The sequence below is a fragment of the Dorea hominis genome, assembly GCF_014287705.1.
GTDB classification, from domain to species: domain Bacteria; phylum Bacillota; class Clostridia; order Lachnospirales; family Lachnospiraceae; genus Dorea_D; species Dorea_D hominis.
Genome location: NZ_JACOOY010000007.1, coordinates 57,672 through 173,014 on the forward strand (window position 1 = coordinate 57,672; position 115,343 = coordinate 173,014).

The window sequence follows — 115,343 nt, forward strand, 5'->3', positions numbered from 1 at the left end:
TGCAAACCATGAAGCAGATATTCTGATCGGTACACAGATGATCGTCAAAGGACATGATTTCCCGGAGGTGACGCTGGTAGGTGTGCTGGCAGCGGATCTGTCACTGTATTCAAATGACTATCAGTCGGCAGAACGTACGTTCCAGCTGTTGACGCAGGCAGCCGGCAGAGCAGGCAGGGGATCCGCCGGGGGCGAAGTTGTCATACAGACGTATAGCCCGGAGCATTACAGTATCCAGAGAGCGGCAGCTCAGGATTATGATGGCTTTTATGAAGAAGAGATCAACTACAGGAGTCTGATGGGGTATCCACCGGTGCATCAGCTTCTTGCAGTCTGGATGAGTGGAAGTGAAGAAGAGCATCTGAAGAAAGCGGCAGGATATTTAAAAGAATTTACAGAGCGGCTCAACCGGCAGAAGAAACTGGCGATTATCGGACCGACTGCTCCGTTTATTGAAAAAGTAAATGACAGATACCGACAGCTTATCTATATTAAAAGTGAAGAATACAAATTCCTGATCGAAGCAAAAGATCTTATGGAACAGTATATAGAGATGAATTCAGGCTTTCGAAGCCTTCGGATTCAATTTGATTTTAACCCAATGAGTACAATGTAAACAGGAGAGAAGAGAGATGGCAATTAGAAAAATCCGTGAGTTAGGCGATGAGGTCCTGACAAAACCATGTAAAGAAGTAACGAAGATGACACTTCGTACAAAGATTCTGATCAACGATATGTTAGATACGATGTATGAGGCGATGGGAGTTGGTCTTGCAGCACCGCAGGTCGGTATTTTAAAGAGAATCGTAACAATTGATATCGGTGAAGGACCGATCGTCCTTATTAATCCGGAGATTCTGGAGACTTCCGGTGAGCAGACCGGAGAAGAAGGATGCTTAAGTGTTCCGGGAAAAGCAGGACTTGTGACAAGACCGAATTATGTCAAAGTAAAAGCACTGAACGAAGACATGGAAGAGATCGTACTGGAAGGAGAAGAACTTCTTGCCAGAGCTTTCTGCCATGAGATCGATCATCTGGATGGTAAGATGTATGTTGACCTTGTGGAAGGCGGACTTCACGATGTGGAGCCATATGAGGAGGAAGTTTAATGAAAGTCATTTTTATGGGGACTCCGGATTTTTCCGTAGGAACATTAGAGGCACTCATTGAAGCGGGACACGAAGTGGCACTTGTCGTAACGCAGCCGGATAAACCAAAGGGACGCGGCGGCAAGATGCAGTATACACCGGTGAAAGAAGTGGCAGTTGCCCACAATATTCCGGTCTATCAGCCGAAGAGAATCCGCGAGCCGGAATGTATAGAAGAATTAAGAAAATACAATGCAGATATTATGGTGGTTATTGCATTTGGTCAGATTTTACCAAAAGAGATACTGGAAATGACACCGTACGGATGCGTGAATGTGCACGCTTCGCTGCTTCCGAGTTATCGCGGTGCTGCACCAATCCAGTGGGCAGTGATCAATGGAGAGAAAGTATCCGGTGTAACGACCATGCAGATGAATGAAGGGCTGGATACCGGAGATATGTTATTGAAAGTAGAGATTCCGCTGGATGAGAAAGAGACGGGCGGAAGCCTGCATGATAAACTGGCAGAAGCCGGAGCACGGTTATGCGTAGAGACATTAGATGCATTAAAAGCCGGAACGGTAACGCCTGAAAAACAGGGTGATAGCCCGACCGCTTATGCGAAAATGCTCGATAAGCACATGGGGAAGATTGACTGGAAGATGTCTGCAAAAGAAATTGAGAGACTGATCCGTGGACTGAATCCATGGCCGAGTGCGTATACGAGATGGAATGAGAATGATAAAGGAATGAAGATCTGGGAAGCAGAAGTAGCAGAAGGGCAGACAGGTAAGGCTGCCGGTACAGTAGTAGAAGTCGCAAAAGACGGATTCTTTGTACAGACAGGAGACGGACTTCTGAAAATCACTGCACTGCAGATCCCGGGGAAAAAGAGAATGGATGCGGCAGCATTTCTGAGGGGATATCAGATGGAAACAGGAACGGTTCTTTAATTTTAAGGAGGAATTACTATGTATTATCCAATGTTTTATGATCCAACATATATCCTTGTAATGATCGGAGTTGTTATTTGTCTTCTTGCTTCGGCAAAGATGAATTCGACTTTTTCAAAATATTCCCGCGTGCGTAGTCACTCGGGAATGACAGGAAAAGAAGCGGCAGAAGCGCTTCTTCACAGAGAAGGTATTTATGATGTAAGAGTGGAATATGTCGCAGGTAATCTGACGGATCATTATGATCCGAGATCAAAAGTACTTCGTTTATCCGATGCAACTTACCAGCAGACATCGGTTGCAGCAATCGGAGTTGCAGCTCATGAATGTGGTCATGCGATCCAGCATGCAAGAGGATATGCACCGCTGTCTATCCGTAGTGCGCTTGTACCGGTTGCTAATTTTGGAAGTTCGATCGCCTGGCCGCTTATCATCATCGGACTGATCATGAACAGCCAGACATCCCAGCTGTTTCTGAATCTTGGTGTGATTGCATTTTCAATGGCAGTATTGTTTCAGATTGTAACACTGCCGGTAGAGTTTAATGCGTCAAGAAGAGCACTTAAGATTCTTGGCAATACCGGAATGTTATATCCGGATGAAGTAAGAGAAACAAGAAAAGTATTGACGGCAGCAGCCCTGACTTATGTCGCAGGAGCAGCTTCCGCAATTTTACAGTTATTAAGACTGATCATGATCTCCAATTCTAGAAGAGACTGATCGGTATAGGACAAGATATGTAGGAGGACAGGTATGGCATCATCAGTAAGCAGCCGTGAACTCATACTTGAGACACTGCTTATGATCACAAGAGACGGGCAGTACAGTCACATTGCCTTAAAAAATGTACTGGATCAGTACCAGTATCTGGATAAAAAAGAAAGGGCTTTTATTACAAGAGTCGTCAACGGAACACTGGAGCATATGGTTGAGATTGATGCAATACTGAACCGGTTTTCCAAAGTAAAAGTAAATAAAATGAAACCGGTGATCCGTACGATCCTACGAAGTAGTGTTTACCAGATGCGATATATGGATAGTGTACCGGATCGTGCAGTATGCAATGAAGCAGTGAAAGTTGCAGCGAAAAGAGGATTTGTGAATCTGAAAGGTTTCGTCAATGGCGTCTTAAGGACGATAAGCCGGAACAGGGAAGACATACAGCTACCGGATAAGACAGATATGGTAGCTTATCTGTCGATTGTATATTCGCTGCCGGAGTGGCTTGTAAAACAGTGGCTTGCAGTATACGATGCAGATACAGTAGAGACGATGGGAAAGGCATTTCTGGAAAATAAAAAGACAACTATCCGCAAGAGCCCGAAAGCTGGTGACACAACAGAGTTTGTGAAGCGTCTGGAGACAGAAGGCGTTATCGTAGAACCGGAAACACAGATGAAGGATGTGTTTTATATTTCCGGATATGATTACCTGGAGAAATTACAGACTTTCCGGAATGGCGAATTCTATGTGCAGGATATAAGCTCCATGCAGGTAGCAGAATGGGCAGATCCAAAAGCCGGAGACGTGATCATCGACGTGTGTGCCGCGCCCGGTGGCAAATCCATTCATCTTGCAGAAAAACTGGATGGAACGGGCATGGTGGAAGCAAGAGATCTGACGGAATACAAAGTAGAACTGTTGCAGGAAAATATAGAGCGGAGCGGTCTTACGAACATTTGCGCCAGAGTGCAGGATGCGACGGTAAAGGATCCGGAATCCGTGGGAAATGCGGATATTGTAATTGCGGATCTTCCTTGCTCCGGACTTGGTATTCTTGGCCGTAAACCGGATCTTCGTTATAAGATGACACCAAAGATGCAGGAAGAGCTGGTTAAATTACAAAGAGAGATTTTAAAAGTAGTATGTGAATATGTGAAACCGGGTGGAAAGCTTCTTTACAGTACGTGTACCATTCATAAAGCTGAAAATGAAGATAATACAGCCTGGTTTCAAAAAGAACATCCGGAATTTCATTTGCAAAAAGAGAAGCAGATACTTCCGGGAATTGACATTGGAGACGGCTTTTATATAGCTATGTTCCAGAGGGAGAACCATGAGTAAAAAAGATATAGCATCTTATAATTATGAAGAATTAACAGAGGAAATGAACCGGATCGGTACAAAGTCTTTCCGCGGGAAACAGATTTATTCCTGGCTGCACGAAAAACTGGTGGATTCTTTTGAAGAGATGACCAATCTTCCAAAGAATCTCAGAGAAAAGTTGGATGAAGAATATGAGATCCGTCAGGTTTCGGTTGTAAAAAGACAAATTTCCAAAATGGATCCGACAGAGAAATTTCTGTTTGAACTGGATGACGGAAATATGATCGAAAGTGTTCTGATGAAATACAACTATGGCAATTCAGTCTGTATTTCATCGCAGGCAGGCTGCCGTATGGGCTGTCGTTTCTGTGCATCGACAATAGATGGACTGGAACGGAATCTTACAGCATCAGAGATGTTACGACAGATTTATGCGATACAGAAGATCACCGGGGAGCGGGTATCGAATATCGTAGTCATGGGAAGTGGCGAACCGTTAGATAACTATGATAATTTTGTACGGTTTGTACATATGATCAGTGATGAACACGGGCTTCATATCAGTCAGAGAAATATTACGGCATCAACCTGCGGAATCATCCCGAATATGTTGCGGCTTGCCGAAGAAGGACTGCAGATCACACTTGCACTTTCTCTGCATGGTTCTAATCAGGAGAAGCGTAAGAAACTGATGCCGGTTGCGAATAAATATGAACTGACGGACGTGCTGAAAGCCTGTGACGTTTATTTTGAAAAAACAGGACGAAGAGTTACATTTGAATACAGTCTTGTAAAGGATGTCAACGATCAGGACGAGGATGTGAAGGAGTTGGCAGCGATGTTAAAAAACCGGAACTGTCATCTGAATTTGATTCCGGTTAATCCAATCCGGGAACGTGATTTTAAGAAACCGGATGGCAAAAATGCCCGTGATTTCAAAAATAAACTTGAAAAAAACGGAATAAATGTTACTATTAGAAGAGAAAGAGGCTCAGATATTGACGGAGCCTGCGGACAGTTAAGACGACGTTATAAAACCGCGAAAAAGGAGAACTAGATGAAAATATATGCAATGACCGATGTGGGTAGAAAAAGAGAAGTCAATCAGGACTTTGTATATGTAACAGATAAACCGGTGGGACCGTTCCCGAATCTTCTGGTAGTCGCAGATGGAATGGGAGGCCATAAAGCCGGTGATTTTGCGTCTAAATATACAGTAAAAGTACTCCATGAAGAACTGGAGAAGACAGTGCTTAAGAAGCCGGAAGAGATCCTTAAGGAGATAGTAATAACTGCCAATCATGAGCTTATTAAAGCAGCGCAGTCGGATGTGAAATTGGAAGGAATGGGTACAACACTGGTTGTTGCTACTGTTATCGGTAATACATTATATTTTTCAAATGTAGGAGACAGTCGTCTGTATCTGATCAATGATAAGATCAAACAGATTTCCAAAGACCACTCTCTTGTAGAAGAGATGGTAAGACTTGGAGGAATCAAAGCAGAAGAAGCCAAGAATCACCCGGATAAGAATATTATCACAAGGGCGATCGGTGTGAAAGAAGATGTAGAAGCAGATATTTATGAATATCGTCTGAGAAAGGGAGACATCATTCTGATGTGTACAGACGGACTCAGCAACATGGTAGAAGATGAGGACATGTTTGACATCGTTAAGGGAGCCAGAGATATTGTTGAGGCAGTTCATATGCTGATAGAGAAAGCGAACAGTAATGGCGGGAGAGATAATATAGGGGTGGTTATGGCAGAGCCACTTGCAGATGAGGTGAGCGTATGGTAAAAGACGGAATATTTCTGGGTAACCGTTATGAGGTGCTGAGCAAGATTGGCGCCGGTGGAATGGCGGATGTATATAAGGGGAAAGATACGATGCTGAATCGCTATGTTGCGATCAAAGTATTGAAGAAAGAATATCGGGAAGATGAGAATTTCGTCCGTAAATTCCGGACAGAAGCGCAGTCCGCAGCGGGACTTCTGAACCCGAACGTTGTAAATGTCTATGATGTAGGCGAGGACCGGGGACTGTATTATATGGTTATGGAACTGGTCGAAGGAATCACGCTGAAAGAGTATATTGAAAGAAAGGGCAGATTATCTCACAAAGAGATTATCAGCATCGCAATACAGATGTGCACTGGTATCGGTGCAGCACATGCGGCAAATATCATTCACCGCGATATCAAACCGCAGAATGTAATTATTTCCAGAGACGGCAAAGTTAAAGTAACAGATTTCGGAATTGCAAAAGCTACTACATCGAATACGATCAGTACGAACGCAATGGGCTCAGTACATTATACATCACCGGAGCAGGCAAGAGGCGGATTCAGTGATGCGAAGAGTGATATTTATTCGATTGGTATTACGCTGTATGAGATGGCAACCGGTCAGGTACCGTTTGACGGAGATTCGACCGTATCTGTTGCAATGAAACACCTGCAGCAGGAAATCACACCGCCGTCAGAACTGGTTCCGGATATTCCGTACAGTCTGGAACAGATTATTTTAAAATGTACACAGAAAAACGGAGAACGCCGTTATCCGAATACAACACAGCTGATTCAGGATCTGAAACGTTCACTGGTAGATCCGGATGGAGATTTCGTAGTGATCCCGCCGCTTGGCAATGCCGACACCGTAATCATCACGGATGAAGAACTGGACGATATCCGTAGTGGTTATGATGATGATTATGACGACGAGGATTACGATGACAACAAAGGCTATGGCGATGATTATGATGATGAAGACTACGATGATGATTATGACGACAAAGGCTATGGCAGCAAAGGTTACGGAGACGATGATTATGACGATGATGTATATGACCGGAAAAAGTCCCGCAAGAAAAAAGGCGGCGAAGATGTAAATCCAGGTATGCGTAAGCTTATGAAGATTCTTATGGTTGTTGTCGTGATCATTATTCTGTTCGTTGTTGTCTTTGCAATCGGCAAAGCTACCGGTATCTTCAAAGGATTTAATTCCGGAGTTACAGCAGAAGAGACAGACAGCAAAGTAAAAGTTCCGAATGTTGTTGGAATGACAGAAGAAGATGCAAAAGCAGCGCTGAACAAAAAAGGACTTGGATGTCATGTCACATATGAAGAATCTGATAAATATGAAAAAGGTAAAGTCTGCGAGCAGAAGACAGAAGCCGGAACAAAAGTAGCGAAGAATACAAGAATTGATATTGTTGTATCTTCAAAGAAGATAGAAGATACGATCCAGATACCGGATGTATCCGGTATGGATGAATCCGAAGCGCAGCGCACACTGGAAGAAAAAGGTCTTACAGTTGGATCTTCCCAGTTTGTATATAGCAGCCAGTATGATGAGGGCGAAGTTATCGGAACAGATCCGGTAGCAGGAACAAGTGTAACCGCAGATCAGGAAGTGGTAATGAAAGTCAGCAAAGGCTCTGAGAAGATTTCTGTGCCAAGTCTTGTAGGCAAGACAGATTCGGAAGCACAGTCTGCGATCAAGTCAGCAGGACTGAAAGTTGGGACGGTTACTTACCAGTACAGTGATGAGACAGAAAAAGGCTACGTTGTGTCTCAGTCTCCGTACAGTGGTAACAAAGTAAATGCCGGATCAACAGTAAATATTGTTGTCAGCAAAGGAAAGAAACCGGAGGATAAGATCACTGTCCAGAATTTCAGTGGCAGTGATGAAGAAGAACTGTTAAGTTGGGCTTCTGAGAATGGACTGAATGCAAGCAAACAGCGGAGCGAGTACAGTAGTAATTATGAAGAAGGAACGATTATTTCCATGACTCCTTCTTACGGAAAAGTATCCAAAGGATCAACCATCCGCTATGTCTTAAGCCTTGGACCAAAACCGGAAAGCAACAGTGGAAACAATGACGGAAAACAGGGCGATAACTAGCAGATAAGGACAGATTGCAGAAAATATGAATGGAAAGATTGTAAAAGGAATTGCCGGATTCTACTACGTTCACGTAGTAGAATCCGGTGTTTATGAATGTAAAGCGAAAGGAATTTTCAGAAAAGACAAGATTAAACCGCTGGTTGGTGATAATGTTGAACTGGAAGTTCTGGATAAAGAAGAAAAACTGGGAAATATCATTCGGATCCTGCCACGTCAGAATGAACTGATACGTCCGGCAGTTGCTAATATCGACCAGGCACTGGTCGTATTTGCAGTGTGTAAACCGAGTCCGCACTATAATCTGCTGGACCGTTTTCTCGTAATGATGGAAAGCAAAGGTGTACCGGTTGTTCTGTGCTTTAACAAAGAAGATATTGCCTGCGAAGAACAGATTGCCGAGATTGAAAGCATTTATCGTGACTGCGGTTATCCGTGTGTTTTTGCAAGTGCAAAAGAGGAGAAGAATATCGAAGAGATCCGTAAACTGCTACAGGGAAAGACAACAGTGATTGCCGGACCATCAGGAGTCGGTAAATCTTCGATCATTAATATTTTGCAGCCGGAAGCGAATATGGAGACCGGAGGCATCAGCCGAAAGATCGAACGTGGAAAACATACAACAAGACATTCTGAGTTGTTCCCGATAGATGAGGAATCCTATATTATGGATACCCCCGGATTTAGTTCTCTGTATGTGAATGATTTTGAAAAAGAAGAACTGAAATATTATTTTCCGGAATTTGAACCTTATGAAGGTGGATGCAAATATAATGGATGCGATCATATACACGAACCGGGCTGTGCAATAAAAGAAGCGGTAGAATCCGGGAAGATCCACGAAGTCCGTTATGAAGATTATAAAGAAATGTATGAGGAACTGAAGAATAAGAGGAGGTATTAGACATGGAGTACATTTTAGCACCGTCCATTTTGGCGGCAGATTTTAAGAACCTGGGGGAACAGATGAAACTGACAGAAGACAATGGGGCAAAATATATTCATTTTGATGTAATGGATGGAATGTTTGTGCCAAGTATCTCTTTTGGAATGCCGGTTTTAAAATCCATTCATGATGTGACAGGACAGGTGATGGATGCGCATTTGATGGTGAAAGAACCAATCCGCTATATCGAAGAATTTGAAAAATCAGGAGCAGATATCGTAACGATTCATCTGGAAGCATGTGAGGATGTGGAAGCAACGATTCAGAAGATTCGTGACTGCAACATGAAAGTCGGCTTATCCATCTGCCCGGAAACACCGGCAGAAGCAATCGAACATCTTCTTCCGAAAGTGGATATGTTACTGGTAATGAGCGTGCATCCGGGATTCGGAGGTCAGAAGTTCATTCCGGAATCGCTGGATAAGATCCGCAAGATCCGTGCCATGATCAATGAACAGGGACTTCAGGTGGATATTCAGGTAGATGGCGGTATTTATCTTACAAATGTCCGTGAAGTGCTGGATGCCGGAGCAAATATTATCGTAGCGGGTTCAGCTGTATTTGGCGGAGATCCGGGTGAAAATACAAAGAAATTTATGGAGATTTTAAAGGATTATGAATAAGAAAATCGTTATCGTCAGCGGGGGAGAGCTGAACGAGGAGTTTACACTTTCTGTTTTAAGGGAGGAAGCAGGATGTGTGATCGGTGTGGATCGGGGAATGGAATTTTTATACCATCATCAGATCATGCCGAGCTATATCGTAGGGGATTTTGACAGTGTGGATCAGACGATTGCCACATATTACCGTGACGAGACAGATGTTCCAATCCGTGAATTTAATCCGGTGAAGGATGCTTCAGATACAGAAATCGCAATTCGTCTCGCAATGACACTGGGGTGCAAAGAGATGATTATTCTTGGTGCAACTGGCGGCAGGATTGATCATCTCTGGGCAAATATACAGTCGCTTGCAATTCCATTTCAGGCAGGTGTGGAGGCGCAGATCCTAGATCCGCAGAATCGTATCCGGCTGATCGACGGAGATACTGTGATTAAAAAAGATGAGGCGTATGGTCCGTTCTTTTCAGTATTTCCACTTGGCGCGGAAGTATATCATTTCAATATCGAGGGCGCCAAGTATCCGCTCACCGATCATATACTGAGTCCATATGACAGTCTGTGTGTGAGCAATCAGTGGATCGAAGATGAAGTGAAGATTAGCTTTATGAACGGAATCGTGATCTTGATGGAGACCAAGGATAAAGGACAAGATTAAGATGTTAAGTAAATCTTGGGTGCTGTATCTATTATGGCAGGAATTACCGAGTAGGGATATTGTAAGATGTGTTTTTATATCCCTATGGCAGGAACTGTCGGGAAAGGTATATGGCAAGATGAGCTTTTGTATCCCCTTGTGGTATAATTGCCGGGAAGGGATACCAGAAATTAAGTTGAAGTATCTTTTTTAATATATAATTGCGGAAAGAGATACAACATCATATCTCAATTATAATAAATAGTTAGAGAAGGGATATCAGAACGCAGAGTATGATATCCCTTAAATAATAAATTGTGGAAAAGGGATATAAAATCGTATCCTAAATATAGAAAAGTGTCAGAGAAGGGATACTAGGATACAAAGCATGATATCCCTTAAATGCTAAAATTGCAAAAAGAGATATCGAAAATGTCTGCTACCCAGTTGGACGATGAAGCCAGAAAGGTTATGGAACAAATAAAGAGTATGCCCAGAGATATTCGCAGTAAGAAAAAGGCTGCTAAAGGGAGAAAGGAAATAAAATTTTATGCGTGATTTCATTAACAATTACTGGGAAAATAGCGGATTTACATTGAATTTGAAACCCTGGTGTGATAATCTATAAATTGCTATATTAGGGTTTCTTTTTATTTTGAAAGAACATGAGATAGCAGAAAAAGATTAATAAAAATCCTGAAACCAAAGGATAAAAAAGGAGAATATAAAATTATGAAACTGGGAATCGTAGGACTTCCAAATGTAGGAAAAAGTACATTATTTAACTCATTAACAAAAGCAGGAGCAGAGTCCGCAAACTATCCGTTCTGCACGATTGATCCGAACGTCGGCGTCGTTACCGTGCCGGATGAGAGACTGAACGTTCTGGGAGAGATGTATCATACAAAGAAGATCATTCCGGCGGCAATCGAATTTGTTGATATTGCGGGTCTTGTTAAGGGAGCATCCAAAGGAGAGGGACTTGGCAACCAGTTCCTTGCAAATATCCGTGAAGTAGATGCAATCGTACATGTTGTCAGATGTTTTGAGGATAGCAATATTGTACATGTAGACGGAAGTGTAGATCCACTGCGGGATATCGAGACGATCAATTTGGAACTGATTTTTTCTGATCTGGAGATCCTGGAGCGTAGAATTGCAAAGACTACAAAAGTTGCAAGAAATGACAAGACAGCAGCAAAAGAACTTGCGCTGTTAGAGAAGATCAAAGCACATCTGGAAGATAACCGTCTTGCGAAGACATTTGACGGAGCAGAAGATGAAGAAGAGGAAGAGTGGTTAAAGAGCTACAATCTTCTGACATACAAACCGGTTATTTATGCAGCAAATGTTGCAGAAGATGATCTGGCAGATGACGGAGCAAATAACAAGGGCGTGCAGGAAGTAAGAGAATACGCAGCAAAAGAGCAAAGTGAAGTATTTGTTGTATGTGCACAGATTGAACAGGAGATTGCAGAGCTGGATGATGATGAGAAGAAGATGTTCTTAGAAGATCTCGGATTAACAGAATCCGGACTGGAAAAACTGATCAAAGCCAGCTACAAACTGCTCGGACTGATCAGCTATCTGACAGCCGGCGAGCCGGAAGTCCGTGCATGGACGATTACAAAAGGAACAAAAGCACCGCAGGCAGCAGGTAAAATCCACACAGACTTTGAACGAGGATTTATCCGTGCAGAGGTTGTATCTTACGATGATCTGATGGAATGTGGAAGCCATACAGCAGCAAAAGAAAAAGGACTGATCCGCCTGGAAGGAAAAGATTACGTTGTCCAGGATGGAGACATCATGCTGTTCAGATTTAACGTTTAAGAGAAATAATAAAAGGAAAAGTTAAGAAGGGAAGAAAACAGAACATGCATAAAACCATTGATTTTCCCAATCTTGGTATCCACTTGAAAAATGTGGGCAATCACATTTCTATAGGCGGTTTTGATATTGCTTTTTATGGAATAATTATTGGTCTGGGGATTCTGGCAGGAATCCTGATCGCAGCAGCCGAAGCGAAACGGACGAAACAGAATTCGGAGACCTATTTTGATCTGACACTTTATGCAGTCGTATTTGCGATTATTGGTGCGCGCGCATATTATGTGGTATTTTCCTGGAATATGTACAAAAATGATCTGAAAAGCATCTTGAATATCCGGGAAGGCGGTCTGGCGATTTACGGTGGTGTGATTGCAGCTGTGATTACAGTTGTTGTATTTGCAAAAGTTAAGAAATTATCGGCGGCGGTGCTGTTCGATACTGCCAGCCTGGGACTGGTGGCAGGACAGATGATCGGACGCTGGGGTAATTTCTTCAACCGGGAAGCATTCGGAGAATATACGAATGGCTTATTCGCAATGAAACTTCCGACGGATGCAGTACGCCCGTCGGATATTACTGATTTAATGCGCAGACATATGCAGTACAAAAATGGAACGTCATACATTCAGGTGCACCCGACATTTCTGTATGAATCACTCTGGTGTCTGATGGTGCTGTTCATCATGCTGTTATACCGCAGACACAAAAAGTTTAATGGAGAGGTATTCTTAGTCTATCTGTTCGGATATGGGCTGGGACGCGTATGGATCGAGGGACTCAGAACAGATCAGTTACTGTTTCCGGGCACATCGATTCCGGTATCGCAGGTACTTGCAGGAGCGCTTGTAATTGTTTCGGCATCACTGATTATATTCTGGCATATCCGGCAAAAAAGAATGGAAAATGAACAGGTTGTACAGGAAAAGGAACAAAATAACAGAGAGAATTACTAGACTTTTAAATATAATCGGACTATAATAAATATACACGTCAAAATACAGTGATATGTACAAAATTTAAGGAGGAACAACAAAAATGGCAAGAAAAATGAAGACCATGGATGGTAACCAGGCTGCAGCTCATGCATCATATGCATATACAGAAGTTGCTGCAATTTACCCTATCACACCATCATCTGTTATGCCAGAACATGTAGATGAATGGGCAACAGAAGGAAGAAAGAACATATTTGGACAGACTGTTCAGGTAACAGAGATGCAGTCAGAGGCAGGTGCTGCAGGAGCTGTACACGGATCTCTTTCCGCTGGAGCTTTAACAACAACATTTACAGCATCTCAGGGATTATTGTTGATGATTCCTAACTTATATAAAGTAGCTGGAGAACAGCTTCCGGGTGTATTTAACGTATCTGCTCGTGCACTTGCTAGTCATGCACTGAACATTTTCGGAGATCACTCAGATGTTTACGCCTGTCGTCAGACTGGTGCTGCAATGCTTTGCGAATCCAGTGTACAGGAAGTAATGGACTTAACACCAGTTGCACACTGTGCAGCATTAAAAGGAAAACTTCCATTCATCAACTTCTTTGATGGATTCCGTACTTCTCACGAGATCCAGAAAATTGAGACATGGGATTACGAAGATCTGAAAGATCTGGTAGATATGGATGCAATCGATGAGTTCAGAAATCATGCACTGAATCCAAATCATCCATGCCAGAGAGGTTCTGCTCAGAACCCGGATATTTTCTTCCAGGCAAGAGAAGCATGTAACCCATATTATGATGCTATGCCGGCAATCGTTCAGGAGTACATGGATAAAGTTAATGCTAAGATCGGAACAGATTACAAACTGTTTAACTACTACGGAGCTGCTGATGCTGAGAAAGTTATCATCGCTATGGGTTCTGTATGTGATACAATTGAAGAGACAATCGATTACTTAACAGCAGCAGGCGAGAAAGTCGGAGTTGTTAAAGTACGTCTGTACAGACCATTCTGCGCACAGGCACTCATCGATGCAATTCCGGATACTGTTAAATACATCAATGTACTTGACAGAACAAAAGAGCCAGGAGCACAGGGAGAGCCATTATACCTCGATGTTGTTTCTGCATTAAAAGGATCTAAATTCGATGCAATTCCGGTTAACGGAGGACGTTACGGATTAGGATCTAAAGATACAACACCTGCACAGATCGTTGCAGTATTTGAGAACGCAGACAAAGACAGATTTACAATCGGTATCAACGATGATGTTACAAATCTTTCTCTTGAAGTTGGTGCACCACTGGTTACAACACCAGAAGGAACAATCAACTGTAAGTTCTGGGGACTTGGAGCTGACGGTACCGTAGGAGCTAACAAGAACTCTATTAAGATTATCGGTGACAATACAGATATGTATGCACAGGCTTACTTCGATTATGACTCTAAAAAGTCTGGCGGTGTTACAATGTCTCACTTGCGTTTCGGTAAGAAGCCAATCAAATCTACTTACCTGATCCACAAGGCAAACTTTGTAGCATGTCACAACCCATCTTATGTTAATAAATACAACATGGTTCAGGAATTAGTTGACGGAGGAACATTCCTTCTGAACTGTTCATGGGATATGGAAGGTCTTGAGAAACATTTACCGGGACAGGTAAAAGCATTCATTGCTGACCATAATATCAAATTCTACACAATTGATGGTATCAAGATTGGTAAAGAGATCGGACTTGGCGGACGTATCAATACAGTCCTTCAGTCAGCATTCTTCAAACTGGCATCTATCATTCCGGAAGAAGAAGCAATCGATCTGATGAAGAAAGCAGCAAAAGCTACGTACGGAAGAAAAGGTGACAAGATTGTACAGATGAATTACGATGCAATCGATGCCGGTGCAAAACAGGTTGTTGAGATTGAAGTTCCGGAATCTTGGAAATCTTGTGAAGACGAAGGATTATTCACACCGGAAGTTAAAGGTGGAAAAGACGACGTTGTAGCATTTGTTAAGAATGTTCAGTCTAAAGTAAATGCACAGGAGGGTAATAACCTGCCGGTATCTACATTTACAGATTATGCAGATGGTTCTACACCGTCAGGTAGTGCAGCATATGAGAAACGTGGTATCGCAGTAGATATCCCGGTATGGCAGTCAGAGAACTGTATCCAGTGTAACCGTTGTGCATACGTTTGTCCGCATGCAGTTATCCGTCCGGTAGCTCTTACAGAGGATGAACTTGCAAAGGCTCCGGAAGGAACAAAAGCAATTGATATGATTGGTATGCCTGGAATGAAATTCACAATGACTGTATCAGCTTATGACTGTACAGGATGTGGATCTTGTGTAAACGTTTGCCCAGGTAAGAAGGGTGAGAAAGCTCTTGTTATGGCAAACATGGAAGAGAATGCTAAAGAACAGGATGTATTTGACTTCGGACGTGAGATCGAAGTAAAACCAGAAGTTGTAGCTAAATTCAAAGCTAACACTGTTAAGGGAAGCCAGTTCAAACAGCCACTGCTTGAGTTCTCAGGAGCTTGTGCAGGATGTGGAGAAACTCCTTATGCAAAATTGATCACTCAGTTATTCGGTGACAGAATGTACATCGCTAACGCAACAGGATGTTCTTCTATCTGGGGTAACTCTTCACCGTCTACACCATATACAATCAACGAGAAAGGACAGGGACCGGCTTGGTCTAACTCACTGTTCGAAGACAACGCAGAGTTTGGATATGGTATGTTGCTTGCTCAGAAAGCAATCAGAAAGAGACTGAAAGAAGAAGTAGAAGCTGTAGCTGCAAGCGACAAGGCTTCAGAGGCAGCAAAAGCTGCTTGCCAGGAATACCTGGATACATTTAACTGCGGAGTTACAAACGGAGATGCTACAGACAAATTAGTTGCAGCATTAGACGGATGTGACTGTGATACATGCAAAGATATTGTTAAAAACAAAGACTTCCTTGCTAAGAAATCCCAGTGGATCTTCGGTGGTGACGGATGGGCTTACGATATCGGATTCGGTGGAGTTGACCACGTGTTAGCAAGTGGTGAAGACATCAACGTCATGGTATTCGATACAGAAGTTTACTCTAATACAGGTGGACAGTCTTCTAAAGCTACTAAGACTGGTGCTACAGCTCAGTTCGCAGCAGGCGGAAAAGAAACTAAGAAGAAAGACCTTGCAAGCATGGCAATGAGCTACGGATATGTATACGTTGCACAGATTGCTATGGGTGGAGACTTCAACCAGACTGTTAAAGCAATTTCAGAGGCTGAGGCTTATCCGGGACCATCACTGATCATTGCATACGCTCCATGTATCAACCATGGTATCAAGAAAGGTATGAGCAAAGCTCAGACAGAGGAACAGTTGGCAGTAGAATGTGGATACTGGAACAACTTCAGATTCAATCCTGCAGCAGAAGGCAATAAGTTCACTCTGGACAGCAAAGAGCCTAAGGAAGAAGATTATCAGGCATTCCTTGACGGAGAAGTTCGTTACAATGCCCTGAAGAGAGCTAATCCGGAGAAGGCTGCAAGACTGTTCGCTAAGAACGAGGCTGAGGCTATGGAAAGATATGATTATCTGAAGAAACTGATCACTCTGTACGGAGAAGAATAAGATTTGACAAGAAAATCATAAAGCATATAAGAATGTGGCAGTCATTTATGGCTGCCACATTTTTGCATGTTATAGCGACGAGGAAAATCTGCCATTCTTGCATGGCAGATTTTGACGATCACTGATAAAAAAATAATAGTTGTTGACATCAGCGAAGAAAAATGTAAAAATAGAGAATGTGAATAACAGAACTTGATAGAGGTGCGGATTTCATCAGTAAGGAAGAACGATAGTTTGGAAGACTGTTCTTTCAGAAAGGGGGATTTGCCGAAGGAGTCAGATATTCCGGATCTGATTTCTGGGACGCAGACAGAAGATGTTGCGTACTGTCACAGGAATGTGGAGCGCTATCACAGTATGAGAGTCGAAGAAGAGAATTTATATTTGAGAATTGACGATTATGCCATGAACGCGCAGAAAAGATGTGTTGTTCATGGTATTTTTTTGGCAAATAAAAGGAAGAAAAGAGAGGAAAAAAGATGAGAGCAAGAAAAAAAGTCTGGATGACAACCATGCTGTTGACTTTATCTGTTTTAGGAAGTTCACTGACAGTATTTGCTTCAGATGGAAAAGCAAAATATGTACCGGATATGTATGCGTCGATATATTCGTTAATTCCACCGGTGGTGGCAATCGTGCTTGCATTAATTACAAAGGAAGTGTACAGTTCCCTGTTTGTTGGTATTTTAATCGGAGGTGTTTTTTGGTCAGGGTTCCGGTTTGAGAAGACAATCACCCATGTATTCCAGGATGGTATCGTAGGAGTGCTGTCTGACAGCTATAACGTTGGTATTTTAGTATTTTTAGTTGTACTTGGAATTATGGTATGTATGATGAACAAAGCCGGAGGATCAGCAGCGTTCGGACGTTGGGCAAGTAAACACATTAAAACAAGAGTAGGTGCACAGCTTACAACAATTTTACTTGGAATACTGATCTTCATTGATGATTATTTTAACTGTCTGACAGTCGGAAGTGTTATGAGACCCGTAACGGATCAGCATAATGTATCCAGAGCAAAGCTGTCTTATCTGATCGATGCAACTGCAGCGCCGGTTTGTATCATTGCACCGATTTCTTCATGGGCAGCGGCAGTAACCGGATTTGTAAAAGGAGAAGACGGATTTTCAATCTTTATCCGTGCAATTCCTTATAATTTCTATGCGATCCTGACAGTTGTAATGATGGTAGCAATCGTAGTCCTGAAGTTTGATTACGGCCCGATGAAACTGCATGAGAAAAATGCAGTAAAAGGCGATCTGTATACGACAGAAGACAGACCATATGCAACAGCAGAAAATGAGATGGAAGAAGGAAAGGGAAACGTAATCGACCTTGTTCTTCCGATTCTTGTATTGATCGTATGTTGTATTATCGGAATGATCTATACCGGTGGGTTTTTCAGTGGAACCGGGTTTGTGAAAGCATTTTCGGGAAGTGATGCATCGGTTGGACTGATGCTTGGAAGTTTCTTCGCATTTATTATTACAGTTATCTTTTATGCAGTGCGAAGAGTATTATCTTTCAGCGATTCCATGTCCTGTGTACCGGAAGGATTTAAGGCGATGGTTCCGGCTATCCTGATCCTGACATTTGCATGGACTTTAAAGGCAATGACAGACAGCCTTGGGGCAGCTGAATTTGTTGCAAATGGAATGCAAAAAGCAGCCGGAGGACTGGTAAGTCTACTGCCTGCAATTATCTTCCTGGTAGGATGTTTCCTTGCATTTGCAACCGGAACTTCATGGGGAACTTTCGGAATCCTGATTCCGATTGTTGTAGCTGTATTTTCGGGAACGAATGAGCAGATGATGATCATCTCTATTTCAGCATGTATGGCTGGAGCTGTATGCGGAGACCACTGCTCACCGATTTCCGATACGACGATCATGGCGTCGGCGGGTGGCCAGTGTAATCATGTCAATCATGTAACGACACAGCTTCCGTATGCGATTACAGCAGCGATTGTTTCATGCGTATCTTATGTAATCGCCGGATTTGTGAGAAATCCATTTATCTGTATGCCGGTTTCTATCGTGCTGATGATCGGCACACTGCTGGTGATTCGCCAGGTTACACGAGAGCCGGATTATGGTGATCTGAGCAAATATTAAACGAAAACCAGATAAGGGATATAGAAAAGTGAGGTGATATCGCCTCACTTTTGTTATTTCTTTGTATAGAAAGAAAAAAGATGGTATAATAATCAGATAGAGTGTGCAATGAAAGGAGTCGAAGAGAGCTTATATGAATAAAAATGATGTGAAGGCTTATGAATTACTGCAGACAAAGGAATTAAAAGGAATCCATTCTGTGGGATATTTACTCAGACATAAAAAAAGCGGGGCGAGAGTCCTTTTAATAGAGAATGATGATGACAACAAAGTGTTTCAGATCGGATTTCGTACACCACCGTCGGACAGCACCGGTGTACCACATATTATGGAACATTCTGTATTGTGCGGATCGAAGAATTTCCCGGCAAAAGATCCATTTGTAGAACTGGTAAAAGGATCATTGAATACATTTCTGAATGCGATGACATATCCGGACAAGACCGTATATCCAGTCGCAAGTTGCAACGACAAAGACTTTCAGAACCTGATGCATATTTATATGGATGCTGTGCTTTATCCGAATATTTATAAGCATGAGGAGATATTCTGCCAGGAAGGCTGGAGCTACCGGATGCCTTCAAAAGATGAGCCGCTGACGTATAATGGTGTCGTATACAATGAGATGAAAGGTGCATTTTCCTCTCCGGAAGGTGTGCTGGATCGAGTAGTACTGAATACATTGTTTCCGGATACATCCTATGCAAATGAATCCGGTGGAGATCCGGACGTGATTCCGGAACTGACTTATGAACAGTTCCTTGATTTCCACAGAACTTATTATCATCCATCCAACAGCTATATTTATCTGTATGGAAATATGGATATGGCAGAGAAGCTGAACTGGCTGGATGAGATGTATCTGAGCAAATTTGAAGCGAAAGAGATCGATTCAGCAATCCGCCTGCAGAAGCCGTTTGCGGAGATGGCTGAAAAGGAGCTAACGTACTCTATCGGCAGTGAGGAGTCGGAAGAAGAGAATACTTTCCTGTCTTATAATAAAGTTATTGGAACAAGTCTTGATCCGAAGCTATATCTTGCTTTTGAGATTCTGGATTATGCATTGTTATCAGCGCCGGGTGCACCGCTGAAACAGGCTTTGACGGACGCAGGAATCGGAAAAGATATTATGGGATCTTATGACAATGGTATTTATCAGCCGATCTTTTCTGTAATTTCTAAAAATGCAAATGCAGACCAGAAGGAAGTATTTGTTGCGAAGATTGAAGAGGTGTTTACAGATCTTGTTAAGAACGGAATTGATAAGAAAGCGCTGGAGGCGGGGATTAATTATCAGGAATTTCGTTATCGTGAAGCGGATTTTGGAAATTATCCGAAAGGACTTATGTATGGCTTACAGATGATGGACAGCTGGCTGTATGATGACAATGAACCGTTCATGCATATTGAAGCACTGGATACATTTGAATTTCTGAAAGAACAGATCGGGACCAGGTATTATGAAGAACTGATCCAAAAATACATCCTTGATAATACGCATGGTGCGGTCGTAGTTGTAAAACCGGAGAAGGGACGCACAGCAAAACTGGAGAAAGAATTAGAAGATAAACTGGAATCATATAAGCAGAGTTTAAGTGAAGAGGAGCAGGAACAGCTGGTTGTAAATACGAAGGCACTGGAAACTTACCAGTCAGAAGAAGATTCGCCGGAAGATCTGGAGAAGATACCGGTTTTAAAAAGAGAAGATATTTCCAGAAAAATCCAGCCGATTATTAATGAAGAGATGAGGCTTGCGGATGTGCCGGTTATTTTCCATGAAATTGAAACGAACGGAATTGGATATGCAGATATTCTCTTTGATATGTCGGATGTGCAGGAGGAAGACCTTCCGTATGTTGGTATTTTACAGTCAGCGCTTGGCGTGATCGATACGAAGAAACATGGATATGGAGAACTTTTTAATGAGATTAACATGCATACTGGTGGTATTGCAACATCATTGGAATTATACAATGATGTTACAAAAGTAAAGGAAAAGGAATTTAAAGCTACATTTGAGATCAAAACGAAAGCCCTATATGACAAGCTCCCGTTTGCATTTGATATGATGGGTGAGATCCTGACAGAGTCCTGCCTGGATGATACAAAGCGTATGAAAGAAATCCTTGCCATGTTAAAATCCAGACTTCTGATGAAGTTCCAGTCTTCCGGGCATACAACGGCAGCACTTCGTGCATTGTCTTATGCATCTCCGTCAGCGAAACTTAAAGATATGACAAATGGCGTAGATTTCTTCCGCAAGGTAGACTGGCTGGATACACATTTTGAAGAAGAGAAAGAACATTTATCGGAAAAATTAAAAGAACTGTCAGTGAAGCTGTTCCGGGCAGATCGTATGATGCTTAGTTACACAGCCGCAGGCGAAGGTTTGAAGGGCTTTGAAAAAATGGTGCAGTCTCTGAAAGACAGATTGTATACAGAGCCGGTGGAAGAGACACCGTGCATTATTCACTGTGAGAAGAAGAACGAAGGATTCCGTACTGCTTCCAAAGTACAGTATGTGGCAAAAACCGGTAATTTTATTGAACGGGGAGAAGAATATACAGGAGCATTACAGATATTAAAAGTAATCTTAAGTTATGAATATCTGTGGCAGAATATCCGTGTAAAAGGTGGTGCATATGGCTGTATGAGCAACTTTAACCGTATCGGTGAAGGTTATTTTGTCTCTTACCGTGATCCGAATCTGAAGCGGACACTGGATGTGTATGAAGGTGTTGTAGATTATGTGAAGAATTTTACAGTTTCTGACCGTGATATGACGAAATACATTATCGGAACGATGAGCAACCTGGATCAGCCGATGACGCCTTCTGCAAAAGGTGAACGTTCCATGAATCTTTATATGAATAAAGTAAACGAAGACATGGTTCGGAAAACAAGAGAAGAAGTACTGGATGCAACGCAGGAGGATATCCGCAGGCTGGCACCGGTACTGGAAGCAATCCTTTCGGCAGACCAGATCTGTGTTATCGGAAGTGAAGAAAAGATTGAAGAAGCAAAAGACCTGTTCCAGACAGTGACAAGTTTCCAGAATGAAGGGGAAAAGGAAGATGAATAATAAATATAAATCAGGATTTGTAACTCTGATTGGACGTCCGAATGTTGGAAAGTCCACACTAATGAATTATCTGATCGGCCAGAAGATCGCGATCACATCCAAGAAACCGCAGACGACAAGAAACCGGATTCAGACTGTACTTACAAGAGAAGATGGACAGATTATTTTCGTCGATACACCAGGAATCCACAAAGCAAAAAATAAACTTGGAGAATATATGGTAAATGTTGCAGAACGGACGTTAAATGAAGTAGACGTTGTTCTCTGGCTTGTAGAACCGACAACATTTATCGGAGCAGGAGAGCAGCATATTGCCAGCCAGCTTAAGAAGGTAAAGACGCCGGTTGTACTTGTTATCAATAAAACAGACAGTGTAAAGAAAGAAGATATCTTTCCTGCAATTGCAGCATATAAAGATGTGTATGATTTCGCTGACATCGTGCCGGTGTCAGCAAGGAGCGGAGATAACACGGAAGAGTTGTTGAAAGTAGTGATGAAATATCTTCCTTACGGACCACAGTTCTATGATGAAGATACGATTACAGACCAGCCGGAGCGTCAGATCGTAGCTGAACTGATCCGTGAGAAAGCACTGCACAGTCTGAATGAAGAGATTCCACATGGAATCGCAGTTGCGATTGATCAGATGAAAAAACGCGGAAAAGTTATGCATATTGACGCAACGATTATCTGTGAGAGAGATTCGCACAAGGGGATAATTATTGGAAAACAAGGAAATATGTTGAAAAAAATCGGAAGTACTGCCCGTTATGAGATTGAAAAAATGCTGGATTGCCAGGTAAATCTCAAGCTTTGGGTAAAAGTAAAGAAGGACTGGAGAGACAGTGAGTTTCTGATGAAAAATTTTGGATACCGGGAAGAAGAATAGGAAAGGGTATCTTCTGGAGAACCTAATCTGTAAATACCAGATGAGGTGAGAAGATGGAAGAAATGTACTGGGACCGTTTCCGGAAGACGGGGAAGATAACCGATTATTTATATTACCGGGGCATGCAAATCTGTGCATGTGCAGAGAAAGAACAGAACCGGAAAGGTGAGAAAGAATATGAATCAGATTACGGTGACAGGCATGGTGCTTGCTCAGACGTCGATAGGAGAATATGACAGACGTGTAGTAATTCTGAGTAAAGAAAGGGGCAAGATCGCAGCATTTGCCAGAGGCGCGAGAAGACCAAACAGCGCACTGGTCGGTGTGACAAGCCCTTTCTCTTTTGGACAGTTTACTGTATATGAAGGGCGTACATCGTATACGCTGGTGTCGGCGTCCATTTCCAATTATTTTGAAGAACTGCGCACAGATGTAGAGGGCGCTTATTATGGCTTTTATTTTATGGATTTAGCAAATTATTATGCAAGAGAAGCCAATGATGAGACTTTGTTACTGAAGCTTTTATATCAGACATTTCGTGCACTTGTGAATACCAGAATCCCGAATCAGCTGATCCGTTATATTTATGAATTAAAGGTCATCAGTATCAATGGAGAAGGGCCGCAGGTGTTTGAATGTATCGGTTGCGGGGACAGAGAACAGGAGAAAGTATTCAGTATCCGCCGTGGTGGTCTTTTATGCCGACAGTGTGCCGCTCATGTGACGGACGGAAGAAAACTGAGTGCTTCTACGCTGTATGCAATGCAGTATATCATAGCCTCACCTGTGGAGAAACTTTATACGTTTCTTGTGAAGGAAGATGTGCTGAAAGAGCTGGGAGACGTTGTGACAGCGTATATGGCAGAGTATCTTGGAAAATCATTTAAGTCACTGGAGATTCTGGAGACGTTGATTATGTAAATTGAAAATCGCCTGGATCTGAAAAGGATCCGGGCGATTTTGGCGACAGGGGAAATATTCATTCCCTGCCTTTTTTATTTTGAATGGAGGTTGATCGCTTATTTTGTAATTTTAATTTTTTTGGAAAGTCCCTTTTTCACAAGTACAGATTTGTAAGATTTTAATTTAGAAGCAGGAACTTTCACTTTTGTTTTCTTGTAGTTAGAAGCACCAAGTTTTGTAAATGCTTTACTTCCAACGTTCTTTGTTGTTAATTTTGTAGATTTGATTGTAACGGATGTTACTTTCTTGCAGTTGTAGAAAGCTTTAGAACCGATGCTTGTTACGTTTGCAGGGATTACAATTTTTTTGACTTTTGTGTTGTTTGCAAATACTTTTGCATTTACAGCAGTTACTCTGTAAGAAACTTTATTAATATTTACAGTAGAAGGGATATTTACGGAAGCTGATTTTTCCACAACTTTTGTAAGTTTAACAGTTCCTTTTCCGTTTGCTGTTGCATTTGTAACTGTATATTTGAAGTTGCCGATTGTATAAGTGTTTCCTTTTTTTACTGTGTTTGTTGGCTTTGTCGGCTTTGGAGCTTCCTTTTTAACCAGAGCGTTTATTGCTGCGTTTAAGTGACTGTAAGCTTCGTCGATGACAGACTGAATAGAACCATCTTCATTAGCAAGAATTTCTTTTGCCTCGTCTAATTCTGTCTTAAAGCTTGCCCAGCTCTCTGCTGTGTAATCATTTTCAGAAAGTTTCTCAGCTTTTTCAACGAGTGCTTTTAAATGTGTGTCATCACCTTTTGTGTTATCGTCTACAACGATGTTATCAGCAGTAGCCTGGATATTTACAGAGTAGTCTGCATAACCAAGTGCATAGATAGTAACTGTCCAGTATCCTGTTCCGTCATATCCCTGTGGGAACTGGCAGCGTACAGAATTTGTAAGACCAAGCTGGATTCCCAAAGCTTTGTGCATCCAGTTGTCAGCAGCAAATTTAGTACCATATGTCTGTACCGGTTTGCTGTATGTAGAATCATTTCCATAGTAAGTCCATTTTACAGCCTGCATTCTGGAACCAAGAGCTCCATAACCATTTCCGTTAAAGTCAACTCTTAAGAATTCACCGTAAGCACCATCTGCCGGTTTTACAGTCATTTCAATATCAGATGCTGTCAATTGTGCAGTATCTGCGATTCCGGAATCTGTTCCAGTCTGGCGTGCACTAAAGGTAAAAGAATCGGTAGAAGCATTGTAAGCAGCTGTTTTCAGACCGTTTGTGTTCTCTGTTACATTGGCTTTCAGATTATCATAAGCACTTAAGTTGCCTTCAGAATATCCACCTTTTAAAGTTTCACCATTTTCTACAACATCGTATTTCTTGCAGAAAGTATCATAGTCAGAAACTTTTACTTTCACAGGCACGTATTTTATCCCTGTTACGATGTAGTCTTTAAAAGTATCTGTAGAAGACGGAGTTGCATTTGCCGCGATATCAGCTTCATTATTATAAATAGAGATACTCTTGTTCCTGTTCAGTATTAAGAGGCGTCCATCAGATAAAACAGCATATGTGACAGATTCTTCTTTATCATTTACAGTTCTTTTTGCAGATTTCCAATAAGAAATTACATATTCTCCATTTTCAGCCTGGATCACAGCCATAGACTGGAAACTTCCGCGGTGTAATCCGTGGTTTGTTGTTGCACGGGTAACGGCATCGAAACCGCCTTTGTCATATTCGCCACGTGCGTCTGCGTCAGTAGAGGAAGAAGTATCAGTTGCGTTGTAAACTCCTTCAGATTTCCAGTATTCTGCCCATGTCAGTCCTGCATAGACATATTTGTAGTCTGCACTGTCAGCGGCTTTGGAAGTAATTCCCGGAAGCAGTCCGAAAGACAGAAACAGAGCCATTGCAAGTGCGAAAAAACGCTTTGCAAAAGAGTTAGTTTTGTTTGCCTTTTTCATGTTATCCTCCTTGAAAAAATAGTAGTTAGCTTACGCTAACAAAAAGAATAACAGCTATTGAAAAAAGTCGCAATAAAATACAGGAAAAATGAGAAATGTTATCAAAATACAACTTGGCCTTGGCAGATGAGAAAAAAAAATATACAATAAGAGAGTTGAACAGATAAGACCGCGGATAACAGAAGGAGTCCGTTGAATGATAAAAATAAAGAGGATTATATAAATATGAAAAAACAGGAATATATATACAGATGTATGCAGAAATATGTGAAACGGGCAGTGGCGGTATTCGTGATCGGATGTATGGTGACGGGACTTGCGACCGGCTGTAGTACAAATGGCAAATCAAAAGGCAGTCAGGCATCTCTTTTAAAAGAACAGACAAGAGAAGTATTTGCGATGGACACTTATATGACACTCAAAGCATATGGCAAAAATGCCGGAAAAGCGCTGGATGCTTCTGTGAAAGAGATTGAACGGATTGAAAATCTGGTATCTACCGGGAAGAAGACGAGTGAGATTGCCAGGATCAATCAGAATGGTTCGGGAAAAGTTTCTGAAGATACGATGAAACTGATCTTAAGATCAAGAGAGTTATATGAAGATACAGACGGCGCATTTGATATCACTGTGTATCCGGTGATGGAAGCATGGGGATTTACGACAGAAAAATACCGGATACCGGGCAAAACAGAACTTCAGAAACTTCTTGCCAATATGGATGCAGATAAAATTATCTGTGATGAGAAGAAAGGTACTGTAAAACTGGATCAAAAAGGAATGAAGATTGATCTTGGAGGAATTGCCAAAGGATATACTTCCGGCCGCGTTATGGAGATTATGAAAAAATATGGCGTGAAAAATGCCGTAATCAGCCTTGGCGGCAATGTACAGACGCTGAACAGCAAGCCGGATGGTTCCGCATGGCAGATTGCAGTGGAAGATCCACAAGACAAATCCAGTTATATTGGAGTATTGTCTCTTCGAAATCAGGCGGCGATTACATCGGGTGGCTATGAACGTTATTTTGAAAAGAATGGAAAGAAATATCATCATATCATTGATCCGAAGACCGGATATCCGTCAGAAAATGGATTGTCTTCGGTTACGATCGTTTCAAAAGATGGAACGCTTGCAGATGGACTGTCAACCTCGCTCTTTATTATGGGCAGAAAGAAAGCAACAACTTACTGGAAGAAACATACACAGGCATTTGATACTGTTATGGTGGAAGATGACGGAACAATCTGGGTGACGGAAGGAATTGCAGATGTGTTTTCCGGTGACAGTGGATTCAAAGTTATTCACAAATAAAGAAAAGGATAGGGTAGAGTATGAAAATTCTGAAAAAATTACAGATGATAAAACCGGTACTTCCGGTAATGTTACTTGGAATTTTCGTTATAGTGGCTGTCACCGGATACAGACCGGATGCAGGAACAGATTCCGATGGAGGAAATTGGGTACAGAAGGTTCTGGCAGCAAGGAAGCAAACGACAGAGTCCCAGACAGTGAAAGCCGGGAAAAAAGGTAAAGGTTTTGATCTAAAAGATGGAAAATACACAGGTTCTGCAAATGGATATGGTGGAAAGATCACGGTGACCGTAACGATCAAGAATAAAAAGATTGTGAAGATACACATTGACAGCGCGCCGGGAGAAACGACTTCTTTCTTCAATCGTGCAAAAACGCTGACAGATCTGATGATCCGGCAGCAGAGTACTGATGTAGATGCAGTATCAGGAGCAACCTACAGTTCCAAAGGAATTATCGGTGCAGTGAAAAATGCGTTGTATGGAACAAAATCGACAACGAAACAGGCGCCTGCATCTTTCGGGGAAAAAGGCAAGGCGAAAAAGGTCGCAAAGGTTACAGAAACCGGCAACTGGAAAGATGGAACCTATACCGGAAATGCCCAGGGATTTGGCGGGCTGGTCAAAGTAAAGGTTACTGTGAAAAATGGAAAGATTAAGAAGATACAGATTGTATCTGCGTCCGGGGAAACCGGTTCCTATTTTGCAAAAGCAAAAGCACTGATTCCTGCAATTGTAAAGAAACAGACGACAAATGTAGATGCAGTATCGGGAGCAACCTACAGCTCCAACGGAATTATCCGTGCGGTGCGAAATGCGCTTGGCAAAGCAAGTACGACATCTAAGAAGACGAAAACACAGAAGAAGTCCTCAAAGAAAAATACAAAAAAACAGACCGTGAAACCGGGAAGCGGAACCGTACCTTATATTAATGGTACATATTACGGAACCGGCGAAGGGCGAAATGGCGAGATCAAAGTAAAATTGACAATCAAGAATAAAAAAATCGTGTCACTCGTTGTAGTCAGCCACAAAGAAGATGCTCCATATTTTGCAAAAGCAAAGAAGATACTTACCATGGTGCTTAAGAGGCAGAGTGCAAAAGTGGATGCTGTAAGCGGCGCAACATTAAGTTCCAACGGCCTGATCGAGGCAATTGAAAATGCAATGGATGCGGCAAAGAAGGCAACAGAGGCAAAGAATAATACACAGAAACCAGATGACAGTAAAAAAGATGATACGTCATCGGAGAAGCCGGAGGAAGAGCTGATCTATAAAGCCGGTACTTATGCAGTGGCTGCCATCTGCTACCCGGATGAAGAGGAAGAATTCTGGGAATATACCATTTCCATGGATGTAACGATCAAACAGGATAAGATCACAGCGATTGAAAATATTGTGTTGACAGATCCGGCAAACCGTCCTTTTGTAAAGAGCAAATTGTTGAAGGCGATTATCAGGAAAGGAACACCGGAAGGCGTAGATACAGTAACAGGAGCAACCTGTTCTTCAAAAGCGATTCTGGAAGCATGCAGAGAAGCATTACAACAGGCGAAAAAATAAAGGGAAAAAGAAGAGCATGAGATACAAATATTTTTTTATCAGAACATTTAATCTACTTCTTGTACTGGTGCTTCTGGCAGGATATCAGATCGCCATACACACAAAAAATCAGGAAGCAAAGATCAGCAAACTGGAAGGTCAGGTTGCATCTATGAAAAAAGACAGAAGTGATCTTGAGAAACAACTCGGAATAACAGATGAGAAGAATGGAAAAGACAGTAAAGCAAACTGGAAAGACGGAATTTACGAAGGAAGCGGAGATGGATTTGGAGGTAAGATCCAGGTAGAAGTTACAGTTAAGAAGAATAAGATCGATCAGATTAAAATCCTGCAGGCAAAGGGCGAAGACAGTGCATATTTGCAAAAAGCAGAAAGTATCCTGGAAACAATGAAAGAGCAGCAGAATCCAGATGTGGATACTGTAAGTGGAGCAACATTTTCATCAACAGGAATTAAAAATGCAGTGCAGAATGCACTGGAAAGGGCGGTACAGTAGATGGGTAACAAAAAATTTGGAAAACAGCAGATTCTGTTGTTGATCCGGGCAGCCTTTTTTATATTTTACCCGGCAATTTTTGTGACAGCATTTACCGGAGCCCGGATGCTGGTAGAAGAAATTGCAGCGAAAGAGACGCTTAAATTAGATGGATTCGTGGAAACTTTAATTATTTTATGTGTGATCACCATTCTGTTCGGGAGAATTTTCTGTGGATTTTTCTGCGCTTTCGGAACACTGGGAGATGCGGTTTACTGGATGTCTTCAAGAATACAGAAGAAGAGGAAAAAGCGACCGTTTCATGTGTTTGCAAAAGCTGGTGATGTCCTGCGTTATGGAAAATATATTGTGCTGGTCGCAGTTCTTGCGCTCGCGGCAGCGGGTTATGGAAGCACGGTTTCCATGAACAGCCCTCTCAGTGCCTTTTCCAGACTGCATGCATTGAAGCCGATAAGTAGTATGATCGGACTTGGATTGTTTATCCTGATCCTAATTGGAATGGCGCTGGAACCGAGATTTTTCTGCAGGTTCTGCTGCCCGCTGGGAGCAATTTTCTCACTGCTTCCGGTCATGCCTTTTTCAGTTGTACAAAGAGACAGAGAACAGTGTATCAAAGGCTGCAAAGCGTGCCAGATGGTATGCCCGGCATCAATGGAACTGCCATCTAAAGAAGAAGGAGACAATGCGATGTCCGGCGAATGTTTTGCATGTGGAAAATGTGCAGAACGGTGTCCGAGAAGAAATGCAGAACGACCGTTTCCGGGAAAATACTTGAAAAGCAAATAGTAAAAATGTATAATAAGGTACAATTACTATATTATAGAAGGCGAGGATAAGGGATATGGTAGAGAAAACTATGGACAAAATCGTAGCACTGGCAAAATCAAGAGGATTTGTATATCCGGGATCAGAGATTTACGGCGGGCTTGCGAATACATGGGACTATGGTAATCTTGGAGTAGAACTTAAGAACAATGTAAAGAAAGCATGGTGGCAGAAGTTTGTACAGGAGTCTCCATACAATGTTGGTGTGGACTGTGCAATTCTGATGAACCCACAGACATGGGTAGCAAGTGGACATCTTGGAGGATTCAGTGATCCTCTTATGGATTGTAAAGAGTGTCATGAGCGTTTCCGTGCAGATAAGATTATTGAGGACTATGCACATAAGAACGGGCTGGATATTCCGGACAGCATTGACGGATGGAGTCATGAGCAGATGGAAGGCTACATTGCAGACCATAACATTCCATGTCCGACCTGTGGAAAGCATAATTTTACAGAGATCCGTGAGTTCAACCTGATGTTTAAGACATTCCAGGGCGTAACAGAAGATGCAAAAAATGTTGTTTATTTAAGACCTGAGACAGCACAGGGAATTTTTGTAAACTTTAAGAATGTACAGCGTACATCCAGAAAGAAACTTCCATTCGGTATCTGCCAGATTGGTAAGTCATTCCGTAATGAAATTACACCTGGTAACTTTACTTTCCGTACAAGGGAGTTTGAGCAGATGGAGATGGAATTCTTCTGTGAGCCGGATACAGACCTTGAATGGCATGCATATTGGAAGAAGTTCTGTCTTGACTGGTTAGAGCAGCTTGGCTTAAAAGAAGAAGAAGTCCGCTATCGTGATCACGATCCGGAAGAGCTGAGCCATTACAGTAAAGCGACAACAGATATTGAATTCCTGTTCCCGTTCGGATGGGGAGAGTTATGGGGTATCGCAGACCGTACAGATTTCGACCTGACACAGCATCAGAATGTATCTAAACAGGATATGACTTATTTTGATGATGAGAAAAAAATCAAATATATTCCATATGTTATCGAACCGTCACTTGGAGCAGACCGTATGGTACTTGCATTCCTTTGCAGTGCTTATGATGAGGAGAATATCGGAACAGAAGAGAAGCCGGATGTCCGTACAGTACTTCATTTCCATCCGGCACTTGCACCGATTAAGATTGGTATCCTTCCGTTGTCCAAGAAACTGAATGAAGGCGCAGAGAAAGTATATGAGATTTTAAGAAAGAAATATAACTGCGAATATGATGACCGTGGAAATATCGGTAAACGCTACCGTCGTCAGGATGAGATTGGAACACCATTCTGTGTAACTTACGATTTTGATTCTGAGGAAGACGGAGCAGTTACTGTTCGTGATCGTGATACGATGGAACAGGAGAGAATTAAGATCGAAGATCTGGAAGCTTATTTCGCAGAGAAGTTTGAGTGGTAAGATTTAATAAGAGAATGCGTGGTTTCATAAAAAATCGTTAATAGAAAGGCTGTGGCATCTGATAAGATGCCACAGCCTTTCTGGCACTGTTAATGATAAAGGGAAGGCACTTACCTGTGCAAGTCCTTCCCGACTGATAATCAAACCTAAGTAATTGTTTTAGATGTTTGCTTCTTTACTATAACGTTCTGGATGAAGTCTTCTGTCACGGAGCTCAGCAGCGGCTGTAAACAGAACGTCTGTAGAGGAGTTCAGACCTGTCTCACAGGAATCCTGGATTACACCAACGATGAAGCCGACACCAACAACCTGCATTGCAATATCAGAAGAGATACCAAACAGGCTGCATGCCATAGGAATCAGAAGCAGAGAACCACCGGCAACTCCGGAAGCTCCGGCAGCGCTGAGTGCGGCAAGAACACACATGATCAGTGCAGTTCCAAAGTCTACAGATACACCAACTGTATTGGCTGCGGATAATGCCATAACAGAGATTGTAATAGCAGCTCCAGCCATGTTGATTGTTGCACCAAGAGGAATGGATACGGAGTATGTATTCTCATCCAGTTCCATCTCTTCACAAAGCTCCATGTTAACCGGAATATTGGCTGCAGAACTTCTGGTGAAGAATGCAGTGATAAAGCTTCTTACCAGACATTTGAATACAAGCGGATATGGATTCTTGCGTGAGCAGAAGAATACGATCAGTGGATTCATAATCAGTGCTACAAATGCCATACTTCCAACAAGTACAAGAATCAGCCTTCCGTAAGATAATAATGCCTTGAGTCCGGATTCGGAAATAACATTGAAAATCAGTCCCATGATTCCGAACGGAGCACAGCTGATTACCCATTTTACTGCGGTTGACAGAGCATTGGAAAAATCATCTAACAGATTCTTTGTTGCAGGAGATGCAGCTTTGAGTGCGATACCAAAGATACATGCCCATGCAAGAATACCGATATAATTCGCATTTACGATAGAAGCAATCGGATTGGACACAACATTGAGCAAAAGATTCTTTAATACTTCGCCTACTCCGCTCGGAGGAGTAACATCTTCTGTGGCTGCTTTTCCAAGAGTTAAAGTAACTGGGAAAAGACGGCAGGCTATAACTGCAACAAGTGCTGAGAAAAGGTTACCAAGCATATAAAGAGCTACGATAAAGCCCATGTTTGTCTTCTGCCCCTCGCCCATGTGAGCAAGTGCGCTCATAACAAGAAAGAAGACAAGAAGCGGAGCAATCGCTTTTAAAGCTCCGACAAATAAATCTCCAAGAATTGCAATAACAGTTACTTTTGGAATGCAAAGCCCAAGAATGATACCAACGATCAGACCGCACAGGATTCTTAATACAAGGCTTATGCTGTTCCATTTCTGAATTAAGTTTTTCATAGATCCCTTCCTTTTGCAGGTAAAAACCTGCATCCTCTCTTTCTTTTGTAATATGTTCCCCGATAGATACATCGAGCATGGAGAAGTAGGCGGTTCTTCCGTAGTGCTTTTCCATGCTCAACCTGTTGTAACGGGTTTTATTATAAAGAATAGACTATGGTTTGTAAATAGATTTCACGGAAAAAACTGTTGAAAAAGACAAAAAAATACACACAAAATGTGAAAAAAATGTCAAAGTGCACAAAAAAAGCAAGAAAAAAGTTGTATATAGAGAGAAGAGGTGTTATAATGAGACAGCAAAAATAAAAATTGTCGGGGGGACAATAGAAAACGGGAGGTTTAATACTGTGAGCGTACAAAATGATGGAATGATGTGGGCACTTGTAAAAGAAAAACCAGAAGTTGGATTATGGATGAAGAGAGTTCCGATTCCGGAAGTGGGACCGAATGATGTGAAGATTAAGATCCACAAGACAGCAATCTGTGGAACAGACGTACATATTTATCAGTGGAATGACTGGGCACAGCATACAATTCCGGTCGGACTTACTGCAGGTCATGAATATGTAGGTGAAGTTGTAGAAGTAGGACCGGGTGTGAAAGGATTCAAGATCGGTGACCTGGTATCCGGAGAAGGACATATTACATGTGGTAAATGTCGTAACTGTCTGGAAGGACACAAAGAGAACTGCAAGGATGCCAAAGGTGTCGGCGTGAACAGAAACGGAGCATTTGCAGAATATCTCGTAATCCCTGCATCTAATGTATGGCCGTGCAATCCGAATATACCGGAAGAGATGTATGCAATTTTTGATCCGTTTGGTAATGCAACACATACAGCGCTGTCTTATGATATGCTTGGTGAAGATGTACTGGTTGCAGGTGCAGGACCAATTGGTATCATGGCAGCAGCAATTGCCAAATTTGCAGGTGCAAGACATGTTGTTGTAACAGATATGAACCAGTATCGTCTGGATCTGGCTAAGAAACTGGGTGCTACCAGAACAGTAAACTTAAAAGAAGAAAAATTATCCGATGTTTTAAAAGAAATCGGCATGACAGAAGGATTTGATGTGGGACTTGAGATGTCCGGATCACAGGCAGGTCTTCATGACATGATCCATAATATGAAGCACGGTGGTAACATAGCACTGCTTGGATTACAGAGAACAGATGCAACAGTAGACCTTGAGACAGTAATCTTCAACGGACTGAATATCCGTGGAATCTACGGAAGAAAAGTATGGGATACATGGTATAAGATGTCTACGATGTTACAGGCAGGTTTGGACATTTCCGAAATTATCACACATCGTTTCGATATCAAAGACTACGAAAAAGGTTTTGAGGCAATGATTTCAGGACAGTCTGGTAAAGTAGTTCTTGACTGGGCACATGTGAATGACTAAGAAGAGAGGTAGAGAAGAAAGATGGCACGTAAAGATGATATTTTAAATATTTATACAAAAGAAGTAGAAGGCATCAAAGAGGCAGGACTGTTTAAAGGAGAAGCTCCGTTTGTTTCTCCGCAGGGTGCACGTGTGACGATGGAAGATGGAAGAGAACTTCTGTGTATGTGTGCGAACAACTATCTGGGACTTGGAGACAATCCAAGACTGATCGAAGCTGCAAAGCGTACTTATGATGAGAAAGGATACGGAGTTGCATCTGTTCGTTTCATCTGTGGTACACAGGATATCCATAAAAAGCTGGAGAAGAAGATTTCTGATTTTTTAGGAACAGATGATACAATTTTATATTCTTCATGTTTCGATGCAAATGGTGGATTATTTGAGACAATCCTGACAGCAGACGATGCAGTTATCAGTGATGAGCTGAACCATGCATCTATCATTGACGGTGTACGTCTTTGCAAAGCAAAACGTTTCCGCTATAAGAATAATAACATGGAAGATCTGGAATCTAAGTTAAAAGAGGCAGATGAAGCCGGAGCAAGAATCAAACTGATCGCAACAGACGGTGTATTCTCAATGGACGGAATTATCTGTAACCTGAAAGGCGTATGTGATCTGGCTGACAAGTACAATGCACTTGTTATGGTAGATGACAGCCATGCTGTAGGATTTGTAGGAAAGACAGGACGTGGAACTGCTGAACATTGTGGAGTGGAAGGACGTGTAGATATTATCACAGGTACTCTTGGAAAAGCACTTGGTGGAGCATCCGGCGGATATACATCAGGACGTAAAGAGATTATTGACCTGCTTCGTCAGAGAAGCCGTCCGTACCTGTTCTCCAACTCTCTTGCACCGGCTATCGCAGGCGCAAGTATTGAACTTTTTGATATGTTAGATGAGAGTACAGAGCTTAGAGATCACCTGGAAGAAGTTACAGCTTACTACAGAAAAGAACTTGTAGATAATGGCTTTGATATTATTCCGGGAACTCATCCATGTGTACCGGTTATGTTATACGACGAGAAGACTGCAGCAGAATTTGCACAGCATATGATGGAAAAAGGTGTTTATGTTGTTGCATTCTCTTATCCGGTTGTTCCGAAGGGAAAAGCAAGAATCCGTACACAGGTATGCGCAAGCCATACAAAAGAAGATATTGATTTCATCGTAAAATGCTTCAAAGAAGTAAGAGAAGAGATGGGATTGAACAAATAATATGGTATAATCCGATATATCAGACCGGGCAGAGCAAAATTAACGTTTGCTCTGCCCGGTTTTTGTGTATAATAGACAGGGAAGGATTCCCTGTCTATTATACACTCCGTGAGGGTGTGCAGAAATTCGAAGAGGAAAATGTCTGCAAGACAGACTCGAATTTCGCACCAGGACTCGAGAGCGAGCCCTGAACAGAACAGGGAAGGATTCCCTGTCTATTATACACTCCGTGAGGGTGTGCAGAAATTCGAAGAGGAAAATGTCTGCAAGACAGACTCGAATTTCGCACCAGGACTCGAGAGCGAGCCCTGAACAGAACAGGGAAGGATTCCCTGTCTATTATACACTCCGTGAAGGTGTGCAGAAATTCAAAGAGGAAGAATAACAACTTGTGGAAGGAGCTTAAAATTATGATACGAAAAAATGCATGGAAATCTTATACAGATAGCCAAAAACAAGAATTAAACACGATCAATGAAAAATATAAAGCATGTCTGAATGCCGGAAAAACAGAGCGCGAATGTGTGAAACTTGCAGTAAAAATGCTTGAAGAAAAAGGCTATCAGTCGCTGGAAACATATAAGACAGCAAATAATAAACTGAAAACCGGTGATAAGATTTATGCAGTATGTATGGAAAAAAGTATTGCAGCATTCCAGATTGGAAAAGAGCCGCTGGAAAACGGAATGAACATTCTCGGTGCACATATAGATTCACCGCGTATTGACGTAAAACAGAATCCACTGTATGAAAATGAAGAGCTGGCTTATCTGGATACCCATTATTATGGCGGGATTAAGAAATATCAGTGGGTAACCCTTCCGCTGGCATTACACGGTGTTGTAGCAAAAAAAGATGGAACAGTTGTAGAAATCAGCCTCGGTGAAAAGGAAGACGATCCCGTATTTGTAGTGACAGATCTTCTGATCCATCTGGCAGGAAAACAGATGGAGAAAAAAGCGAGCGCTGTTGTAGAAGGTGAAAAACTGGATTTGCTGTTCGGAAGCTGTCCGGTAGAAGAAACCCCGGATCTGGACACAGAAGAAAAAGAAACAGTAAAAGAAAATGTACTTCAGCTTTTAAATGAATATTATGACGTAGAAGAAGAGGATTTTGTATCCGCAGAGCTGGAAATCGTACCGGCTGGGAAAGCAAGAGACTGTGGAATTGATAGAAGTATGATCCTTTCTTATGGGCAGGATGACCGTGTGTGTGCATTTACTTCATTATTTGCAATGCTGGATGTAGAAGAGACAGAGCGTACGGCATGCTGTATCCTGGTAGATAAAGAAGAAATCGGAAGTGTGGGTGCAACAGGTATGCATTCCAGATTTTTTGAAAATGTAATTGCTGAGCTGGTTACACTGGAAAGTAGCGAATCCGATCTGAAAGTGAGAAGAGCGCTGCAGAATTCCTGCATGTTATCTTCTGATGTAAGTGCGGCATATGATCCGATGTATGCAGAAGCCTTTGAAAAAAGAAGTTCGGCATTTTTCGCAAAAGGGCTTGTATTTAATAAATTTACCGGTGCAAGAGGAAAGAGTGGATCCAATGATGCCAATGCAGAATATCTTGCAAAGATCCGTCAGGTAATGGATGCGGGAGAAGTTGCATACCAGTTTGCTGAACTTGGAAAAGTAGATGAAGGTGGCGGCGGAACAATCGCATACATTATGGCAAACTACGGAATGCAGGTTATCGACAGTGGTGTTGCGGTACTCAGTATGCATGCGCCATGGGAAGTGACAAGCAAGGCAGATGTATACGAAGCATACAGAGGATATAAAAGCTTTCTTATAAAAATGTAGTTTTGTGTCGTGAAAGTTAATGCTGACACTTGACGAATAATAGCAAAACCAGTAAAATAGATGTGCGACTTAGAAAAAATTAGTTTTAGGAGGTCATGACAAAATGGCAAAATGGGTTTATATGTTTACAGAAGGTAACGCAACCATGAGAAACCTTCTTGGTGGAAAAGGTGCGAACCTTGCTGAAATGACAAACTTAGGTCTTCCGGTACCACAGGGCTTCACAGTAACAACAGAAGCTTGTACACAGTACTACGAAGATGGCAGACAGATCAACGATGAGATCATGGGCCAGATTATGGAAGCAATCGACAAGATGGAAGGAATCACAGGTAAGAAATTCGGAGACAAAGAGAATCCGTTACTTGTATCTGTTCGTTCCGGAGCAAGAGCTTCTATGCCTGGTATGATGGATACAATCCTGAACCTTGGATTGAACGAAGAAGTTGTAGAGACACTTTCAAAAGCTTCTGGAAATCCACGTTGGGCTTGGGACTGCTACAGAAGATTCATTCAGATGTTCTCTGACGTAGTTATGGAAGTTGGTAAGAAATACTTCGAAGAGCTGATCGACAAGATGAAAGCTGACAGAGGTGTTAAACAGGACGTTGAACTGACAGCAGAAGATTTAAAAGAACTTGCTAACCAGTTCAAAGCAGAATACAAAGAGAAGATCGGTGCAGACTTCCCGTCTGATCCGAAGGAACAGTTAATGGAAGCAGTGAAAGCTGTATTCCGTTCATGGGATAACCCAAGAGCTAACGTATACCGTCGTGACAATGATATCCCGTATTCATGGGGAACAGCTGTTAACGTACAGATGATGGCATTTGGTAACATGGGAGATGACTGTGGAACAGGTGTTGCATTTACTCGTGACCCTGCTACAGGAGAGAACGGTCTGTTCGGTGAGTTCCTGACAAACGCTCAGGGCGAGGACGTTGTTGCCGGAGTTCGTACACCAATGCACATTTCTGAGATGGAAGAAAAATTCCCAGAGGCATTCGTACAGTTCAAACAGGTATGTGAGACACTGGAAAAACACTATAGAGATATGCAGGACATGGAGTTTACTGTAGAGCACGGTAAATTATACATGCTGCAGACACGTAATGGTAAGAGAACAGCGAAAGCTGCTCTGAAAATTGCTTGTGATCTTGTTGATGAAGGAATGAGAACAGAGGAAGAGGCTGTTGCAATGATCGATCCTCGTAACCTTGACTCTCTGCTTCACCCACAGTTCGATGCTGCTGCACTGAAAGCTGCAACACCGATGGCTAAAGCACTTGGAGCATCTCCGGGAGCTGCTTGTGGTAAGATCGTATTCACAGCTGATGATGCTGTAGAATGGGCTGCAAGAGGAGAGAAAGTTGTTCTTGTACGTCTTGAGACTTCACCGGAAGATATTACAGGTATGAAATCTGCTCAGGGTATCCTGACAGTTCGTGGTGGTATGACATCTCACGCAGCCGTAGTTGCTCGTGGAATGGGTACTTGCTGTGTATCTGGTTGTGGAGACATCACAATGGACGAAGCAAACAAGAAATTTACACTTGCCGGTAAAGAATATCATGAAGGAGATTGCATCTCTCTTGATGGTTCTACTGGTAACATTTATGACGGAATCATCCCGACTGTAGACGCTACAATCGCAGGTGAGTTCGGAAGAATCATGGGATGGGCTGATAAGTACAGAACTATGAAAGTTCGTACTAATGCTGATACACCGGCTGATGCTAAGAAAGCTCGCGAGCTTGGTGCAGAAGGTATCGGACTTTGCCGTACAGAGCATATGTTCTTCGAAGGCAACAGAATTGATGCATTCCGTGAGATGATCTGTTCTGAGACAGTAGAAGAAAGAGAAGCAGCACTTGCTAAGATCCTTCCGGAACAGCAGGGAGACTTCGAAAAATTATATGAGGCACTGGAAGGTAACCCGGTTACTATCCGTTTCCTTGATCCACCGCTTCATGAGTTCGTTCCTACAGAGGAAGAGGACATTAAGAAATTAGCTGATGCTCAGGGCAAGACTGTTGAGCAGATCAAAGCTATCATCGATGGACTTCACGAGTTCAACCCAATGATGGGACATCGTGGATGCCGTCTTGCAGTTACATATCCAGAGATTGCTAAGATGCAGACAAGCGCTGTTATCCGTGCAGCAATCAATGTTAAGAAAGCTCATCCGGATTGGAATGTTAAACCGGAGATCATGATCCCGCTTGTTGGAGATATCAAAGAGCTGAAATACGTTAAGAAATTCGTAGTTGAGACAGCAGACGCTGAGATCGCAGCAGCAGGAAGCGACCTTGAGTACGAAGTTGGTACAATGATCGAGATCCCAAGAGCTGCTCTTACAGCTGATGATATCGCTAAAGAAGCTGACTTCTTCTGCTTCGGTACTAACGACTTAACACAGATGACATACGGATTCTCTCGTGATGACGCTGGTAAGTTCTTAGATGCTTACTATGATGCTAAGATTTTCGAGAACGATCCATTTGCTAAGCTTGACCAGACAGGTGTTGGTAAACTGATGAACATGGCTATCGAATTAGGTAAGCCGGTTAATCCGAACCTTCACGTTGGTATCTGTGGAGAGCACGGTGGAGATCCATCTTCAGTTGAATTCTGCAACAAGATTGGTCTTGACTATGTATCTTGCTCACCATTCCGTGTACCGATCGCTCGTCTTGCAGCAGCACAGGCAGCTATCGCTCAGAAGAATGCGTAATTAAAGTTGAGCATTAGATAAGCATTAGATGACGAAAAGATAGAACTTGTTCTATTGATATGTTTATAATTCTTTATATGCCTGGCCTTTATGGCCAGGCATATATTCTATATTTTATTATTCAGTAAGTGCCGGTTCCGGCACATTTTTCCAATTTTGTATTTGTTTATAAGAAAATTGAGATTTATTGAGATTTATTCGTATTGAAAAAGGCTTGGTTGGGGCTTGCTGTGATGCAATGAGGTCTTGCTGTAGCTTGGTTGGGGCTTGTTGTGATGCGATGAGGTCTTGCTGTAGCTTGTTATGGTGCAATGGGGTTTTGCTGTAGCTTGGTTGGGGCTTGAGACACGCAGTGGTATCCCGGAGGTGAGAAAAAGAAGAAAAGGGATACGAGGTGGTATCCCCATAATAAGAAGAAAGGGAAAAGGGATACGCAGTGGTATCCCGGAGGTGAGAAAAGGAAGAAAGGGGATGCGCAGTGGTATCCCGGAGGTGAGAAAAAGAAGAAAAGGGATACGAGGTGGTATCCCGGAGGTGAGAAAAGGAAGAAAAGGGATACGCAGTGGTATCCCGAAGATGAGAAAAGGAAGAAAAGGGATACGCAGTGGTATCCCAGAGGTGAGAAAAAGAAGAAAAGGGATACGCAGTGGCATCCCAGAGGTGAGAAAAAGAAGAAAAGGGATACGAGGTGATATCCCCACAATAAGAAGAAAGAGAAAAGGGACACGCTATGACAAATATAAAAGAAGAAGTACAGAAGAATATTAAAGAATTACAGCAGGTCAAGTTAGAATTAGAAGAAAAATCAAGAATGAACCGGAAGGATCTCTTCGAATAAGCAGGTCGTCAGCAGGGAAACCTAGATATTATCATAAATATATGAATAAGGATAATGAAACAGTGGATTCTTTTACAGGCGATGAACAATTGGTACAGAAGCTGGCGGAAAAGTCATACTATCATAAGATGTTATCCTGTGTGGAAAAAGAATTACAAGCGTTGAAAAACTTTGAAAAACATTACTTTCCTGAAAAAAAGACGGATATTTACAGACAACTGTCACCTGAAAGAAAATCCTTTGTTGATGCAATTTATCTGCCAGAAGAATTACGTGCAGAACAATGGGAAAAGCAGCAGTGGAAAAAATATGACAAGTTCACTGATGGATTACGATTTGAGACAGACAGAGGAGAAATTGTTCGCTCAAAATCAGAAATCATTATTGCCAATATGCTGAACAAGAAAGCAGATAATCTAAGTTATCGTTATGAAGCAGAGTTGTATCTAAAGAAAGCAAATAGAATTGTACATCCGGATTTTACGATTCTGAATAAGAAAAGTGGAAAGATATATTACTGGGAACATATTGGAATGTTGGGAGACCAAATATATTCGAATGACTTTGTTAGAAAGGTAAATGACTATATAGAAGATGGGATTATACCCGGAAAACAGTTGATTCTTACTTATGAAACAAAGGACGAACCATTAAACATACAAGTGGTGAAAATACTGGTAGAAGAAATTGTGAAGAGTTGAATTCTTAAATGGTTATATACCAAAGAAATTATTGATCGGCGCAGAGTGATATATATGATATAATTCTTTTGGGTGAAAAATTGTAAAGGAAAGATTTATCTCAGTCGAGAAGACTCCCACATCTTTCAGGTGGTGAGTAATAACAAATTTGTCTCAGTGGGAGTCCAATCTCCGACTGAGATAAACGCTCCGCGAGGATGCGCAGTGATTCTGTAATGAATTTGTCAGCTTATGCTGACCAGAATCACGCGCCAAGTCTCGCGTCTGCTCGACTTGAATAGTCCCCTTTGATGTTAGACAAAAATCATACATGATATCAGTTGGAGAAATATATTGCAAATAAATAATAATGTGTCATAATATGTCGGAGTGATTGGTTATGATGATTATACTGAAATAACGGAATAGTTTGCAAAAGAATTGAGGTGTGTCAGGTGGAGAAAGAAATTAAATTAGATCGAGTGATGGAACTTTTTTTTCGAGCAATGAAGGGCGAATCACTGTCTGTTCAACAGTTGGCTTTTGAATATAATGTTTCAACTAGAAGCATTACAAGAGATATTAATTCACTAAAGGCTTTTCTTGCAGATCATGCAGATATTCTTGGATATGCAGAATTGGAATATTCAAGTACAAATCATTGTTATTCATTGAAAATGGATCATTTTCTATCCAATAAGGAATTACTTGCAATTACAAAAGTGTTGATAGGAAGCAGAGCATTTAGCAGCGAGGAGTTGCTTGGAATTATTCAAAAATTAAAGGTGAATACGACTTCTGCAGATAGAATAAAACTGGAACAACTGATTTGCAAAGAAATATATCAATATGATGAAGTTGGTTCGGACTGCCACAGTGTTATAGATAATCTCTGGAAAGTTACTGATTGTATAGAAAATAGAAATGTGATTACTATTACATATTACAAGATGAACCGGGATTTGGTTAAAAGAAAAATAAAACCAGTTTCCATTATGTTTAGCGAATATTATTTTTATTTAATAGGATATCGGTATGAAACAGATGTGTCTAATACGCCAATATATTTTCGAGTTGATCGAATTGTAGACATAATAGTTCACCGTGAAAAATACGTCCTGTTAAAAGAGCAGAATATAGATGAAGGAATGCTTAGAAGAAAAAGTCAATTTATGTGGCCCGGTCCGACACGAAAAATTCGTTTCGAATTTTCAGGCCCGTCAGTGCAGGCAATTCTTGATCGGATACCTACTGCAAAAATAATAGATAAATATGCAGGTAAAACTATAATTGAAGCGGAAGTATTCGGTTCGGGAATAAAAATGTTTTTGCTAAGTCAGGGAGCATGGGTGAAAGTGTTGGCGCCGGACGAATTTGTGGAAGAAATGAAGCTGGAAATTAAGAAGATGCATGAGATGTATAAATAATATATTGTAAAAAGAGAGGAGCATAATACAAAAAGTATAGCTCCTTTTTTGGTGCCTTAGTATCCGGAAAAAACACATTTAATTTTAATCAGACAGAAACTGTCCGGGTAACCTGGTATGATAAGAAAAAATAGAAGTGGATGAAATTAAGGTTTCTGTTCAGGAAAATCTGTCTTTTCAAATAAATCACCGATCGGACAATCAAGAATACGGCTTAACGCATCAAGATTTTCGAAACGGATAGAGCTGGTTTGATTTGTTACCATGCGATTAAAATTTTGATAACTTAGGTTCATTTGCTTATAAAGCCAGTATTTTGTGTGATTTTGTTCTTTTAATATATCTAAAACGCGTAACTGTACCATGATTTTCCTCCTGTTATTCTATAATTATATAAAAAATTTTTTTATTGAATAACTTATGTATAAGATATATAATGTATACATTAGATACAGAGACGGATGTATGTAATGCACGAAAGAGAAAAGAGAGGGAAAAGAAAATGGAAATGATAAAAAAAATTACAAAAGAACCAAGGTCAATTATTGCAATAGTAAACTTTATAAGTTTCTTTCTGCCATGGGTATCATTTGATGCATCGGTTGCCGGATACAGTAGTTCAACTAAAGTTACAGGGTTTGGGATGATATCTTATTCTGTTTTAGGAATTGCTTTTTATGTAGTCCCTATTTTTATTGTAGCGTTACCTTTTATTGAGAGCCTGCGAGAATACGCGAAGAAAATTTATCTGGTACTTTCAATTTGGTCAATTTTATGTATGTTTATTACATGTTCTTTGCTGGCATCAACAGAAGCGTCCTATGATGGAGCAGTATCAGCATCCGTTCATATTCCTAAATTATTGGGATTTTGGATAGCATTGATCTGTAATGTTTTAATTTTTGCCATAACATTATTGCAAAATAAATCTGCAAGTTCATCCGGGCAATCGAATGTAAATTTAAAAAATGTGAATTTGAAGAATATTAATATGGAAAGTATTTCAAATGCTGCACATGAAATCGGAGCTACAATACAGTCTTCAGCATTTGTTGAATGTAAAAAGTGTGGAAATAAAATCCCTCGTGGAAAAAAATTTTGCTCTAATTGTGGAGAAAAAGTGGCCGTAGAAGAAAAAGTGATAAAAAAATATAAATGTTCCGGTTGCGGAAAACCGGCAACAGCAAAAGATAAGTTCTGTTCAGATTGTGGTGCACCGATTGAAGAATATATAGACGCTAATGTATGCCCTAATTGCGGAAAGAAAGTTTTGGAGAATGCGTCATTTTGTACCTTCTGTGGAACAAAGATAGAAAAGGAGACAAAGTAAAATGAAATGGTGTACGAATTGTGGAGCACAATTAAAAGATGAAGAAAAGTATTGCTCGAAATGTGGAGCAAAACAGGATGCAGATAGTATCAGTGAAAATGTAGAAAAGAAAGAAACTGGGAAAAAATCAACAAAAAAAGGAAGGTTGATATTTATCCTTATTTTAATTATTATGGGGATCATTCTTCTTGTATGTCTGACTTTTTTTCAAAAGAAGAAATTAAAAGCTGAAGAAAGAGAAAATTTGACAAAGTTTATAAAAACTGCGGAATGGCCATTTGATACCGAATCAGATAACAAATATAGCACCTACACAATGCGAAAGAATAAAGATGTAATAGTGTTTGATGCCATTAAGAATAAAAATAAAGATTCATTTATCGATGGATTTGCATCGGATGATAAGGGAAATGAATATATTATGTGTAGTTCAATTGATGGCGAAGATACGCATGCAGTATTTCAGGCCTCACAAAAAGAACATTGTTTAGATTTGCTGGTTTATATTGATAAAGAGGATAATTATTATTTTGAAGGTGAAAAATGGAATAAATTATATAATTATCTAAACAAATACAAACCGGATTATTCTACGGAAGAAAAGGATGAGACAAGTAATAAATCGGATGATAAAAAAGATGATTTGGAAAAGGAAGTAAACGATAATCAAAATTCTTCATGTGAGACCTCGCAAAATAAGGAAGCACTTGAAGAAAAAGCAAAGGAAAAACAAAGAAAGGAAGCTGCAGCTAAGCAGAAGCAACAGCAGGATGGATTTATTTTAAAATACAGTACAGAATATCTTAATCTGGACACAGAAAATGATCATACAACTATCAGAGTGACTCCTACTTTAGAAAAAGAAGTTAAAATTGATATTCATATTCCGGACTATGATGATTTTGAGTATTATGGAAATGTAATAAATTCAAAAACGGTCGATTTTAAGCTTGATGCAGGAGAAACTATTCGAATGGTATGGACAGATAAGAATAATTTTGAGGTCCATGCGATAAATGGCTTTGCAGATGACACAATACATCTGGTTAGACAATTGTGTTATGCATTGAATGATCAAAAATATAATTTGAATGCAAGTTAAAAAGTGCATTCTATAATTATTACGTGGTAATGCAATCACAAAAAATAATATTACAAGAAATGGGAGGAAGGAAAAGTGAAAAAGAAGATGCATTTAAAAGTTGTAAAGTGTTTAACAACTTTATGTTTGGCGATTGGAATATTTGGGATATGTGGACTAAATGTTCATGCAGAGTCTGCTGCGTTAAAGAAAGGAAGCAATACCGCTGCTGTGAATATTTCAAAAGATGGATGGACAATGACAGCAGCTTTCCGGAAAAGCAACAGCTCTCATATTATGAAGACAAAACTATACGGAACACGGTTTCAAGGTCATATGTGGTGGGAAGATAAAAATGGCGAAGAAACAGTTAAGATTTATTATAAATCAGGGAAGATTAATAAGATCAAAGCGAAGTTTTCCAAAAAGTCACAGAAGAAATACAACGGTGTGTACAAAGTTTATAATGTAATCAAAGCTCCTAAATTATCAGCGATAAAAGAAAAAGGTCCATATCCATATGGGGATGGTGTGATATATTCAGTGACATGGAGTAAAGTATCTGGAGCAAAAGGGTATCAGTGTAAGGTATCGGCTTTAGCTGGTGAATGGTGGAACATGTATGTTAAAAGATCAACATCGCATAGATCTGCCAGTGTAGAAGGATCTGATATTGAGAAAGTTAAATTCAAAGTTCGTGCTTATAAAAAGGTAAATGGAATTTCAGTATATGGATCCTGGTCTAATGTACGTTCAAAAAAATGTTGGTAATAGATTAATAAGTTCTTAAATCAGATTCAGAATATTAGAAAGTGATTTTGTGGCCACGCTCTCCAAAACAAGCCTGGTTTACAACGGTGTAGTTCAAAATCCGGATTACATTATCGTAGATGCAAACGGAGATATCATTGCTCCATCAAATTATACGGTAACATATGCAAAGGGCTGCAAAAATGTCGGGAAATATACAGCAACGATAACGTTCAAAGGCAATTACGAAGGTACGATATCCAAGACATTTACAATCAATCCCAAAGGAACTTCCCTGAAGTCATTAACTGCTAGTGTGAAGAAGATGACTGTCAGATGGGCGAAACAGACGGCGCAGACAACAGGATATCAGCTCCAGTATTCAACCAGCGCGAAGTTCGCAAATGCTAAGACGATTATGGTTACGAAAAATACTGTAACATCAAAGGCAGTAACGAAACTTGCAGGAAAGAAGAAATATTGTGTCCGAATCCGTACATATAAGAAAGTAGCCGGAAAGAATTATTATTCTGCATGGAGCAAGTCAAAAACTGTAAAAACAAAATAAAATGAATACATATGCTTTGCGAAGTGGACTATATGCTTAATTCCCGACATTTTCACTTATAAGTTGAAAATGTCGGGAATTAAGCATAACTTGACATTCCTCGCAAAATTAGGCACAATAGAAAGCAGACGATATCGTTTGCTTACATGCAAAATGGGTATAAGAATAAAAAAACAAGGAGGATAATATTATGCCACATATCGATGTTAAAATGTTTCCGGGAAGAAATGATGAAATTAAGAAGAATCTTGCAGAGAAGTTATTAAAGACTGCAGCAGAGGAACTTCAGATTCCGGCAGAGAACCTGTCAGTTTCTGTAGAGGATGTAGATCCGAAGAAATGGAATGAAGAAGTCGGTGCAGCAACACCGGATGACAAAATTTATGCCGGAAAGATGTTCCGTGCAGAGTAATGCACGGATTAGGGAATGAGGTATGAATAAGAGAGAGTCGTTTAGCAGTAGGTGGGGATTTATCTGCGCCTGCATTGGCTCTGCCGTAGGAATGGGCAATATCTGGATGTTTCCGACCAGAGTGTCGCTGTACGGTGGAGGATCTTTCCTGATTCCGTATTTTCTATTTGTGATTTTGATCGGTTCTACCGGCGTGATCGGTGAGATGAGTTTTGGAAGGGCTGCAAAGTCCGGACCGATCGATGCATTTGGAATCGCATGTGAGAAAAGAGGAAGAAGGAAGAGCGGAGAAGCACTGGGAATGATCCCGGTGATCGGATCTCTTGCTATGGCAATCGGATATACGGTTGTTATGGGCTGGATTTTGAAATACGCTGTAGGAACATTTACCGGAGCAACGTTAGAGCCGGAAAATGTAGAGGCATTTGGTGCAAAGTTTGGACAGATGGCATCTGCATTTGGAAATAATTTATGGCAGATCATTGCACTGGCTGCATGTATGCTGATTCTGATGCTTGGCGTCGGAAGTGGAATTGAAAAAGCAAACAAAGTTATGATGCCAATATTCTTCGCATTGTTTGTGATACTTGGGATTTATGTAGCATTTCAGCCGGGTGCATCAGCCGGATACCATTACATATTCCGGATCGATCCAAAAGCATTCAGTGATCCGGCAACATGGATCTTTGCATTGGGACAGGCGTTCTTTTCCCTGTCTGTAGCAGGAAACGGAACGTTGATCTATGGATCGTATCTGTCAGATGAAGAAGACATTCCGGCATCTGCGGGAAGAGTAGCATTCTTTGATACGATTGCGGCAATTCTTGCGGCGCTGGTGATCATTCCGGCGATGGCAACAACAGGTGCACAGCTGAATCAAGGCGGACCGGGACTATTATTTATTTTCCTGCCGAATCTGATTAAGACCATGCCGGGCGGACCGGTGATCGCAATTATTTTTTTCGTGGCAGTATTGCTTGCAGGTATGACATCGCTGATCAATCTCTACGAAGCACCGATTGCTACCGTGCAGGAGAAACTGCATTTGTCACGTGTTCCGGCATGCGGTGTGATCGCAGTGGTCGGTGTGATTGTTTCGCTGGTAATCCAGGGAATTGTGTCACAGTGGATGGACGTTTTATCCGTATATATCTGTCCGCTCGGAGCAGGACTTGCAGGCATCATGTTCTTCTGGGTATGCGGTAAGAAATATGTAGAAGCCCAGGTGAACCTTGGAAGAGAGAAGGACTATCGCGCTTCTTTCTATACAATTTGTAAATATGTATATGTACCGGTGTGTTTCATTGTGTTGATTCTTGGAATTGCACTTGGAGGTATCGGATAAGAAGAAAAGGTCTGTGAAAATATATATTTTCACAGACCTTTTCCTATGCCATAGGAAATTACTCCGTAATGTTCCTGTGACATAGAAAGCTTTCTGGAAAAGATTGTGCCGAGACACAATCTTTATACTTGACAAAAAAGTTAGTGTGAACTAACATGAAAATGAGAAACAAAATCAAAATCCAGGGAGGAATGAGATGTTTTTAAAAATAGAGGGAATAAAAAAATCTTTTGGTTACGGGGAGAACCGGGTAGAAGTATTAAAAGGATTGAATCTGGAGATTGAGAGAGGCGAATTCTGTGTGCTTTTAGGACCGTCCGGTTCTGGAAAGTCCACACTTCTTAATATTATCGGAGGAATCGACGGAGCAGATGACGGAAGCATCACAATTGAAGGCGAACGTTTGGAAGATATGTCGGAGAAACGATTATCGCTGTACCGCAGAAAGCACCTTGGATACATTTTCCAGATGTACAATCTGATCCCGAATCTGACTGTGCGGGAAAATATTGAAGTAGGAGCGTACTTAAGCGATCAGCCGCTTCCGGTGGATGATCTTTTAAATATACTAGGACTGACAGAACACCAGAGGAAATTGCCGAATCAGTTGTCCGGCGGACAGCAGCAGCGTACCGCGATCGGTCGTGCCATTGTAAAAAATCCGGATATCCTGCTCTGTGATGAGCCGACCGGAGCTTTGGATTATCATACGTCAAAAGAGATATTGAAACTGATTGAGAAGGTGAATCTGAAATACGGAAATACCATTATCATGGTAACACACAATGATGCGATCAAGGATATGGCAGACCGTGTTGTAAAATTAAAAGATGGTGGTATCCGGAGCAATATATTAAATAAGAATAAGATTCCGGCAGCAGAACTGGAATGGTAAGGAGGACGAACAGATGAAGAGTCCTTTGCGTAAAAGACTCCCGCGGGAATTAAAGGGAGAGTTGGGAAAATACCTGGTTGTATTCCTTCTGATGGTAGCTACGATCGGATTTGTATCCGGCTTCCTTGTAGCAGATGGAAGTATGCTGAAAGCATATAATGAAGGATTCGCTAAATATAATATTGAAAATGGAAATTTCCGTGTCAAAGAAAAGATTTACCAGGCACAGAAAGAAGAAATAGAAAAAAATGACATAAAGCTTTATGAAAATTATTATATCGAGCAGACAATGTCCAACAAAAGCACCATACGTTTCTTCAAAAATCGGAAACAGGTCAACAAAGTTTGTCTTATGAAAGGAAGTCTTCCAAAGAAGGCGGACGAGATGGCAATCGACCGTATGTATGCGGATAACAATAAGCTCGCTGTTGGCGATACAATGAAGAGTAAAGGCAAGATATGGAAGATTACGGGGCTGGTGGCACTTTCTGATTATAGCTGTCTGTTCCAGAATAACAGTGATACGATGTTTGATGCAGTGAAATTCGGTGTTGCGATAGTGACGGATAAAGGATTTCAGACATTGGATAAAAAGGCATGTCAATACAACTATTCATGGACTTACAACAAAGAACCAGAGAATGAGAAATCGGAAAAAGAGGTAGCGGAAGACCTGATGGAAAACATTGGCAAAGAAGTTACGCTGGAGAGCTTCGTTCCAAGATATCAGAATCAGGCGATTAATTTCACCGGAGAGGACATGGGAAGTGACCGTGCGATGATCATCGTACTTCTCTACATGGTTATTGTGATCATGGCATTTGTATTTGGCGTGACGATCAGCAATACGATACGAAATGAAGCAGCTGTCATCGGAACGCTCAGGGCATCCGGCTACACAAGAAAAGAACTGATACATCATTATATGGTTCTTCCGATATGCGTGACGCTGGCTGGCGCATTGATTGGAAATATACTTGGATATACGGTGCTGAAAAATGTATGTGCAGGGATGTATTACGGCAGTTACAGTCTGCCGACTTATGTAACTGTATGGAACGGAGAAGCATTTCTGCTGACAACGGTTGTGCCGGTGTTGATCATGTTGCTGATTAATTATATGGTATTGCATCACAAATTAAAATTATCTCCGTTACAGTTTTTAAGAAGAGATCTGTCTGGTAAAAAGAAGAAAAAGGCGATGTATTTAAGCCCGAAAACAAGCATTTTCCATCGCTTCAGGCTGCGAATTATTTTCCAGAACAAGAGTAATTATCTGGTATTATTTACAGGTATATTATTTGCAAATCTTTTGCTGTTCTTCGGACTGCTGCTTCCGTCAGTACTGAGTCATTATCAGGTGGAGATCCAGAACGGGCTTCTGGCAAAATATCAGTATCTGTTAGAAGCGCCGGTGTCAGCGGCAAGTGGAAATGAACTGGACAGACTGATTTCCATGCTGGAGTTTTCAGCTGGAACAAAGACGGACAATCCGGATGCGGAAGAATTCAGTGCTTACAGTCTGGATACACTCCCGGGAAAATATAAAACAGAAGAAATCATGCTTTATGGTGTGGATCCGGACAGTGACTATGTGAAAGTTGACACGAAAGATGGCGTTTATATTTCAAGCGCCTATGCGGATAAATTCCAGATTAAAAAAGGTGACATGATCAAGTTAAAAGAGAAATACGAAAAAGATACTTATTCTTTTAAAGTAAAAGGAATCTACCAATACAGCGGTGCACTCTGTGTCTTTATGGATCAGCAGAAGCTGAATAAAACATTTGATCTGGGAACCGATTATTACAGTGGTTATTTTTCAAAAACAAAGATTACGGATATTGATGAAAAATATATCGGTTCTGTCATTGATTTGAGTGCACTTACAAAAGTATCCAGACAATTGGATGTGTCGATGGGAAATATGATGGGACTGGTCAACGGATTTGCAGTTGCAATTTTCCTTGTACTCATTTATCTGCTGTCCAAGATCATTATAGAGAAAAATGCACAGTCGATATCTATGGCGAAAATTCTTGGATACACAGATGGAGAGATTGGCAGGTTATATATATTATCAACATCGATCGTTGTAATACTTTGCCTTTTGTTCAGTTTTCCGATAGAAGAAACATTTATGAAAATAATCTTCCGGGAGATGATGCTAGCCAGCATTTCCGGCTGGATCACACTGTGGATAGATCCGAAGATTTATGTAGAAATGTTCGTAATCGGAGCAGTAACTTATGCAGTAGTTGCAGCGCTGGAATACAGAAAGATTCAGAAGGTTCCGATGGATGAAGCATTAAAAAATGTAGAATAAGGTTTGAATCAGAAAATATTTGTAGTATAATAGAACTATCATAGTGCAGTGGGAGGAAAACACGAAAGTATGACCGGTTCTGAAAGAAGAGATAAGATAATTGCCACAATGCAGGAAAACAGGATGCCGGTTCCGGGGAAGGAACTGGCGTCCTTTTACAATGTAAGCCGTCAGGTGATCGTTCAGGATATTGCTCTGATGCGTGCAGCCGGATATGATATCATATCTACGAACAGAGGATATATTCTGAACAGTCCGAAGAGTGTAAAACGTATTTTTAAAGTGCAGCATACAGATGAACAGATGGAAGATGAGCTCTATTCAATTGTGGATCTGGGAGGCTGCGTGGAGACAGTTATTGTGAATCATAAAGTATATGGACGGATGGAGGCGAAGCTTCATATTACGTCTCGGAGACTTGCGTGGGAATTTTTGGAAGATATAAGGAGTGGCAAATCCAGTCCGCTTAAGAATATCACATCAAACTATCATTACCATGAGGTGCATGCAGATAGTGAAGAGACACTGGACATGATAGAAAATATGTTAAGAGAGAAAGGATATTTAGTTGAGGACTAAAGACATCGACAGATGTTGTACCTCAAGGGGAAGAGGGAAAATGAAATTTGAAGCAAAAAAAGATTTGAAGCGAATTGTAGTTGTATGTTTTGCGGCGTTGATGATGGCATTAAACATTAAGACGTTTGTGCGTGCCGGAGGACTGTATCCGGGCGGTGCGACAGGACTTACACTTCTTGTTCAGCGAAGTGCAAAACTGTTTTTCCATATTGCGATTCCATATACACTTGTCAATGTGCTGCTGAATGCAGTGCCGATCTATATCGGATTTCGCTTTATCGGTAAAAAGTTTACATTGTATTCCTGTCTGATGATCGTATTGACCAGTGTGCTGACAGATATGTTGCCGGGATATGCGATCACGTATGATACACTTTTGATCAGTATTTTTGGAGGAATGATCAATGGACTGGCAATCAGCCTGTGTCTTGCGGTCAATGCGACCAGTGGAGGAACTGACTTTATTGCAATTTATCTGTCAGATAAGAAAGGAATCGATTCCTGGAATATGGTTCTTGGACTGAATGTGATCATCCTTGCGGCAGCAGGTGTACTGTTCGGATGGGATAAAGCGCTGTATTCGATTATTTTCCAGTATGCGTCAACGCAGGTGCTTCATGAGCTGTATAAAAAATATCAGCAGAATACAGTGCTTGTTGTAACGAATCACGCAAGAGATGTTTATGAAGCAATTGCAAGAGTGTGCAATCACAGTGCTACGATCATGGAAGGTGAAGGATCTTATGAACACCGTGAACGTAAGGTCGTTTATTCTGTTATATCAAGCGCTGAGATCAAAAAGGTTATGAAAGCAATCAAAGAAGCCGATCCGCATGCTTTTGTCAATGTAATGAAGACAGAGCAGCTATCCGGACGTTTCTACCAGAAACCGACAGATTAAGACAGAGATATGAGAAATGTGTCGAAGGAAAAATTTGCAATTATGACTGGCTATGGTATAATAGTTGCGACCAAAAAATTGGTGTAGCGATGTAAGGAGGAATATCATGGCTAGAAAACGAGTAATAAAGAAAAAAGAAGCAATGAAAGCGGCAATAGAAAAAGCGCAGCTTACAGAGGAAAAAAAAGCGGCAGAAAAAGCGCAGCTTACAGAGGAGAAGAAGACACAGTCTGCAGAAGAAAAAGTAGCAGAGAAAGTCAGCGATACTGCGAAAGAAATAAAGGCAACAGCAAAAACAGCAGCCAGAACAGCTGTAAAAGAGGCGAAAGCAGCTAAAGAGACTGTAAAAAAGACAGCAGCCAAAGAAGTGAAGGGAGCCAAAGAAGCAGTGAAGAAGACTGCTGCAAAGAGACCATCTAAGAAGGATATGAAAGTCCGTACATTTGTGGAATATTATGGCAAGCAGGTCGAGGAAAAAGAAATGATCGCCAGAGTCAAGAAGGCGTGGACGAAAAAGGGAAAGAGAGTCGGGGAGATTAAGACACTGGAACTATATGTCAAACCGGAAGAAGGCGCTGTTTATTATGTAATCAACAGTGAGGAGACCGGCGCAGTAGAATATTAAATTGTGAAAGACAGGGGATTAGAAGATAAGGGACAAAAGGAGAGACGAATATGGATGAAATAAAGACATTATTAGAGAACGTTTTAAGTAAAACATCCGATATGAAACAGGCATTTATCGATCTTGCACCGAACAGCCGGATGAATATGGGAATTATTGGTGCAATGATCATTGTTGGAGTGCTGCTTGCACTGTTTGGACTGAAACTGGTAAAATTATTTACGGCGCTTTGTGGCTTCGGCATTGGTGCAGCAATCGGAGCCGGAGTTGTACAGGTTATGCATCCGTCTCAGATGACAGGGATGATTATTCTGTTTGGCTGTGCTGTCGTTATGGCTGTGCTTGCGTTTTTCCTACATAAACTGGGTATATTTATCACGGTGTTTATAGTATCTATGGCGATTGCGGTGACGGCGAATATGCCACACAGTTTACTGATCGCCGGAATTTATGTCGTGGTATCTCTGATACTTGCAATACTTGCGGTGATTTTCACGGAACCACTGATGATCGTTGTAACAGCATTTGCCGGCGGAATGAGTGTTGGAACAGCAGTTGTAATGCTTGTGGATCTTCCGTTTGCAGGAGTGGCAAGACTGGTGATCGGTGTTGTTGTTGCAATTATCGGCATGATTGTACAGTTTATGATGCAGTCAAGAAAACTTGGCAAAAAAGAGAAGAAATTCTCAGAAAAAATAAAAGAACAGGATTCCGTGGAGTCAGAAGTTGAGAAAGCAAGAATGATACTGGATGATTTTGATGATGATACGGATGAAGATGATGAGTAAGTAGTCCGTTTTATGAGACACCTCTTCTGCTATAGTATTGAATTATAGAAGGAGAGGTGCTTTTTTATGAGAAGAATTATAAGGAGATTTTTACAAAACAGCAAGATGATAACAGGCGTGCTTGTTCAGATGATGGCAGCTTTTTTATTTGGTTTCACAGCAGTTGAGCTGCCGAACTATCTGTATTTTCTGATCTGGTGTACAGGTCTTATTCTCTGCTGTAGTGTGACAGGAACGAAAGAATCAAAAAAAGCGTTTTGAGGGAAATACAGGCAGAAGTCTGGATCAGTTGTATTTTGCATGATATGTGATATAATAAAATCAAGTTCATGCAAAGGAGGCTTGTTTATGAAGCTGGATATGCATTGTCATGTGAAGGAAGGTTCTGTTGACAGCAGAGTGAGTCTGGACGAATATATTACAAAACTGAAAGCACACGGATTTGACGGAATGTTGATCACCGACCATGATACGTATAAAGGATACAGATACTGGAAGAACGAGATGAAAGGCAAGGTGTACGAAGATTTTGTTGTACTCAAAGGCATCGAGTATGATACTTGTGATGCAGGACATATCATCTGCATTATGCCGGAAGGTGTGAAGATGCGTTTGCTTGAGATGCGTGGAATGCCAGTGGCTATGCTGATCGATTTTGTGCATAGGCATGGCGGAATTTTAGGACCGGCACATCCGTGTGGCGAGAAATATATGAGCTTTACGAATACAAAGAGATATTATCGTTCACCGGAGATTATCAAGCGTTTTGATTTTATTGAAGCATTTAACGCCTGCGAACCGGAAGCATCGAATGAAGGTGCAAGGAAGCTGGCGCAGAAGTATAAGAAACCGGGGATCGGAGGAAGTGATTCTCATAAGCTGAATTGTGTTTCCATGGGATATACGATTCTTCCGGAGCGTGTCACCTGTGAGACAGAGTTGATTGCACTGATACGGAAGAAAGTACCGATAGAAGCAGGAGGGAAACTGTACGATAAGACAACGAAAGACAGGATTGGAAAAGCAAGCAAGCTTTTGGCATATTCATTCTGGTTTTATAACAAAGGCGGCGAATTGCTGAAGAGAAGAAAGAGACGGAAAAAAGGTAAGATTGAAAATCCAATGGATCCGATCGATCCAATCGAGATTCAATATTTAAAAGAGCATAATTCTTAGATATTTCTGAGAGAAAGAGAAAGGCACATATACAAGATTAAAGAATCCGTATATGTGCCTTTGCAACTGTAATACTATTAATGGAAAGCCTGTCAGTGCAGTATTTTAAATTTCAATCTTACGCAGACAAGATTAAAATAATAAAGAGCAGACGTGGTAAGCAATGCAGCTGCATGTCCATGCAGTAACTAATTGATAGAGAAGAATAGATATAGTAGATTTCCAACTGTTCAATTCTCTATGAATCGTTGCGATGGTAGCAGTGCATGGTACATAAAGCAAACAAAAAACCATAAGAGCGTATGCGTTTGCAGGACCGAATCCAAGAGTACCCAAAGTGGCAGACATGGTTGTCATGCCATGTGCGGTTGTAATATTCTGTATCCCGAAAAGGACACTGCAACTGGACACAACCACTTCTTTTGCGGCAATTCCGGCAATCAGTGCGACAATGATCTGCCAGTATCCAAGACCGACAGGCCGAAAGAGCGGGACGATTGCTTTCCCAATATAGGATCCGAAACTCAGACTGATATCTGTTACATATCCGGTCGGACCGAAATTTAAAATAATCCACATCAGAACAGATGCCAGGAAAATAACGGTTCCAGCTTTTGTCAGGTAGTCTTTGATCTTTTCCCATACATAAATTGCAATGGTGTGTGCATTTGGTGACTTGTATTCCGGAAGCTCGATCAACAGTGCATGATCGGCTTTTGAACCGTCTATACGAGAAAGGATGTAGGCGGTTGTGATCGCAATCAAAATTCCAAGTATGTACAAAGAGTAGCAGGCGAGCATTGCGTGTTCTCCAAAAAACATGGATGAGAACAGGACGTAAATCGGAAGTCTTGCACTGCAGGACATAAATGGTGTGATCAAAATTGTTTTGAACCGGTCTTTCGGATGCTCTAAAGCCCTGGATGCCATAACAGCGGGAACGGAACAGCCAAATCCCAGAAGTAATGGCAGAAAAGCTTTTCCGGACAGTCCGAGATGGCTCATAATATCATCCATTACAAAAGCAACTCTTGCCATATAGCCACTGTCCTCCAAAAACGCCAGTGCCAGGAAGAGAATAAAAATATTTGGCAAAAAAGTTAAGATCCCGCCTACACCGGAAATGATTCCGTCCGTGATGAGCGATGAAAGCATCGGGTGTACATGTAGTGCCTGTAAAAGGGCAGATGCACCGGATGTCAAGTAGTCTAATGCAATTTCAAAATATCCTTTCAGAAAATCACCGATTGTAAATGTCAGGAAAAATACAATTGCCATAATGCCAAGGAAGATTGGAAGTCCCAGAAACCGATTCGTCAGGTAAGAATCTATCTTATCTGTAGCTGCCTCTTTTTTTGATTTACCAACGAGGACTTCACCGATCACTTCTTCGATAAAATCATATTTCTGATTGATCATATCTTTTTCGTAGCTTCGTTCAATAATATCGGCGCAGTCAATTGGATGACGTTTGCGGATATCAGGATCGTTTTCGAGAAGTTTGATCGCATGCCAGCGTTTGTTTGTCATATCCGGATATTTTTTTGAAAGACGGCTGATCAGGAGATCAATTTTGTCTTCGATTTCATCGTTGTAAACCATTGCATATTCAGAATGGTGATCATGTCGGTGATGAGAAGACTTCCCGGTGTGATGATGAATCAACGGATCCTGAACATCAGGATCATTATGATGTGCTACAGCATGCATTAAGATAGATAGTCCGGTGCGTTTGCGTGCAGAAACCGGAATGACTGGTATGCCGAGCATTTCCGGAAGCCGGTGAAGATCTAATTCCAGCCCGCGTTCTTCAACGATATCCATCATATTGAGCGCCAGTACAACCGGCTTGCCAAGTTCAAGAAGCTGCAATGTTAAATAGAGATTGCGTTCAAGACTGGAAGCATCAATGACGTCTACAATGACATCTACTTCATCACTTAAAATACAGTCTCTGGATACGGTTTCTTCCATCGTATAAGATGAGAGACTGTAAATGCCGGGAAGATCGATCAGACGAAATTCCTGCCCTTTGTAAAAGGTTTTTCCTTCTTTCTTTTCAACAGTTACGCCGGGCCAGTTTGCAACTTTTAAATTCGCGCCTGTGTACGCATTAAAAAGCGTTGTCTTTCCGCAGTTTGGATTCCCGATGAATCCGACATTGATAATTTTGCTGTTGTTATTAGTCTGGTTATTTTTTTCTCTTGTGTCTGCAAGTCCCATGTCAGTTTTGCTCCTTTACTTCAATATGATTGGCAATTCTTTTTCCGAGAGCAAAACGTGTTCCGCGGAATTTCACAGTGAGTGAGCCTTTTTTCTGATTATTCATTATTGTGATAGTACTGCCTTCCGTAAGTCCCAAGGCTTCCAGACGGCGTTCCAGTTTTTCTTCCAGTTGAATGGAAACAACCTGATAGGAAGTATTACTGTTTCCCTGTTTTAATGTCATGTATGTATTCCTCTCTAATGTTAATGATAAATATTATCTATAATAATTCTTTTATAATATCATTTTTTAGAGAATATATCAATCTGAAAAGTATTGACAAATGTGTAAAACGTCTATATGATTAATACACTCGTCTTAAGAAGTTCTGATGATTCTTTATAATCAATATTCGTACGGGGAATCCCCCGACAGGGAAATGATCTTCCCGAATTTCACAAAACGAGAAATCATAAAAGGAAAGGAGGGCAGTTACAGTAACTGGTTTTAGCAATTTAATTTTACAATTGAAGAAGGAGTAGTGCTTATGAAAAAAAGAAATTTCCCATGGAGTCCTTTTGTGCGGTTTCTGGCGGTGCTTTGTCTGGTTTTCTGTTGCGTGCCGGCAGTAAAAAGTGAGGCGAAAGATGTGTCGCTGAGAAGAGGCGAAGAAGTATTTTATGAAGGGTATTCAACGTTTTACTATTATATTGACGGAACCCTTGGATATTGTCTGGAACCAAAACGAAGTTCTCCGCATGACGGAACCTATACGTCAAAACAATTGACGAATGACACGCTTTTAAGTAAAACACTGTATTATGCGTATGGCAATCCGGGGTATCAGAAGTATTTGAAACCTGTATTTGGAGAAAACTGGCAGGAGAAGAAAAAAGCTTACAGTCTGTCGCATTGTATTTTGTCCTATGTATATGACGAATGCAAAGATTCAAGTGATGCATTTCTGGGATTAAGTGACACAATGAAGCAGAAAGTGAAAAGCTGTACGGCGAAGATTAAGACATTTCCGAAAATACCGGATCCGGATATTGCTTTTTCAGAGAAGACATTGACGGCTGTTTATGATAAAAATGAAAAAGTGCAAAAGACAAAAACTATCACCTGCAAGGGCGATGAAGATAATTCAATTGTCCTGAAACTGCCTGCGGATGTAATACTGGTAAATGAAACAAAAGGGACAAAAAAGACAGGAAATGTGACGGTTTACGGCGGCGATCGTTTTTATTTGAAGTGTCCGGTGGGAAAATGGAATGCCCAGACGTGGAAAACAGGCAACATTTATGGGAAAAACAGACAGAATTGGAGAAGTCTGGTGATTAATACCGGAGCAGGCGGACAGCACCTGGGAGTCGGGGAACTGGTAAGTGCGGATAATATTCCAACCAGTCTTGCGGTACAATGGATTGAAAAGCCGGAACTTAAAGTGGAAAAGAGCGCTGACCGGGAAGATAAAAAATATAAAGTTGGTGACAGGATTACATATACGGTTGATGTGACGCAGCAGATTGAGAAGGCGGTTGCCTCAGGTGTTACGATCACAGACCGGATTCTAACGGAAGGAGTGAGACTTCTTCCGGATTCTATTATTCTGTATGACAAAGATCAAAGCGTTGTATCTGACGCGGTTATTTCTGTAAAAGAGAACACATATACAATTGAAACAAAACATTTTCTGGAAAGTATTCATTCCGGTGACAAATACACAGTGACTTATCAGGTGGAAATTCTGGATGAGAAACTGATCGGAAAAGAGATTGAAAATGAAGTAATCGTCCGTGCCGATAATGCGGAAGATGTGGATGATACGGAAATCGTGACTGTGGAAGAATCGGAAAAACCAGAGAAACCAGAAAAACCGGAGAAACCGGAAAAACCGGCAGAAAAGAAGAAACCTGAGATTGTGAAAGTAGAGAAAAAGGCAGAAAAACCGTCAGTGAAGAAGAAAGAGATTGTAAAAACCGGAGACGAACAAGATTTGATACTTCTTACGGTCTTATGTATTCTTTCTTGCACTGTAATATTTACCTGTGGTAGAATAGCTCGTAAGACTAAGTAGAAGAATAGGAGGTTGTCGTGATGGGAATGACAATGACGCAGAAAATATTAGCTGCCCATGCAGGTCTTGATCATGTTGTGGCAGGACAGTTGATAGAAGCAAAGTTAGACGTAGTTATGGCAAATGATATTACCGGGCCAATGGCACTGCCGATTTTCAGACAGATGGCAGAGAAGGTATTTGACAAAGATAAGGTAGTACTTGTACCGGATCATTTTACGCCGAATAAAGATATTAAATCCGCAGAGAATTCAAAATCAATCCGCGAATTTGCAAAAGATCAAGGACTTTCCTGGTATTTTGAACAGGGAAAATCCGGTGTAGAGCATGCGATTCTTCCGGAAGCAGGTGTTGTAGCAGCAGGTGAATGTATTATCGGTGCAGATTCACATACCTGTACATATGGAGCACTGGGTGCATTTTCTACCGGTGTCGGAACAACGGATATTGCAACAGGTATGGCAACCGGAGAACTCTGGTTCAAAGTGCCAAGTGCATTAAAATTTGTCCTGAAAGGACAGCCGGGACCTTATGTGAGCGGTAAAGATATTATTATTCATATCATTGGTAAGATCGGTGTGGACGGAGCACTTTACAAATCTATGGAATTCACAGGTGAAGGAATTGCAGCTCTTTCCATGGATGATCGTTTTACAATGGCGAATATGGCGATTGAAGCAGGCGCAAAGAACGGAATCTTCCCGGTAGATGATCAGACAAAAGCTTATCTTAATGAGCATACGAAGAAAGCATATCAGGTCTATGAAGCGGATGAGGATGCAGAGTATGACGAAGTGATTGAGATCAATCTTTCCGAAGTACGTCCGACCGTTGCATTCCCACACCTTCCGGGTAATGCTAAGACAATCGATGAGATTGAAGCAATGGAACCGATCAAGATCGATCAGGTTGTAATCGGATCCTGTACAAATGGACGTATGGAAGACATGCGTAAGGCAGCAGCTATTTTAAAAGGACATAAAGTACATGAAGATGTGCGTGTAATGGTAATTCCGGCAACACAGAAAATCTACAAACAGTGTATCAAAGAAGGACTTCTTGATATTTTCGTAGATGCGGGCTGTGCCGTGAACACACCAAGCTGTGGACCGTGTATGGGCGGACATATGGGCGTTATGGCAGCAGGAGAGAAGTGTGTATCTACAACAAACCGTAATTTTGTAGGAAGAATGGGACATGTAGATTCCTTGATTTATCTTGCATCGCCGGAAGTAGCAGCAGCAAGTGCGATCGCAGGATGTATTGCAAATCCGGAGAAAGTGGGTGACAGATAATGAAGGCATTAGGACATGTATTTAAATATGGAGACAACGTAGACACAGATGTAATCATTCCGGCAAGATACCTGAATTCATTTGACGCGCAGGAGCTGGCAAGTCATGCAATGGCAGACATTGATCCGGACTTTGTGAATAAAGTAAAACCGGGAGATCTGATCGTGGCAAATAAGAACTTCGGATGTGGCTCATCCAGAGAGCATGCACCGCTCTGTCTTAAGACTGCAGGAGTAAGCTGTGTGATTGCAGAGACATTTGCAAGAATTTTTTACCGTAATTCTATTAATATCGGACTGCCGATCATCGAATGTCCGGAAGCTGCAAGAGGAATCGAAGCAGGCGATGAAGTGGAAGTAGATTTCGACAGTGGTAAGATTTACAACCGTACAAAAGGAACAGAATTCCAGGGACAGCCATTCCCGGAATTCATGCAGAAACTGATTGCGGCAGGCGGTCTTGTAAAATATACAAACAGCAAGAATAAATAATAGCAAGAAAGACCAAAGGAAAGGTGGAATTATGAGTCTACATTACAAAAGTACCCGGAATTCCGAGTTAAAGGTAACTGCATCTGAAGCAATTTTAAAAGGGCTTGCTCCGGATGGCGGTTTATTTGTACCTGAAGAGATTCCAAAACTGGATGTTTCTATGGAGCAGTTAAAAAGTATGAGCTATCAGGAGATTGCTTATGAAGTAATGAAGCTGTTTCTGGCCGATTTTACAGAGGGAGAACTGAAAGGGTGCATTGAGAAAGCATATGACAGCAAGTTTGATACGGAAGAGATTGCATCTTTGGTAAAGGTATCGGATACTTACTATCTGGAGTTATTCCACGGTGCAACCATCGCATTTAAAGATATGGCACTTTCCATTCTGCCACATCTCCTTACGACTTCTGCGAAGAAGAATCACGTAGAGAATAAGATTGTGATCCTGACAGCGACATCCGGAGATACCGGAAAAGCTGCAATGGCAGGATTTGCAGATGTGGAAGGAACACAGATCATCGTGTTCTATCCGAAGAACGGTGTCAGTAAAGTACAGGAACTTCAGATGGTAACGCAGAAGGGAAGCAATGTAGATGTTGTTGCGATCCACGGCAATTTTGACAATGCGCAGAGCGGTGTCAAAGCAATGTTTGAAAACAAAGAACTTGCAGAAGAACTTGCCGGCAAGGGATATCAGTTTTCATCAGCCAACTCTATTAATATCGGACGCCTGGTTCCGCAGGTTGTTTATTATGTATATGCATATGCAAAACTTCTGGAAAATGAAGAACTTGCGAACGGAGAAGAATTACAAGTTGTCGTTCCGACAGGTAATTTTGGAAATATTCTTGCAGCTTACTATGCAAAACAGATGGGTGTGCCGATTGGTAAACTGATCTGTGCATCGAATGAAAATAAAGTATTGTTTGATTTCTTCCAGACAGGAACTTATGATAAGAACCGTGAATTTGTGCTGACAACATCGCCATCTATGGATATCCTGATTTCCAGCAATCTGGAGCGTCTGATCTATGTAATTGCAGGCGAGGACAGCGATAAGACAAAAGAACTGATGGAAGCTTTGAAAAAAGATGGAACGTATACGGTTTCGGAAGATATGAAAGCAAAACTGTCTGATTTTGCTGCAGGATATGCCACAGAGGACGAGACGGCAGAGCAGATCCATGATGTCTATGATAAGACCGGTTATGTGATGGATACACATACAGCAGTTGCATCTTATGTATGCAGCCGGTATGAACAGTCAGAAAAGACAGGCAAGAAATATCTGATCGCGTCCACAGCAAGCCCATACAAATTCGTGAAGAGCGTTATGACAGCAATTGATGCAAAATATGCAGAAGAAGATGAATTTGCACTGCTTCCGAAATTGCAGGAGCTTTCACAGGTCGGTATGCCGCAGGCAATCAAAGACATTCTGGATGCAAATGTCCTGCATAATATCGAATGTGATGTAGATCAGATGGAAGAGACTGTAAAACAGATCCTGAACCGTTAGTCAAAAGAAGAGAAATACAGAAGATACGGAGGATAACGAAGAATGGAAGGTGTATTTGGAGTAATAGGTCTGGGACTCGGATTGTATTGCCTGTATGGATGTTACATGCTGAGATTCAAACATGAGATCAACCGGACGATCTTACTTCCGAAAAACGTGAATATTAAAAAGTGCAAAGATCTGGATGGATACTGTAAGGAGGCATTGCCGCCACTTTTAATACTTGGTATTGCAGCAACTTTATATGGTGCTTCCGATCTGTATAACACTTATATCGGAGAAGCGAAGACGGTATTTTATGTTTTCATGACCATTACGATCGTTGCGCTTGTGATTTACGCTGTAATGATTAAAAAAATCAATAATAAATATTTTAAAGCATAAGGAAATGCAAGATTGCGTATGCAATCTTGCATTTTTTAAATACCATAGACAAGGATTTAACGAAAAAAGGAAGATAAATGCATAAAAAATGTCTAAAACTTTCGAAAAAAGATTGTTAAAGTCTTGACTTTTTTTGGAATAAATGAGATAATAGGAGCAAATGTTGTCGTGCACAGACAGGACAATGTAAATAATGAAGAAAAGAGGTTAATGTAAAATGGCAAAAATCGATTTAAGCAAGTATGGAATTACAGGAACTACAGAGATTGTTTATAATCCTTCTTATGAGATGTTATTTGAAGAAGAAACAAAACCTGAACTTGAAGGTTATGAAAAAGGACAGGAGAGCGAACTCGGAGCAGTGAATGTAATGACAGGTATCTATACCGGTCGTTCGCCAAAAGATAAATATATCGTAATGGATGAAAATTCCAAAGATACGGTATGGTGGACCTCTGATGAGTATAAAAATGATAACCACCCGGCATCAGAAGAGACATGGAAAGCTGTAAAAGAGATTGCACAGAAAGAACTTTCCGACAAGAAACTTTATGTTGTAGATGCATTCTGCGGTGCAAACAAAGATACACGTATGGCAATCCGCTTTATCGTAGAAGTTGCATGGCAGGCACACTTTGTAACAAATATGTTTATCAAACCAACAGAAGAAGAACTGAAGGATTTTGAGCCGGACTTCGTTGTTTACAATGCGTCAAAAGCAAAAGTTGAGAACTACAAAGAATTAGGACTGAATTCTGAGACAGCAGTAGTATTCAACATCACAAGCCGTGAGCAGGTAATCATCAATACATGGTATGGTGGAGAGATGAAGAAAGGTATGTTCTCTATGATGAACTACTATCTGCCATTAAAAGGTATTGCATCTATGCACTGCTCAGCAAATACAGATATGAACGGAGAGAATACAGCAATCTTCTTCGGACTTTCCGGAACAGGTAAGACAACGCTTTCTACTGATCCGAAGAGACTTCTGATCGGTGATGACGAGCACGGATGGGATGATAATGGAGTATTTAACTTTGAAGGTGGATGTTACGCAAAAGTTATCAACCTGGATAAAGAGTCTGAGCCGGATATTTATAATGCAATCAAACGTAACGCACTTCTTGAAAATGTTACACTGGACAAAGATGGTAAGATTGATTTCGCAGATAAGAGCGTGACAGAGAATACGCGTGTATCTTATCCAATCGATCACATTGAGAAGATCGTACGTCCGATATCAGCAGCACCGGCAGCTAAGAATGTAATCTTCCTGTCAGCAGATGCATTTGGAGTACTTCCTCCGGTATCTGTATTAACTCCGGAGCAGACAGAATATTACTTCCTGTCAGGATTTACAGCAAAACTTGCAGGAACAGAGCGTGGAATCACAGAGCCTACACCGACATTCTCAGCTTGTTTCGGACAGGCATTCCTGGAGTTACATCCGACAAAATATGCTCACGAATTAGTTAAAAAGATGAAAGCTAACGGAGCAAAAGCATATCTTGTTAATACAGGATGGAATGGAACAGGAAAACGTATCTCTATCAAAGATACTCGTGGAATCATTGATGCAATCTTAAGCGGAGATATTAAGAATGCACCGACAAAGACAATTCCATACTTCAACTTCGAAGTTCCGACAGAGCTCCCGGGCGTTGATACAGGAATCCTTGATCCAAGAGATACTTATGTCGATGCAACAGAGTGGGAGACAAAGGCAAAAGACCTCGCAGGAAGATTTGTTAAGAACTTTGCTAAATATGAAGGTAACGAAGATGGTAAGGCACTTGTATCTGCCGGACCACAGTTATAAGAAAACAGTTGTAAAATAGAGATTATTGGAGTATAATAATCTCAGTTGGAAACCTGAAATGTTCGATAACTTCTGTTATTTTGAACCTACAATACTTTAAACGGGACTCTTATTATCTCTGTAATATGTCAAGCCCTCATTTATGCAGGGGAAGGCAGAAAAGCAGATGCGGACACCCACCTAGCGGATGGCTAGGAGTCAAAATACAGAAACCGGCATTTTGGGGAATACAGAAGATAAGGCAGATGCCGCAGAACGATTAGCGATAATCCGATGCGGCATCTTCTTTTTATCCATATGTGAACAAAAAAGAGCTGTTAATGCAGCGAAAAGTACAAGAAACGTGTGGCTTTACGAATGTTACGAATGTATATGGAGGGATTCAGTTGAAATGTCAGAAAAATAGAAAACATCAAAAGAGTATTCGTTTGTGTGGCTGTATTCTCATTGCCGCTTTTTTTATTGTGTTACTCAGTGGAAAACTGCCGGAAGTAGCGAGGAGAAGACAAGTACGTGAAAGTGACAGGCAGAAACAGACATACAACAATACATATGAAATAGATGTGTCAAAAAAACAGACGGATAATACGAAAATAGCGAAAAAGAATCCAAAGATCCGTGTTCTCCTGATGACAACAGGATATACCCGGGCGTTTCATACGGAAGTGAAAGTTTCGGGAAAAGAAGGCTTGATATTAAGAATAGGAGCGAAAAAAGTTTCCGTACCTGCCGGAAAAACTGTGACGATAAAAGCTTCAAATCGGCGACTGAAAAAACATACAATAAAAATTCGTGCAAGAAAAGGTACGGTACAGGTTAAGAGCATACGAAGAGGTTATGGAACGCCGTCTTACAGCGGGACACTGGAACTTAAGTCTGCCGGAAAGAAGATCGCACTGATCAATGAACTTACGGTAGAAGATTATCTCTGTGCGGTTGTTCCGAGCGAGATGCCGGTGTCATATAAACTGGAAGCATTAAAAGCGCAGGCTGTCTGCGCGAGAAGCTATGCTTACCGGCAGATGGAGAACTATGCTTATCCGAAATACCGGGCGCATGTCAATGACAGTACAGATTATCAGGTATATGGCAATTCAAAGCAGGCGGATTCTGCTGTGAAAGCGGTCAGGCAGACAGCCGGAGAAACTGCAAAGTATAAAGGGAAAATTGCAACAACATACTATTATTCGACATCTTCCGGAAGAACGACGACAACTGCAGCGTGGGGAAGCACTTCATCAGCAGCTACCGGCTATCTGAAATCCGTCAGAGTCAGTGGAAAAAATGGGGATTATGAGAAAAATCTTCCATGGTACCGGTGGACAGTGGACGTAACGGCAGCAAGATTGTCAACGATTCTTTGTAAAAATACCGGAAAAGATGTCGGAAGTATCCGCAAGATATATATTTCAAAAAGAGGTCCGGGAAAAGTAGCGCTGGAACTTAAAGTAAAGGGAGACAAAGGAAATCTGACTATAAAAACAGAGAATAAAATCCGGTCAGCGCTTGCGGGAGATTATGATATCCGGAAACAGGACGGAAGTAAAGTGAAGTTTCGAACATTGCTTCCAAGTGCGTTTATTACAATTACGAAAAAAAAGAGCCAGATCCACATCCGGGGAGGCGGATTCGGACATGGAATCGGAATGAGCCAGACAGGAGCCAATGAAATGGCAAAACAGGGGAAAACTTACAAAGAAATATTGAAACTGTTTTATTCTGACATTACGGTAGAAAATTAATAATATGAAGAAAAACATCTAAGAAAATGTCTGCCGGTACGATAAAAGACAGATAATCGTAGACAAAGCGCATGAAATCAGTTAAAATGGGGTGCGAATGTCAGGAGAGAACTATGAAGAAAATAAAAGAAATCAGTTCAAAAATAATACAGATAACAACAGACATATCCCATGATCATGTAGGTGCGTATGCTGCACAGTCGGCATACTTTTTTATGCTGTGTCTGATTCCGATCATTCTGCTTCTTCTGACACTGGTGCGTTATACACCAGTGACGAAAGCAGATGTTATGGCGGCAGTGATCCAGGTGTTCCCGTCATCTGTGGAGACACTGATCACATCGATCGTGAATCAGGTTTACAACCAGTCAATGAGCATCATCCCGATCACGGTAGTTGTAGCGCTCTGGTCAGCAGGAAAAGGTGTACTTGCGATGTCTTCCGGACTGAACTGCATTTACAAATGCCATGAGACACGTAACTATTTTTATCTCCGTCTGCGGGCAACGATCTATACAGTGATGTTCTTGATCGTGATCATATTCCTGCTGCTGTTGTCTGTGTTTGGTAATACAATAAATATATTTATCACAAATCATGTAACGATCATGAAACAGATTGCTGACTGGCTGATTAAAACGCGTACGATCATTACGCCTATCACATTGATGATATTCTTCCTTTTGATCTATAAGTTTCTGCCAAACCGCAGGACAAAATTAAAAAGACAGATTCCGGGTGCGGTATTTGCAGCAATTGGCTGGATGATCATATCCTGGATTTTTTCTGTGTATGTAGATGTATTTCAGGGATTTTCGGATATGTACGGAAGTCTGACAACAATCGTGTTGATCATGCTTTGGATGTATTTCTGTATGTATACGATTCTACTTGGCGGTGTAGTGAATGTGATGGTATCAGATGAGATTTTTGGAGAATAGAACTTGACATCTCCGGGCTGTATGATACAATAATGAAGTATTAGAACTCAATCTATTTTTGGAAAAAGCAATGACCGTGTAAGTAGAGAATTATTTTCCGACAGAGAGAGAAGATCGCAGGCTGGAAGTCTTCTTCGGTTCAGATAAGGATTGAATTTCCCACGTAAGCTGTTTCTTTGAAACGGAGATAATCTGTAAGTAAGAGAAAACGTAACCTGCACGTTACGCAGAAGATAAGTGCCTGCCGCAAGTAATATGCTGCAGGAATCAGGGTGGTACCACGGGTAGAACCTCGTCCCTAGGGGATGAAGTTCTTTTTTTATTGCCACAGCATCTGGATGAAGTTGCCGTCGGCAGGTTCTGCAGGTGTCTGAATATGGACAGATATATTGATGAAGAAAGGGAGAAAAGAGATGCAGGAGAAGCTTAAAGCCATCAGAGAAGAAGCATTAAAAGCAATCGAACAGGCAGATATGCCTGAAAAACTGAATGATGTCCGCGTAAAATTCCTTGGTAAAAAGGGAGAGCTGACAGCCGTATTAAAGAGTATGAAAGATGTTGCCAAAGAAGACAGACCGAAGGTTGGTCAGATGGTCAATGAGACAAGAGAAGCAATTGAGAAGATATTAGAGGAAAGCAAGAGCAAAATGGAGCGTGCGATCCGTGAAGAGAAGATGAAACAGGAAGTAATCGATGTAACACTGCCGTCCAAGAAGAATATGGTCGGACACAGACATCCGAACACGATTGCACTGGAAGAAGTAGAGAGAATTTTCGTTGGTATGGGATATGAAGTTGTAGAAGGACCGGAAGTAGAATACGATCTGTACAACTTTGAAAAACTGAATATTCCGGCAGATCATCCGGCAAAAGATGAGCAGGATACGTTCTATATTAATAAAGATATCGTACTTCGTACCCAGACATCGCCGGTACAGGCACGAGTAATGGAACAGGGAAAACTCCCAATCCGTATGATCGCACCGGGACGTGTATTCCGTTCTGACGAAGTAGATGCAACACATTCTCCTTCTTTCCATCAGATCGAAGGACTTGTTATTGACAAAAACATTTCTTTCGCAGACCTGAAAGGTACACTGGAAGTATTTGCAAAAGAGTTATTCGGACCAGAGACAAAGACGAAATTCCGTCCGCATCATTTTCCATTTACAGAGCCAAGTGCAGAAGTTGATGTTACCTGCTTCAAATGCGGCGGAAAAGGATGCCGTTTCTGTAAAGGATCCGGATGGATTGAGATTCTTGGCTGTGGTATGGTACATCCACATGTACTGGAAATGTGTGGAATTGATCCGGATGAATATACAGGATTTGCATTTGGTGTAGGTCTGGAACGTATTGCACTGTTAAAATACGAAATTGATGACATGAGACTGTTATATGAAAATGATATCCGATTTTTAAAACAGTTTTAAACGATAGATGAAGGACGCGAAAGGAGTAATAAGATGAATACATCATTATCATGGATAAAAGCATATGTTCCGGATCTTGACGTGACAGCACAGGAATATACCGATGCAATGACACTGACCGGAACAAAAGTAGAAGGATTTGAAAAGATGGATGCAGATCTGGACAAGATCGTAGTCGGACAGATTGATAAGATCGAGAAGCATCCGGATGCTGACAAGCTGATTATCTGTCAGGTAAATATCGGAACAGAATCCATTCAGATCGTAACGGGTGCACCGAATGTAAAAGAAGGTGACAAAGTACCGGTTGTTCTGGACGGCGGACGTGTTGCAGGCGGACATGAGCCGGGACAGAGAGTTGCCGGTGGAATCAAGATCAAAAAAGGAAAATTACGTGGAGTAGAGAGTAACGGTATGATGTGCTCGATCGAAGAGCTGGGATCAAACCGTGACATGTATCCGGATGCACCGGAATACGGAATCTATATTTTCCCGGAAGATACAGAAGTCGGAGCAGATGCCATTGAAGTACTGGGACTGCACGATGTTGTATTTGAATATGAGATCACATCAAACCGTGTAGACTGCTACAGTGTTGTTGGTATTGCAAGAGAGGCGGCAGCAACTTTCCACAAAGAATTTTGCCCGCCGGTTGTAACAACAACAGGAAATGACGAAGATGTCAATGATTACATCAAAGTTACTGTAAAAAATACAGACCTCTGCCCGAGATACTGTGCAAGAATTGTAAAGAATATCAAGATTGCACCGTCACCGGAATGGATGCAGAGAAGACTGGCTTCCGTAGGAATCCGTCCGATCAATAACCTCGTAGATATTACAAACTATGTAATGGAAGAATACGGACAGCCAATGCATGCTTATGATCTGGACACGATTGCCAATCATGAGATTATTGTCCGTACTGCAGAAGCAGATGAGAAATTTACAACACTGGATGGACAGGAAAGACAGATGGATGAAGACGTTCTGATGATTTGCGACGGCGAGAAATCTATCGGTATTGCCGGAATCATGGGTGGTGAGAACTCCATGATCACAGACAATGTAAAGACAATGCTTTTTGAAGCAGCATGTTTTGACGGAACAAACATCCGTAAATCAAGCAAGAGAGTCGGACTTCGTACAGATGCTTCCGGTAAATTCGAAAAAGGTCTGGATCCGAACAATGCACAGGCTGCAATCGACCGTGCATGCCAGCTCATTGAAGAGATGGGAGCCGGAGAAGTTGTCGGCGGTATGGTAGATGTATATGGAAAGAAGAAAGAGCCGGTACGTGTGCCATTTGATTCGGAAGCAATCAACAATCTGCTTGGAACAGAGATCGCAGAAGAAGATATGCTCGGATACTTCAAGAAGATTGATCTGGAATATGACAAAGAGAAGAGAGAAGTGATCGCTCCGACTTTCCGTCATGACCTGTTCCGCATGGCTGACCTTGCAGAAGAAGTTGCAAGATTCTATGGATATGATAATATCCCGACAACACTTCCGAGAGGAGAGGCAACAACAGGTAAATTATCATTCAAGCTGAGAGTGGAAGAGATTGCGCGTGATATCGCGGAGTTCTGTGGATTCAGCCAGGGAATGACTTATTCATTTGAAAGCCCGAAGGTATTTGATAAATTACTGTTGCCGGAGGATTCACCGCTTCGCCAAACAGTTGACATTGTGAATCCGCTGGGAGAAGATTACAGCGTAATGAGAACAACATCCTTAAATGGTATGCTGACTTCTCTTGCAACAAACTACAACAGAAGAAATAAAAATGTAAGATTATATGAGCTTGGTAATGTATATCTGCCAAAGGCTCTGCCACTTACAGAACTGCCGGAAGAGCGTATGCAGTTTACACTTGGAATGTATGGAGACGGAGATTTCTTCAGTATGAAAGGTGTTGTAGAAGAGTTCTTTGAAAAAGTAGGACTTCATAAAAAAGAAACTTACGATCCGAATGCCGGAAAGACATATCTGCATCCGGGACGTCAGGCAAATATCATTTATGATGGAACAGTTGTCGGATATTTAGGAGAAGTACATCCGGATGTTGCAGACAATTACGGAATCGGAACAAGAGCTTACATTGCTGTTATTGATATGCCGGAGATTGTGAAGAAGGCAACCTTTGACAGAAAATATACGGGAATTGCCAAATTCCCGGCAGTTACCAGAGATATTAGTATGGTAATGCCGAAAGAGATTCTTGTCGGACAGGTAGAAGAAGTCATCGAGAAGAAGGGTGGCGCTTATTTGGAGAGCTATGCACTGTTTGATATTTACGAAGGAGAACAGATTAAGAAAGGCTTTAAGTCCGTAGCATATTCTATCGTATTCCGTGCAAAGGATAAGACACTGGAAGAGGCAGAGATTACAAGTGCTATGAACAAGATTTTGGAAGGACTGGAAGCGCTTGGAATCGAACTTCGTAAATAAACAGTTCATTCACAGAAAGGAAAGGTAATTTCCAAAATGAAAAAGAAACAGATCATAGGCCTGCTTATAGCAGGTCTTCTGTTCGCTGTGATCGGAGTGATCAGTGTATTTGTAAATACAGCGGCAGAAAGTATTATAGGGGATGCAGCAGAAGAGATCCTTGCAGGTGGCAGTAATTTTGATCCACCGGATGACGATTACATTGCAGTTGTGAAAGTGCAGGGAACGATTCAGGAACAGGCATCAGACACGACAGATATTCTGAGCGGACAGAACAGTGGTTATCAGCATGATACGACAATGGAGTATCTGGATGAACTTATGGATGACGAAAATAATAAAGGAATTTTGCTTTATGTAGATTCGCCGGGTGGAGCAGTCTACGAATCGGAAGAATTGTATGACAAACTGATGGAATACAAGAAGATAACCAAACAGCCAATCTGGACTTATATGGCACATTATGCTGCTTCGGGAGGTTATATGGCTTCTGTATCATCAGATAAAATCTATGCAAATAAGAATACAGTGACCGGTTCCATCGGAGTTATTATGTCCGGTTATGACCTGACAGGCTTATACAAGAAACTGGGCATCCGCTATGTGAGTATTACGAGCGGTAAAAATAAAGATTCCAGCAGACTGACAAAAGAGCAGGTGAAGATATACCAGTCACAGGTAGATGAGTGTTACGAAGCGTTTGTATCCAAAGTAGCTGACGGAAGAAAAATATCCAAAGAACAGGTGAAAAAGCTGGCTGATGGAAGAACTTACACAGCAACGCAGGCAAAAAATAATGGTCTGATCGATAAAATCAGCAGTTATGATGAGATGCAGGATGAAATGAGTGACAAACTTAAGACGGATGAATTCTATGAGCCGGAGCGTAAGACGAGCCTGCTGGATGAACTATTTGCGAAAGCAGGAAGTCTGGTTCCAAAGTCAGAGGCACAGGTATTGAAAGAGACTGCCGAAGAATGTAAAAGCGGAGGACTGATGTATTATGCAGAGGGATTGCAATAGTGAAAATCTGGAATACGCAGGATTCTGGGTAAGGTTTGCTGCATATGTGCTGGATCATATGATTATCTTTTTTGGACTTATCGGAGTCCGTCTGGTATTGGCGCTTGCTTCATTTGTATTAGGGCTTCTTGAGATTAACATATTGAATACGAATGTTTTGTTTCAATATTCCTTAAAAGATGTTGCACTTTATATTTGTCAGGTGTTATATTTTATTATATGTACTTACGAAACCGGAACAACTTTTGGAAAGCGCGTATTCCATCTTAAGGTTGTAAGTGCAAAAGAAGAAAGATTAGGTCTGTTCGATATTGTGTACAGAGAGACCATAGGACGATTTCTGTGCCACGTATCGTTAGGATTTGGCTATCTGCTGGCAGGATTGGATCAGCAGAAATGTGGACTGCATGACAGACTCAGTGATACGAGAGTTGTATATGCAAAGAAAATAAAGGAGATTCATATAGAAAATGAAAACACAGGATTTTTATTATGATCTGCCGGAAGAATTGATTGCACAGGATCCGCTTGAGGATCGTTCCAGCTCCAGGCTGCTTGTCCTTGACAAGAAGTCTGGGGCTGTTTCCCATCATGTATTTAAAGAGATTATTGACTATCTGCATGAGGGAGACTGTCTGGTTATCAATGACACGAAGGTAATTCCGGCAAGGCTGATTGGTTCCAAAGTAGGAACAAATGCAAAGATTGAGATTTTATTATTAAAAAGAAAAAGCGACAACACCTGGGAGACACTTGTAAAACCGGGGAAAAAGGCAAAAGTCGGAGCGAAGATCAGCTTCGGTGACGGACTTTTGATCGGAGAAGTTGTAGATATTGTAGAGGAGGGAAATCGTCTGATCCGGTTTACTTATGACGGGATTTTTGAAGAGATCCTTGACCAGCTTGGCCAGATGCCGCTTCCTCCTTACATCACACATCAACTGGAGGATAAGAATCGTTATCAGACTGTTTATGCGAAGCATAACGGCTCGGCAGCAGCGCCGACAGCAGGACTGCATTTTACACCGGAGCTTCTGGAAGCGATTAAGAAGAAAGGCGTGGATATCGCAAGTGTGACATTGCATGTCGGGCTTGGAACTTTCCGACCGGTGAAGGTAGATGAGATCACAGAACATCATATGCATTCGGAATTTTTCCAGATTACAGAAGAAGCAGCACAGAAGATCAATCATGCAAAAGAAAACGGCGGAAGAGTAATTTGTGTCGGAACGACAAGTTGCCGTACGATCGAATCCGCGGCAGATGAAGACGGGCATTTAAAAGCATGTAGCGGCTGGACAGAGATTTTTATCTATCCGGGATATAAGTTCAAGGTTTTAGACTGCCTGATCACGAATTTCCATTTGCCGGAGTCTACGCTGGTAATGCTTGTATCAGCACTTGCCGGAAGAGAGCATGTCCTTGCGGCATATGAAGAGGCAGTGAAAGAGAGATATCGATTTTTTTCGTTTGGAGATGCGATGTTTATCCAGTAAAATGGATACATAAAGAAGGGAGAAAAGATGCAGCAGATAATAAGTGGCAAAAAGGGATCGAACCGAGTAGCGCTTTTCTGTACAGCAGGAGTTCTGATCGGATTATTCAGCCACCTTTATGAGAAAGATACATTTTTTATAACAAAAGGAATACTGGGGCTTCCATACAAGATCAGTGAAGCAATCTATCAGTTTATGATTGGAACAGATGCGGCAGACGCAGAAGAGACTCTGGCGAATCTGAATACGGATTTTTTTCCACACAGTCTGATTGCCACAGGGATGGCAAGATGGATCACACCTATGCTGATTGGTTTATTTCTGGTGGGGTCCTTTGCGTATTTTACAGGAGATAAGAAAATATTTACGTTGCAGAGATATACACACTTTCTTTATGGAAATATTATTGTGATCGCAATGCTGATCTGTCTGACTTATGGCATTAATAAAAAGGCAGTCAGTGATTGTGGAGAGCTGAAAGGCATCAATACATTTGTATTTCAGAGTTCCCAGATGATCAGTGAGGAATTTTCGGGAAAATCAGCGCAAACTTTGAAAGATAGTTTACAGAAAGGTCTGAAAAAGGATCCGAGAATCACAAGAAATTATGAGGATGAGATAGAAATCGGGCTTATTATGGGGAATAAGACAAGATTTACAGATGCTTATGTAAATCCGCAAAAATGTTATATTGTGATAAATGACATTACAATTTATCATGTAGATAAGAAATTTGCAAACTATGTAAAACAGTATAAGATATCCGGTGATATTCCGGAATTCCGGAAACTGTAGGAGAAAGTATGATACGAGAAAGAGAGAATAAAAAAGAGCAGATTACTTTTTTGACGCTTACATTTTTGGTTGTATATAGTTGTTCCTATCTGTTATCGGATACTTTTGGACGTTTTATGCTGAGATATGGAAATCCGTTTGTCAGTTCGGCAAATCAGCCGGTCAGTTATATGAATCTTGCTTTCACGGTGTTGGTACTGACTCTGGTGATAACGATTCGGCTTCTTATTAAAAGAACAGATTTTAAGAAAACAGTATCAGCGCTGGCTGTAGGGGGATGCCTTACGGCTTTGATTGTTGCAGGATATTTTGTAAATTGTAATTTTACGGCATCTGCCATGGAAGACAGAGCGGTGCTGGATCATTTTTTCTATAAAACATCCGATGAAAAATTAAATGAAAAATACGATGAAAATGAAACGAAAGAGATCATCCGCTTATGTAAACAGTTAAAACCGGTTTCTGAAAACGAGCAGAGAAAGCTTGAGAAGAATTACCGGAAGAACGGAGAATCTTCGGATGTGGTGTCAATAACTGTTATTTATGAAGAGTCTTTTGGACAGAATCTGGATATCAATATTAACATAGACGGAAATAAGATTTATGTTGATAAAGGAACCGGACTTCATGACAAAGAAGTTGTCGTGTTTTTTAAGGACAATGGGTTGACAAAATATTTTCGGTAAAAGGATTGCTTTCTTCTCTGTTTTTTTGTATGCTTGATGAGGAGTTTTCAAAAAAGTGGGGATAAGAGTATGAACGAAAAAAAGAAAATATGCTGTACGTTTGAGAATGTGAAAGAAGTTGCAGTTATGTCGGTTGCCGTGGGGATCATTGCATCGGCTGTTTACTTTTTCCTGATTCCGAGCCAGACATCAATCAGCAGTGTATCGGCGCTGGCAATCATTCTTGCACATTATGTGTCGCTTCCGGTATCGAGTGTTACCATGATCCTGAATGTAGTTCTGCTGGTGATCGGATTTCTGACCTGTGGGAAAGAATTTGGCGCGAAGACAGTATATACCAGTATTTTACTGCCGCTTTATCTGGCAGTCTTTGAGAAAATTTTTCCGGATTTTCAGTCTCTGACAGAAAGTACGGAACTGGATGTGTTATGTTATATTTTAGTTGTAAGTATCGGACTCGGCATTTTGTTCAATATGAATGCATCTTCCGGTGGATTGGATATCGTAGCGAAGATGATGAACAAGTATCTGCATATTGAACTGGGAAAGGCAATGTCCATTTCCGGGATGTGTGTAGCGCTTTCTTCAGCGCTGATTTATGATAAGAAAGCAGTTGTTTTGAGTATACTGGGTACATACTTCAACGGAATTGTGCTGGATCATTTTATATTTGGACAGAATGTGAAACGTCGTGTTTGCATCATTACAAAATATGAACAGGAAGTGCGGGAGTTTATCCTGCATGAATTGCACAGTGGTGCGACATTCTATGAAGCAATCGGTGCATATAATATGGAAAAATACAGAGAAATCATTACAATTGTGGATAAAAACGAGTATCAGAAACTAATGAATTACATTATCCACAAAGATCCGGAAGCTTTTGTTACGGTTTACACAGTGGCAGATATGCGCTATCGACCGAAAGTCAGATCGTTTTAAAAGAGGCGGAAGAAAGGAAGAGGAAATAAAAAATGGAAAAGATGGACGTGCTGGAGATGTTAAGAGAAGCAGAAGATATATATGTCATATATTCGGCTTGTACGAATATGCCATTTGTCTACTGTGATCCGGAGACTTATGATGATGAAGTGATCCTATTTGACAGTGAAGAAGAAGCAAAAAAACAGGCAGACAGAATGTTGGATGCCAAAATTCCGGTAAGACTTGTAAATGTGAAGAAGGAACACAGACTGGAATTTTTCACAGGTCTGTTTCCGATGGGAGTAAACTGTATTCTGGTTTGTACCGGTGAAGAGAAAGTGCAGGTACAGTTAAATGATCTGGTTATAAGAACAGCAGAAGAGGATCTTCCGGAGGATGAACCGAGAATTGAGAATCCGGAACTTCACCTGACAGCGCTTTATTTTGTACAGGAGCTTCGCCGAAATCCGGAAGAGATGACAGAAGAGATGGATGCGTTGAATGAAGAGATGATGGCGCATTTCTATGAAGGAAAATATCTGGTTGCAGTACAGGAAGACAATCAGATTCCGGCACTTCGCAGAACAAGTGGAAAAGTATATCAGCCAATCTTTACAGATCTGATGGAATTTGTAAAGTTTGATAAGGAACAGAAATACAGAGCATTGATCATGGATGCAGAGACGGTAGCAAAGCAGCTCCCGGATGGGATGGAAGGTGTAGCGATCAATCCATTTGGAGTAAATGTGCTGCTTGATATTTCAAAATCTACAGCAAGTGAAGAAGAATAAATGATGATATAACCTACAGAACCTGCCATTGGCAGATTCTTTCGGATGCTATGGCAACAAAAAGGCGGACAGTAGAAACTGTCCGCCTTCGCTGTCTTAATCTCATTTTTCGTGTATTACTTTTAAATATCTAAAATCCAGTTACTTTATATAGTTAAAAGGTACATCTAAATTTCGATTAAATCTGGCTCTTAGAGCTTCGTTACGTTCACTGCCTGAGGTCCCTTGGCGCCTTCTGTTACATCAAACTCAACTTCCTGTCCTTCTTCAAGAGACTTGAAGCCTTCCATATTCAGTCCTGAGTAGTGTACGAAAACGTCTTTGCCGGATTCATCAGAGATGAAACCATAGCCTTTTTGGTTGTTAAACCATTTTACTGTACCTTTCATGATGATACCTCCATAAAATGAAAAATAATAGATCCAGTGTAATCTGATGTCAGCCAAGATTACACTCCGTTACTTTAACATGTTTTGATAAAGAAGTCAACAAAAACGAAAGGGCTTTTGGCGATTTTACACAAAAGCAACAGCGCGTTTCGACATTTGCCGGTATCCTTTCCTTGACGAAAGAGTATGGAACGTGTAAAGTATATTTAGGAGATTTTACGCAAATATTTCGAAGAAGTGAGGATATAATAGTATGATTACATTAACGGGGAAGAAAATTTCAGAAGGGATCGCAATCGGAAAGCTTTCTTTATATAAACGTGATATTAAAGAAATCAAACGGATTTATGTAAAAGATATTGAAAAAGAAGTTGCCCGTTTTCAAAAAGCCAAAGATAAGGCATTTATGGAACTGAAAGTGATGCATACTTCTTCTATCAAAGAAGTGGGAGAGGCGAATGCAGCTATTTTCGAAATGCAGCAGCAGATTTTAGAGGACGAGGAATTTGTCGGAAAGATTACGAATATCATTCTGGAAGAGAAGCTGAATGCAGAATTTGCAGTCTCCCATGCAGCTGAAGAACTGATCAAGAACGGACCGGAAGAAGATAAGAATTACCTGAAAGGGCATGATGCAGATATTCGCGATGTGGCGATCCGCCTGATCCGGATCCTGTCCAGAAGCTGGAAGGATCGTCTGCTTTCAGATGAACCATTTATTCTGGCTGCATCAGAGCTTTATCCAAGTGAGGCAATGCAGTTAGAGAAGTCCAAGGTACTTGGTTTTGTGACGCGTTATGGAACGATCAATTCCCATACGGCAGTGATTGCCCGTACAAAAGGAATCCCGGCAGTCATCGGACTGGGTGATGCGCTGAAGAAAGAGTACGATGGAAAGACGATCATCATTGACGGATTTGAAGGAAAGGTTTACATCGAGCCGGATTATACAACGATCACGCAGATGAAGAAGCGACAGGACGCTAACCATGAGAAGACGCGGAATCTGGAACGGCTGAAAGGAAAAGAGAATATTACACAGAGCGGTCAGAAAATTGATATCTGTGCGAATATCGGTAACAGAGAGGATATTGAGAATGTAATCCGAAGTGACGCCGGTGGAATCGGGCTGTTCAGAAGTGAGTTCCTGTATATGGAGAATGGTGGAAAGCTGCCAACAGAAGAGCAGCAGTTCCAGACATATAAGCTGGCAGCAGAATCAATGGGGATCAAGCGAGTTGTGATCCGTACAGCAGATCTTGGCGGAGAGAAGCAGGCGGCATGCTTTGAAATCGGACCGGAGAAGAATCCGTCCATGGGTTACCGTGGAATCAGAGTATCGCTGGAGAAAGAAGATATGTTTAAGACGCAGCTCCGTGCAATTTTAAGAGCTTCTGTATATGGTAATGTTGCAATTATGTTTCCAATGATCTCTACTGTGGAAGAAGTAAGAAGTGCAAAGCTTCTGTTAGAGAGAGCGAAAAAAGAGCTGAGTGCCGAGAAGACCGCTTATAATAAAGAAATCCAGGTCGGCGTAATGATAGAGACACCGGCGGCAGTCATGATTAGCGGAGAACTTGCAAGAGAGGTTGATTTCTTCAGTATCGGAACGAATGATCTGCTGCAATTCACACTCGGAATGGATCGTGAGAATGAGCGGATGGAGAAATATTTTGATCCGCACCATCCGGCGATACTTAAGATGCTGCGTATTGTAGCTAATAACGTTCATCTGGAAGAAAAGCCAATCAGTATCTGCGGAGATATGGCGGCAGATCTGTCATTGACAGAATTTTTCCTGCAGATTGGCATTGATGAATTATCAGTAGCACCGGGGCAGGTACTGGCGCTTCGTAAGAAGATCCGCGAGATCCAGTAGTTTATGATTGCCAGGAGTGTTGCAGTTAAAAATATATAGATGTTATAAAAGGATTTTTGTTTTTTGTGCAGTTTGTACGAAGATAAAGGTCCTTTTTTGATGATTATTTTTGATTGAAAATGATTGACTTTGACTGAAAATGATTGTAGTATAAACATAAAGATGAATGAAGATGAATGAAAGTGATTGAAAATGAAAGGATGAAGGGAATGCTTGCAGAAGAAAGATATAGCGAAATCCTTCGTGTTGTAAATGAAGAACATGCGGTTACAGTCCAGGAACTGACAGAACTTCTGGACACTTCGGAATCTACAATACGAAGAGATCTGACAACACTTCATAAACGGGGCGAGCTGGTGAAAGTACATGGTGGCGCAACCGCAGTAGAATCTGGATATACAACAAAGGATGCGGCGTTGTCTGTACGAAGAGACCTGAACCGTGAAGTAAAGCAGAAAATTGGCAAATATGCGGCGACACTTGTTCAGGCAGATGATTTTGTATATCTGGATGCCGGAAGTAGCGTGGATATAATGATTGATTATCTGACACAGGCAGATGCAGTCTATGTAACGAATTCCATTGGCCATGCACAAAAGCTGCTGCAGAAAGGCTTTCGTGTCATTCTGATCGGTGGAGAGCTGAAAGCGATAACAGAAGCAATCGTCGGAGCCGATGCCATTTCCGGACTTCGTAAATATAATTTTACGAAAGGTTTCTTCGGAACAAACGGTGTACATCCGGATGCAGGATATACCACACCGGATATTGCTGAAGCAATGGTAAAAGAAAAAGCAATGGAGCAGTGCCGTGAATGTTTTGTTCTTGCGGACGCGACGAAGATCAATCAGATCTCATCGGTTACTTTTTCTGCATTTGAAGACGCAAAGCTGCTCACAATAGGAATAGCAGATGAAAAATATAAAAAATATAAAAATGTTATGGAGGTTGAGGCATGATTTACACAGTTACTTTTAACCCCTCTCTGGATTATGTGATCCAGGTGGATAAGCTTGTGCCGGGTGAGATCAACCGGACAACACATGAGGCTGTTTATCCGGGGGGCAAAGGAAATAATGTTTCCGTAATCCTGTCGAATCTGGGACACTCCAGTAAAGCGCTTGGCTTTACCGCTGGTTTTACAGGAGAGGCATTAGAAAATATGCTGAAGGAATTTGGATGTGATACTGCATTTATAAGACTCCCGGAAGGTTCCACAAGAATCAATGTGAAGATTAATGCAGGCGAAGAGACAGAGATCAACGGACAGGGGCCGGTGATCACAGAAGAAGCACAGCAGGCATTATTTGAACAGTTGGATGCATTAAAAAAAGAAGATATACTCGTACTTGCAGGAAGTATTCCGAATACACTTCCGTCTGATATTTATGAACGGATTCTGGAACATTTACAGGGAAGAGGAATTCATTTTGTTGTGGATGCGACGAAGGAACTTCTCCTGAAAGTATTAAAGTATCATCCGTTCCTGATCAAGCCAAACAATCATGAACTTGGCGAAATGTTCGGAGTGACATTAAAGACCAGGGACGAGATTGTGACTTATGCGAAGAAACTGCAGGAGATGGGAGCGAAAAATGTACTCGTATCCATGGCAGGTGACGGCGCCATTCTCTTGACAGAAGATGGCATTATATATAAAGCAAAACCACCAAAAGGAAAAGTTCTGAACTCAGTGGGAGCAGGAGATTCTATGGTGGCAGGATTTCTGACCGGATATTTGAATACCGGAGAATATGAAAAAGCATTCCGGCTTGGTGTTGTGACTGGAAGTGCGACAGCTTTTCAATACTGGCTGGCGACAAAAGAAGATATCGTTGCATTGATGGAAGATAAACCAGAAACTTATGGATTATAGGAGGAAGAAAGATGAAGATCGTAGACTTGCTGAAAAAAGAAAGTATTGATCTGAACGGAACTGTCTCAGATAAGAAAGAGACGATTGAGAAAATGGTTTCTCTGATGGCTGCCGGAGGAAACATCACAGATGTGGAGCGTTATAAGGAAGGAGTTTTCTTAAGAGAAGAAGAAGGAACAACTGGTATCGGTGAAGGAATTGCGATTCCGCATGCGAAGACAGATGCAGTAGCGAAGCCCGGACTTGCAGCAATGGTTGTAAAAGATGGTGTGGATTATGATTCGCTGGACGGAGAACCGGTACATCTTATTTTCCTGATCGCGGCACCGAACACAGAAGATAATGTACATCTGGAAGTACTGAGTCGTCTGTCCATGCTTTTGATGGATGATGACTTCCGCGCGAATCTGCAGAGTGCAGAGTCAGTAGAGGAATTTCTTGGATATATTGATGCAGCAGAAAAAGCAAAATTTCCGGATGAAGCAGAACAGGAAGAAAAGCGGGAAGAAAAACCGGCAGAAAAAACAGGCTACCAGATCCTTGCAGTTACGGCATGTCCGACTGGAATCGCACACACATACATGGCAGCGGAGAGTCTGGAAAATAAAGCAAAAGAGATGGGTTATACGATCAAAGTTGAGACAAATGGTTCCGGTGGAGATAAGAACGTGCTGACTGCAGAAGAAATCGCAGCATGTGACTGTATCATCATTGCAGCAGATAAAGATGTCAGAATGGCAAGATTCGATGGTAAACCGGTGATCATGACGAAGGTAGCAAACGGAATCAGCAAAGCAGAAGAGCTTATCACAAAGGCAATGAGTGGCGAAGTTCCGGTTTATCACAACAAAGGTGGCGAAGAAGCTTCCATGAGCAGTGAAGGTGAGAGCCTTGGACGTAAGATCTACAAGAGTTTGATGAATGGTGTATCCCATATGCTTCCGTTCGTCATCGGCGGCGGTATTCTGATCGCGCTTTCTTTCCTGGTAGATGCCGGAAACGCCGGAACAGATACTTTTGGTAACGGGACCCCATTGGCACATTTCCTGAATACAGTAGGAAATACATCCTTTGGAATGATGTTCCCGGTACTTGCGGGATATATCGCAATGGCGATCGGAGACAGACCGGCACTAATGCCTGGTATTGTCGGTGGTCTGCTCGCAAAAGCAGGAACCTCTATCTTCCTTCCGGAAGAGAAATGGATCTCATCCGGATTTTTCGGAGCACTGATCGCAGGTTTTGTAGCAGGATATCTGATGTTGCTGATTAAAAAACTGCTGGAGAAACTTCCAAAAGCACTGGAAGGGACCAAACCGGTTCTGTTATATCCATTCTTTGGAATTCTGGCAATGGGTGCAATCATGATCTTTCTCGTAAATCCGCCGGTTGGAGCATTTAACACATGGCTTTACAACGGACTGGCAGGAATGGGAGAATCCAGCAAAGTTCTTTTGGGAGCACTTCTCGGAGGAATGATGTCCATTGATTTCGGAGGGCCGTTTAACAAAGCAGCGTATGTATTTGGTACTGCGGCGATCGGAAGCGGACAGTTTGATATTATGGCAGCGGTTATGATCGGAGGAATGACTCCGCCAATCGGAATCGCACTTGCAACAACATTTTTCAAGAGCAGATTTACAAAGAGCGAACAGCAGACAAGTATTACAAACTACATCATGGGATTATCCTTTATTACAGAAGGTGCCATTCCATTTGCAGCATCCGATCCGCTTCGTATCATCCCACCTTGCGTAGTCGGTTCTGCTGTAGCAGGAGCATTATCTATGGCATTTGGATGCGGTTCCCGAGCACCTCACGGAGGAATTTTCGTAGTTGGTATTATGGAACATGCACCGATGTTTTTACTGGCACTTGTTATTGGCTCTATTATAACGATGGCAGGAATTGTACTGTTGAAGAAGCCATTGACAGATCAGACAAAATAAGTTAATTAATTGATATAGAAGTATTTTAGTTGTAAGTAACAAAAAATTATAATAAAGAGAAAAGGAGAACAAAAAAATGAAAGAATTTAAGTATGTAATCACAGATCCAGAAGGAATCCATGCAAGACCGGCAGGACTTTTAGTAAAGAAGGCAGCCTCCTATGCATCAACAATTATGATCGGCAAAGGTGAAAAGAGCGCAGACGCTAAGAGAATCTTCGGTGTTATGGGACTTGGAGTGAAAAACGGAGAAGAAATCTTCATGACAGCAGAAGGTGCTGACGAAGCAGAAGCAATCGAAGGAATGGAACAGTTTTTCAAAGAGAACCTGTAAGAAGAGGTAGAAGGCTATGATTACTTTATCAGGAAAAAGTGTATTTGGAGGAATTGCGATTGGAAAAATCGCATTTTACAAAAGAAATGAAATCCAGATCAAGCGGAGCCGTGTAGAAGATACCGAACAGGAAGTGAAGCGTTTTGAGGCTGCAAAAGAAAAAGCAGTCTCACAGCTTCAGGAATTACATGACAAGGCCCTGGATGACGTTGGCGAGACAAATGCCATGATTTTTGAAATTCACCAGATGATGCTGGAAGATCTAGACTATGTAGAGTCTATTGTAAATATTATTACTTCCCAGGAAGTGAATGCAGAATATGCAGTTGCGACAACAGCCGATAATTTTGCGGCAATGTTTGCGGCGATGGATGATGCATATATGCAGGGACGTGCAGCGGATGTAAAAGATGTATCCGAACGTCTGATCCAGGTTTTAAGTGACCAGAACAGTGCATCCATGGAAATGAATGAACCGGTGATCATTGCAGCAGATGATCTTGTCCCAAGCGAGACAGTACAGCTGGATAAAGAAAAAGTTCTTTCTTTTATTACAATGTACGGTTCTGCAAATTCACATACCGCGATTTTGGCAAGAACGATGAACATTCCGGCAGTGATTGGCATCGGAGAAGACCTGAAAAAGGAATATGACGGAAAAGAAGCAATCGTAGACGGAATGGAAGGTGTAATCTACATCGATCCGGATAAAGAGACATTTACGCGTATGCGCGAGAAACAAAAAGAAGATCAGGAGCAGAAAACACTGTTGGAGCAGCTTAAGGGTAAAGAAAATATTACGAAAAGCGGTCAGAAAGTAATGGTATATGCCAATATCGGAAATCTTTCAGATGTTGGTGCTGTTCTTAAAAACGATGCAGGCGGTATTGGGCTGTTCCGAAGTGAGTTCTTATATCTGGAAAGTGAAACTTTCCCGACTGAGGAAGAGCAGTTTAAGGTATACAAACAGGTTGCGGAAAATATGGCAGGAAAACGTGTCATTATCCGTACGCTTGATATAGGAGCCGACAAGCAGGTAGATTATTTCGGACTGGATAAAGAAGAAAATCCGGCACTTGGATATCGTGCGATTCGTATCTGCCTGACAAGACAGGAGATTTTTAAGACACAACTCCGTGCGCTGTATCGTGCATCGGCTTACGGTCAGATTGCAATCATGTTCCCAATGATCATATCTGTAGATGAAGTAAAGCAGATCAAAAAGATTATTGAGGAAGTAAAGCAGGAACTTAGGGAAGAAGGAATTGATTTCCGCGAGAATGTTGAACTTGGTGTTATGATCGAGACACCGGCAGCAGTCATGGTAAGTCGTGACCTTGCAAAAGAAGTGGATTTCTTTAGTGTCGGAACAAATGACCTGACACAGTATACATTGGCGATCGACCGTCAGAATCAGAAGCTGGAACCGTTTTATGATTCCCATCATCCGGCAGTATTATCTATGATCCGTATGGCAGCAGAAAATGCACATGCAGAAGGAAAATGGATTGGAATCTGCGGAGAACTCGGAGCAGACTTAAGTCTGACAGAGACATTCCTTGAGATGGGAATTGATGAATTATCCGTTGCACCGGGAATGATTCTCCCGCTCCGCAAACGAATAAGAGAAGCAGATTAGAAGCAAAATAAAAAAATATAAACCCCTCCTAAAAATAATATAGATGAAAAAGTGTTTTCAAGAAATAGAGCCATTTACTTTATGGCTCTATTTTGTTAGAATGAAACTGTTATTGTTACCTGGGAAACTATGTTTCTAAATTAATGAGAGGACAAGGAGGAAAACACATGTTAGAAAAAGTTTTCAAACTACGTGAGAACGGCACAGATGTGAAGACAGAAGTTATTGCCGGAATCACAACATTTATGACAATGGCATATATTCTTGCAGTTAATCCAAGTATTATGTCAGCAGCAGGTATGGATTCAGGTGCAGTCTTTACAGCAACAGCACTGGCAGCATTACTTGGCACAGTCCTGATGGCGGTATTTGCAAACTATCCGTTTGCACTTGCACCAGGTATGGGACTGAATGCATATTTTGCATATACAGTTGTAGGCGTCTACGGATACAGCTGGAAAGTTGCATTAACAGCAGTATTTGCAGAAGGTATTATCTTTATTATTCTGTCTGCAACAAATGTCCGTGAAGCAATTTTCAATGCAATTCCGAAGAACTTAAAAGCTGCAGTCAGCGTAGGTATCGGTCTGTTCATCGCATTTATCGGTTTACAAAATGCTAAGATTGTAATCGGAGGATCTACACTGCTTCAGTTATATTCACTGGATAACTACAATGCGGCAAATGGCGTAAAAGCTACTTTCCATGATGTAGGAATCACAGTACTTCTTGCAATTATCGGTATTCTGATCACAGGAATCTTAGTTATAAGAAATATCAAGGGAAATATTTTATGGGGAATCTTGATCACATGGCTGTTAGGAATCGGATGTCAGTTCGCAGGAATCTATGTACCGAATCCGGATGTTGGATTCTACAGTCTGCTTCCTGATTTCAGCAACGGACTTTCTATTCCAAGTATTGCTCCGGTATTTGCAAAGCTGGATTTCCATTCTATGTTTTCACTGAACTTTATTGTGGTTGTATTTGCCTTCCTGTTTGTAGATATGTTTGATACGATCGGAACTCTGATTGGTGTATCTTCCAAAGCAAACATGCTGGATGAAGATGGAAAACTGCCACATATCAAAGGGGCATTAATGGCAGATGCGGTAGCAACAACAGCAGGAGCTGTTCTTGGTACTTCTACAACAACAACTTTCGTTGAAAGTGCATCCGGTGTTACAGAAGGCGGAAGAACCGGACTCACAGCAGTTACAACAGCGATCCTTTTCGGACTGTCACTGTTTCTGTCACCGATCTTCCTTGCCATCCCGTCCTTTGCAACAGCACCGGCACTTGTCATCGTTGGATTCTATATGCTGACAAACGTTGTAAATATTGATTTCTCAGATGTTTCTGAAGCAATTCCATGTTACATCTGTATCGGAGCTATGCCGTTCTTCTACAGCATTTCCGAAGGAATCTCTATGGGGGTTATCACATATGTAGTATTAAATCTTCTGACAGGTAAGGCAAAAGAGAAGAAAATCAGTGCACTGATGTATGTGCTTGCAGTTTTATTTGTATTAAAATATATCTTCCTGTAAAAGAAAGGCTGGATTTAGCATGAATTTATTTACAATGGAAAATATTACAAAATCATACACAGACCGGATACTTCTGGATGATGTAGGATTTAGTATTAATGAAAATGAAAAAATCGGTGTGATCGGTGTAAACGGAATGGGAAAATCAACTCTGTTGAAAGTGGTTGCAGGGATTGAAGAAGCAGATGCCGGAAAGATCAGTATGGGTAATCAGGTGAAAATCTGCTATCTTCCGCAGACACCGGTATTTACACCTGGAACAACGATTTTGCAGGCTGCGGTCGGCGGAAATATGGAAGAATGGAACCGCTGGACGATAGAAGCGGATGCAAGATCCATGCTGAACCAGCTCGGTTTTGCGGATTATGAAGAAAAAGTAGAGCATATGTCCGGCGGACAGAAGAAGCGTGTTGCGTTAGTCAACGCGCTTCTGACGCCTGCGGACATTCTGATCTTGGATGAGCCGACCAACCATTTGGACAATGCGATGTCAGAGTGGCTGGAAAATTATCTGATCTCATTTCGCGGTGCGGTTCTGATGGTTACACATGATCGCTATTTCCTTGACCGTATCGCAACCAGGATCGTAGAAGTGGACAAAGGAAAGCTATACAGTTATCCGGGAAATTATGCGAAGTTTGTGGAACTGAAAGAAGAGCGTCAGAATATGGCACTTGCAACAGAACGCAAGAGAAAAAGCCTGCTTCGGACAGAGCTTGAATGGCTGCACCGTGGCGCACGTGCACGAAGCACGAAACAGAAAGCACATATTGACCGTATTCAGGCAATGCAGGAGATGAAGGATATTCAGGAAGAAAAGCAGGTACTGCTTACGTCTACCGCATCACGGATGGGAAATAAAACAATTGAGCTTTCTGATATTTCCAAATCCTATGGGAATCATCTGCTGATCCGGGATTATAATTATATTTTTCTGAAAAATGACCGGATTGGAATTATCGGACCGAACGGATGTGGAAAGACAACGTTACTTAAGATCATCAATGGAATTGTGAAACCGGATACCGGAACGATAGAAATCGGGCAGACAATACGGATCGGCTATTTTTCTCAGGAGAATGAATACATGGATGATTCAATGAAAGTCATCGACTATGTGAAAGAAGCGGGAGAGTACATTCAGACTTCGGATGGAAGAATCACAGCATCACAGATGCTAGAGCGTTTCCTGTTTGAGGGAGCGATCCAGTGGTCAAAGATTGAGAAGCTTTCTGGTGGTGAGAAGAGGAGACTGTATCTTCTGCGGATTCTGATGAGTGCGCCGAATGTGCTGATCCTGGATGAGCCGACCAACGATCTGGATATCCAGACACTTACAATTCTTGAAAATTATCTGGACGGTTTTGATGGAATCATCATTGTCGTATCGCATGACCGCTACTTCCTTGACCGGACAGTAAGAAGAATCTTTGCATTTGAGGGAGAAGGGGCGATCCGCCAGTATGAAGGAGGATATTCTGACTATCTGATTCGTAAAGAACTGGAAGGACTGCCGGATATGACAGTTAAAAGTATGGGAGTCGGTTCCGCAGCACAGACGGAGAAGTCCGGAAGTGAGAATAGCGCTGAGGATAGTCGTGTAACATGGAAAAAACATGATAAGAAATTAAAATTCTCCTACAAAGAACAGCGGGAATTTGAGACGATCGATGAGGAGATCACTGCACTGGAAGAGAAGATTGAAGTTCTGGATGCCCAGATGCTGGAAAACGCCTCCAATTCTGTGAAGTTAAATGAACTTCTCGAGAAAAAGGAAGAAGTGAGCCAGCAGCTGGACGAGAAAATGGACCGGTGGGTTTATCTAAATGATCTGAATGAACAGATTCAGGAAGCGGCAAATTCTTCTAAAGAATAAAAATGATATCCCATATCTTCCCAGCGTGTAAGCAGTTCGTCAAGAATGGAACCGTTGGTAGAAGAAGTATTATGTAATAAAACAATAGCACCGGGATGAATACGAGGAAGAAGCTTTTTAAAAGCTTCTTCTTTTGTTGGCTGTTTATCGGCATACCAGTCCACATAGGCAAGACTCCAGAAGAAAGTATGATAACCTGTTTCCTTTGCCATCTTAAGATTAGAGATGCTGTATTTGCCCTGTGGTGGCCGGTAGAAGCGAGTCATTTTCTCACCGGTGAGCTGCTTATAAGCAGTTTCCACATCTTTTAATTCTTTTTCAAAAGCCTCTTTTGTGGCAATTTTAGACATATCGGGATGGTGATACGTGTGATTGCCGACAATATGTCCTTCTTTATGGATTCTTTTTACAAGCTCCGGATTGGAAGTAATAAAGTTACCGACAACAAAGAAGGTTGCTTTGGCGTGATGGGTTTTCAGTGTATCAAGGATCTTGCCTGTATTTCCATTTTCATAACCACAATCAAAAGTCAGATAGATTTTCTTTTTATTGGTGTCTGCTGCGTAGTGGGCATTATATTTTTTCAGTTCATCGATAGTTGCATTTGCAGTGGGTCGGGTTCCATCTTTCTGGAATCCGAGACCCCAGTTTTCTACAGCTTCGGATGATGCAGCAGTTTCGGTAGATGAAGAAGGAAGAGAGAAAAGAGAAGCGAGATATCTTCCGGAGAAGAAGGAGTAGACAAATAAGAGTCCGATTCCGGCAAATTTCAAAAGTGTTTTTTTCATAGAGAGTCTCCAAAAGTCCGATTGATTATTAAGATATATGCCATAGACAGAAATTTTATGAATAATAGTAAAAAAATCTTACATAATATGAAAAAAATTGCTATAATTGTATTATAAGAGGGAAAATGTGCTGTAGTTTGTCAGATGATGAGATGGAGGAAGATATGTTTAAAATAGGTGATTATGTAGCACATTATAAAGAAGGTGTGTGTCAGGTTGTAGATATTGGAAAAATCAGTTTGAGTTGTTCTGACAACGAGAAAGAGTATTATACGTTAAAGCCAATTTATGATAAAGACGGAACGGTATATACCCCGGTGGAGAACAAGAAGAACCAGATTCGGGAAGTTATTACAAAACAGGAAGCGGAGACGTTGATCGCACAGCTGGGTGATATTGAACAACTGACTGTGACAGATGAGAAGAAACGTGAAGGACTTTACAAAGAAGCAATGCTGAAAAATCAGTGCAGAGAATGGATCGTTATTATTAAAACCTCTTATGAAAGAAAGATGGAGCGGCTTTCCAGAGGAAAGAAAGTTACACATGTGGATGACAGGTATCTTGGAATTGCGGAGAAATTTCTCTGCGGCGAGCTGGCGGTGGCGCTGGAGATGAGTCGTGAAGAGGTGAAAGGATACTTAAGCAGCCAGATGAAGGGAGCATAATTCGAGAAGAATTGTAATTGGTATTTATATGGGGATGATTATAATTTCAAAGAGCAGGAACGGTCAGAAGGAGTAGAGTATTTCTGACTGTTCCTGCTTATTTTGCCTCTGTTGTCATAAAATCCAATGGCAGGTTATGCAAATTATGGCAGAGAGAAAAATGCGCTACGCTTACATGCAGTATTTGACAACAAATTTTATCTTTCAGCTGCTTTTTCGGCATAAGTGGTTGTTACAAGGTCATCATATGGAGCGCGTTTTGTGAGCTCACCGGAGCTTTCCAGGATATCCTGTAAGAGGTCAAAGCTTTTCTTTTCAAAAATCAGATTATCTTTCCATGTATCCTGATTATAGTAGCGGGTAAGGATTGTAGTGATGGTGCCATGATCTGTTTCTTTAAATTGAGGGGCGATAACGCTTGCGATTTCTTCCGGGGAATGTGACTGTACATAATCCATACCTTTTTGCAGTGCGTTTGTAAAGTTTTGGATGACAGAGGCGTTCTTTTTGATATAAGACTGTTTTGCACAGAATGCAGTATATGGAACATAGCCGCTGTCAGTGCCAAGAGAAGCGACAACGTAACCTTTGCCTTCTTTTTCGAGATTGGTTGCACCTGGTTCAAATTCTACAGTAAAGTCAGCCGGTGTCTTTTTTTCAGCGAAAGCGGCAGCAGTTGAACCAAAATCAATGTTCTGATTGATGGACAGATCTTTGGACGGATCAATGCCATTTTTCTTTAAGGTATACTCAAATACCATTTCCGGCATTCCACCTTTTCTTCCGCCAAGTACTTTCTTGCCTTTTAAGTCTTCCCATTTAAAATTATCCAGTTTTTCTCTGGCTACAAGGAAATTTCCTGCGCGCTGTGTCAACTGTGCAAAGTTGACAACATAATCATTTGCTCCTTCGTTGTAGGTATAGATGGAAGCTTCAGATCCCATGAATCCGATATCAGCACTTCCGGAAATGACAGCAGTCATTGTCTTGTCAGCACCAAAACCGGTCTGGAGTGTAAGGGCAATTCCTTCATCTTTGAAATAACCTTTCTCGATGGCAACATACATCGGTGCGTAAAAGATGGAATGAGCAACTTCGTTTAAAGTAACCGGAGTCATTTCTGTTGATGTTTTTTCGCTTTTGGTTGAATCTGAAGTTGTTTCTTTTGTGGAAGCACATCCGAAAATGGTAGTGACAGATACTGCAAGAAGCAGAAGAAATGCGGAAATATGCTTTTTCATATATTCCTCCCTATGAAATAAGTTCTATGATGTATAGTATATTCCGCAGAGTTGAAAAGGTGATGTGGCCAGTGTAGGAGCGCAGGTCAATATAGTCTGTCTGAAGATTTGAAAGCGATTGCATGACCGTCTGTTCAGCAGTGTCGGTCATCCGATAGCCAGTTTCGATGGTTGCTGTGACTGCATTTGTACAGGTTTCTTTGTTAAGCATAAATGTACCGAAACCTGCAAGTGGCATTTGAATGCCGTTATTTAAAGCTAAATATTCCATGTTCAATCCTCCACTATTGTATTTACTCGGAGTAACTCTCTGTGCTATATTTATCCTAACAAGTTCGTGCAACACGAAGTCAAGAAAAAATTTAGTGGACGTAAAATGTAAAAGTAAATTTCCGAATATAAAATTTAATTCCGGGCAACTGGATGCAGGGAATCAAATGTTTGAAAGGGTGTGGCGCATTATGAAGGAATCTTTATAACGAAAAAGGAGAAGCATTGATATGATATATACTTGCAAATATAAATCACCAATTGGCAACATCCTTTTAGCAGCTGATGAAATCGGTCTTACCGGTTTGTGGTTTGAAGGGCAGAAACATTTTGCAAATACACTTTCGGATGAGCATATTTCACAGGAAACGAAGATTCTTACAGAGGCAAAAAAATGGCTGGATATCTATTTTTCCGGGAAAGAACCAGAATTTACACCGCCTCTTAATCCAGAAGGAACAGAATTCAGACATAATGTATGGCAGATCTTATTGCAGATTCCATATGGACAGACAATCACATACGGAGAAATTGCCCGTAAAGTGGCTGAGATGAAAAATACTTCCTATATGTCTGCACAGGCAGTAGGCGGTGCAGTCGGACATAATGAAATTTCTGTTATCATTCCCTGTCACCGTGTAGTGGGAACAAATGGCAGTCTGACAGGATATGCCGGAGGAATTGATAAGAAAATTGCACTGCTTGAGTTAGAACATATAGATATAAATGCTGGCACAGGGAAAAAAACTTGCAGAAGAAAGTCAGATGAAGAACAAATAAAAGAAGTTGCCGTGAAATATGTCTGCCGTTTGCATATGTGATGAGTATCCACCAAATGCAAGCCTGACAATGATTGGACTGGCTGTACCAGTATATACAACGGTGGGAGTTGTTATGAGTGCGGTCTACTATATCTGCATGAACAGAAAAAACAATGTTGGAATAGCAGATAAATAAGTGATTTGAGGAACATATAAAATGAAAAAAGATACAGCATATTATCATCTTCCGGGATTGTTCGAGTTTTATGAATTTTATCGTGTATTTCTGCCGTTATTTCGTGAACACAGAGAATATTTTTACAACTGGTGCGAGATTGGTTCCATCTACGGGGCACCTGCTGACTGTCTCTGGGGTGGTGGACGTGCCGGATTCGGAGATGGGAGTCCACAGGATGTACTGGCGTTGATGAAGGAATACGGAATATCCGCCCGTTTGACATTTAGCAATTCCCTGCTTAAAGAAGAGCATCTTACAGATAAAAAATGTAATGCACTCTGTGCATTGTTTGCACATGACAGCGCGGTGAAAAATGGAGTGATCGTTTACGCAGACTTGCTGGTGGATCATCTGCGCAGAAATTATCCGGACCTTTATCTGGTATCTTCGACAACAAAGGTTCTGAAAGATTTCATACAGCTGCATGAGGAAGTAATAAGAGATGAATTTCAGTTTGTTGTGCCGGATTTCCGGCTGAATAAAGCATTTGATAAGTTAGATACGCTGTCTGCCGGACAGAAGGATAAAATAGAATTTCTCTGTAATGAATGTTGCTATTTTGGCTGCAAAGACAGAAAAGAGTGTTATGAAACGGTCAGCCGCAGAAATTTGGGGGAAGACTGCAGCGATTTCCATTGCAATGCACCGGATTCAGAAGGCGGGTATCGATTTTCAAAAGCCATGAAGAATCAGGGATTTATTGGTATCCAGGATATTCAGAAGAGATATCTGCCAATGGGATTTTCTAATTTTAAAATTGAAGGACGAAGCCTTGGCAGTGCCCTGATCCTGGAATTCCTGCTGTATTACATGACAAAGCCGGAATACCAGCTTAAGGTCAGGGAAGAAATTTATCTGGACAATATGCTGGATCTGTTTTAATATCGTAAACTTACAATCTTTTAACTTAAATTTCCCGATTTTCAATATCAAATTTTTACAATCCTCCTTTATAGTGAATCTCGACATCGAAAATGATCAACTATAAAGGAGGAATCTATTGTGAGAAAGATTCGAAGAAGCGTAGAGAGAAACGCAAAAAAACGTGCAATGAAGGCAGCAGTTTCAGCTATGATGCTGGCAGGTGGAGTTATGATGGCATGTCCATCCACATTATCAAACGTACAGGCGGCAACCGAACACTGGAACGATGCATCAGCTCCTAAATCTGAAAGTTGGAATTTATGGAAAGAAAACTGGGATAAATATAGTAAAAATTATGAGAATGTATCTTTAACACCTGGTGCAGATGAGACACAGCTCAATTTTGCTTACTATAGCAAAACAGCAGAAACACCAAAAGTAAAAATTGCCACAAATAAAGATATGACTGATGCGAAAGAAGTGGAAGGCGCTCAGACAGAGGCAGTGCAGATCGATGGAGAGCAGTATTATTCTAATAAAGCAACGGTAGAAGGATTAAAAGAGAATACAACTTATTATTATCAGGTATTTCAGGATGGCAAATATCAGGACGCACAAAAGTATGCAACGAAGTCTTTCCAAAAGTATTCCTTCTTATATGTAGGAGATCCACAGATCGGAGCTTCTTCCGGACAGACAAGTACAGATGGCGAAGTTATGAAAAATAATAATCTTGCTGCAAGAAATGACGGATACAACTGGAACAATGTGTTAAATAATGCAGTAAAACGTAATCCACAGTTAAGTTTTGTCGCTTCCGCAGGTGATCAGGTGAATACCAACAATAATGAAGTACAATATGCGGCATATCTTGGCGCAGACGCACTCCGGTCACTTCCGGTAGCAACAACTATCGGTAACCATGATTCTGCTTCTGCTCAGTACAGCATGCATTATAATAACCCGAATGCATTTGATACAAGTGGTTATAAAAACAAAACCCAGTACACAGAAGGACACACGGCAGCGGGAACAGATTATTACTATACATATGGAAATACATTATTCATCGTGCTGGACACAAACAATTACAACTGTGCAACACATGAAAATGTAATGCGCAAAGCGATTAAGGAAAATCCAGATGTGAAATGGAAAGTAGTAATGTTCCACCATGATATTTACGGATCAGGATATGATCACTCTGATTCTGACGGTATGGTTCTCAGAACACAGCTTACACCGCTTATGGATAAATATGACATCGATGTAGTAATGCAGGGACATGACCATACTTATTCCAGAACTTATCAGTTACAGGGTGATGGAAAAACACACGACAAATTCTTTAAGACAGAAGATACGGCAAATTATTCAAAAGAAAATAACTGCTATGAGATTGTAAACAAAACCCAGAGCGGTACAGTTGTAAATCCAGAAGGAACGGTTTATCTGGAAGCAAATTCAGCAACCGGATCTAAATATTACAATCTGATCACAGCAAAACAGGATTACATCTCTGAGAGAAGCCAGACATGGACACCAAGTTATTCAGTAGTAAATGTAACAGATGATACATTTGAAGTAGAAGTCTATGATGCAGATACAGGAAATAAACTGGATGGATCATCTTCTTACAAAATTGTAAAAAAAGACGTTGTGGAAGCAAAAGACCAGAAGATTACTGCAACAGCTTCTTATACAAAAACAGAGACTTCAAAAGCATTCAAGTTAAACGCAAAGACAAATGGAAATGGTAAACTGACTTACCAGACATCTAATAAATCTGTAGCAGCAGTCGATGCAAATGGAAAAGTAACCGTGAAAGCTCCTGGTAAGACAACCATCACAGTGAAGGCAGCTGCAACAGATACTTATAAGACAGCAACGAAGAAAATCACAATTACTGTTGCACCGAAGAAACAGAGGATTGCTCTGAACAATAAAAAGGCAGCACAGCTGACCGTAAAATGGAATAAAAATAAAAAGGTTTCCGGATACGAATTCGTATATGCTGATAACAAAAACTTCAAAAAAGCAAAAACAGTAAGAAAATCAAATGCGACAACTTATACAGTGAAGAAACTGAAAACAGGAAAAACCTATTATGTAAAAGCACGTGCTTATAAGACAGTGGCTGGAAAACAAATCTACGGAGCATTCAGCTCAGTCAAGAAAGCAACAATCAAATAACATTACAAAAAAGGGAGCCTGTACTTGAACCGGATTCAAGTATGGGTTTTCTTTGCTACATAGAAAAGGATGAAAAAATAGAAAATGAAAAAAACAATGACATGGAAAAAACTTGTAATCCTTGGGATTACAGTTCTTATATTTGGAATGATTCTATATAAATGTAATGATTTTCAAAAAGCGACTCTGGCATCTTATAAAGGACAGACTTATGAAAGAGGTGTTGTCACAAAAATTGTGGAAGATAATCTTGCAGAGGATGGAAATCGTTATGGAACGCAGAAAGTCCAGGTGAAAATGATATCCGGGACATTCAAGGGACAGAAAAAAGAAGCCATCAATCCGAGTGGAACTTTATTTGGGGCAGAATGTAAAGTAGGAATGAAAATTATTGTAATTGTAAATAAGAGTGGGGATAATGCGGGATTTACAGTATACAGTCAGGATCGTACGATACCAATCTATGTATTTGCATTTATTTTTGCTGTAGTGGTGTGTCTGATCGGAGGAAAAAAAGGAATTTACGCTGTGTTAAGTCTTGTATTTGCATTTGTATGTATTATCTGGCTGATGTTCCCGCTTATGTATCAAGGAATTTCTCCGATTTTCCTGACAATCATTGTTGCGGTGCTTACGACAATCATAACATTGGGGTTACTTGGAGGAATTTCAGAGAAAACAGTGGCGGCAATTCTAGGTACAGCCATTGGAGTGATTATTGCGGCAGTGGCGGCGATCATCTTTGGAAAAGCGGCAGGAATTACAGGCTTTAATGTATCAGATATAGAGGCACTCAATTATGTCGGACAAAATACGAAAATTAAAATTGGAGAATTGCTTTTCGCCGGTATTATTATTTCAGCACTGGGAGCAGTCATGGACGTTGGAATGTCTATCGCATCAACCATACAGGAAATATATGAGACAGATAAGACATTATCGATGAAGCAGTTGTTCCTTTCCGGCATCAATGTCGGACGGGACATGATGGGAACAATGACGAACACACTGATCTTTGCATATGTCGGTGGCGCAATGACAACACTTGTTCTTAATTACGCATATGATCTGAGTTATTTGCAGCTGGCAAATTCTTATGTGATTGGAATCGAGATCATGCAGAGCTTGTCCGGAAGCCTTGGAGTTATTCTGACAGTGCCGGTTACGGCGTTTATAGCAGCGTTTTTGATTGGAAGAAAAGGAAAAAACGAATTGACTTGTGAAAAGTAATTCGTTATGGTGTATATATGTGAGAAAAATGCAGATGATTTAATCGTATATAACTAAAATGGCCAATACAGATAAATGAAAATAAAGTAGTGACACAAAGGAAAGAATTATCCAAGAGTCAAGATTGTCATACATACTAATATAAGTATTAGTCATAATACAAAAAGAGAACTATAATAAATGTGTACGATAAAAAGAAAGTCTTACACATTTTTTAATGTAAAATTTAAGAAGGTAATTACAATGGCAAAGAAACTGGTTGCATATTTCAGTGCAAGTGGAACAACAAAGAGAGTTGCTTCTGAACCGTGCAAATAAACAGGAAATTGAAAAATGGGCAAAATCACTGTAGGAGGACGATAAAAATGCAGGTTGGAATGTTTAATGTTACATTCGAGCCGGCATGTCGAAATGACTGGCACGGAGCAGCTCCGGACAGCTGGTTCAGTCATCTTGCAATTATTGCGAAGAAAGCGGGGAATGAGTATAATAAGACACAGTGAAAAAGCAATAAGTATCATCAAATACAACAAAGACCAGGAGGAAGACAAAATGAGCGCAAAAACAGAATATGCAGTAAAATTACATAAAAATGGATGCAACTGTGCACAGGCAGTAGCCTGCACATTTTGCAAAGAATTTGGGATTGTCGAGCAGGAAATGTTCCGGATCGCGGAAGGTTTTGGACTTGGCATGGGCGTGATGGAGGTGTGCGGTGCGCTTTCCGGAATGGCAATGATCATTGGTCTGGATAACAGTAAAGGGAATGTAGAAGAAGGTTCCCCGTCAAAAGGAGATACCTATAAGAAAATTAAAACTTATGTCCAGAAGTTTAAAGAGAAAAATGGTTCCTGCATCTGTCGTGAATTAAAAGGTGTGGATACAGGGAAAGTCCTGTGCAGCTGCCCGCAGTGTATCGCAGATGCAGTAGAGCTGACGGAAGAATATTTAAAATCTGCGAAATAAAAGGAAATTACGACTAAGAAGAGGGTAAATATGGATCTTAAGACAGCAATTGCACAGGCAGTAAAAGGCGATGAGAGAGGATTCGCCTATCTATATGAACAGACCTGTCAGAAAAAATATTATCTGGCCTTACAGTATATGAAGAACAAAGAGGCAGCAGAAGATGTGCTGCAGGAAGCGTATTTGAAAGCATTTCAGAAACTGCCAACGCTTCAGAACCCAGAAGCATTTGAAGGCTGGCTTGGAATGATCGTGGCAAATACGGCGAAAAATATGCTGGCAAAGAAGAATCCGATGTTGTTTTCAGAGCTTGCTGTGGATGGGGAAGGCGAAGAATATGTGTATGATGTAGAGGATGACAATCCAGAAAATCAGCCGGAACTTGCCTATACACAGGAAGAGACGAAAGAACTGGTGCATGAGATGATGGATACGCTTTCGGAAGAACAGCGGATGTGTATTCTGATGTTTCATATTGAAAATATATCCATTTCCGAGATTGCCCGGACAATGGACTGTTCAGAGAATACAGTCAAATCCAGATTAAATTATGGAAGAAAAAATCTGAAGAGTAAAGCAGAGGAAATGCAGAAAAAAGGATACCGGCTGTACAGTGTGGCGCCGATTCCGCTTTTGTTATATTTACTGAGTACCGATCAGAAGGTCATGGCAGCAGAGCCGGCATTTCGTATGGCAGGAGAAAAAGTAGAAGCAGTTGTTTTGAAAAAAGCTACGGCTAAAGCTTCTACGATCGCAGGAAATACAGCAGCGAAGAGCAGTACCTCGGCGGCAGGAAAAGCAGCAGCGAAAGGCACTGCATCTGCGGCAGGAAAAACAGCAGCGAAAGGCACTGCATCCACTGCAGGAAAGATCGCAGCCGGTAAAATCGCAGCGGCAGTTGTTGCAACGTGCATAGTCGGAGCAGGCAGTTACGGAGTGTATCAGTTGAATAACGAAAATCACATGGCAGACCGGCTTTCCAAGGCAGCGACAACCGCACAGATGACAGAAGATACAGATACAACAACAGATACAAAAAGTCATCAAAAGAAAGAAAACAAACAGCAACAGGATAAGAAACAAGATAAAAAACAATCAGATCAGACAGAGATACGGAATTTATACGAGCAGGTGCTGACTGATGTGCAGAATGGAAAATACGAATTTACGCAGATGGAGAATAATACAGACTATTATTATTTTGTCACTGATATCGATGGAGACCAGATCCCGGAACTGGGAGTCGGTCCGAAACAGGACGCGGCACCGATGACAATCTATGATCTGCGCTTGTTTTCCTGTGAACAGACAGCGAACGGGTATGAGCTGGTGACAATTCAGGGTGAAGAGAATGTGGAAGATCTGCATATAGCGGCAGATGGCAATGGACTGCTCATGAATCTGATCACACAGGGAACTGGAATGTGTGAGGTTCACCGGATTACAGTAAGGAACAAAATACTGGTATATGGTTCAGCAGAACAGACATTCCGTATCGATGACACGGCGACTTCTGAGTTTGAAAACAGCAATCAGGAAGTATCCTGGAAAAGCATTACAGATCAAAGCGGATTGCAGGTTTTGAAGTAAAGATAAAAAAATAAAAATTTTTTTCAAATTCTTAAAACTTTTTTCAAACTAGACCTGTCTATATAGTATAATACAAAAATGTAAGCGTAATTTTTTAATTACCCGAAGGCAAAAGAAAAGGAGACATACTATGAAAAAGAAAATGATCACATTCTTATTAACAGCGGCAATGGGATTTGCTGCTTTGTCACCGGCAACCGTACAGGCGGCAGATAATTCTATCGCAACCTATGCAACGGAAAGTACACAGGGAACCATCAAACTGGATCCGAATGGAAGAGCAAAATATTCAAATAAAAATCTCATTAAGGATGCAGTACATTGTTATCGTTTCACACCGAAAACAGCAGGCGATTTAAAAACAATTGTAAAAGCGGGGAAAGCAGATGTAAATATACGTTTGGTAGAAGAGTTTTCTGATGATGTACTGAGTAAGTGGGCAGACCGGTGGAGTACAAGCCAGGAATACACGCAAACCTATTCTCTGAGTAAAGGAGCAACCTATCTGATCGAGGTAAAGAACAGTGTCTCAGATACAAGCAGTAATCCGTATAACGTTACTTTCCAGTTTAAAGGATATAAAGAGACTTTTCCGGAAAACTTCGTAAATCAGGTAGAGGAAAAATATGATGCCAGAACAGTTGGTCTGAATAAGACATATTATGGATTTAATGGAATCGGATCCGATGTAGACTGGTTTAAATTTACGGTAGTATCCAAAGGAGCATTGGTATATTCCGGCGAGGCGTCTAAGGATGTTTATAACAGCAATGGAGATCATATCGATAATTGGTGGCTGGATTCCCTTGGGAAAGGTACTTACTACATAAAAATCTCCGGAAAGGGACATGGCGGATACAATTTCCGGATTAGTGATGAAAAAGCTGCAAGACCGAAAGCTACTTCTGTTACAAAACTGAGCAGCGGCAAAAAGAGCTTTAAAGTAACTGCAAAGAAAGTAACCGCAAAAGGTTATCAGGTACAGTATTCAGAGAAGAGCAACTTCAAAGGAAGCAAGACAAAGACATTTGGTTCAACTTCTTATACAGTCAAAGGATTAAAAGCAAAGAAGAGATACTATGTAAGAGTTCGTGCATACAATAACTATTTAGATCATAAAGTATATTCTTCCTGGTCAGCAAAGAAGTCTGTTAAAACAAAATAAGAACAGAAGAAATTTTGATATGACACATGCAGACAGTCTGGAAACAGGCTATCTGCATATTTTATTGCTATAAAAGCTGTTCATGTGCCGGCTGGTTGTATATAATAAGATTAAAATACAAAGCAACAGGAGAAGAAAATTATTAGCTGAATGTATGAAAACTGACAGATAAATAGAAAAGGCAGGAACATAAGGATGAATATTACAGTATACTTAGGAGCGAACAAAGGAAATGACGATTCTTTGGAGAGAGCCGCAAAAGAACTGGGGCAGTGGATTGGCGACAGTGGACATGCACTCGTCTATGGAGGATCAAAAACCGGACTTATGGGGATTCTGGCGGAAAGCGCAGTGGAATCCGGTGGAAAAGTGACCGGTGTAGAGCCGGAGATGTTCATACAAAGTGAAGTACAGTATGATGGCGTGACCGAGCTGATCGTTACAAAAGATTTCCCGGAGCGGAAGCGTAAGATGATCGAGCTTGGCGATGCATTTATTGCATTTCCCGGTGGGACCGGTACACTGGAAGAAATCGCAGAAGTGATATCGCAGACAGCACTGAAGCAGTTGGATGCACCATGTATTTTATATAATCTGAACGGTTATTATGATGGATTGAAAGCATTGCTTTTCCATATGATTGAGATGGGATTATCGACAGAAGAACGGCAGAAACAGATTTATTTCGTGGAAAATCTTGCGGATATTAAAGCAATTTTAGGAGAATAACATGAAAACAAAAGAAAAAAATGAATTTGTCAGGATTACAACTCTCGGAATTGCGACAGCTTTAATCGGGAGTATGGTTGGACCGGGATTTTCATCCGGCAATGAATTAATGCAGTTTTTTGGAAATTTCGGATATATTGGAGTTGCAGGCGTTCTTGTCTGTGAAACACTGGTTGCGGTTACAGTGATTATGGCGATGCGTTTGGCGCAGAAAATGGATACACCTTATTTTGATAAAGTGGTTTCTCCAATGGGAGATGGTTTCTTTAGTAAACTTCTCCGGCTTTTCTCCATGGTTGTCACACTTGGATTTATGATCGCATGTATACCGGCAATGACAGCAGTCGGAGCAACGGTTCTGGAACAGCAGTTCGGAATGAATTTTCAGGTTGCAGCGATTGTTTATACCTGTTTTGTGGCAGTTCCGGTATTATTTGGAACCGAAGGATTTACAAAATCCATGTCAGCTTTTATCCCATTTGTTGTAATTGCAGGAGTTGTGATCTGCCTCTGCGTATGTATGCAGCCGCAGGCAAAAGCAATTGATTTCCAGAGTCTGCAGGTGACAAACGGATTGATGAAAAACTGGTTTCTGGCGGCACTTTTATATTTCTCTTATAATACAACGGTGGGAATTGCAGTTGTAGTTCCGTTAGGGCAGAAAGCGAAAGACAATCGGAAGATTATCCGAGGAGGAATCCTCGGTGCGGGAGCACTTGCGGCAATGATATGTGTCTGTGTGATCGCGATTATCCGTAATTATGGAAATGTTTATCAGGCTGAACTTCCGACGCTTGTGATGGCGCGTAAGCTGCATCCGGCTGCCGGTACGGTTTATGCAATTATGATGGTAATCTGCATCTGGGCAGCGGCATGTGGTTGTATGTATGCGGTTCTTTCCAGAGCAGAAGAGTGGAAAGTGCAGAAAAAATCAATTGTGAATACGAACTGGTTCCGCGTACTGGTGATGTCGCTTGTCGGGCTTGCCGGAAGCCACTTTGGTTTTTCTGTAATTGTCAGCGTGTTGTATCCGGTTATCGGATATCTGGGATTTGTAATTTTGTTGATTCTGTTTTACAATTATATGAATATGTGTCTGAAAAAAAGATAAGATGAATATGATAGGAGATATTCTGCGCATTGATTAGGAAAATGAGTCGCAGTATAATAGAAACTAGGCAGGAAGAGGAGGCAGAGAAATGAATATAAAAGAAGAAATTCACGCATTATCAGATGAAATGCTGGAAAAATTAGAAAGACTGGTAGTTATTCCGTCCGTAGAAGGCGAACCATTGGAAGGGAAACCATTTGGTGAAGCACCGGCGAAAGCATTGGAAGAGGGACTTCGGATCGCAGACGAGCTTGGCTTTAAGACCGTGAATCTGGATAATTATTGCGGTTATGCCGAGATGGGTGAAGGCGAAGAAATCATAGGTATTGCGGCACACCTGGATGTTGTACCGGAAGGAGACGGATGGACATATGAGCCGTTTGCGCTTACAAGGGATGGCGATTATGTATACGGGCGTGGAACAACAGATGATAAAGGACCGGTTGTAGAAGGATTGTATGCTATGAAGCTGCTCCGTGATTCCGGTGTAAAACTGAATAAAAGAGTGCGCCTGATTATGGGATGCAATGAGGAAAATGGCTCCGAGTGTATGAAACACTACAACAAAGTCGCAGAAGAGCTGTCCTATGGATTTACCCCGGACGCAGATTTCCCATGTATTCACGGAGAGATGGGACAGATGGCGTTAAATGCCTACTCCAAACATACAAAGATCATTTCTATGAATGGTGGATTTGTATTCAATGCAGTATGTGACACTTGTACAACGCTAGTTCCGGCAGAGGAAGGCCTGAAAGAATGTCTAGAAAAAGCGTTTTCAGAATCTGGACTTCCGGAGTACAAAGTAACGGAAGAAAATGGAGAACTTCATATTTACGCGAAAGGAGTACCGGCACATGCAAGCATGCCAACATTAGGAGTAAATGCGGCAGGTGTTACATGTGCGTGCCTTGCAGAAGCGGGATTCGAAGATGATTTTGTTACATATTATAATTCCCATATCGGTACAGCATGCGATGGCTCCGGGATTGGTCTGAAATTTGAAGATGAATTCGGAGTGCTGACTTTGTGCAACGGAACCGTCCGGACAGAAAATGGCACGATTATTTGTACTATTGATGTGCGTGTGCCTGTGACGTTACATCCGGAGGATGTTCGCAAAATGTGTGAAGGTAAATTAGAAGATGAAAACGGCAGGATGGAGATTGAGAAGCTCGGTGAGCCGTTGTTCTATCCAAGAAAGTCTCCGCTTGTAGAAGCGATCTATAGATCGTATGTAGATGTGACAGGTGATACAAAGAATCAGCCGATCGTAATCGGAGGTGGAACATATGCAAAATATCTGAAGAATGTAATTGCATTTGGACCGGAAAAGACGGAGATCGATTATCGTATTCATGGTGCAGATGAGTTTATCCGCATTTCAGATATGGAAGAGGCAGTGCTGATGTATATGGAAGCTTTGAAAAATCTGCTGGCGATCTAATCTGGGATTGACCGATAAAATGAAAAGATGAAATTTTGATTTGTGATTCTTTCATATTTGGAACTCTGTAGTGACTTTTGATGAGAAAAATGATAGAATGAATGTTACGATGTGCAAAACGAATGGAAAAGAGAGGAAAAGTCATGAAGAAACACAGAAGTTCATTTTCAGGGAAACTGGGGTATGTACTGGCAGCGGCAGGTGCCTCTGTCGGTCTGGGAAATATATGGAGATTTCCATATCTGGCAGCAAAGTACGGAGGAGGAATGTTCCTTCTCATTTATGTTATACTTGCGTTAACATTCGGGTATACGATGATCGTTGCAGAATCGGCACTCGGACGCATGACAAGAAAAAGTCCGGTTGGGGCATTCAAGTCATTTGAAAAAGCAGGTTGGTTGTCTTTTGGTGGCTGGATCAATGCGATCATTCCGATACTGATCGTGCCATATTATTCTGTAATTGGTGGATGGGTACTCAAGTATCTGAAAGAATATATTATGGGAAATGGAAAAGATTTGGCAGCCGATGGGTACTTTTCCGGCTTTATTTCAAATGGAGTATCTACAGAGATCTGTTTTGTAGTTTTCTGTATGTTTACGCTGGTGATTATTTATGCAGGAGTGCGGAACGGAATTGAACGTGTATCCAAGTTGATGATGCCGGTACTGATTGTATTATCGGTAATTATCGCCATTTATTCCGTGACAAGACCGGGAGCAATGGCAGGAGTGAAGTATTTCCTGATACCGAATTTTAAGAATTTCTCATGGATGTCAGTTGTTGCAGCTATGGGACAGATGTTCTATTCCCTGTCAATTGCGATGGGTATTTTGGTTACATTTGGTTCTTATATGAAGAAAGAAACATCAATCGAAGACTCTACAAGAAATGTTGAGATTTTTGATACAGCAATCGCAATGATGGCGGGACTTATGATTATTCCGGCAGTCTTTGCATTTTCCGGCGGGGATCCGAATACGCTTCAGGCAGGACCGTCGCTGATGTTTATTACCATTCCAAAGGTTTTCCAGAATATGGGATTTGGAACAGCTATCGGTATCCTGTTCTTTTTACTGGTGCTTTTTGCTGCTGTTACAAGTTCGATTGCGCTGACGGAAAGTGCAGTGTCGACATTCGAGGATGAGATTGGATGGAGCAGAAAGAAAGCAACAGTGGTTGTAGGTGTAATTATGCTCTTACTGGGTACTTTATCCTGTCTGGGATATGGACCGCTCGCGTTCGTAAAGATCATCGGTATGCAGTTCCTGGATTTCTTTGATTTTCTGACAAATTCAGTCATGATGCCGATTGCAGCGCTGATGACAAGTTTATTAGTTTCAAGAGTCGTTGGAATTGACCGGATCGAGGAAGAGATCAGACATGGGGAAAACAGTTTCCGCAGGAAGAAGATTTTTGTTGTGATGATCAAATACTTATGCCCGATTTTCACTATGATCATTCTGGCAAGTTCGGTTGCAAATGCATTTGGATGGATTTCCATGTAAAGGGGTGTAAGACGATATGCGATTTTTTCATTTGTCCGATCTTCATATCGGCAAACAGTTACATCATTACAGCTTAAAGGAAGATCAGGAACACATTCTTGGAGAGATTATTGAATATGCCGGAAAATTACATCCGGATGCGGTTGTGATCGCTGGAGATATCTACGATAAGCCGGTGCCGTCTGCAGAGGCAGTAACATTATTTGATGATTTCCTTACAAGATTAGCAAAGATACGTCCGCAGATTCCGGTTATGATTATCAGTGGAAATCATGATTCTGCGGATCGTCTGAGGTATGCAGCAGGTATTTTGAAAAAAGAGAAGATTTACCTGGCCGGCAGTGTGCCGCAGAAGGAAGAAGAGCATATAGAAAAGGTTGCATTGAAGGATGAGTGGGGAGAAGTGAACTTCTTCCTGCTCCCTTTTTTAAAACCGGCATATGTGCGCAGATTATTTGAAGAGAATCCACCGGAGACATACAGTGATGCGTTGAACCGTCTGATCAAGAGGGAAAATATTAATTTTAAGGATGAGAGAAATGTATTGGTATCCCACCAGTTTTATATGGGAAGCTACCTGCCGGAAACCTGTGATTCGGAAACGATTTCGATTGGCGGGCTTGATCAGATAGACATAACAGGCGTGGAGCCGTTTGATTATGTTGCACTGGGACATTTGCATGGAAAGCAGAAAGTAAAAGATGAGCATATCCGTTATTGTGGAACACCTTTAAAATATTCGGTCAGTGAAGCCTCTCATACGAAAGCTTTGACAGTTGTAACGCTCGGAGAAAAAGGGGAATCTGTGAAAATAGAAGAGTATCCGCTGCATCCTCTCAGGGATGTCCGTAAGATCACAGGGAAACTTAAGGAGATTTTAAAAGAAGAACGCAGCCCGGAAGATTATGTCAGTATTACATTGACTGATGAGACAGATCCCTATCATCCGAAAGAACAGTTAGAAACCGTATTTTCCAAAATACTGGAAGTGAGGATTGATAATACAAGAACCCGAACGAAATGGATGGAAGCTGAAGAGCTGGTCCTGAAAACACCGGAAGAAAATTTTGCAGATTTCTTTGAAAAAATGCAGGGAAGAACGATGGATCCGGAAGAGGAAACATTGATCCTGCAGATATTAGAAGAAGCAAGGGAGGATGAGTAAGATGCGTCCGATTACAATAGAAATGTCAGCGTTTGGCTCCTATGCAGGTAAGACAGTGGTTGATTTTACAGGTGTAAGACAAGGTTTATTTTTGATCACAGGAGATACAGGAGCAGGAAAGACGACGGTGTTTGATGCTATTGTGTATGCGCTTTACGGCCAGACCAGCGGTGGCAACAGGGAAGGAAATATGATGCGCAGCCAGTATGCATCCGAAGACGTGGAAACTTATGTCAAACTGGTGTTTGATTATCATGGAGAGAGGTATGAAGTGCGCCGGAATCCGGAGTATATGCGTGCAGGAAAGAGAAAGGCATCGGACGGTTCTGTACGTCTTGTAAAAGAAAGCGCAAAAGTAGAACTTACAATGCCGGATGGCAGTGTATTCCCGGGAAGAAAGCGTGAGACAGAGCAGAAGATCACAGAGATCATGGGGATGGATGCCGGACAGTTTACGCAGATGGCGATGATCGCGCAGGGCGATTTCCTGAAGTTACTGCTTGCCGATTCCAAAGACCGTAAGAAAATCTTTTCCCGTATTTTCCATACGAAAATATATGCACAGGTACAGGAAATTTTAAGACAGAGAGCGTTGAAAATGCAGCAGGATATGCAGGAGAGCCGGAGAAATCTGCAAATGGAAATGGAACGTGTGAAAGAAGAGTCTCTTGCAGATCTGGCAGGGAAAGAACTTTTCAGTCACTGGAAACTGTTAAAAGGACAGGAATTTCCGGCGCAGGATGAGACGTTACAGGTGTTAAAGGAGATTATTTCCGCAGAGCAGGAAAAGAAGCAAAGTTATACGAAATTGGCGGCTGAGGAAAGAAAAGCAGTGGAGCGGTTAAACAGTGAAGTGAAGAATGCCAAATTTCTGCTTGCGCTTTTTGATGACTGTGAGAAAGCGAAAAAAAAGTCAGAAGAATTAGAAGCGGGAAAAGTACTGTATCAGGAAGAAAAAGAACAGACGGAGCACATTCGTGCGGCGGCAAATGTCAGACCGATTTTTGAAAATATGGCAAATGGAACGAAGAGACTTTTAAAGATCAGACAGACGATAGAAATGCTGAAAAAGGAGCTGGAAACCGGCATGGATAGGGTGTCTGAGAAGACAGAGACCGCCAGATCTGCCCTGGAATGTCTGAAGAGAGAAGAACCTGTATTATCGGGAGAGATTGTGAAGCTTACAGAAGGACTGAAACAGTACGAAATGTTGGAAGCCCTTAAGAAAAAGATGGAAGAGACAGAAGCGGAAATCCGTAAGAACGAAGTGCGGAAAGAAAAGGCAGAAGCTGTTCATACGGAATTGAAGAAATGGATAGAGAATACGGAGAAAGCAGAGAAATCTATTGCAGGATGGGAAGAAAACGGAAGGCTTCTCGGGCAGTTAAAAGAGCAGAAAAAGGAAGAAGAATCCTGGGTGATAACCCTTACGGCACAGATCCCTAAGCTGGATACTCAAAAGAAAGCCTGTGAAGAACTGCAGAAAAAGATGGAGAGTGCAGTGAAAAATTACCGATCTGCTTTTGAGGATTATGAACAGAAATACAGCCTGTTTTTTGAAGAGCAGGCAGGAATCCTGGCAGCAGGACTTGAGACAGGAAGACCATGTCCGGTCTGTGGATCTACAGAGCATCCGCATCCAAGGCAGTTATCATTGCATGCAGTATCGGAACAGGAAGTTGAGAGTGCAAAGAAGATGCGTGACAAAGCAGAAAAAGCCAGAGATCAGGCGGCAGATCTGTATCGGGAGAAATGGAATGCATTTGAAAGCAGCTGGTCGGTATTCTGGGATAACTGCAGAAAACTTCTTGGAGAAGATGAGTTCCCGGAAACCGATGTAGTTGATCTGGTGGAAACGGAAAAAATGTTAAAAGAGAAACTGGCCGGAGTCCGGGAAGAACGAAAGAAACTGGAACAGAATGCAGAGCAGAATAAAGAACAGCTTACACATGCAAAAGCACTGGTGGAAAGGCTCCCGGCAAAGCAGGAGGAGCTGAGAAAAAAAAGCAGGGAACTGGAAGAAACAGAGAAGGAAAAAGCAGCACTGGAGCTTGGGAGACAAAGCTTGAAAGCGGAGTATGAGACGAGAAAAGATGTTTTGCCGTGGGAGTCCGGAGAAACTGCAAAAGAGGAACTTAAGAAAAAGACAGACCGGAAAAACAGATTGCAGGAAGAAGCCGACAGAACAGAGAAAATGCTTCTGGAAGAGATCGCGAACCAGAAACAGCGGGAAGGAAAGCTGGAAAGCGAACTTCAAAATGAGAAAGAGCAGGAAGCGCAATGTCTGGAAAATGAAAAATCATATAGAGAGATATTGGAAAAATACAGTTTGACAGAAGAGCAGTTTTCAGAGTTTTGTACGCAAATAGAAAGGCTTCCGGGCTTGGAGAACAAGCTGCGGGAATACGAAAAACAAGTCAGTGAAAATACAGGGGTATTAAAGAGTCTGCGGGAACGTCTGGAGGGGGAAGAGCGCCCGGATATTTCTGAACTTTTGAAAAAACTGGAAAGCAGACGCAGTGAAGAAGAAAAGCTTACAAAAGAACAGATATTGATAACGAATCTTGTGCAGAGTCACGAGGAAACGAAAAAGCGTCTGGAACATTTTTTTGAAAAAATCGGTGAGCAGCAGAAGAAATACGAGTGGATTTCAAATCTGAGCAAGACTGCGAATGGTACATTGACCGGCAATGTGAAGATGGATTTTGAAACATATGTACAGCGGCAGTATTTTAAACAGATTATTCAGGCGGCGAATCGACGTTTGATTAAGATGACGGATGGCTCTTTTATCCTGCAGTGCAAAGATTTGTCGCATATGGGAAGCCAGGGACAGTCAGGATTGGATCTGGACGTGTACAGCATGGTAAATGACGCAGTGAGGGATGTGCGTACGCTATCCGGTGGAGAATCCTTTATGGCAGCGTTATCGATGGCGTTGGGGCTTGCAGATACAATACAAAGTAGTGTCGGAGGAATTCGCCTGGATACAATGTTTATTGATGAGGGATTTGGCTCTCTCGATGACAGTACAAGAGAGCAGGCGGTTCGTGTGCTGGTAGAACTGGCTGGGGAAAACCGGCTTGTGGGAATTATTTCTCATGTCAATGAATTAAAAGAACAGATTGATACGAAGCTTGTCGTAAAGAAAACGGCGAAAGGAAGCAGGATCGACTGGGCATAGAGATAAGATAATAGAGATAAGATAATAGAAAAGAAATAATTAAGAAATGAGTAAATAAAAAAATGTGTAAGTTTCTGAGCATAGAAACTTACACATTTTTACTATATCAGAATATGAAATTATATTCTTTATATATTTACTTATTTATGAAACGCTTGAAGAAACAGGATTATTTTGCAGCCTTATCATCCTGATATTTTAAAGCTGCTTCTACGAAGCCACGGAATAACGGATGCGGTCTGTTCGGTCTGGACTTTAATTCCGGATGCGCCTGTGTTGCGACAAACCAAGGATGTTCCGGAATCTCGATCATCTCGACAATACGTCCGTCCGGTGAGAGACCGGATAATTTCATGCCGTTGGCTGTCAGAGCATCACGATAGTCATTGTTGACTTCATAACGATGACGATGACGTTCATGAATCTCTTCTGTGCCATATAATTTGTATGCTGTAGAAGTCTTATCAAGAACACATGGATAAGATCCAAGTCTTAAAGTACCACCGATGTCCTCAATGCCAAGCTGTTCCGGCATGATATGGATAACTGGATGTGTTGTATCCGGATCAAGTTCTGCACTGTGTGCATCACGGTAACCGATGACATTTCTTGCAAATTCAACGATTGCAAGCTGCATGCCCAGGCACAGACCGAGGAACGGAATCTTATTGGTACGTGCGTATTTGATAGCTTGCAGTTTTCCGTCAATACCACGCTGTCCGAATCCGCCCGGAACCAAGATACCGCTGACATCTTTCAACTGCTCATCTACATTTTCAGCAGTAACCGTCTCGGAATCGATCCATTTGATATTTACAGTAGCACGGCTGAAGATACCACCATGTTTTAATGCTTCTACGACACTGATGTAAGCATCATGAAGCTGGATATATTTACCGACAATAGCAACAGTTACTTCTGTATTTGGTGTCTTCAGATAGTCAACCATCTCTGTCCAGTCTTTGAGATCCGGTGTCGGGCAGTCCAGATGAAGTGACTCACATACTACTTCTGCAAGATGTTCTTTCTCCATTGCAAGCGGTGCTTCATAAAGATATTCCACATCCAGATTCTGGAGTACATGGTTAGATGGTACATTACAGAAAAGTGCGATCTTGTCTTTGATGCCGTCATCCAGAGGATGCTCAGAACGACATACGAGGATATCCGGCTGGATTCCCATTCCCTGTAAATCTTTGACACTTGCCTGTGTTGGCTTTGTTTTCATCTCCTGTGAAGCGCGAAGGTAAGGAATTAAAGTTACATGGATCAGAACAACGTTCTCGCGTCCTTTCTCGTGCTGGAACTGACGAATCGCCTCAAGGAAAGGCTGGCTTTCGATATCTCCGACGGTTCCGCCTACTTCAATAATGGCAATTTCTGTATTTTCAGCAGATGGATTGCGATAGAAACGGGACTTGATCTCGTTTGTGATGTGCGGGATAACCTGTACAGTTCCTCCGCCGAAATCTCCACGACGTTCTTTCTGCAATACGGACCAATAGATCTTACCGGTTGTGACGTTGGAATTCTTTGTCAGACTTTCGTCGATAAAACGCTCGTAGTGACCAAGGTCAAGGTCTGTCTCAGCACCATCGTCTGTGACGAAAACTTCTCCGTGCTGTACCGGATTCATAGTACCCGGATCAATATTGATATAAGGATCGAATTTCTGCATAGTCACTGTGTAGCCGCGTGCTTTCAGAAGTCTTCCGAGTGATGCGGCTGTAATTCCTTTTCCAAGTCCTGATACTACGCCACCTGTTACAAATACATATTTTACTGCCATAATTTCCTCCTTCACGTTCAAATAAATAAGTATGCTCCAAAAAAATACTTAAAAATTATACACCCTTTTTCGGAAAAAATACAGAATTATTTTCATATTTTGCTTCAAAAGTTGCTTGAACCGAAAGTTTCATAAACTGCTTGCGGTCAACATCACCTACCATTACGGAAGTATGAGCCTGGCAGCCCTTCAGATTCGGAAGCTGTTCCAGTGCTTTCTGTGCATTCGGATCGGAAGCTGCACTGACAGACAGCGCAATAAGCACTTCGTCTGTGTGAAGACGTGGGTTCTTGCTTCCAAGATACTGAGTCTTTAAAGTCTGGATCGGTTCAATTGCTGCCGGAGAAATAACCGGACGATCATGTGGAATGCCGGCAAGCTCTTTTAAAGCATTTAAAAGAAGAGCAGCGCATGCGCCGAGCAGATCGGAAGTCTTGCCTGTGACCATACGACCATCATGCAGTTCCATTGCAGCAGCCGGAGCACCTGTTTCTTCGGCACGTTTCATTGCAGCGTCAACAACCGGACGGTCATGAACGGTGATGCCTGCCTGGTTCATCAGCATCTCGATCTTGTATACTTCTTCATCCGAACATGCACCGGCAAGTGCACGTCTTCTGGAATCATAGTAACGGCGGATGATCTCCTGATTGGAAGCTTCTTTGCATGCCTCATCATCACAGATACAGTTACCTGCCATGTTGACGCCCATATCTGTCGGTGATTTGTATGGACTCTTTCCATAGATTCGTTCAAACATCGCATTCAGGACAGGGAAGATCTCCACGTCACGGTTGTAGTTGACGGTTGTCTTTCCATATGCTTCCAGATGGAACGGATCAATCATATTGATGTCGTTGAGATCGGCTGTTGCCGCCTCGTAAGCGAGGTTGACCGGATGCTTGAGCGGGATATTCCAGATTGGAAATGTTTCAAATTTGGCATAACCGGCACAGATCCCGCGTTTGTGTTCATGGTAGAGCTGTGACAGGCAGACAGCCATCTTGCCGCTTCCAGGTCCCGGCGCTGTTACGACGATCAGCGGGCGGGAAGTTTCGATATAATCATTTTTGCCATAGCCTTCGTCACTTACAATGTGTGGAATGTTGGAAGGATAGCCTTCGATCGGATAGTGGTTGTAAACTTTGATGCCGAGTTTTTCCAGTTTGTTCTTAAATAAAGCAGCACTCTGCTGTCCACTGTATTTGGTAATTACGACACTGCCGACATACAGTCCGTGGTCTTTGAAAATAGACATGAGGCGCATAACATCTACATCATAAGTAATGCCAAGGTCTCCGCGGACTTTGTTTTTCTCAATGTCTTCGGCACTGATGACAATGACGATCTCTGCCTGATCGCTTAGCTGCATCAGCATACGCATCTTGGAGTCCGGCCGGAATCCCGGAAGTACACGGGATGCGTGAAAGTCATCAAATAATTTGCCGCCAAATTCCAGGTAAAGTTTGTTGTCGAACTGGGCGATACGTTCCCGGATATGAGCGGACTGCATCTGTAAGTATTTTTCGTTGTCAAATCCTATGTTCATTATTCAATCCTCTTAATAACGTTATATTAAAAATATTTCATAAAAGTGTAAATTTCTGTATGAACTATTTTCTATCCAAGTATACTACAGGATATGGGAAGTTTACAATCTTTTCATAAATCTTTTATTGAATGAAAAAGAGCGCAACCCATGCAGTTATGGGAAACGCTCTTTTTTGTGATACTTGTTTGATACTAAAATTTTATTTTTTCCAGTTTTTCTATAATTTCCTTTTGGTGCGACTTGAATAGATGTGAATATGTATCCATGGTTTCTGTCACGTTTTCATGCCCTAAGCGTTCCGCAATCATTAAAGGGTTCGCGCCTAGGTTGATTAGCAGAGAAGCGTGCGAATGTCTCAGGTCGTGTATTCTAATGGGCTTAAGGTTGTGCGCTTGACATATTCTAGTCATTGCTTGACCGAGCCAAACACGGGAATAAGGAAACAAGCGTTGCTCCAGATCTATAGCATAGAACTTTCTTGTATACGCTCTAATTTCTTCCAGTAGGAACTCCGGCACATCTACGGTTCGTTTGCTTCGTTCCGTCTTTGGTGGCTGCATGGAATACACGCCATCAACATATACAAGCGTTTTATTTATTGAGATAGTTTTAGCTTTAAAATCTATATCGTGCAATGTAAGTGCTAATAGTTCACCTTTCCGCATCCCGGTATAAAACAGGATCTCGAAAGCCGTGAACAGCTCCGGAACGTCTTTGATCTGATCAGAAAAGGCTTCGTATTCTTCCGGTGTCCAAAAGTCTACCCGTTTGCGCTCAGGCTTGCATATTTGCGCTATAGCCGGGCTTTTACTTAGTCCTAGGTAATCAACAGCATATTTGAATATCATGCGCAAATAAGCGTATATTTGGCGCGTGTGCGATGCCGAGAAACCTTTATCTAATAATTGACTTTGCCATTCCGAAACATCTGCCGGAGTGATTTCTGACACGATACGATCAGAGAAGAACGGCAGTATATGCAGCTCTATAGCGTTCCTTTGGCTGGCAAGCGTTGAAGCTCTTACCCTGTTTTCTTTAAATCTTATATACTTCTCATACATTGCTTTAAAAGTAATATCCGGGCTTGTTGCGTATTGCTCTAGGAAATTCCGTTCCCACTCTTTAGCCTCTCGCTGAAGCTTAAACCCTCGTTTAAGCTTCTGGCGCTTCTTTCCTGTCCAATCCGTGTAATAGAATTTGCAATAGTACGTGTTTGTCTTTGCGTCCTTATAGCTTGGCATTTTTTCTATATTCTCCTTTTTCTCTTAAACCGGGCGAGGGCGTGAGAGGTAAAGAGAATATAAATTAAAAGGTCGTGTTTCGCGACGTTATTCTCAAATCTGGGAAGAATGTTAGTTATTCCCGGATTGATCAGGGTTATTCCGTTAAATTACCGTCGTTATTTAGCTTTTGTATAACTTCTTCTGATTTCTCAATCTTGGCCTGGTACTCTGGTATCTTAGTTAAGAGTTCTACTTGCTCAATAGCTTTATTTTGACCCTCTTTGTTTAGATTCCAAAAATAGTATAATAAATCTTCTTCGGGATCGTTTGAAAATATACCGGCGGATTCGTTTTCCAGTAAGAGCTCTTTAAGTGCTGCAAGTGAAGCGCTAAAGTCTTGAGCAATGAATTTTTTTTCATTTTGTAATTCTTCCCATTGCTTCGTAGTTTCCTTACCCCATATTAACTCGGCAGGAGTGCATTTTAAAATATCAGCTATTCTGCCAATCATATCTATAGAAACTTCACGCTTTCCACTTTCCCATAATGCAATTGCGGTTTGGGATACACTTAATTTACGCGCTAAATCCGTTTGCGTGATGTGTAATTGCGCGCGA

The 115,343-nt window shown here is 41.4% G+C and carries 98 protein-coding genes, 1 other RNA gene, 1 riboswitch and 1 other annotated feature (2 of these 101 cut by a window edge); of the genes, 86 read left to right on the forward strand and 13 right to left on the reverse strand.

Features of this window, described 5'->3' with window-relative positions; all coding sequences use genetic code 11:
* The 18 genes from priA to recO form a co-directional block, all read left to right on the forward strand.
* Positions 1-616: the final stretch of a replication restart helicase PriA gene (gene priA, locus H8S07_RS06925; RefSeq protein ID WP_117538221.1), read on the forward strand. It extends 1,613 nt beyond the left edge of the window; only the last 616 of its 2,229 coding nucleotides appear in the window; its start codon lies beyond the left edge, outside the window; its stop codon occupies positions 614-616.
* A gap of 16 nt (positions 617-632) precedes the next feature.
* Positions 633-1,109, forward strand: a complete 477-nt coding sequence (gene def, locus H8S07_RS06930) for a peptide deformylase (protein WP_021859614.1) — start codon at positions 633-635, stop codon at positions 1,107-1,109.
* Positions 1,109-2,041, forward strand: a complete 933-nt coding sequence (gene fmt / locus H8S07_RS06935) for a methionyl-tRNA formyltransferase (protein WP_117538222.1) — start codon at positions 1,109-1,111, stop codon at positions 2,039-2,041. Before def ends, fmt begins: the two co-directional genes overlap by 1 nt.
* 18 nt (positions 2,042-2,059) lie before the next feature.
* Positions 2,060-2,761: a zinc metallopeptidase gene (locus H8S07_RS06940; protein ID WP_117538223.1), complete on the forward strand. Its 702-nt coding sequence runs from the start codon at positions 2,060-2,062 to the stop codon at positions 2,759-2,761.
* A 33-nt stretch (positions 2,762-2,794) separates the two neighbouring features.
* Complete coding sequence (rsmB, locus tag H8S07_RS06945; protein ID WP_118661099.1) at positions 2,795-4,105, forward strand: 16S rRNA (cytosine(967)-C(5))-methyltransferase RsmB; 1,311 nt, start codon at positions 2,795-2,797, stop codon at positions 4,103-4,105.
* The gene (rlmN, locus tag H8S07_RS06950) at positions 4,098-5,144 is read left to right on the forward strand and encodes a 23S rRNA (adenine(2503)-C(2))-methyltransferase RlmN (RefSeq protein WP_021859618.1); all 1,047 of its coding nucleotides are present in this window, start codon (positions 4,098-4,100) and stop codon (positions 5,142-5,144) included. The genes rsmB and rlmN overlap by 8 nt, the downstream gene beginning before the upstream one ends.
* Complete coding sequence (locus H8S07_RS06955) at positions 5,145-5,888, forward strand: Stp1/IreP family PP2C-type Ser/Thr phosphatase (protein ID WP_021859619.1); 744 nt, start codon at positions 5,145-5,147, stop codon at positions 5,886-5,888.
* Positions 5,882-7,993 (forward strand): Stk1 family PASTA domain-containing Ser/Thr kinase, encoded by a 2,112-nt coding sequence (gene pknB / locus H8S07_RS06960; RefSeq protein ID WP_186855736.1) that lies wholly within the window; start codon positions 5,882-5,884, stop codon positions 7,991-7,993. The genes H8S07_RS06955 and pknB overlap by 7 nt, the downstream gene beginning before the upstream one ends.
* Positions 7,994-8,018: 25 nt before the next feature.
* Positions 8,019-8,897 carry a ribosome small subunit-dependent GTPase A gene (gene rsgA / locus H8S07_RS06965; protein ID WP_021859621.1) on the forward strand — a complete coding sequence of 293 codons (879 nt, stop codon included), beginning with the start codon at positions 8,019-8,021 and terminating at the stop codon, positions 8,895-8,897.
* Positions 8,898-8,899: 2 nt separating this feature from the next.
* On the forward strand, positions 8,900-9,562 hold the full coding sequence (gene rpe, locus H8S07_RS06970; RefSeq protein WP_021859622.1) for a ribulose-phosphate 3-epimerase: 663 nt from the start codon (positions 8,900-8,902) through the stop codon (positions 9,560-9,562).
* Entirely contained in the window at positions 9,555-10,217 is a 663-nt protein-coding gene (locus tag H8S07_RS06975; protein ID WP_118520229.1) for a thiamine diphosphokinase, read from the forward strand. The genes rpe and H8S07_RS06975 overlap by 8 nt, the downstream gene beginning before the upstream one ends.
* 711 nt (positions 10,218-10,928) lie before the next feature.
* Entirely contained in the window at positions 10,929-12,029 is a 1,101-nt protein-coding gene (gene ychF / locus H8S07_RS06980) for a redox-regulated ATPase YchF (RefSeq protein WP_021859910.1), read from the forward strand.
* A 44-nt stretch (positions 12,030-12,073) separates the two neighbouring features.
* Entirely contained in the window at positions 12,074-12,982 is a 909-nt protein-coding gene (gene lgt / locus H8S07_RS06985) for a prolipoprotein diacylglyceryl transferase (protein ID WP_021859911.1), read from the forward strand.
* Between the two features lie 82 nt (positions 12,983-13,064).
* On the forward strand, positions 13,065-16,601 hold the full coding sequence (gene nifJ, locus H8S07_RS06990) for a pyruvate:ferredoxin (flavodoxin) oxidoreductase (RefSeq protein ID WP_021859912.1): 3,537 nt from the start codon (positions 13,065-13,067) through the stop codon (positions 16,599-16,601).
* Positions 16,602-16,789: 188 nt separating this feature from the next.
* Positions 16,790-16,959, forward strand: a riboswitch (Lysine riboswitch).
* 121 nt (positions 16,960-17,080) lie between these two features.
* Positions 17,081-18,715 carry a Na+/H+ antiporter NhaC family protein gene (locus H8S07_RS07000; RefSeq protein ID WP_186855737.1) on the forward strand — a complete coding sequence of 545 codons (1,635 nt, stop codon included), beginning with the start codon at positions 17,081-17,083 and terminating at the stop codon, positions 18,713-18,715.
* Between the two features lie 133 nt (positions 18,716-18,848).
* Complete coding sequence (locus H8S07_RS07005; protein WP_186855738.1) at positions 18,849-21,797, forward strand: insulinase family protein; 2,949 nt, start codon at positions 18,849-18,851, stop codon at positions 21,795-21,797.
* Positions 21,790-22,686 (forward strand): GTPase Era, encoded by an 897-nt coding sequence (era, locus tag H8S07_RS07010; RefSeq protein ID WP_117538240.1) that lies wholly within the window; start codon positions 21,790-21,792, stop codon positions 22,684-22,686. Before H8S07_RS07005 ends, era begins: the two co-directional genes overlap by 8 nt.
* A 177-nt stretch (positions 22,687-22,863) precedes the next feature.
* A complete protein-coding gene (recO, locus tag H8S07_RS07015) occupies positions 22,864-23,607 on the forward strand; it encodes a DNA repair protein RecO (protein WP_118520202.1) in 744 nt (247 codons plus the stop codon).
* 98 nt (positions 23,608-23,705) lie between these two features.
* Here the strand turns inward: recO and H8S07_RS07020 are convergent, their stop codons facing one another.
* A complete protein-coding gene (locus H8S07_RS07020) occupies positions 23,706-25,565 on the reverse strand; it encodes a penicillin-binding Tp47 domain C-containing protein (protein WP_186855739.1) in 1,860 nt (619 codons plus the stop codon).
* Between the two features lie 225 nt (positions 25,566-25,790).
* Between H8S07_RS07020 and H8S07_RS07025 the strand changes: the two genes are divergently transcribed.
* Genes H8S07_RS07025 through H8S07_RS07045 form a run of 5 tightly spaced genes read left to right on the forward strand, consistent with a single transcriptional unit; the run spans position 25,791 to position 31,179 of the window.
* Positions 25,791-26,879, forward strand: a complete 1,089-nt coding sequence (locus H8S07_RS07025; RefSeq protein WP_243175983.1) for an FAD:protein FMN transferase — start codon at positions 25,791-25,793, stop codon at positions 26,877-26,879.
* A gap of 20 nt (positions 26,880-26,899) precedes the next feature.
* A complete protein-coding gene (locus tag H8S07_RS07030) occupies positions 26,900-28,441 on the forward strand; it encodes an FMN-binding protein (RefSeq protein ID WP_186855740.1) in 1,542 nt (513 codons plus the stop codon).
* A 16-nt stretch (positions 28,442-28,457) separates the two neighbouring features.
* Positions 28,458-28,937 carry an FMN-binding protein gene (locus H8S07_RS07035; protein ID WP_243175984.1) on the forward strand — a complete coding sequence of 160 codons (480 nt, stop codon included), beginning with the start codon at positions 28,458-28,460 and terminating at the stop codon, positions 28,935-28,937.
* The gene (locus H8S07_RS07040; RefSeq protein WP_186855741.1) at positions 28,938-29,723 is read left to right on the forward strand and encodes a 4Fe-4S binding protein; all 786 of its coding nucleotides are present in this window, start codon (positions 28,938-28,940) and stop codon (positions 29,721-29,723) included.
* A gap of 55 nt (positions 29,724-29,778) precedes the next feature.
* Positions 29,779-31,179: a glycine--tRNA ligase gene (locus H8S07_RS07045; protein WP_021859921.1), complete on the forward strand. Its 1,401-nt coding sequence runs from the start codon at positions 29,779-29,781 to the stop codon at positions 31,177-31,179.
* A 159-nt stretch (positions 31,180-31,338) separates the two neighbouring features.
* Here the strand turns inward: H8S07_RS07045 and sstT are convergent, their stop codons facing one another.
* A complete protein-coding gene (sstT, locus tag H8S07_RS07050; protein WP_117538244.1) occupies positions 31,339-32,577 on the reverse strand; it encodes a serine/threonine transporter SstT in 1,239 nt (412 codons plus the stop codon).
* A 368-nt stretch (positions 32,578-32,945) separates the two neighbouring features.
* Between sstT and tdh the strand changes: the two genes are divergently transcribed.
* The 7 genes from tdh to H8S07_RS07085 all read left to right on the forward strand — a co-directional run bounded on the left by tdh (position 32,946) and on the right by H8S07_RS07085 (position 42,697).
* Positions 32,946-33,986 carry an L-threonine 3-dehydrogenase gene (tdh, locus tag H8S07_RS07055; protein WP_117538279.1) on the forward strand — a complete coding sequence of 347 codons (1,041 nt, stop codon included), beginning with the start codon at positions 32,946-32,948 and terminating at the stop codon, positions 33,984-33,986.
* Positions 33,987-34,007: 21 nt separating this feature from the next.
* Positions 34,008-35,210, forward strand: a complete 1,203-nt coding sequence (locus tag H8S07_RS07060) for a glycine C-acetyltransferase (RefSeq protein WP_021859923.1) — start codon at positions 34,008-34,010, stop codon at positions 35,208-35,210.
* A 410-nt stretch (positions 35,211-35,620) separates the two neighbouring features.
* On the forward strand, positions 35,621-37,018 hold the full coding sequence (locus H8S07_RS07065) for an aminopeptidase (RefSeq protein ID WP_186855742.1): 1,398 nt from the start codon (positions 35,621-35,623) through the stop codon (positions 37,016-37,018).
* A 103-nt stretch (positions 37,019-37,121) separates the two neighbouring features.
* Complete coding sequence (gene ppdK / locus H8S07_RS07070; protein ID WP_117538247.1) at positions 37,122-39,752, forward strand: pyruvate, phosphate dikinase; 2,631 nt, start codon at positions 37,122-37,124, stop codon at positions 39,750-39,752.
* 366 nt (positions 39,753-40,118) lie between these two features.
* The gene (locus H8S07_RS07075; protein WP_186855743.1) at positions 40,119-40,520 is read left to right on the forward strand and encodes a hypothetical protein; all 402 of its coding nucleotides are present in this window, start codon (positions 40,119-40,121) and stop codon (positions 40,518-40,520) included.
* A gap of 210 nt (positions 40,521-40,730) precedes the next feature.
* The gene (locus H8S07_RS07080) at positions 40,731-41,291 is read left to right on the forward strand and encodes a hypothetical protein (protein ID WP_186855744.1); all 561 of its coding nucleotides are present in this window, start codon (positions 40,731-40,733) and stop codon (positions 41,289-41,291) included.
* A gap of 434 nt (positions 41,292-41,725) precedes the next feature.
* Complete coding sequence (locus tag H8S07_RS07085) at positions 41,726-42,697, forward strand: helix-turn-helix transcriptional regulator (protein WP_186855745.1); 972 nt, start codon at positions 41,726-41,728, stop codon at positions 42,695-42,697.
* Positions 42,698-42,843: 146 nt separating this feature from the next.
* On the opposite strand, the gene H8S07_RS07090 is transcribed toward H8S07_RS07085, so the two are convergent.
* Positions 42,844-43,062 carry a helix-turn-helix domain-containing protein gene (locus tag H8S07_RS07090; protein ID WP_021861226.1) on the reverse strand — a complete coding sequence of 73 codons (219 nt, stop codon included), beginning with the start codon at positions 43,060-43,062 and terminating at the stop codon, positions 42,844-42,846.
* Positions 43,063-43,133: 71 nt separating this feature from the next.
* Between H8S07_RS07090 and H8S07_RS07095 the strand changes: the two genes are divergently transcribed.
* The 14 genes from H8S07_RS07095 to H8S07_RS07160 all read left to right on the forward strand — a co-directional run bounded on the left by H8S07_RS07095 (position 43,134) and on the right by H8S07_RS07160 (position 55,473).
* Positions 43,134-44,027 (forward strand): zinc ribbon domain-containing protein, encoded by an 894-nt coding sequence (locus tag H8S07_RS07095; RefSeq protein WP_186855746.1) that lies wholly within the window; start codon positions 43,134-43,136, stop codon positions 44,025-44,027.
* Between the two features lies 1 nt (position 44,028).
* On the forward strand, positions 44,029-45,129 hold the full coding sequence (locus H8S07_RS07100; protein WP_118287709.1) for a zinc ribbon domain-containing protein: 1,101 nt from the start codon (positions 44,029-44,031) through the stop codon (positions 45,127-45,129).
* Between the two features lie 75 nt (positions 45,130-45,204).
* A complete protein-coding gene (locus H8S07_RS07105) occupies positions 45,205-45,879 on the forward strand; it encodes a hypothetical protein (protein WP_186855747.1) in 675 nt (224 codons plus the stop codon).
* Positions 45,880-45,928: 49 nt separating this feature from the next.
* Complete coding sequence (locus H8S07_RS07110; protein WP_186855748.1) at positions 45,929-46,426, forward strand: fibronectin type III domain-containing protein; 498 nt, start codon at positions 45,929-45,931, stop codon at positions 46,424-46,426.
* A 190-nt stretch (positions 46,427-46,616) separates the two neighbouring features.
* Entirely contained in the window at positions 46,617-46,838 is a 222-nt protein-coding gene (locus tag H8S07_RS07115; protein ID WP_021861231.1) for a tautomerase family protein, read from the forward strand.
* Positions 46,839-46,860: 22 nt separating this feature from the next.
* The gene (locus H8S07_RS07120) at positions 46,861-48,183 is read left to right on the forward strand and encodes a sodium-dependent transporter (RefSeq protein WP_021861232.1); all 1,323 of its coding nucleotides are present in this window, start codon (positions 46,861-46,863) and stop codon (positions 48,181-48,183) included.
* A gap of 196 nt (positions 48,184-48,379) precedes the next feature.
* Positions 48,380-49,078, forward strand: a complete 699-nt coding sequence (locus H8S07_RS07125; RefSeq protein ID WP_118287710.1) for an ABC transporter ATP-binding protein — start codon at positions 48,380-48,382, stop codon at positions 49,076-49,078.
* A 13-nt stretch (positions 49,079-49,091) separates the two neighbouring features.
* Entirely contained in the window at positions 49,092-51,404 is a 2,313-nt protein-coding gene (locus H8S07_RS07130; protein ID WP_021861234.1) for an ABC transporter permease, read from the forward strand.
* 69 nt (positions 51,405-51,473) lie between these two features.
* Entirely contained in the window at positions 51,474-51,983 is a 510-nt protein-coding gene (locus H8S07_RS07135; protein ID WP_117538259.1) for a transcription repressor NadR, read from the forward strand.
* A gap of 40 nt (positions 51,984-52,023) precedes the next feature.
* Positions 52,024-52,884 (forward strand): YitT family protein, encoded by an 861-nt coding sequence (locus H8S07_RS07140; RefSeq protein ID WP_118287711.1) that lies wholly within the window; start codon positions 52,024-52,026, stop codon positions 52,882-52,884.
* 106 nt (positions 52,885-52,990) lie between these two features.
* Complete coding sequence (locus H8S07_RS07145; protein ID WP_021861237.1) at positions 52,991-53,509, forward strand: DUF6465 family protein; 519 nt, start codon at positions 52,991-52,993, stop codon at positions 53,507-53,509.
* Between the two features lie 50 nt (positions 53,510-53,559).
* Positions 53,560-54,297, forward strand: a complete 738-nt coding sequence (locus tag H8S07_RS07150; protein ID WP_021861238.1) for an ABC-2 transporter permease — start codon at positions 53,560-53,562, stop codon at positions 54,295-54,297.
* Between the two features lie 66 nt (positions 54,298-54,363).
* Positions 54,364-54,558, forward strand: coding sequence for a hypothetical protein (locus H8S07_RS07155; protein WP_021861239.1), 195 nt, complete (start codon positions 54,364-54,366; stop codon positions 54,556-54,558).
* Between the two features lie 87 nt (positions 54,559-54,645).
* Positions 54,646-55,473, forward strand: a complete 828-nt coding sequence (locus H8S07_RS07160; protein WP_021861240.1) for a PHP domain-containing protein — start codon at positions 54,646-54,648, stop codon at positions 55,471-55,473.
* Between the two features lie 132 nt (positions 55,474-55,605).
* On the opposite strand, the gene feoB is transcribed toward H8S07_RS07160, so the two are convergent.
* Positions 55,606-57,696: a ferrous iron transport protein B gene (gene feoB, locus H8S07_RS07165; RefSeq protein WP_021861241.1), complete on the reverse strand. Its 2,091-nt coding sequence runs from the start codon at positions 57,694-57,696 to the stop codon at positions 55,606-55,608.
* Between the two features lies 1 nt (position 57,697).
* Complete coding sequence (locus H8S07_RS07170; RefSeq protein ID WP_021861242.1) at positions 57,698-57,922, reverse strand: FeoA family protein; 225 nt, start codon at positions 57,920-57,922, stop codon at positions 57,698-57,700.
* 304 nt (positions 57,923-58,226) lie between these two features.
* On the opposite strand from H8S07_RS07170, the gene H8S07_RS07175 reads away from it, so the two are divergent.
* From H8S07_RS07175 to H8S07_RS07260, 18 genes are all read left to right on the forward strand, one after another.
* On the forward strand, positions 58,227-59,756 hold the full coding sequence (locus H8S07_RS07175; protein WP_118520184.1) for an isopeptide-forming domain-containing fimbrial protein: 1,530 nt from the start codon (positions 58,227-58,229) through the stop codon (positions 59,754-59,756).
* A gap of 20 nt (positions 59,757-59,776) precedes the next feature.
* A complete protein-coding gene (leuC, locus tag H8S07_RS07180) occupies positions 59,777-61,051 on the forward strand; it encodes a 3-isopropylmalate dehydratase large subunit (protein ID WP_117538266.1) in 1,275 nt (424 codons plus the stop codon).
* Entirely contained in the window at positions 61,051-61,542 is a 492-nt protein-coding gene (locus H8S07_RS07185; RefSeq protein ID WP_021861245.1) for a 3-isopropylmalate dehydratase small subunit, read from the forward strand. The genes leuC and H8S07_RS07185 overlap by 1 nt, the downstream gene beginning before the upstream one ends.
* A gap of 31 nt (positions 61,543-61,573) precedes the next feature.
* A complete protein-coding gene (gene thrC, locus H8S07_RS07190; RefSeq protein WP_021861246.1) occupies positions 61,574-63,061 on the forward strand; it encodes a threonine synthase in 1,488 nt (495 codons plus the stop codon).
* Positions 63,062-63,103: 42 nt separating this feature from the next.
* Complete coding sequence (locus H8S07_RS07195; protein WP_021861247.1) at positions 63,104-63,445, forward strand: hypothetical protein; 342 nt, start codon at positions 63,104-63,106, stop codon at positions 63,443-63,445.
* Positions 63,446-63,662: 217 nt separating this feature from the next.
* On the forward strand, positions 63,663-65,267 hold the full coding sequence (gene pckA, locus H8S07_RS07200) for a phosphoenolpyruvate carboxykinase (ATP) (RefSeq protein WP_021861248.1): 1,605 nt from the start codon (positions 63,663-63,665) through the stop codon (positions 65,265-65,267).
* Positions 65,268-65,314: 47 nt separating this feature from the next.
* Positions 65,315-65,498: non-coding RNA, 6S RNA (gene ssrS, locus H8S07_RS07205), on the forward strand.
* A gap of 155 nt (positions 65,499-65,653) precedes the next feature.
* On the forward strand, positions 65,654-67,009 hold the full coding sequence (locus H8S07_RS07210; protein WP_242992985.1) for a SpoIID/LytB domain-containing protein: 1,356 nt from the start codon (positions 65,654-65,656) through the stop codon (positions 67,007-67,009).
* Between the two features lie 113 nt (positions 67,010-67,122).
* The gene (locus H8S07_RS07215; protein WP_021861250.1) at positions 67,123-67,950 is read left to right on the forward strand and encodes a YihY/virulence factor BrkB family protein; all 828 of its coding nucleotides are present in this window, start codon (positions 67,123-67,125) and stop codon (positions 67,948-67,950) included.
* A gap of 61 nt (positions 67,951-68,011) precedes the next feature.
* Positions 68,012-68,253 (forward strand) — a binding site (T-box leader).
* A 110-nt stretch (positions 68,254-68,363) separates the two neighbouring features.
* Complete coding sequence (gene pheS / locus H8S07_RS07220; RefSeq protein ID WP_021861251.1) at positions 68,364-69,383, forward strand: phenylalanine--tRNA ligase subunit alpha; 1,020 nt, start codon at positions 68,364-68,366, stop codon at positions 69,381-69,383.
* Between the two features lie 33 nt (positions 69,384-69,416).
* Positions 69,417-71,837: a phenylalanine--tRNA ligase subunit beta gene (pheT, locus tag H8S07_RS07225; protein ID WP_021861252.1), complete on the forward strand. Its 2,421-nt coding sequence runs from the start codon at positions 69,417-69,419 to the stop codon at positions 71,835-71,837.
* A gap of 36 nt (positions 71,838-71,873) precedes the next feature.
* A complete protein-coding gene (gene sppA / locus H8S07_RS07230; RefSeq protein WP_021861253.1) occupies positions 71,874-72,860 on the forward strand; it encodes a signal peptide peptidase SppA in 987 nt (328 codons plus the stop codon).
* Positions 72,841-73,356: an RDD family protein gene (locus tag H8S07_RS07235; RefSeq protein WP_021861254.1), complete on the forward strand. Its 516-nt coding sequence runs from the start codon at positions 72,841-72,843 to the stop codon at positions 73,354-73,356. The genes sppA and H8S07_RS07235 overlap by 20 nt, the downstream gene beginning before the upstream one ends.
* Entirely contained in the window at positions 73,331-74,356 is a 1,026-nt protein-coding gene (gene queA / locus H8S07_RS07240; protein ID WP_021861255.1) for a tRNA preQ1(34) S-adenosylmethionine ribosyltransferase-isomerase QueA, read from the forward strand. The genes H8S07_RS07235 and queA overlap by 26 nt, the downstream gene beginning before the upstream one ends.
* Before the next feature lie 27 nt (positions 74,357-74,383).
* Complete coding sequence (locus H8S07_RS07245) at positions 74,384-75,151, forward strand: hypothetical protein (RefSeq protein ID WP_117538270.1); 768 nt, start codon at positions 74,384-74,386, stop codon at positions 75,149-75,151.
* An 8-nt stretch (positions 75,152-75,159) separates the two neighbouring features.
* Complete coding sequence (locus H8S07_RS07250) at positions 75,160-75,837, forward strand: hypothetical protein (RefSeq protein WP_021861257.1); 678 nt, start codon at positions 75,160-75,162, stop codon at positions 75,835-75,837.
* A gap of 126 nt (positions 75,838-75,963) precedes the next feature.
* Complete coding sequence (locus H8S07_RS07255) at positions 75,964-76,779, forward strand: YitT family protein (protein WP_442873168.1); 816 nt, start codon at positions 75,964-75,966, stop codon at positions 76,777-76,779.
* A gap of 32 nt (positions 76,780-76,811) precedes the next feature.
* Positions 76,812-77,552 (forward strand): SseB family protein, encoded by a 741-nt coding sequence (locus H8S07_RS07260; RefSeq protein ID WP_021861259.1) that lies wholly within the window; start codon positions 76,812-76,814, stop codon positions 77,550-77,552.
* Between the two features lie 191 nt (positions 77,553-77,743).
* On the opposite strand, the gene H8S07_RS07265 is transcribed toward H8S07_RS07260, so the two are convergent.
* Positions 77,744-77,941 carry a cold-shock protein gene (locus H8S07_RS07265; RefSeq protein WP_021861260.1) on the reverse strand — a complete coding sequence of 66 codons (198 nt, stop codon included), beginning with the start codon at positions 77,939-77,941 and terminating at the stop codon, positions 77,744-77,746.
* A gap of 253 nt (positions 77,942-78,194) precedes the next feature.
* Here H8S07_RS07265 and ptsP (H8S07_RS07270) point away from each other — a divergent pair, with 253 nt between their 5' ends.
* From ptsP (H8S07_RS07270) to H8S07_RS07305, 8 genes are all read left to right on the forward strand, one after another.
* Positions 78,195-79,820, forward strand: a complete 1,626-nt coding sequence (gene ptsP, locus H8S07_RS07270; RefSeq protein WP_021861261.1) for a phosphoenolpyruvate--protein phosphotransferase — start codon at positions 78,195-78,197, stop codon at positions 79,818-79,820.
* Between the two features lie 209 nt (positions 79,821-80,029).
* Positions 80,030-80,779 (forward strand): DeoR/GlpR family DNA-binding transcription regulator, encoded by a 750-nt coding sequence (locus tag H8S07_RS07275; protein ID WP_021861262.1) that lies wholly within the window; start codon positions 80,030-80,032, stop codon positions 80,777-80,779.
* Positions 80,776-81,696: a 1-phosphofructokinase gene (gene pfkB, locus H8S07_RS07280; RefSeq protein WP_118520178.1), complete on the forward strand. Its 921-nt coding sequence runs from the start codon at positions 80,776-80,778 to the stop codon at positions 81,694-81,696. Before H8S07_RS07275 ends, pfkB begins: the two co-directional genes overlap by 4 nt.
* Positions 81,697-81,707: 11 nt before the next feature.
* On the forward strand, positions 81,708-83,645 hold the full coding sequence (locus tag H8S07_RS07285) for a PTS fructose transporter subunit IIABC (RefSeq protein WP_118520176.1): 1,938 nt from the start codon (positions 81,708-81,710) through the stop codon (positions 83,643-83,645).
* Positions 83,646-83,721: 76 nt separating this feature from the next.
* Complete coding sequence (locus H8S07_RS07290; protein ID WP_021861265.1) at positions 83,722-83,979, forward strand: HPr family phosphocarrier protein; 258 nt, start codon at positions 83,722-83,724, stop codon at positions 83,977-83,979.
* 16 nt (positions 83,980-83,995) lie between these two features.
* Entirely contained in the window at positions 83,996-85,618 is a 1,623-nt protein-coding gene (gene ptsP / locus H8S07_RS07295) for a phosphoenolpyruvate--protein phosphotransferase (RefSeq protein ID WP_118520174.1), read from the forward strand.
* A gap of 167 nt (positions 85,619-85,785) precedes the next feature.
* On the forward strand, positions 85,786-87,168 hold the full coding sequence (locus tag H8S07_RS07300; RefSeq protein ID WP_021861267.1) for an NCS2 family permease: 1,383 nt from the start codon (positions 85,786-85,788) through the stop codon (positions 87,166-87,168).
* A 19-nt stretch (positions 87,169-87,187) separates the two neighbouring features.
* Positions 87,188-89,044, forward strand: coding sequence for an ABC-F family ATP-binding cassette domain-containing protein (locus tag H8S07_RS07305; RefSeq protein WP_021861268.1), 1,857 nt, complete (start codon positions 87,188-87,190; stop codon positions 89,042-89,044).
* Here H8S07_RS07305 and H8S07_RS07310 read toward each other — a convergent pair.
* Entirely contained in the window at positions 89,014-89,832 is an 819-nt protein-coding gene (locus H8S07_RS07310; protein WP_118520866.1) for a polysaccharide deacetylase family protein, read from the reverse strand. The two genes, H8S07_RS07305 and H8S07_RS07310, sit on opposite strands and share 31 nt — an antisense overlap.
* A gap of 164 nt (positions 89,833-89,996) precedes the next feature.
* Between H8S07_RS07310 and H8S07_RS07315 the strand changes: the two genes are divergently transcribed.
* Entirely contained in the window at positions 89,997-90,500 is a 504-nt protein-coding gene (locus H8S07_RS07315; protein ID WP_021861270.1) for a CarD family transcriptional regulator, read from the forward strand.
* Between the two features lie 197 nt (positions 90,501-90,697).
* Here the strand turns inward: H8S07_RS07315 and H8S07_RS07320 are convergent, their stop codons facing one another.
* Both H8S07_RS07320 and H8S07_RS07325 read right to left on the reverse strand, forming a co-directional pair.
* Positions 90,698-91,741 (reverse strand): ABC transporter substrate-binding protein, encoded by a 1,044-nt coding sequence (locus tag H8S07_RS07320; RefSeq protein WP_021861271.1) that lies wholly within the window; start codon positions 91,739-91,741, stop codon positions 90,698-90,700.
* A 10-nt stretch (positions 91,742-91,751) separates the two neighbouring features.
* Complete coding sequence (locus H8S07_RS07325; protein WP_118520870.1) at positions 91,752-92,012, reverse strand: aldo-keto reductase family protein; 261 nt, start codon at positions 92,010-92,012, stop codon at positions 91,752-91,754.
* 229 nt (positions 92,013-92,241) lie between these two features.
* On the opposite strand from H8S07_RS07325, the gene H8S07_RS07330 reads away from it, so the two are divergent.
* From H8S07_RS07330 to H8S07_RS07400, 15 genes are all read left to right on the forward strand, one after another.
* Positions 92,242-92,832, forward strand: coding sequence for a methylated-DNA--[protein]-cysteine S-methyltransferase (locus tag H8S07_RS07330; RefSeq protein WP_118520872.1), 591 nt, complete (start codon positions 92,242-92,244; stop codon positions 92,830-92,832).
* A 157-nt stretch (positions 92,833-92,989) separates the two neighbouring features.
* Positions 92,990-93,892 carry a hypothetical protein gene (locus tag H8S07_RS07335; RefSeq protein ID WP_118520874.1) on the forward strand — a complete coding sequence of 301 codons (903 nt, stop codon included), beginning with the start codon at positions 92,990-92,992 and terminating at the stop codon, positions 93,890-93,892.
* Between the two features lie 120 nt (positions 93,893-94,012).
* Positions 94,013-96,067, forward strand: coding sequence for a metallophosphoesterase (locus H8S07_RS07340; RefSeq protein WP_330598527.1), 2,055 nt, complete (start codon positions 94,013-94,015; stop codon positions 96,065-96,067).
* An 84-nt stretch (positions 96,068-96,151) separates the two neighbouring features.
* The gene (locus H8S07_RS07345; protein WP_186855749.1) at positions 96,152-97,297 is read left to right on the forward strand and encodes a YibE/F family protein; all 1,146 of its coding nucleotides are present in this window, start codon (positions 96,152-96,154) and stop codon (positions 97,295-97,297) included.
* A gap of 180 nt (positions 97,298-97,477) precedes the next feature.
* Entirely contained in the window at positions 97,478-97,615 is a 138-nt protein-coding gene (locus H8S07_RS07350; protein ID WP_021861277.1) for a hypothetical protein, read from the forward strand.
* Positions 97,616-97,662: 47 nt separating this feature from the next.
* Positions 97,663-97,800 (forward strand): cupin domain-containing protein, encoded by a 138-nt coding sequence (locus H8S07_RS07355; RefSeq protein WP_021861278.1) that lies wholly within the window; start codon positions 97,663-97,665, stop codon positions 97,798-97,800.
* A 49-nt stretch (positions 97,801-97,849) separates the two neighbouring features.
* Entirely contained in the window at positions 97,850-98,263 is a 414-nt protein-coding gene (locus tag H8S07_RS07360; protein WP_118520880.1) for a C-GCAxxG-C-C family protein, read from the forward strand.
* A 30-nt stretch (positions 98,264-98,293) separates the two neighbouring features.
* A complete protein-coding gene (locus H8S07_RS07365) occupies positions 98,294-99,853 on the forward strand; it encodes an RNA polymerase sigma factor (RefSeq protein WP_118520882.1) in 1,560 nt (519 codons plus the stop codon).
* 130 nt (positions 99,854-99,983) lie between these two features.
* The gene (locus H8S07_RS07370) at positions 99,984-101,018 is read left to right on the forward strand and encodes a fibronectin type III domain-containing protein (protein WP_118520884.1); all 1,035 of its coding nucleotides are present in this window, start codon (positions 99,984-99,986) and stop codon (positions 101,016-101,018) included.
* A gap of 195 nt (positions 101,019-101,213) precedes the next feature.
* Positions 101,214-101,747, forward strand: coding sequence for an LOG family protein (locus H8S07_RS07375; RefSeq protein ID WP_118520886.1), 534 nt, complete (start codon positions 101,214-101,216; stop codon positions 101,745-101,747).
* 1 nt (position 101,748) lies between these two features.
* Positions 101,749-102,858, forward strand: coding sequence for a YkvI family membrane protein (locus H8S07_RS07380; RefSeq protein ID WP_118520888.1), 1,110 nt, complete (start codon positions 101,749-101,751; stop codon positions 102,856-102,858).
* 88 nt (positions 102,859-102,946) lie between these two features.
* Positions 102,947-104,305: a M20 family metallopeptidase gene (locus tag H8S07_RS07385; protein ID WP_186855750.1), complete on the forward strand. Its 1,359-nt coding sequence runs from the start codon at positions 102,947-102,949 to the stop codon at positions 104,303-104,305.
* Between the two features lie 143 nt (positions 104,306-104,448).
* Positions 104,449-105,813 (forward strand): sodium-dependent transporter, encoded by a 1,365-nt coding sequence (locus H8S07_RS07390; RefSeq protein ID WP_118520890.1) that lies wholly within the window; start codon positions 104,449-104,451, stop codon positions 105,811-105,813.
* 16 nt (positions 105,814-105,829) lie between these two features.
* Positions 105,830-106,978 (forward strand): exonuclease SbcCD subunit D, encoded by a 1,149-nt coding sequence (locus tag H8S07_RS07395; protein ID WP_118520892.1) that lies wholly within the window; start codon positions 105,830-105,832, stop codon positions 106,976-106,978.
* Between the two features lies 1 nt (position 106,979).
* On the forward strand, positions 106,980-110,162 hold the full coding sequence (locus H8S07_RS07400) for an AAA family ATPase (RefSeq protein WP_158575517.1): 3,183 nt from the start codon (positions 106,980-106,982) through the stop codon (positions 110,160-110,162).
* Positions 110,163-110,331: 169 nt separating this feature from the next.
* On the opposite strand, the gene H8S07_RS07405 is transcribed toward H8S07_RS07400, so the two are convergent.
* From H8S07_RS07405 to H8S07_RS07420, 4 genes are all read right to left on the reverse strand, one after another.
* Complete coding sequence (locus tag H8S07_RS07405; protein ID WP_118520896.1) at positions 110,332-111,951, reverse strand: CTP synthase; 1,620 nt, start codon at positions 111,949-111,951, stop codon at positions 110,332-110,334.
* 55 nt (positions 111,952-112,006) lie between these two features.
* Positions 112,007-113,500: a DUF1846 domain-containing protein gene (locus tag H8S07_RS07410; RefSeq protein ID WP_186855751.1), complete on the reverse strand. Its 1,494-nt coding sequence runs from the start codon at positions 113,498-113,500 to the stop codon at positions 112,007-112,009.
* A 194-nt stretch (positions 113,501-113,694) separates the two neighbouring features.
* Positions 113,695-114,744, reverse strand: a complete 1,050-nt coding sequence (locus H8S07_RS07415; protein WP_186855752.1) for a site-specific integrase — start codon at positions 114,742-114,744, stop codon at positions 113,695-113,697.
* 136 nt (positions 114,745-114,880) lie between these two features.
* Positions 114,881-115,343: the 3' portion of a helix-turn-helix domain-containing protein gene (locus H8S07_RS07420; RefSeq protein ID WP_186855753.1), read on the reverse strand. 44 nt of this gene lie beyond the right edge of the window; 463 of the gene's 507 nt are visible here — the last part of the coding sequence; its start codon lies off the right edge, out of view; its stop codon occupies positions 114,881-114,883.

Excerpts from the sequence above, each read along its gene's own strand:
- H8S07_RS07395 (WP_118520892.1), top strand. The coding sequence starts at position 105,830 with ATGCGATTTTTTCATTTGTCCGATCTTCATATCGGCAAACAGTTACAT.
- pknB (WP_186855736.1), top strand. The coding sequence starts at position 5,882 with ATGGTAAAAGACGGAATATTTCTGGGTAACCGTTATGAGGTGCTGAGC.
- H8S07_RS07000 (WP_186855737.1), top strand. The coding sequence starts at position 17,081 with ATGAGAGCAAGAAAAAAAGTCTGGATGACAACCATGCTGTTGACTTTA.
- H8S07_RS07130 (WP_021861234.1), top strand. The coding sequence starts at position 49,092 with ATGAAGAGTCCTTTGCGTAAAAGACTCCCGCGGGAATTAAAGGGAGAG.
- H8S07_RS07065 (WP_186855742.1), top strand. The coding sequence starts at position 35,621 with ATGATACGAAAAAATGCATGGAAATCTTATACAGATAGCCAAAAACAA.
- leuC (WP_117538266.1), top strand. The coding sequence starts at position 59,777 with ATGGGAATGACAATGACGCAGAAAATATTAGCTGCCCATGCAGGTCTT.
- H8S07_RS07335 (WP_118520874.1), top strand. The coding sequence starts at position 92,990 with ATGAAAAAAGATACAGCATATTATCATCTTCCGGGATTGTTCGAGTTT.
- H8S07_RS07300 (WP_021861267.1), top strand. The coding sequence starts at position 85,786 with ATGTTAGAAAAAGTTTTCAAACTACGTGAGAACGGCACAGATGTGAAG.
- H8S07_RS07255 (WP_442873168.1), top strand. The coding sequence starts at position 75,964 with ATGTCGGTTGCCGTGGGGATCATTGCATCGGCTGTTTACTTTTTCCTG.
- H8S07_RS07325 (WP_118520870.1), bottom strand. The coding sequence starts at position 92,012 with ATGGAATATTTAGCTTTAAATAACGGCATTCAAATGCCACTTGCAGGT.
- H8S07_RS07410 (WP_186855751.1), bottom strand. The coding sequence starts at position 113,500 with ATGAACATAGGATTTGACAACGAAAAATACTTACAGATGCAGTCCGCT.
- H8S07_RS07060 (WP_021859923.1), top strand. The coding sequence starts at position 34,008 with ATGGCACGTAAAGATGATATTTTAAATATTTATACAAAAGAAGTAGAA.
- H8S07_RS07195 (WP_021861247.1), top strand. The coding sequence starts at position 63,104 with ATGGAAGGTGTATTTGGAGTAATAGGTCTGGGACTCGGATTGTATTGC.
- H8S07_RS07345 (WP_186855749.1), top strand. The coding sequence starts at position 96,152 with ATGAAAAAAACAATGACATGGAAAAAACTTGTAATCCTTGGGATTACA.
- H8S07_RS07025 (WP_243175983.1), top strand. The coding sequence starts at position 25,791 with ATGAAAAAACAGGAATATATATACAGATGTATGCAGAAATATGTGAAA.
- era (WP_117538240.1), top strand. The coding sequence starts at position 21,790 with ATGAATAATAAATATAAATCAGGATTTGTAACTCTGATTGGACGTCCG.
- H8S07_RS07320 (WP_021861271.1), bottom strand. The coding sequence starts at position 91,741 with ATGAAAAAGCATATTTCCGCATTTCTTCTGCTTCTTGCAGTATCTGTC.
- H8S07_RS07310 (WP_118520866.1), bottom strand. The coding sequence starts at position 89,832 with ATGAAAAAAACACTTTTGAAATTTGCCGGAATCGGACTCTTATTTGTC.
- ptsP (WP_021861261.1), top strand. The coding sequence starts at position 78,195 with ATGATTACATTAACGGGGAAGAAAATTTCAGAAGGGATCGCAATCGGA.
- queA (WP_021861255.1), top strand. The coding sequence starts at position 73,331 with ATGAAAACACAGGATTTTTATTATGATCTGCCGGAAGAATTGATTGCA.
- sppA (WP_021861253.1), top strand. The coding sequence starts at position 71,874 with ATGAAAAAGAAACAGATCATAGGCCTGCTTATAGCAGGTCTTCTGTTC.
- lgt (WP_021859911.1), top strand. The coding sequence starts at position 12,074 with ATGCATAAAACCATTGATTTTCCCAATCTTGGTATCCACTTGAAAAAT.
- feoB (WP_021861241.1), bottom strand. The coding sequence starts at position 57,696 with ATGGGACTTGCAGACACAAGAGAAAAAAATAACCAGACTAATAACAAC.
- H8S07_RS07145 (WP_021861237.1), top strand. The coding sequence starts at position 52,991 with ATGGCTAGAAAACGAGTAATAAAGAAAAAAGAAGCAATGAAAGCGGCA.
- H8S07_RS07160 (WP_021861240.1), top strand. The coding sequence starts at position 54,646 with ATGAAGCTGGATATGCATTGTCATGTGAAGGAAGGTTCTGTTGACAGC.
- H8S07_RS07380 (WP_118520888.1), top strand. The coding sequence starts at position 101,749 with ATGAAAACAAAAGAAAAAAATGAATTTGTCAGGATTACAACTCTCGGA.
- ptsP (WP_118520174.1), top strand. The coding sequence starts at position 83,996 with ATGATTACTTTATCAGGAAAAAGTGTATTTGGAGGAATTGCGATTGGA.
- H8S07_RS06955 (WP_021859619.1), top strand. The coding sequence starts at position 5,145 with ATGAAAATATATGCAATGACCGATGTGGGTAGAAAAAGAGAAGTCAAT.
- fmt (WP_117538222.1), top strand. The coding sequence starts at position 1,109 with ATGAAAGTCATTTTTATGGGGACTCCGGATTTTTCCGTAGGAACATTA.
- H8S07_RS06975 (WP_118520229.1), top strand. The coding sequence starts at position 9,555 with ATGAATAAGAAAATCGTTATCGTCAGCGGGGGAGAGCTGAACGAGGAG.
- sstT (WP_117538244.1), bottom strand. The coding sequence starts at position 32,577 with ATGAAAAACTTAATTCAGAAATGGAACAGCATAAGCCTTGTATTAAGA.
- H8S07_RS07035 (WP_243175984.1), top strand. The coding sequence starts at position 28,458 with ATGAGATACAAATATTTTTTTATCAGAACATTTAATCTACTTCTTGTA.
- pheS (WP_021861251.1), top strand. The coding sequence starts at position 68,364 with ATGCAGGAGAAGCTTAAAGCCATCAGAGAAGAAGCATTAAAAGCAATC.
- H8S07_RS07020 (WP_186855739.1), bottom strand. The coding sequence starts at position 25,565 with ATGAAAAAGGCAAACAAAACTAACTCTTTTGCAAAGCGTTTTTTCGCA.
- H8S07_RS07135 (WP_117538259.1), top strand. The coding sequence starts at position 51,474 with ATGACCGGTTCTGAAAGAAGAGATAAGATAATTGCCACAATGCAGGAA.
- H8S07_RS07360 (WP_118520880.1), top strand. The coding sequence starts at position 97,850 with ATGAGCGCAAAAACAGAATATGCAGTAAAATTACATAAAAATGGATGC.
- ppdK (WP_117538247.1), top strand. The coding sequence starts at position 37,122 with ATGGCAAAATGGGTTTATATGTTTACAGAAGGTAACGCAACCATGAGA.
- def (WP_021859614.1), top strand. The coding sequence starts at position 633 with ATGGCAATTAGAAAAATCCGTGAGTTAGGCGATGAGGTCCTGACAAAA.
- H8S07_RS07305 (WP_021861268.1), top strand. The coding sequence starts at position 87,188 with ATGAATTTATTTACAATGGAAAATATTACAAAATCATACACAGACCGG.
- H8S07_RS07290 (WP_021861265.1), top strand. The coding sequence starts at position 83,722 with ATGAAAGAATTTAAGTATGTAATCACAGATCCAGAAGGAATCCATGCA.
- H8S07_RS07385 (WP_186855750.1), top strand. The coding sequence starts at position 102,947 with ATGAATATAAAAGAAGAAATTCACGCATTATCAGATGAAATGCTGGAA.
- nifJ (WP_021859912.1), top strand. The coding sequence starts at position 13,065 with ATGGCAAGAAAAATGAAGACCATGGATGGTAACCAGGCTGCAGCTCAT.
- H8S07_RS07185 (WP_021861245.1), top strand. The coding sequence starts at position 61,051 with ATGAAGGCATTAGGACATGTATTTAAATATGGAGACAACGTAGACACA.
- H8S07_RS07315 (WP_021861270.1), top strand. The coding sequence starts at position 89,997 with ATGTTTAAAATAGGTGATTATGTAGCACATTATAAAGAAGGTGTGTGT.
- recO (WP_118520202.1), top strand. The coding sequence starts at position 22,864 with ATGAATCAGATTACGGTGACAGGCATGGTGCTTGCTCAGACGTCGATA.
- H8S07_RS07370 (WP_118520884.1), top strand. The coding sequence starts at position 99,984 with ATGAAAAAGAAAATGATCACATTCTTATTAACAGCGGCAATGGGATTT.
- ychF (WP_021859910.1), top strand. The coding sequence starts at position 10,929 with ATGAAACTGGGAATCGTAGGACTTCCAAATGTAGGAAAAAGTACATTA.
- rsgA (WP_021859621.1), top strand. The coding sequence starts at position 8,019 with ATGAATGGAAAGATTGTAAAAGGAATTGCCGGATTCTACTACGTTCAC.
- H8S07_RS07405 (WP_118520896.1), bottom strand. The coding sequence starts at position 111,951 with ATGGCAGTAAAATATGTATTTGTAACAGGTGGCGTAGTATCAGGACTT.
- rpe (WP_021859622.1), top strand. The coding sequence starts at position 8,900 with ATGGAGTACATTTTAGCACCGTCCATTTTGGCGGCAGATTTTAAGAAC.
- H8S07_RS07260 (WP_021861259.1), top strand. The coding sequence starts at position 76,812 with ATGGAAAAGATGGACGTGCTGGAGATGTTAAGAGAAGCAGAAGATATA.
- H8S07_RS07095 (WP_186855746.1), top strand. The coding sequence starts at position 43,134 with ATGTATACATTAGATACAGAGACGGATGTATGTAATGCACGAAAGAGA.
- H8S07_RS07175 (WP_118520184.1), top strand. The coding sequence starts at position 58,227 with ATGAAAAAAAGAAATTTCCCATGGAGTCCTTTTGTGCGGTTTCTGGCG.
- tdh (WP_117538279.1), top strand. The coding sequence starts at position 32,946 with ATGATGTGGGCACTTGTAAAAGAAAAACCAGAAGTTGGATTATGGATG.
- rsmB (WP_118661099.1), top strand. The coding sequence starts at position 2,795 with ATGGCATCATCAGTAAGCAGCCGTGAACTCATACTTGAGACACTGCTT.
- H8S07_RS07155 (WP_021861239.1), top strand. The coding sequence starts at position 54,364 with ATGAGAAGAATTATAAGGAGATTTTTACAAAACAGCAAGATGATAACA.
- H8S07_RS07040 (WP_186855741.1), top strand. The coding sequence starts at position 28,938 with ATGGGTAACAAAAAATTTGGAAAACAGCAGATTCTGTTGTTGATCCGG.
- H8S07_RS07045 (WP_021859921.1), top strand. The coding sequence starts at position 29,779 with ATGGTAGAGAAAACTATGGACAAAATCGTAGCACTGGCAAAATCAAGA.
- H8S07_RS07365 (WP_118520882.1), top strand. The coding sequence starts at position 98,294 with ATGGATCTTAAGACAGCAATTGCACAGGCAGTAAAAGGCGATGAGAGA.
- H8S07_RS07090 (WP_021861226.1), bottom strand. The coding sequence starts at position 43,062 with ATGGTACAGTTACGCGTTTTAGATATATTAAAAGAACAAAATCACACA.
- H8S07_RS06940 (WP_117538223.1), top strand. The coding sequence starts at position 2,060 with ATGTATTATCCAATGTTTTATGATCCAACATATATCCTTGTAATGATC.
- H8S07_RS07215 (WP_021861250.1), top strand. The coding sequence starts at position 67,123 with ATGAAGAAAATAAAAGAAATCAGTTCAAAAATAATACAGATAACAACA.
- H8S07_RS07355 (WP_021861278.1), top strand. The coding sequence starts at position 97,663 with ATGCAGGTTGGAATGTTTAATGTTACATTCGAGCCGGCATGTCGAAAT.
- H8S07_RS07375 (WP_118520886.1), top strand. The coding sequence starts at position 101,214 with ATGAATATTACAGTATACTTAGGAGCGAACAAAGGAAATGACGATTCT.
- H8S07_RS07150 (WP_021861238.1), top strand. The coding sequence starts at position 53,560 with ATGGATGAAATAAAGACATTATTAGAGAACGTTTTAAGTAAAACATCC.
- H8S07_RS07120 (WP_021861232.1), top strand. The coding sequence starts at position 46,861 with ATGAATAAGAGAGAGTCGTTTAGCAGTAGGTGGGGATTTATCTGCGCC.
- H8S07_RS07245 (WP_117538270.1), top strand. The coding sequence starts at position 74,384 with ATGCAGCAGATAATAAGTGGCAAAAAGGGATCGAACCGAGTAGCGCTT.
- H8S07_RS07170 (WP_021861242.1), bottom strand. The coding sequence starts at position 57,922 with ATGACATTAAAACAGGGAAACAGTAATACTTCCTATCAGGTTGTTTCC.
- H8S07_RS07030 (WP_186855740.1), top strand. The coding sequence starts at position 26,900 with ATGAAAATTCTGAAAAAATTACAGATGATAAAACCGGTACTTCCGGTA.
- H8S07_RS07285 (WP_118520176.1), top strand. The coding sequence starts at position 81,708 with ATGAAGATCGTAGACTTGCTGAAAAAAGAAAGTATTGATCTGAACGGA.
- H8S07_RS07275 (WP_021861262.1), top strand. The coding sequence starts at position 80,030 with ATGCTTGCAGAAGAAAGATATAGCGAAATCCTTCGTGTTGTAAATGAA.
- H8S07_RS07390 (WP_118520890.1), top strand. The coding sequence starts at position 104,449 with ATGAAGAAACACAGAAGTTCATTTTCAGGGAAACTGGGGTATGTACTG.
- H8S07_RS07330 (WP_118520872.1), top strand. The coding sequence starts at position 92,242 with ATGATATATACTTGCAAATATAAATCACCAATTGGCAACATCCTTTTA.
- pckA (WP_021861248.1), top strand. The coding sequence starts at position 63,663 with ATGGCAAAAATCGATTTAAGCAAGTATGGAATTACAGGAACTACAGAG.
- pheT (WP_021861252.1), top strand. The coding sequence starts at position 69,417 with ATGAATACATCATTATCATGGATAAAAGCATATGTTCCGGATCTTGAC.
- H8S07_RS07400 (WP_158575517.1), top strand. The coding sequence starts at position 106,980 with ATGCGTCCGATTACAATAGAAATGTCAGCGTTTGGCTCCTATGCAGGT.
- H8S07_RS07115 (WP_021861231.1), top strand. The coding sequence starts at position 46,617 with ATGCCACATATCGATGTTAAAATGTTTCCGGGAAGAAATGATGAAATT.
- thrC (WP_021861246.1), top strand. The coding sequence starts at position 61,574 with ATGAGTCTACATTACAAAAGTACCCGGAATTCCGAGTTAAAGGTAACT.
- H8S07_RS07125 (WP_118287710.1), top strand. The coding sequence starts at position 48,380 with ATGTTTTTAAAAATAGAGGGAATAAAAAAATCTTTTGGTTACGGGGAG.
- rlmN (WP_021859618.1), top strand. The coding sequence starts at position 4,098 with ATGAGTAAAAAAGATATAGCATCTTATAATTATGAAGAATTAACAGAG.
- H8S07_RS07005 (WP_186855738.1), top strand. The coding sequence starts at position 18,849 with ATGAATAAAAATGATGTGAAGGCTTATGAATTACTGCAGACAAAGGAA.
- H8S07_RS07250 (WP_021861257.1), top strand. The coding sequence starts at position 75,160 with ATGATACGAGAAAGAGAGAATAAAAAAGAGCAGATTACTTTTTTGACG.
- H8S07_RS07235 (WP_021861254.1), top strand. The coding sequence starts at position 72,841 with ATGCAGAGGGATTGCAATAGTGAAAATCTGGAATACGCAGGATTCTGG.
- H8S07_RS07265 (WP_021861260.1), bottom strand. The coding sequence starts at position 77,941 with ATGAAAGGTACAGTAAAATGGTTTAACAACCAAAAAGGCTATGGTTTC.
- pfkB (WP_118520178.1), top strand. The coding sequence starts at position 80,776 with ATGATTTACACAGTTACTTTTAACCCCTCTCTGGATTATGTGATCCAG.
- H8S07_RS07415 (WP_186855752.1), bottom strand. The coding sequence starts at position 114,744 with ATGCCAAGCTATAAGGACGCAAAGACAAACACGTACTATTGCAAATTC.
- H8S07_RS07350 (WP_021861277.1), top strand. The coding sequence starts at position 97,478 with ATGTGTACGATAAAAAGAAAGTCTTACACATTTTTTAATGTAAAATTT.
- H8S07_RS07100 (WP_118287709.1), top strand. The coding sequence starts at position 44,029 with ATGAAATGGTGTACGAATTGTGGAGCACAATTAAAAGATGAAGAAAAG.
- H8S07_RS07140 (WP_118287711.1), top strand. The coding sequence starts at position 52,024 with ATGAAATTTGAAGCAAAAAAAGATTTGAAGCGAATTGTAGTTGTATGT.